Annotated in this window: 105 protein-coding genes, 3 tRNA genes and 2 pseudogenes (1 of these 110 running past the window's edge); 55 read left to right on the top strand and 55 right to left on the bottom strand. The window is 58.9% G+C overall.

What is annotated here, in order from left to right; genetic code table 11:
• Together MMS95_RS00550 and MMS95_RS00545 are read left to right on the top strand one after the other, a co-directional pair.
• A protein-coding gene (locus MMS95_RS00550) for a GNAT family N-acetyltransferase (RefSeq protein ID WP_131165159.1) crosses the window boundary here: on the top strand, nt 1-107 show its final stretch. The gene continues 304 nt to the left of window position 1, outside the view; the window shows 107 of its 411 coding nt (coding positions 305-411); the start codon falls outside the window, past its left edge; the stop codon is at nt 105-107.
• A 13-nt stretch (nt 108-120) separates the two neighbouring features.
• Nucleotides 121-810 carry a trehalose-6-phosphate synthase gene (locus MMS95_RS00545; RefSeq protein ID WP_242141300.1) on the top strand — a complete coding sequence of 230 codons (690 nt, stop codon included), beginning with the start codon at nt 121-123 and terminating at the stop codon, nt 808-810.
• Nucleotides 811-812: 2 nt separating this feature from the next.
• On the opposite strand, the gene sfnG is transcribed toward MMS95_RS00545, so the two are convergent.
• On the bottom strand, nt 813-1907 hold the full coding sequence (sfnG, locus tag MMS95_RS00540) for a dimethylsulfone monooxygenase SfnG (RefSeq protein WP_242141299.1): 1095 nt from the start codon (nt 1905-1907) through the stop codon (nt 813-815).
• Nucleotides 1908-2343: 436 nt separating this feature from the next.
• On the opposite strand from sfnG, the gene MMS95_RS00535 reads away from it, so the two are divergent.
• The 3 genes from MMS95_RS00535 (at nt 2344) to yjiA (ending at nt 5921) form a co-directional block, all read left to right on the top strand.
• The gene (locus MMS95_RS00535; RefSeq protein ID WP_038630167.1) at nt 2344-4524 is read left to right on the top strand and encodes a carbon starvation CstA family protein; all 2181 of its coding nucleotides are present in this window, start codon (nt 2344-2346) and stop codon (nt 4522-4524) included.
• 218 nt (nt 4525-4742) lie between these two features.
• A complete protein-coding gene (locus MMS95_RS00530) occupies nt 4743-4946 on the top strand; it encodes a YbdD/YjiX family protein (protein ID WP_004953088.1) in 204 nt (67 codons plus the stop codon).
• Nucleotides 4947-4967: 21 nt separating this feature from the next.
• Nucleotides 4968-5921: a GTPase gene (gene yjiA / locus MMS95_RS00525; protein WP_015376486.1), complete on the top strand. Its 954-nt coding sequence runs from the start codon at nt 4968-4970 to the stop codon at nt 5919-5921.
• A 95-nt stretch (nt 5922-6016) separates the two neighbouring features.
• On the opposite strand, the gene MMS95_RS00520 is transcribed toward yjiA, so the two are convergent.
• From MMS95_RS00520 to MMS95_RS00495, 6 genes are all read right to left on the bottom strand, one after another.
• Nucleotides 6017-7414, bottom strand: a complete 1398-nt coding sequence (locus tag MMS95_RS00520; RefSeq protein WP_033631680.1) for an oligosaccharide flippase family protein — start codon at nt 7412-7414, stop codon at nt 6017-6019.
• Nucleotides 7411-8541: a dTDP-4-amino-4,6-dideoxygalactose transaminase gene (gene rffA, locus MMS95_RS00515; protein WP_021504197.1), complete on the bottom strand. Its 1131-nt coding sequence runs from the start codon at nt 8539-8541 to the stop codon at nt 7411-7413. The genes MMS95_RS00520 and rffA overlap by 4 nt, the downstream gene beginning before the upstream one ends.
• 54 nt (nt 8542-8595) lie before the next feature.
• On the bottom strand, nt 8596-9645 hold the full coding sequence (locus MMS95_RS00510; protein ID WP_033631679.1) for a TDP-N-acetylfucosamine:lipid II N-acetylfucosaminyltransferase: 1050 nt from the start codon (nt 9643-9645) through the stop codon (nt 8596-8598).
• 70 nt (nt 9646-9715) lie between these two features.
• Nucleotides 9716-10585: a glucose-1-phosphate thymidylyltransferase RfbA gene (gene rfbA / locus MMS95_RS00505; protein WP_015376482.1), complete on the bottom strand. Its 870-nt coding sequence runs from the start codon at nt 10583-10585 to the stop codon at nt 9716-9718.
• Nucleotides 10586-10605: 20 nt separating this feature from the next.
• Entirely contained in the window at nt 10606-11670 is a 1065-nt protein-coding gene (rffG, locus tag MMS95_RS00500; protein ID WP_033631678.1) for a dTDP-glucose 4,6-dehydratase, read from the bottom strand.
• Between the two features lie 638 nt (nt 11671-12308).
• Nucleotides 12309-13328: a LacI family DNA-binding transcriptional regulator gene (locus tag MMS95_RS00495; protein WP_121976700.1), complete on the bottom strand. Its 1020-nt coding sequence runs from the start codon at nt 13326-13328 to the stop codon at nt 12309-12311.
• A gap of 284 nt (nt 13329-13612) precedes the next feature.
• Between MMS95_RS00495 and ascF the strand changes: the two genes are divergently transcribed.
• A complete protein-coding gene (gene ascF / locus MMS95_RS00490) occupies nt 13613-15055 on the top strand; it encodes a PTS cellobiose/arbutin/salicin transporter subunit IIBC (protein WP_242141298.1) in 1443 nt (480 codons plus the stop codon).
• A 16-nt stretch (nt 15056-15071) separates the two neighbouring features.
• The gene (locus MMS95_RS00485; RefSeq protein WP_242141297.1) at nt 15072-16502 is read left to right on the top strand and encodes a 6-phospho-beta-glucosidase; all 1431 of its coding nucleotides are present in this window, start codon (nt 15072-15074) and stop codon (nt 16500-16502) included.
• Nucleotides 16503-16526: 24 nt separating this feature from the next.
• Here the strand turns inward: MMS95_RS00485 and MMS95_RS00480 are convergent, their stop codons facing one another.
• From MMS95_RS00480 to MMS95_RS00465, 4 genes are all read right to left on the bottom strand, one after another.
• Nucleotides 16527-16781 (bottom strand): contact-dependent growth inhibition system immunity protein, encoded by a 255-nt coding sequence (locus tag MMS95_RS00480; RefSeq protein WP_277951772.1) that lies wholly within the window; start codon nt 16779-16781, stop codon nt 16527-16529.
• A gap of 73 nt (nt 16782-16854) precedes the next feature.
• Nucleotides 16855-17142: a contact-dependent growth inhibition system immunity protein gene (locus tag MMS95_RS00475; RefSeq protein ID WP_242141295.1), complete on the bottom strand. Its 288-nt coding sequence runs from the start codon at nt 17140-17142 to the stop codon at nt 16855-16857.
• Between the two features lie 4 nt (nt 17143-17146).
• The gene (locus MMS95_RS00470) at nt 17147-17974 is read right to left on the bottom strand and encodes an RNase A-like domain-containing protein (RefSeq protein WP_242141294.1); all 828 of its coding nucleotides are present in this window, start codon (nt 17972-17974) and stop codon (nt 17147-17149) included.
• Nucleotides 17975-18123: 149 nt separating this feature from the next.
• Entirely contained in the window at nt 18124-18636 is a 513-nt protein-coding gene (locus tag MMS95_RS00465) for a putative T6SS immunity periplasmic lipoprotein (RefSeq protein ID WP_239442074.1), read from the bottom strand.
• A 307-nt stretch (nt 18637-18943) separates the two neighbouring features.
• Between MMS95_RS00465 and MMS95_RS00460 the strand changes: the two genes are divergently transcribed.
• Entirely contained in the window at nt 18944-19252 is a 309-nt protein-coding gene (locus tag MMS95_RS00460; protein WP_242141293.1) for a hypothetical protein, read from the top strand.
• Nucleotides 19253-19421: 169 nt separating this feature from the next.
• On the top strand, nt 19422-20180 hold the full coding sequence (locus MMS95_RS00455; protein ID WP_242141292.1) for an HNH endonuclease: 759 nt from the start codon (nt 19422-19424) through the stop codon (nt 20178-20180).
• Nucleotides 20181-20185: 5 nt separating this feature from the next.
• Here the strand turns inward: MMS95_RS00455 and MMS95_RS00450 are convergent, their stop codons facing one another.
• From MMS95_RS00450 to dcm, 3 genes are all read right to left on the bottom strand, one after another.
• Complete coding sequence (locus MMS95_RS00450) at nt 20186-20641, bottom strand: very short patch repair endonuclease (RefSeq protein WP_277951771.1); 456 nt, start codon at nt 20639-20641, stop codon at nt 20186-20188.
• A 552-nt stretch (nt 20642-21193) separates the two neighbouring features.
• Entirely contained in the window at nt 21194-22174 is a 981-nt protein-coding gene (locus tag MMS95_RS00445) for a DUF4928 family protein (RefSeq protein WP_242141291.1), read from the bottom strand.
• On the bottom strand, nt 22174-23544 hold the full coding sequence (dcm, locus tag MMS95_RS00440) for a DNA (cytosine-5-)-methyltransferase (RefSeq protein WP_242141290.1): 1371 nt from the start codon (nt 23542-23544) through the stop codon (nt 22174-22176). The genes MMS95_RS00445 and dcm overlap by 1 nt, the downstream gene beginning before the upstream one ends.
• 309 nt (nt 23545-23853) lie before the next feature.
• Here dcm and MMS95_RS00435 point away from each other — a divergent pair.
• The 4 genes and pseudogenes from MMS95_RS00435 to MMS95_RS00420 form a co-directional block, all read left to right on the top strand.
• A pseudogene (locus MMS95_RS00435) lies at nt 23854-24162 on the top strand (transposase); the annotation flags it as partial.
• A gap of 314 nt (nt 24163-24476) precedes the next feature.
• Nucleotides 24477-24731: an ogr/Delta-like zinc finger family protein gene (locus MMS95_RS00430; RefSeq protein ID WP_242141289.1), complete on the top strand. Its 255-nt coding sequence runs from the start codon at nt 24477-24479 to the stop codon at nt 24729-24731.
• Between the two features lie 391 nt (nt 24732-25122).
• A complete protein-coding gene (locus MMS95_RS00425) occupies nt 25123-26262 on the top strand; it encodes an AAA family ATPase (RefSeq protein ID WP_242141288.1) in 1140 nt (379 codons plus the stop codon).
• Nucleotides 26262-27320 carry a DUF4435 domain-containing protein gene (locus MMS95_RS00420; protein ID WP_242141287.1) on the top strand — a complete coding sequence of 353 codons (1059 nt, stop codon included), beginning with the start codon at nt 26262-26264 and terminating at the stop codon, nt 27318-27320. Before MMS95_RS00425 ends, MMS95_RS00420 begins: the two co-directional genes overlap by 1 nt.
• Before the next feature lie 35 nt (nt 27321-27355).
• Here MMS95_RS00420 and MMS95_RS00415 read toward each other — a convergent pair whose 3' ends face one another.
• The 5 genes from MMS95_RS00415 to lptF form a co-directional block, all read right to left on the bottom strand.
• Nucleotides 27356-28618 (bottom strand): integrase arm-type DNA-binding domain-containing protein, encoded by a 1263-nt coding sequence (locus MMS95_RS00415; protein WP_242141286.1) that lies wholly within the window; start codon nt 28616-28618, stop codon nt 27356-27358.
• 163 nt (nt 28619-28781) lie between these two features.
• Nucleotides 28782-28866 (bottom strand) — tRNA-Leu (locus MMS95_RS00410).
• A 1069-nt stretch (nt 28867-29935) separates the two neighbouring features.
• Entirely contained in the window at nt 29936-30652 is a 717-nt protein-coding gene (locus MMS95_RS00405; protein WP_242141285.1) for a LuxR family transcriptional regulator, read from the bottom strand.
• Nucleotides 30653-30788: 136 nt separating this feature from the next.
• Nucleotides 30789-31859 (bottom strand): LPS export ABC transporter permease LptG, encoded by a 1071-nt coding sequence (lptG, locus tag MMS95_RS00400; protein ID WP_016929273.1) that lies wholly within the window; start codon nt 31857-31859, stop codon nt 30789-30791.
• Nucleotides 31859-32953 carry an LPS export ABC transporter permease LptF gene (gene lptF / locus MMS95_RS00395; RefSeq protein WP_016929274.1) on the bottom strand — a complete coding sequence of 365 codons (1095 nt, stop codon included), beginning with the start codon at nt 32951-32953 and terminating at the stop codon, nt 31859-31861. The genes lptG and lptF overlap by 1 nt, the downstream gene beginning before the upstream one ends.
• Nucleotides 32954-33235: 282 nt before the next feature.
• Between lptF and pepA the strand changes: the two genes are divergently transcribed.
• The 5 genes from pepA (at nt 33236) to MMS95_RS00370 (ending at nt 40855) form a co-directional block, all read left to right on the top strand.
• Nucleotides 33236-34747: a leucyl aminopeptidase gene (gene pepA / locus MMS95_RS00390; RefSeq protein ID WP_004933352.1), complete on the top strand. Its 1512-nt coding sequence runs from the start codon at nt 33236-33238 to the stop codon at nt 34745-34747.
• Nucleotides 34748-34978: 231 nt separating this feature from the next.
• Nucleotides 34979-35428, top strand: coding sequence for a DNA polymerase III subunit chi (locus tag MMS95_RS00385; RefSeq protein ID WP_016929275.1), 450 nt, complete (start codon nt 34979-34981; stop codon nt 35426-35428).
• A 12-nt stretch (nt 35429-35440) separates the two neighbouring features.
• Nucleotides 35441-38317, top strand: coding sequence for a valine--tRNA ligase (locus MMS95_RS00380; RefSeq protein ID WP_242141284.1), 2877 nt, complete (start codon nt 35441-35443; stop codon nt 38315-38317).
• A 199-nt stretch (nt 38318-38516) separates the two neighbouring features.
• Nucleotides 38517-39020, top strand: a complete 504-nt coding sequence (locus MMS95_RS00375; RefSeq protein WP_016929277.1) for a GNAT family N-acetyltransferase — start codon at nt 38517-38519, stop codon at nt 39018-39020.
• 227 nt (nt 39021-39247) lie between these two features.
• Nucleotides 39248-40855: a GMC family oxidoreductase N-terminal domain-containing protein gene (locus MMS95_RS00370; protein ID WP_242141283.1), complete on the top strand. Its 1608-nt coding sequence runs from the start codon at nt 39248-39250 to the stop codon at nt 40853-40855.
• A gap of 15 nt (nt 40856-40870) precedes the next feature.
• Here the strand turns inward: MMS95_RS00370 and miaE are convergent, their stop codons facing one another.
• Together miaE and rraB are read right to left on the bottom strand one after the other, a co-directional pair.
• On the bottom strand, nt 40871-41635 hold the full coding sequence (gene miaE, locus MMS95_RS00365; RefSeq protein WP_015376459.1) for a tRNA isopentenyl-2-thiomethyl-A-37 hydroxylase MiaE: 765 nt from the start codon (nt 41633-41635) through the stop codon (nt 40871-40873).
• 177 nt (nt 41636-41812) lie between these two features.
• Entirely contained in the window at nt 41813-42238 is a 426-nt protein-coding gene (rraB, locus tag MMS95_RS00360; RefSeq protein WP_004933365.1) for a ribonuclease E inhibitor RraB, read from the bottom strand.
• 162 nt (nt 42239-42400) lie between these two features.
• Between rraB and argF the strand changes: the two genes are divergently transcribed.
• The 9 genes from argF to MMS95_RS00315 all read left to right on the top strand — a co-directional run bounded on the left by argF (nt 42401) and on the right by MMS95_RS00315 (nt 51592).
• Entirely contained in the window at nt 42401-43420 is a 1020-nt protein-coding gene (gene argF, locus MMS95_RS00355; RefSeq protein ID WP_021504215.1) for an ornithine carbamoyltransferase, read from the top strand.
• Nucleotides 43421-43615: 195 nt separating this feature from the next.
• The gene (locus MMS95_RS00350) at nt 43616-45184 is read left to right on the top strand and encodes an ABC transporter substrate-binding protein (RefSeq protein WP_242141282.1); all 1569 of its coding nucleotides are present in this window, start codon (nt 43616-43618) and stop codon (nt 45182-45184) included.
• Nucleotides 45185-45482: 298 nt separating this feature from the next.
• On the top strand, nt 45483-46418 hold the full coding sequence (gene pyrB / locus MMS95_RS00345; RefSeq protein ID WP_019453297.1) for an aspartate carbamoyltransferase: 936 nt from the start codon (nt 45483-45485) through the stop codon (nt 46416-46418).
• A 12-nt stretch (nt 46419-46430) separates the two neighbouring features.
• On the top strand, nt 46431-46895 hold the full coding sequence (pyrI, locus tag MMS95_RS00340) for an aspartate carbamoyltransferase regulatory subunit (RefSeq protein ID WP_004933377.1): 465 nt from the start codon (nt 46431-46433) through the stop codon (nt 46893-46895).
• 98 nt (nt 46896-46993) lie between these two features.
• Complete coding sequence (gene ridA, locus MMS95_RS00335) at nt 46994-47380, top strand: 2-iminobutanoate/2-iminopropanoate deaminase (RefSeq protein ID WP_015376455.1); 387 nt, start codon at nt 46994-46996, stop codon at nt 47378-47380.
• Between the two features lie 260 nt (nt 47381-47640).
• On the top strand, nt 47641-49077 hold the full coding sequence (locus MMS95_RS00330) for a circularly permuted type 2 ATP-grasp protein (protein ID WP_242141281.1): 1437 nt from the start codon (nt 47641-47643) through the stop codon (nt 49075-49077).
• Nucleotides 49071-49997 (top strand): alpha-E domain-containing protein, encoded by a 927-nt coding sequence (locus MMS95_RS00325; RefSeq protein WP_004933382.1) that lies wholly within the window; start codon nt 49071-49073, stop codon nt 49995-49997. The genes MMS95_RS00330 and MMS95_RS00325 overlap by 7 nt, the downstream gene beginning before the upstream one ends.
• Complete coding sequence (locus MMS95_RS00320; RefSeq protein ID WP_004933384.1) at nt 49994-50788, top strand: transglutaminase family protein; 795 nt, start codon at nt 49994-49996, stop codon at nt 50786-50788. Before MMS95_RS00325 ends, MMS95_RS00320 begins: the two co-directional genes overlap by 4 nt.
• Before the next feature lie 75 nt (nt 50789-50863).
• Entirely contained in the window at nt 50864-51592 is a 729-nt protein-coding gene (locus tag MMS95_RS00315; RefSeq protein ID WP_076740857.1) for a proteasome-type protease, read from the top strand.
• A 29-nt stretch (nt 51593-51621) separates the two neighbouring features.
• On the opposite strand, the gene MMS95_RS00310 is transcribed toward MMS95_RS00315, so the two are convergent.
• Nucleotides 51622-54012 carry a family 20 glycosylhydrolase gene (locus tag MMS95_RS00310; RefSeq protein WP_242141280.1) on the bottom strand — a complete coding sequence of 797 codons (2391 nt, stop codon included), beginning with the start codon at nt 54010-54012 and terminating at the stop codon, nt 51622-51624.
• A 267-nt stretch (nt 54013-54279) separates the two neighbouring features.
• Nucleotides 54280-56988 (bottom strand): magnesium-translocating P-type ATPase, encoded by a 2709-nt coding sequence (gene mgtA / locus MMS95_RS00305; protein ID WP_242141279.1) that lies wholly within the window; start codon nt 56986-56988, stop codon nt 54280-54282.
• A 424-nt stretch (nt 56989-57412) separates the two neighbouring features.
• Between mgtA and treR the strand changes: the two genes are divergently transcribed.
• From treR to treC, 3 genes are all read left to right on the top strand, one after another.
• Nucleotides 57413-58360 carry a trehalose operon repressor TreR gene (gene treR / locus MMS95_RS00300; RefSeq protein WP_048325897.1) on the top strand — a complete coding sequence of 316 codons (948 nt, stop codon included), beginning with the start codon at nt 57413-57415 and terminating at the stop codon, nt 58358-58360.
• A gap of 137 nt (nt 58361-58497) precedes the next feature.
• The gene (treB, locus tag MMS95_RS00295) at nt 58498-59913 is read left to right on the top strand and encodes a PTS trehalose transporter subunit IIBC (protein ID WP_033631654.1); all 1416 of its coding nucleotides are present in this window, start codon (nt 58498-58500) and stop codon (nt 59911-59913) included.
• Nucleotides 59914-59980: 67 nt separating this feature from the next.
• Nucleotides 59981-61645, top strand: coding sequence for an alpha,alpha-phosphotrehalase (gene treC / locus MMS95_RS00290; RefSeq protein ID WP_166730534.1), 1665 nt, complete (start codon nt 59981-59983; stop codon nt 61643-61645).
• A 28-nt stretch (nt 61646-61673) separates the two neighbouring features.
• Here treC and MMS95_RS00285 read toward each other — a convergent pair whose 3' ends face one another.
• Nucleotides 61674-62198, bottom strand: coding sequence for an NAD(P)H-dependent oxidoreductase (locus MMS95_RS00285; RefSeq protein WP_166730533.1), 525 nt, complete (start codon nt 62196-62198; stop codon nt 61674-61676).
• Between the two features lie 105 nt (nt 62199-62303).
• Between MMS95_RS00285 and MMS95_RS00280 the strand changes: the two genes are divergently transcribed.
• The 3 genes from MMS95_RS00280 (at nt 62304) to nrdG (ending at nt 66233) form a co-directional block, all read left to right on the top strand.
• A complete protein-coding gene (locus tag MMS95_RS00280; RefSeq protein WP_171453233.1) occupies nt 62304-63218 on the top strand; it encodes a LysR family transcriptional regulator in 915 nt (304 codons plus the stop codon).
• Between the two features lie 244 nt (nt 63219-63462).
• Nucleotides 63463-65601 carry an anaerobic ribonucleoside-triphosphate reductase gene (gene nrdD, locus MMS95_RS00275; protein WP_242141278.1) on the top strand — a complete coding sequence of 713 codons (2139 nt, stop codon included), beginning with the start codon at nt 63463-63465 and terminating at the stop codon, nt 65599-65601.
• Nucleotides 65602-65768: 167 nt separating this feature from the next.
• Nucleotides 65769-66233 (top strand): anaerobic ribonucleoside-triphosphate reductase-activating protein, encoded by a 465-nt coding sequence (gene nrdG, locus MMS95_RS00270; RefSeq protein WP_041037638.1) that lies wholly within the window; start codon nt 65769-65771, stop codon nt 66231-66233.
• A 5-nt stretch (nt 66234-66238) separates the two neighbouring features.
• Here nrdG and MMS95_RS00265 read toward each other — a convergent pair whose 3' ends face one another.
• The 3 genes from MMS95_RS00265 to MMS95_RS00255 all read right to left on the bottom strand — a co-directional run bounded on the left by MMS95_RS00265 (nt 66239) and on the right by MMS95_RS00255 (nt 67971).
• Nucleotides 66239-66514 (bottom strand): type II toxin-antitoxin system mRNA interferase toxin, RelE/StbE family, encoded by a 276-nt coding sequence (locus MMS95_RS00265; protein WP_048325889.1) that lies wholly within the window; start codon nt 66512-66514, stop codon nt 66239-66241.
• Nucleotides 66515-66522: 8 nt separating this feature from the next.
• Nucleotides 66523-66810, bottom strand: a complete 288-nt coding sequence (locus MMS95_RS00260; RefSeq protein ID WP_013811307.1) for a type II toxin-antitoxin system RelB/DinJ family antitoxin — start codon at nt 66808-66810, stop codon at nt 66523-66525.
• A 105-nt stretch (nt 66811-66915) separates the two neighbouring features.
• Nucleotides 66916-67971 carry a permease gene (locus MMS95_RS00255; RefSeq protein WP_242141277.1) on the bottom strand — a complete coding sequence of 352 codons (1056 nt, stop codon included), beginning with the start codon at nt 67969-67971 and terminating at the stop codon, nt 66916-66918.
• A gap of 227 nt (nt 67972-68198) precedes the next feature.
• Here MMS95_RS00255 and phnF point away from each other — a divergent pair, with 227 nt between their 5' ends.
• The 11 genes from phnF to phnP are packed head-to-tail and all read left to right on the top strand — an operon-like array spanning nt 68199 to nt 76502.
• Nucleotides 68199-68927 (top strand): phosphonate metabolism transcriptional regulator PhnF, encoded by a 729-nt coding sequence (gene phnF, locus MMS95_RS00250; protein WP_079451148.1) that lies wholly within the window; start codon nt 68199-68201, stop codon nt 68925-68927.
• Complete coding sequence (gene phnG, locus MMS95_RS00245; protein WP_016929298.1) at nt 68928-69371, top strand: phosphonate C-P lyase system protein PhnG; 444 nt, start codon at nt 68928-68930, stop codon at nt 69369-69371.
• Nucleotides 69372-69374: 3 nt separating this feature from the next.
• Nucleotides 69375-69956 (top strand): phosphonate C-P lyase system protein PhnH, encoded by a 582-nt coding sequence (gene phnH / locus MMS95_RS00240; RefSeq protein WP_075685179.1) that lies wholly within the window; start codon nt 69375-69377, stop codon nt 69954-69956.
• Nucleotides 69956-71041, top strand: coding sequence for a carbon-phosphorus lyase complex subunit PhnI (locus MMS95_RS00235; protein ID WP_156866154.1), 1086 nt, complete (start codon nt 69956-69958; stop codon nt 71039-71041). The genes phnH and MMS95_RS00235 overlap by 1 nt, the downstream gene beginning before the upstream one ends.
• Nucleotides 71034-71894 (top strand): alpha-D-ribose 1-methylphosphonate 5-phosphate C-P-lyase PhnJ, encoded by an 861-nt coding sequence (locus MMS95_RS00230; RefSeq protein ID WP_004933420.1) that lies wholly within the window; start codon nt 71034-71036, stop codon nt 71892-71894. The genes MMS95_RS00235 and MMS95_RS00230 overlap by 8 nt, the downstream gene beginning before the upstream one ends.
• Complete coding sequence (phnK, locus tag MMS95_RS00225) at nt 71894-72682, top strand: phosphonate C-P lyase system protein PhnK (protein ID WP_015376435.1); 789 nt, start codon at nt 71894-71896, stop codon at nt 72680-72682. Before MMS95_RS00230 ends, phnK begins: the two co-directional genes overlap by 1 nt.
• Before the next feature lie 16 nt (nt 72683-72698).
• Nucleotides 72699-73403 (top strand): phosphonate C-P lyase system protein PhnL, encoded by a 705-nt coding sequence (gene phnL, locus MMS95_RS00220; protein ID WP_118892514.1) that lies wholly within the window; start codon nt 72699-72701, stop codon nt 73401-73403.
• Complete coding sequence (gene phnM, locus MMS95_RS00215) at nt 73403-74539, top strand: alpha-D-ribose 1-methylphosphonate 5-triphosphate diphosphatase (protein WP_015376433.1); 1137 nt, start codon at nt 73403-73405, stop codon at nt 74537-74539. The genes phnL and phnM overlap by 1 nt, the downstream gene beginning before the upstream one ends.
• A complete protein-coding gene (phnN, locus tag MMS95_RS00210; RefSeq protein ID WP_021504235.1) occupies nt 74539-75108 on the top strand; it encodes a ribose 1,5-bisphosphokinase in 570 nt (189 codons plus the stop codon). Before phnM ends, phnN begins: the two co-directional genes overlap by 1 nt.
• Nucleotides 75105-75707 (top strand): DapH/DapD/GlmU-related protein, encoded by a 603-nt coding sequence (locus MMS95_RS00205; protein ID WP_076740841.1) that lies wholly within the window; start codon nt 75105-75107, stop codon nt 75705-75707. The genes phnN and MMS95_RS00205 overlap by 4 nt, the downstream gene beginning before the upstream one ends.
• Before the next feature lie 12 nt (nt 75708-75719).
• Entirely contained in the window at nt 75720-76502 is a 783-nt protein-coding gene (gene phnP, locus MMS95_RS00200) for a phosphonate metabolism protein PhnP (RefSeq protein WP_242141276.1), read from the top strand.
• On the opposite strand, the gene MMS95_RS00195 is transcribed toward phnP, so the two are convergent.
• A complete protein-coding gene (locus MMS95_RS00195; protein ID WP_015376429.1) occupies nt 76459-77091 on the bottom strand; it encodes an NAD(P)H-binding protein in 633 nt (210 codons plus the stop codon). The two genes, phnP and MMS95_RS00195, sit on opposite strands and share 44 nt — an antisense overlap.
• Before the next feature lie 30 nt (nt 77092-77121).
• Nucleotides 77122-77562, bottom strand: a complete 441-nt coding sequence (locus MMS95_RS00190) for a YhbP family protein (RefSeq protein ID WP_015376428.1) — start codon at nt 77560-77562, stop codon at nt 77122-77124.
• A 433-nt stretch (nt 77563-77995) separates the two neighbouring features.
• Here MMS95_RS00190 and speFL point away from each other — a divergent pair, with 433 nt between their 5' ends.
• The 4 genes from speFL to MMS95_RS00170 all read left to right on the top strand — a co-directional run bounded on the left by speFL (nt 77996) and on the right by MMS95_RS00170 (nt 82309).
• On the top strand, nt 77996-78100 hold the full coding sequence (gene speFL / locus MMS95_RS00185) for a leader peptide SpeFL (RefSeq protein ID WP_004933443.1): 105 nt from the start codon (nt 77996-77998) through the stop codon (nt 78098-78100).
• 275 nt (nt 78101-78375) lie between these two features.
• Nucleotides 78376-80538, top strand: a complete 2163-nt coding sequence (gene speF, locus MMS95_RS00180) for an ornithine decarboxylase SpeF (protein WP_015376427.1) — start codon at nt 78376-78378, stop codon at nt 80536-80538.
• A gap of 62 nt (nt 80539-80600) precedes the next feature.
• Entirely contained in the window at nt 80601-81917 is a 1317-nt protein-coding gene (gene potE, locus MMS95_RS00175; RefSeq protein ID WP_015376426.1) for a putrescine-ornithine antiporter, read from the top strand.
• A gap of 86 nt (nt 81918-82003) precedes the next feature.
• Nucleotides 82004-82309: a GIY-YIG nuclease family protein gene (locus MMS95_RS00170; RefSeq protein WP_242141275.1), complete on the top strand. Its 306-nt coding sequence runs from the start codon at nt 82004-82006 to the stop codon at nt 82307-82309.
• Here MMS95_RS00170 and MMS95_RS00165 read toward each other — a convergent pair.
• Complete coding sequence (locus MMS95_RS00165) at nt 82296-82799, bottom strand: N-acetyltransferase (RefSeq protein ID WP_099783280.1); 504 nt, start codon at nt 82797-82799, stop codon at nt 82296-82298. The genes MMS95_RS00170 and MMS95_RS00165 overlap by 14 nt on opposite strands.
• Nucleotides 82793-83320, bottom strand: coding sequence for an SCP2 domain-containing protein (locus MMS95_RS00160; RefSeq protein ID WP_156866159.1), 528 nt, complete (start codon nt 83318-83320; stop codon nt 82793-82795). The genes MMS95_RS00165 and MMS95_RS00160 overlap by 7 nt, the downstream gene beginning before the upstream one ends.
• A 252-nt stretch (nt 83321-83572) precedes the next feature.
• Here MMS95_RS00160 and MMS95_RS00155 point away from each other — a divergent pair, with 252 nt between their 5' ends.
• Together MMS95_RS00155 and MMS95_RS00150 are read left to right on the top strand one after the other, a co-directional pair.
• Nucleotides 83573-84568 (top strand): peptidase U32 family protein, encoded by a 996-nt coding sequence (locus MMS95_RS00155; protein WP_242141274.1) that lies wholly within the window; start codon nt 83573-83575, stop codon nt 84566-84568.
• An 11-nt stretch (nt 84569-84579) separates the two neighbouring features.
• Nucleotides 84580-85458: a U32 family peptidase gene (locus MMS95_RS00150; RefSeq protein WP_242141273.1), complete on the top strand. Its 879-nt coding sequence runs from the start codon at nt 84580-84582 to the stop codon at nt 85456-85458.
• A gap of 307 nt (nt 85459-85765) precedes the next feature.
• Here the strand turns inward: MMS95_RS00150 and MMS95_RS00145 are convergent, their stop codons facing one another.
• The 4 genes from MMS95_RS00145 to MMS95_RS00130 all read right to left on the bottom strand — a co-directional run bounded on the left by MMS95_RS00145 (nt 85766) and on the right by MMS95_RS00130 (nt 89538).
• On the bottom strand, nt 85766-86185 hold the full coding sequence (locus tag MMS95_RS00145; protein WP_151262550.1) for a hypothetical protein: 420 nt from the start codon (nt 86183-86185) through the stop codon (nt 85766-85768).
• 109 nt (nt 86186-86294) lie between these two features.
• The gene (locus MMS95_RS00140) at nt 86295-87434 is read right to left on the bottom strand and encodes an ABC transporter permease (protein ID WP_049243041.1); all 1140 of its coding nucleotides are present in this window, start codon (nt 87432-87434) and stop codon (nt 86295-86297) included.
• Nucleotides 87431-88585 (bottom strand): ABC transporter permease, encoded by a 1155-nt coding sequence (locus MMS95_RS00135; RefSeq protein ID WP_015376418.1) that lies wholly within the window; start codon nt 88583-88585, stop codon nt 87431-87433. Before MMS95_RS00135 ends, MMS95_RS00140 begins: the two co-directional genes overlap by 4 nt.
• Entirely contained in the window at nt 88567-89538 is a 972-nt protein-coding gene (locus tag MMS95_RS00130) for an efflux RND transporter periplasmic adaptor subunit (RefSeq protein ID WP_004933479.1), read from the bottom strand. The genes MMS95_RS00135 and MMS95_RS00130 overlap by 19 nt, the downstream gene beginning before the upstream one ends.
• A gap of 231 nt (nt 89539-89769) precedes the next feature.
• Between MMS95_RS00130 and MMS95_RS00125 the strand changes: the two genes are divergently transcribed.
• Nucleotides 89770-90783 (top strand): LLM class flavin-dependent oxidoreductase, encoded by a 1014-nt coding sequence (locus MMS95_RS00125; protein ID WP_015376417.1) that lies wholly within the window; start codon nt 89770-89772, stop codon nt 90781-90783.
• A 37-nt stretch (nt 90784-90820) separates the two neighbouring features.
• On the opposite strand, the gene yedF is transcribed toward MMS95_RS00125, so the two are convergent.
• From yedF to rlmE, 18 genes are all read right to left on the bottom strand, one after another.
• Nucleotides 90821-91060, bottom strand: coding sequence for a sulfurtransferase-like selenium metabolism protein YedF (gene yedF, locus MMS95_RS00120; RefSeq protein WP_004933486.1), 240 nt, complete (start codon nt 91058-91060; stop codon nt 90821-90823).
• On the bottom strand, nt 91057-92271 hold the full coding sequence (gene yedE / locus MMS95_RS00115) for a selenium metabolism membrane protein YedE/FdhT (protein ID WP_004933488.1): 1215 nt from the start codon (nt 92269-92271) through the stop codon (nt 91057-91059). The genes yedF and yedE overlap by 4 nt, the downstream gene beginning before the upstream one ends.
• Before the next feature lie 146 nt (nt 92272-92417).
• Entirely contained in the window at nt 92418-94331 is a 1914-nt protein-coding gene (locus MMS95_RS00110; RefSeq protein WP_033638901.1) for a DEAD/DEAH family ATP-dependent RNA helicase, read from the bottom strand.
• A 186-nt stretch (nt 94332-94517) separates the two neighbouring features.
• Nucleotides 94518-95402, bottom strand: a complete 885-nt coding sequence (gene nlpI / locus MMS95_RS00105; RefSeq protein ID WP_004933495.1) for a lipoprotein NlpI — start codon at nt 95400-95402, stop codon at nt 94518-94520.
• 128 nt (nt 95403-95530) lie between these two features.
• The gene (pnp, locus tag MMS95_RS00100) at nt 95531-97648 is read right to left on the bottom strand and encodes a polyribonucleotide nucleotidyltransferase (protein WP_004933498.1); all 2118 of its coding nucleotides are present in this window, start codon (nt 97646-97648) and stop codon (nt 95531-95533) included.
• 256 nt (nt 97649-97904) lie between these two features.
• A complete protein-coding gene (gene rpsO, locus MMS95_RS00095; RefSeq protein ID WP_004933502.1) occupies nt 97905-98174 on the bottom strand; it encodes a 30S ribosomal protein S15 in 270 nt (89 codons plus the stop codon).
• A 124-nt stretch (nt 98175-98298) separates the two neighbouring features.
• Nucleotides 98299-99243 (bottom strand): tRNA pseudouridine(55) synthase TruB, encoded by a 945-nt coding sequence (gene truB, locus MMS95_RS00090; protein WP_004933505.1) that lies wholly within the window; start codon nt 99241-99243, stop codon nt 98299-98301.
• Nucleotides 99243-99653: a 30S ribosome-binding factor RbfA gene (gene rbfA / locus MMS95_RS00085; RefSeq protein ID WP_004933508.1), complete on the bottom strand. Its 411-nt coding sequence runs from the start codon at nt 99651-99653 to the stop codon at nt 99243-99245. The genes truB and rbfA overlap by 1 nt, the downstream gene beginning before the upstream one ends.
• Nucleotides 99654-99723: 70 nt before the next feature.
• Complete coding sequence (gene infB, locus MMS95_RS00080; protein ID WP_004933511.1) at nt 99724-102411, bottom strand: translation initiation factor IF-2; 2688 nt, start codon at nt 102409-102411, stop codon at nt 99724-99726.
• Nucleotides 102412-102434: 23 nt separating this feature from the next.
• Complete coding sequence (nusA, locus tag MMS95_RS00075) at nt 102435-103943, bottom strand: transcription termination factor NusA (RefSeq protein ID WP_004933514.1); 1509 nt, start codon at nt 103941-103943, stop codon at nt 102435-102437.
• A 21-nt stretch (nt 103944-103964) separates the two neighbouring features.
• Entirely contained in the window at nt 103965-104417 is a 453-nt protein-coding gene (gene rimP, locus MMS95_RS00070; RefSeq protein WP_028127574.1) for a ribosome maturation factor RimP, read from the bottom strand.
• A 217-nt stretch (nt 104418-104634) separates the two neighbouring features.
• A tRNA-Met gene (locus tag MMS95_RS00065) sits at nt 104635-104711 on the bottom strand.
• A gap of 60 nt (nt 104712-104771) precedes the next feature.
• Nucleotides 104772-104858, bottom strand: a tRNA-Leu gene (locus tag MMS95_RS00060).
• 69 nt (nt 104859-104927) lie between these two features.
• A complete protein-coding gene (gene secG / locus MMS95_RS00055; protein WP_075684698.1) occupies nt 104928-105263 on the bottom strand; it encodes a preprotein translocase subunit SecG in 336 nt (111 codons plus the stop codon).
• Between the two features lie 220 nt (nt 105264-105483).
• A complete protein-coding gene (gene glmM / locus MMS95_RS00050; RefSeq protein ID WP_004933522.1) occupies nt 105484-106821 on the bottom strand; it encodes a phosphoglucosamine mutase in 1338 nt (445 codons plus the stop codon).
• A 4-nt stretch (nt 106822-106825) separates the two neighbouring features.
• Entirely contained in the window at nt 106826-107662 is an 837-nt protein-coding gene (gene folP / locus MMS95_RS00045) for a dihydropteroate synthase (protein WP_074055406.1), read from the bottom strand.
• Between the two features lie 92 nt (nt 107663-107754).
• A complete protein-coding gene (gene ftsH / locus MMS95_RS00040; protein ID WP_004933529.1) occupies nt 107755-109686 on the bottom strand; it encodes an ATP-dependent zinc metalloprotease FtsH in 1932 nt (643 codons plus the stop codon).
• 56 nt (nt 109687-109742) lie between these two features.
• Entirely contained in the window at nt 109743-110372 is a 630-nt protein-coding gene (gene rlmE, locus MMS95_RS00035; RefSeq protein ID WP_004933533.1) for a 23S rRNA (uridine(2552)-2'-O)-methyltransferase RlmE, read from the bottom strand.
• Nucleotides 110373-110515: 143 nt separating this feature from the next.
• On the opposite strand from rlmE, the gene yhbY reads away from it, so the two are divergent.
• Nucleotides 110516-110809, top strand: a complete 294-nt coding sequence (gene yhbY / locus MMS95_RS00030) for a ribosome assembly RNA-binding protein YhbY (RefSeq protein ID WP_004933536.1) — start codon at nt 110516-110518, stop codon at nt 110807-110809.
• A gap of 112 nt (nt 110810-110921) precedes the next feature.
• Here yhbY and greA read toward each other — a convergent pair whose 3' ends face one another.
• Complete coding sequence (greA, locus tag MMS95_RS00025) at nt 110922-111398, bottom strand: transcription elongation factor GreA (RefSeq protein WP_004933539.1); 477 nt, start codon at nt 111396-111398, stop codon at nt 110922-110924.
• 256 nt (nt 111399-111654) lie between these two features.
• Here greA and dacB point away from each other — a divergent pair, with 256 nt between their 5' ends.
• From dacB to pmrB, 3 genes are read left to right on the top strand one after another with little or no spacing between them, the layout of a single operon-like run.
• Nucleotides 111655-113088 (top strand): serine-type D-Ala-D-Ala carboxypeptidase, encoded by a 1434-nt coding sequence (gene dacB, locus MMS95_RS00020; protein ID WP_015376410.1) that lies wholly within the window; start codon nt 111655-111657, stop codon nt 113086-113088.
• An 8-nt stretch (nt 113089-113096) separates the two neighbouring features.
• Entirely contained in the window at nt 113097-113759 is a 663-nt protein-coding gene (pmrA, locus tag MMS95_RS00015; protein WP_033631626.1) for a two-component system response regulator PmrA, read from the top strand.
• Entirely contained in the window at nt 113756-114817 is a 1062-nt protein-coding gene (pmrB, locus tag MMS95_RS00010; RefSeq protein ID WP_082997129.1) for a two-component system sensor histidine kinase PmrB, read from the top strand. The genes pmrA and pmrB overlap by 4 nt, the downstream gene beginning before the upstream one ends.
• Nucleotides 114818-114853: 36 nt before the next feature.
• On the opposite strand, the pseudogene obgE reads toward pmrB, so the two are convergent.
• Nucleotides 114854-115343 (bottom strand): annotated as a pseudogene (gene obgE / locus MMS95_RS00005) (GTPase ObgE); the annotation flags it as partial.

The raw sequence follows: 115343 nt of genomic DNA, 5'->3' as shown, positions 1-115343 counted from the left end.
GCTGCCTGGCGCATCCGGCATTGCGCGGCCTGCGCGTCACGCTGCCCGTGCTGCAAGCGCCCTGGCGCGCCGACTGCGCGGCGCACGCCCCGCGCGCCCTTCACTGATAAGGAGACCCCCATGTCTCGTTTGGTGCTGATTTCCAACAAGCAGTGCGACGGCAAGGATCTGGCCTGCGCCGGCCGGACGCTGGCGGCCGACGCAGAACCGGGGCTGTGGCTCGGCTGGAACGGCGACGTGCAGAATTTCGCGCAGCGCCCGGTCCACTACCGTCAAGGCGCCGGTTACGATCAGGTGACCTTCCCGCTGTCGATCGAAGAGTTCCGCCGCCACTATCAGGGCTACTACCACGACGGCCTGTGGCCGGTGTTCCACAACCAGCCGGAGAAGGCGCACTTCACGCCGGAAAACTACCGCGCCTACCGGCAGCTGAATCGCCGTTTCGCCGATATCGCCTGCGAACACCTGTGCCCGGGCGACATCGTCTGTATCGACGATTACCAACTGCTGCCCTGCGCCCAGGCGCTGAAGGAACAGGGGCTGCTGAACGACTGCGCGTTCTTTTTCCACCTGCCGTTCCCGTCGGCGGCGCTGCTGCGGCGCATCCCGGAACATCGCCAGCTGATCGCTTCGCTGCTGTTCTACGATCTGATCGGCTTTACCACCACCGACGATCGCAACGCCTTTCTCAACTGCCTGGCGGCCGAGTTTCCGCTGGAGATGCTGCCCGACGACCAGATCCAGGCCAACGGGCATATTTTCGCCACCGGCATTTTCCCCGCCGGCATCAACGGCAGGCAGGTTTACTGAACTCAGGCCGCCGCCCGCTGGCGCTCCAGTTCGCGCACCAGCGGGATCACCTCGCGGCCGAAGAACGCCACCTCTTCCTGGAAGTGCAGGAACGCCAACAGCATCAGATCCACCCCGGCGTCTTTCAGCGCGATGATGCGCTCGGCGATCTGCTGCGGCGTGCCGATCAGGTTGGTTTTAAAGCCGTCGTTGTACTGCACCAGATCCTCAAACGAGGATTTGGCCCAGTTGCCCTCGCCCTCCGGCGAAGCCGCCCCGGCGTTCTTCACCTCATGGCCGAATCCTTGCACCGCCTCCGGGTTGGCGTGATCGATAATCTCCTGCAGCACCGCCTGCGCTTCCTGCTCGGTATCGCGGGCAATGACGAAGCCGTTCACCCCCACCTTGACCCGGTGCTGGTTGGCCCTGGCCTTGGTCTGCAGATCGTCCACCTGCTGGCGAATGCCCTCCACGCTGTTGCCGTTGGTGAAGTACCAGTCCGAGACTCGCGCCGCCATGTCGCGCGCCGCCCGCGAGCTGCCGCCCTGGAAGATCTCCGGCAGCGGATCCAGCGGCTTGGGCTTCAGCGAGTAGTCGCGATAACGATAAAAATCGCCGGCGAAGCTGAAGCTGGGCTCGGCCCAGATGCCGCGCAAACAGCGGATAAACTCTTCCGAGCGCAGGTAGCGCTCTTCGTGATCCAGCCACGGCTCGCCGATGGCCTTGAACTCGCCGCGGAACCAGCCGCTGACGATATTGACCGCGATGCGCGCGTTGGAAAGATGGCTGATGGTGGCGATCTGCTTGGCCGCCAGCGTGGGGTTCCACGGCCCCGGCAGCAGCGCGGCGATCACCTTCAGCTTCTCGGTGGAATCCAGCAGCGCCTGCGAAAACGACACCGACTCGTGCTGGTTGTCGGTGCCGTAACCGGCGGTGAAACGGATCTGGGTGAGCGCGTAGTCAAAACCGGCGCGCTCGGCAATCTGCGCCAGCTTGCGGTTGTAGCCGATGTCCCAACCGGTGCGCTGCGGGATGTTGCTGATCACCAGACCGCCGGAGACGTTCGGCACCCAGTAGGCGAACTGAATAGGCTGCTGCGAGTGGTTTGCTGCTGACATGCTTCTCTCCCTCTGCTCGTTGGCGCCGTGATGCGGCACGCATATAACCATTATCGATTTACAAATATTGAAAACCTTGTTTTGGTTATAAATCCGATAGCAGAATGCGTGCCAACCGCCGCGTTAAGGCATCTGGCTGATAAACCGAGGGTTTAAAGCCGGCGGGTTAAAGCGGGTGCTGCATTGGCAACAGCGGCTGGCGGGCGGCTGTTGGTTATGCAGCAAACCGCTCACCCCGCCAATCCAACCGTTCACCCGGCGGATCTGACCGCTGAGCGAAATACGCCTGTCTTCCCCCCTTACCCCCGGCGATGATGAGCTGTTCCTAAACCCGCCTTACCTCGGGAAAGACGCTACGGCTCACCGCGCCACTCTGACATCTCTTACAAGCGGATGAGTTCATTCATATTTTGCAGACTGGAATTAAGGATACCTCATGAAACGAGAGGGGATTTTAAAGCACATTCCGTGGATGCTGCTGGGGATACTCGGCGCAGCCTGCCTCGGCGTGGTGGCGCTGCGCCGCGGCGAACACATCAGCGCGCTGTGGATCGTCGTCGCTTCGGTGGCGGTGTATCTGGTGGCCTACCGCTACTACAGCCTGTACATCGCCACCAGGGTGATGAAGCTGGACGCCGGCCGCGCCACCCCGGCGGTGGTCAACAACGACGGCCTCAACTACGTGCCGACCAACAAGAACGTGCTGTTCGGCCACCACTTCGCCGCCATCGCCGGCGCCGGGCCGCTGGTGGGGCCGGTGCTGGCCGCGCAGGTCGGCTACCTGCCCGGCACGCTGTGGCTGCTGGGCGGCGTGGTGCTGGCGGGGGCGGTGCAGGACTTTATGGTGCTGTTCATCTCCTCGCGCCGCAACGGCGCCTCGCTCGGTGAGATCATCAAAAAAGAGATGGGGCCGATACCGGGCACCATCGCGCTGTTCGGCTGCTTCCTGATCATGATCATCATCCTGGCGGTGCTGGCGCTGATCGTGGTGAAAGCGTTGGCGGAAAGCCCGTGGGGCGTGTTCACCGTCTGCTCCACCGTGCCGATCGCGCTGTTTATGGGCATCTACATGCGCTACCTGCGCCCCGGTCGCGTGGGTGAAGTCTCGATCATTGGCATCGTGCTGCTGGTGGCCGCCATCTGGTTCGGCGGCGTGGTGGCGCACGACCCGTACTGGGGCCCGGCGCTGACCTTTAAAGACACCACCATCACCTTCACGCTGATCGGCTACGCGTTCGTCTCCGCTCTGCTGCCGGTGTGGCTGATCCTGGCGCCGCGCGACTACCTGGCCACCTTCCTGAAAATCGGCGTGATCGTCGGGCTGGCGATCGGCATCGTGATCCTCAACCCTGAGCTGAAAATGCCGGCGGTGACCCAGTTCGTCGACGGCACCGGCCCGGTGTGGAAAGGCACCCTGTTCCCATTCCTGTTCATCACCATCGCCTGCGGCGCGGTCTCCGGCTTCCATGCGCTGATCGCCTCCGGCACCACGCCGAAGCTGCTGGCCAATGAGACCGACGCGCGCTTTATCGGCTACGGCGCGATGCTGATGGAATCCTTCGTCGCCATTATGGCGCTGGTGGCGGCTTCCATCATCGAGCCGGGCCTGTACTTCGCCATGAACACCCCGCCGGCGGCGCTGGGCATCACCATGCCGGATCTGCACCGCCTGGGCACCGAAGACGCGCCAATGATCATGGCTTCGCTGAAGGACGTGACCGTGCACGCGGCGGCGGCGGTCAGCTCCTGGGGCTTCGTCATCAGCCCGGAACAGATCCTGCAGACCGCCACCGACATCGGCGAACCTTCGGTGCTGAACCGCGCCGGCGGCGCGCCAACGCTGGCGGTGGGCATCGCCCACGTGTTCCACCAGATCATTCCGGGCGCCAACATGGGCTTCTGGTATCACTTCGGCATTCTGTTCGAGGCGCTGTTCATCCTGACCGCGCTGGACGCCGGCACCCGCTCCGGCCGCTTCATGCTGCAGGATCTGCTGGGCAACTTCGTGCCGTTCCTGAAGAAAACCGACTCGCTGGTGGCCGGCATCGTCGGCACCGCCGGCTGCGTCGGGCTGTGGGGCTACCTGCTGTATCAGGGCGTGGTGGATCCGCTCGGCGGCGTGAAGAGCCTGTGGCCGCTGTTCGGCATCTCCAACCAGATGCTGGCCGCCGTGGCGCTGGTGCTGGGCACCGTGGTGCTGATTAAAATGAAGCGCACCCAATACATCTGGGTGACCGTGCTGCCGGCGGTGTGGCTGCTGATCTGCACCACCTACGCGCTGGGCCTGAAGCTGTTCAGCGACAACCCACAGCTGGAAGGCTTCTTCTTCCTGGCCGGCGAATACAAACGCAAGATCGCCGAGGGCGGCGCCGAGCTGAGCGCCCAGCAGATCGCCAACATGAACCACATCGTGGTGAACAACTACACCAACGCCGGGCTGAGCATTCTGTTCCTGCTGGTGGTGTACAGCATCATCTTCTATGGGGTGAAAACCGCGATGGCGGCGCACAAGAACCCGAAACGCACCGACCAGGAAACGCCTTACGTGCCGGTGCCGCAGGCCGCGCCCGCCGACGGCGTAACTGAGGGGGAGGTCAAAGTTTCGACCCAGCATTGATGTGATTTAACGGATACCCTGCATAATAAGCATTAAGTAGTACCCAAAGCCGCACGGCCTGCGCATCGCAAGACGCCAGGCGTGCGGCGCGATGCAATCGAGATACCCGGGGCGACCCGGAGGTGGGGCATCCCTGCGGGAACCCCATCCCCCGGCTTCCCCTAATATCAGGCTTAAGCAAGCGCTGTAGTGATGCAGGGTAAAGTTGGAGAAGGCTTATGTTCGGAAATCTCGGCCAGGCGGGGAAATATCTCGGGCAGGCGGCGCGCATGTTGGTGGGCGTGCCTGACTACGATACCTACGTCCAGCACATGAAAGACAACCACCCGGACAAGCCGGTGATGACCTATAAAGAATTTTTCCGCGAGCGCCAGCAAGCGCGCTACGGCGGCGACGGCAAAGGCGGCATGCGCTGCTGTTAACCCGCAGTCACAAGGACCCGTATGAAACCCATTGCAGTCACCATCCTGACCGGCTTTTTGGGCGCCGGCAAAACCACCCTGCTGCGCCACATCCTGAACGCCGAACACGGCTATAAAATCGCGGTCATCGAGAACGAGTTCGGCGAAGTGCCGATCGACGACGCGCTGATCGGCGATCGCGCCAGCCGCATCACCACGTTGAGCAACGGCTGCATCTGCTGCAGCAAGTCCAACGAATTGGCGGACGCGCTGCTGGATCTGCTGGACGGCGTCGACAGCGGCCAGCTGACGTTCGATCGGCTGATCATCGAATGCACCGGCATGGCCGATCCCGGCCCGATTACCCAGACCTTTTTCTCGCACGAGATCCTGTGCGAGCGCTTCCTGCTGGACGGCATCATCACCCTGGTGGACGCGGCGCACGCCGAGCAGCAGCTGAGCCAGTTCAGCATCGCCCAGGCGCAGGTGGGCTACGCCGACCGCATCCTGTTGACCAAAACCGACGTGGCGCCGGACTGCGAGGCGCTGATCCAACGGCTGCAGCGGATGAACGCCCGAGCGCCGCTCTACCAGGTGACGCACGGCGATATCGATCTGAGCGTGCTGTTCGACATCGAAGGCTTTACGCTGAACGACAAGCTGAATCTGACGCCGCCCGCCCCGCTGTTCCACCGCATCCCGCAGCCGCAGAGCGACATCCGCTCGATCGTGGTGACGCTGGAACGGCCGCTGCCGCTGATGCAAATCTCCGAAGTGATGGAAGGCCTGCTGCTGGAATACGCCGACAACCTGCTGCGCTACAAAGGCATTCTGTCTATCGAAGACGAGCCGCGCCGCCTGCTGTTCCAGGGCGTACAGCGGCTGTATAACGCCGACTGGGATCGGGAATGGCTGCCAGAGGAAGAGCGCAAGAGTACGCTGGTGTTTATCGGCGTGGATCTGCCGGAGGAGGAGATTCGGGGGCGGCTGCGTTGAGCAAGAGGAGACGTCAGCGAGATCGCGCTGTCATGATGAGAAGTAGAAATGGGGAAAACGGCGGCAACCCGCAACGGGTTGCCTGACCGAAAGCGTTATCGTTTGGCGAACGACTTAAGGAACCTGAGGTTCCTCACCAGCACCACGGCCAGTAAGACACCCCAATAGACAAACAGCTCATATTTCATTTTCTCGCCTGCCAGCGCTGAAACCGACGCCCCCGCCAGACAGAGGAAAGTGAAGAAATACATTTCAAAACGTGGCATGGTCTTCCAGCTGATAATCGAGAATTCCGTTCTCAGGATCAGGAATGCCCAGAAGGCCAGACAGGTGCTTACCGCCGCGCCACCGGCGCCGAAACGTGGCACCAGCAATGCATTGGCCACCACGTTGATGAGCAACGCGCTCAAGGAAGCCAGCATGGTGTAAGCGGTCTTTCTGCTCAGGCCGATGCCGACCGCCGTCGTTTCCGACAGTGTGAACAACAAAGGGAAACCCAGACTCGCAACCAGAATATATTTCACATTCACGTAATTAGCGGGCAAGACAAAGTCAACCAGCCAGGAAAAGAGCCCGCCCAAGCTGAACAGGCAAACCACGGCAATCAGCATGCACTGCGTGACCTTGGTTACCATCTGCTGTTCGCCGCCTTCGTTAGACTCCGCCAGCTTGTACACCATCGGCGCCCAAACAGTAGAGAACACACTTTGCAGGATGCTCGCCACGCCGGCGAAGCTAACCGCCACCGAGAAGATAGCCAACTGTTCAAAGCCGGAATAGGCTCGCACGAACATCCTATCGACAGTGGTTAACCCCCAAAACGCCAACCCGCCCAAGATCAGCGGATAGCCGAACTTGAGCATCGCTTTCAGTTTGCCGTAGTCCAGCGAACTGCGCAGCGCGGCTATCCAATCCGCCCGGGAAGACCACATCAGCATCAGCGATACGGCGATAAAACCGACGGCGTTCGCCACCACCAACTGCATCAGCGTATGCTGGGTAAACAGAACATAGCACAGGCCGATGACGATCAGCGTCATCAGCTTGGGCATCAGTTGGCTGAGCGAAAACGCCATCCCCTTCTCCTGCATCCTGAGTATCAGGGACAAGAAACGGTTGATGAACGACGCCAGAAGAATCAACATGATAAGCCAGCTTATCGCCGTGTCTTTCTGTTCGAACAGCAACGCGGACAAACTGCCGGGGAACAGCAGGAACGCCGCACCGATGACTACGATCATCAGCAAGCCGGGGAAAGCGACGTTCTTCAACAGCTGCCCGCGATCGGATTCACCGTGGTATTCCCGAACGTAAGCCTGATCAAGCCCCAAACTGAAAAACAGCACGCAGAAAGACACGGCCACATTCAGCATGCTGATTCGGCCTACGTCGTCCGCCGAAAACAGCCAGGTAATGACCGGCAGGGTCAACAACCCCAGCGCGGCATTACCGATCGGCCCGATGGCGAACGCCAGGATCTTGCGGGCGTTCACTCAAAGAACCTCACAACGCTTTCAATCACTTTATTCTGATCGGCATCGGTCATTTTGTAGTACAGCGGCAGGCGAACCAGTCTCTCGCTTTCGCGGGTGGTGTAGTTGTCTTCGCCGATGAAGGTGCCGAAGACCTTGCCCGCCGGCGCCGAGTGCAGCGGAATATAATGGAATACCGCCATCACGCCACAGGCCTTCAGGTGAGCGATGAACTGCGTTCTTTGCTCAATATCCTTCAGCTTCACATAGAACATATGCGCATTGTGCTCGCAATCCGCCGGAATAGTCGGCAACGTCAGCAGCCCTTTCTCCGCCAGCGGCGCAAAGCTCGCGTAGTACTTGTGCCAAGTCGCCAGGCGGTTATCGTTGATCTCATCCGCCAGTTCCAGTTGCCCCCACAGGCAAGCCGACTGCAGTTCACCCGGCAGGAAGCTGCTGCCGAAATCGACCCAGGTATATTTGTCCACCTGGCCGCGCAGGAACTGGCTGCGGTCGGTGCCCTTCTCACGCAAAATTTCGGCGCGTTTGATAAAACGCTCATCATTGATCACCAGCGCGCCGCCTTCCCCGCCGCTGGTATAGTTTTTGGTTTCATGGAAGCTGAAAGCCGCCAGGTGACCTTTAACGCCAACGAAATCGCCCTTGTATTTGCTCATGACGCCCTGCGCGGCGTCTTCGACCACCAGCAGGTTATGCTGATCGGCCAGGCGCATGATCGCATCCATATCGCAGGAGACGCCGGCGTAATGCACGGGCACGATGGCTTTGGTTTTATCGGTGATCGCCGCAGCCACCAGCGCTGCATCCATATTCATGGTTTCAGGGTGGATATCGACGAATTTGATTTTCGCGCCGCGCAACACGAAGGCGTTGGCGGTGCTGACGAAGGTGTAGCTTGGCATGATAACTTCGTCGCCCGGCTGGATATCGACCAGCAGCGCGGCGATCTCCAGCGCGGCGGTGCAAGACGGGGTCAACAGCGCGTGTTTGCACCCCAGCTTGTTTTCAAACCATTTCTGGCACTGTTTGCCGAACGGGCCGTCGCCCGACAATTTCCCATTCTCCAACGCCGCATTGATATATTGAATTTCGTTGCCGGTTACCGGTGGTTTGTTGAACGGTATCATGTTATCCCTTGTTGTCGATTCTGAATGCATGCCGGGGCGATGTGCCGTGCGGCATCAGGAAGTAAAGACGGCCTTTAACTGCGCGGTAAGGTTCTCAGCGGAGAAATAGGCTTCGATTTTTTGCTCGTTGTCATGCTTTTCCGCCGCGCTCAGGCTGCGTAGCGAAAACGTTTGAAGATCCAATACCTGGATATTCTTTTCTTGAAAGAAGTCCCACTGCGTGGTGCCTGGATTCAAAAACACCGTTTTTTTCAGCCCCAGCAGGGAAATGGTGTTACCCATCGCCTGTTGGCGATGATGGTTGAACACCGCGATATCCACTTTCCCCAGCAGCGCCAGGTAGTGCTGGAAAGGCATAAAGTCGGTTAATGGTACAAATTTCTCGCCAAAGCGCCGCGTGCCTTCGGCCACCACTTCTGCCGCATAGCGTTTATTGCCGTAGGAGAGCGGTACGACGAGCTCAATATTCTCGTTTTTGTACGTTTCCAATATATCGAACGCGGAAAAATGATTGTTGGTTGGATCGGCAGAATTACCCAGCAGAATGGTGGTTTTACCGTCCTCGCCCGCCGCACGTTCATCGATGACGTTTTTCTTGTATACGTTGCTGGTATACAGCAGGCACTCATGCCACCGGCCGGTGCAGCCGTACCACTTTTTAGCCAACTCGTAATCGCCCTTGATGTAAGTGACAAAGTTGCCCATACGCTTAATGGCCGGGCGGCGGAGAAGCTCTGTCAGGCGCCATTTGAAGTTACGCTTGCCGATTTGGTATTGGTAAAGGTCACCACCCCATATGAACCAATAGCACTTTTTTAATACCCAAGGAGTCAACAGCAGCAACAGCGCCATCTTGATGCCGTGGAAGCTGTGCAGAATCACCCGATCGTGACGTTGAATGGCCTTCATCAACTTCAACGTCGGCTTGACGTTACCAAACAGATCCGCCCCGAGATAGTGAACGTTGTCCGCCGGCGGCAAAGCGAAACGCACCTTATCGCCATAGACCCAAAACGTGTGTTCATCGGGATCGAATTTCTCATTCACAAATTCAATGAATGAAGGAATAAATTTATCCAGAGGACAAATATGTACAGTGCTCATATCCGCTCTATATGCAGGTTCGTCCAGTGCCCCGCCGCGCTCCGGGTGTTCAAAGCACGGCGGGCCGGGGTTATTTTTCCGCGATCAGCTGCGACAGATACTGGCCATACAGCGTTTTGCCGAGCAGCTTGGCTTCGGTGGCCAGTTGCTCACGCGTCAACCAGCCTTTTCGGTAGGCGATCTCTTCCAGACAAGCGACCTTGAAGCCCTGACGCTTCTCAATAGTGTGTATAAACTGAGAGGCCTCGATCAAACTGTCGTGCGTGCCGGTGTCCAGCCAGGCGAAACCGCGCCCCAGCAGCTCGACGTTCAGCGTGCCGCGTTCCAGATACATCTGGTTGAGCGTGGTGATTTCCAGCTCACCGCGCGCCGACGGCTTCACCTGCTTGGCCATCTCAACCACGTGATGGTCATAGAAATAAAGCCCGGTGACCGCCCAGTTGGATTTCGGCACGGCCGGTTTTTCTTCCAGCGACAACGCGCGGAAGTTATCGTCGAACTCCACCACGCCGAAACGTTCAGGGTCCATCACCTGATAGCCGAAAACCGTCGCCCCTTCGCTGCGCTTCACCACCGACTCCAGCTTGTTGCCGAAGCCCTGGCCGAAGTGAATGTTGTCGCCAAGCACCAGCGCGCAGCTGTCACCGCCGATGAACGCTTCGCCAATGAGGAAGGCCTGCGCCAGGCCGTCCGGGCTCGGCTGAATTTCATAACTCAGATTGATGCCGAAACGGCTGCCGTCACCCAGCAAGCGCTTGAAGGAGGGCATATCTTCCGGAGTGGAGATGATCAGGATATCCCGAATGCCCGCCAGCATCAGCACCGAGATCGGGTAATAGACCATCGGCTTATCGTAAATCGGCAGCAACTGCTTGGAAACGCCGCGCGTGATGGGATAGAGACGCGTGCCGGAACCGCCCGCTAAAACAATGCCTTTCATTCTTCTTCCTTAAAAATCGATTAACGGGTCAACCCCAGACGCTCGCCGGCATAGGAGCCGTCTTTCACCCGGCTCCACCAGGCTTCGTTCGCCAGATACCATTCCACGGTTTTGCGAATGCCGCTTTCAAAGGTCTCTTGCGGCTTCCACCCCAACTCCGCATCGATCTTGGCGGCGTCGATCGCATAGCGCATATCGTGGCCCGGACGGTCGGTCACAAAGGTGATGAGATCCGCATAATGCGCGATATCACCCGGTTTGTGCGGCACCAGCTCATCCAGCAGTGCGCAAATGGTTTGCACCACTTCGATATTTTTGCGCTCGTTGTGACCACCGATATTATAGGTTTCCCCCACCGCGCCTTCGGTGACGACCTTATACAGCGCCCGCGCATGATCTTCTACATATAACCAGTCGCGCACCTGCGCGCCGTTGCCGTATACCGGCAGCGGCTTGCCTTCCAGCGCGTTCAGGATCGTCAGCGGGATCAGCTTTTCCGGGAAATGGTAAGGGCCATAGTTGTTCGAACAATTGGTGACAACGGTCGGTAAACCGTAGGTGCGCAACCAGGCGCGCACCAGGTGATCGCTGGCCGCTTTGGAGGCGGAATACGGGCTGCTTGGCGCATAAGGCGTAGTTTCGGTAAACAGATCGTCGGTGCCGTGCAGATCGCCGTACACCTCGTCGGTGGAGATGTGATGGAAACGGAACGCCTGCTTGCGCTCGGCGCCCAGGGCGTGCCAATACTGGCGAGCCGCCTCCAGTAAGGTGTAGGTGCCGACGATGTTGGTTTCGATAAAGGCGGCCGGGCCGTCAATAGAACGATCGACGTGACTTTCGGCGGCCAGGTGCATCACCGCATCGGGCTGGAAGGCGGCGAACACGCGATCCAACGCCTGACGGTCGCAAATATCGACCTGCTCGAAGGAGTAACGATCGCTATCGGCGATCGGCGCCAGGGATTCGAGGTTACCGGCATAGGTCAGGCTATCCAGCACCAAAATGTGATCAGCGGTATCATTGATAATATGGCGGGCAACGGCCGAGCCAATAAACCCGGCACCGCCGGTAACGATAATTTTCATAGAATCCTCTAAAATACGCCGTGGTCATTTCATCGCCACATTGTTTTACATGCGCATAAAACGGCTAAAGGCTTTTTCCTGGGTAAACACCCTGCCGGTAATCGAATCACAGCATTCCCCAATCCCGCCGCGAGCAAGCCCCTAAAACCAACAGAGCTGCATCGCAGCTCTGTTGGTTTTAGGTCGGCACGCAACCGTCGTGTTCGGATATTGTCGCCGGAAACGTCGGATGGCTACGCTACCGCCCTTGGCTCACAGACGCCAATCTCTGGTGGTCGCTCGGGTATTGCCGCCGGACGGCGACATGCTCAGGCCATTCATCCGCAGGGCCGCAAGGCTGGCCAGTGAAACCGTTCACCGACGCAACGCCGGAAGCCATGCCGAGACAGAAGAAAGCGCGATGCTTTCAACCGCTAAAGGCGGGTGGGAACGGCCAAACTTTCGGGGGATAACATAACGTATAGCGGCTCGAAAGAGCAGTCTTGGGGCGCTCTTTCAGATTATTACTCAGGGTGGTAAGGGGAAACGGCTGAAACGCCGCCGCGGAAAAGCATGGTGGCAAGATGACATCGCTGCGCCGAGTGACGAGGGCTTAGGCGGCTAGCCTGGACCTTAACCCCCCGGACGCATTTCCGGGTTCAATCCCGCTCGTACGGCCCCGCCGCCACCGACTCGCGCTCGATCAGGCTGGCCGGGAAGCTGGGGCGCTTGCTCAGCTCGCCGCCGTCCAGCATCGACAGCAGGCGGTTGATGGTCTCCTGGATCATCTCGGTGACCGGCATCTTCATGCTCGACAGCGACGGCACGGTATAGGGCGCCAGCGGGATGTCGTCGAAGCCGATGACCGATACCGCCTCCGGCACCGCCACGCCGCGCTCCGCCAGCCGCTTCATCGCGCCGATGGCCATCTCGTCGTTGCCGGCGACGATAGCGCTGAACGGTTGCCCGCCGGCCAGCAGCGCATCGACCGCCGCCACGCCGCTTTGCGCGTGCCATTTCCCCTCGACGATCAACGCCTCGTTAACCGCGATGCCCTGCTGCGCCAGCGCGGATTTGTAGCCGGAAAGCCGCTCCAGCCCGGTGGGGGAATCGAGCGAGCCGGTGATAAAGGCGATGTCGCGATGGCCGCGCGCGATCAGGTGCGCCACCGCCGCCGCGCCGGCGGCGTGCTGATCGCTGAAGATGCAGTAGCTGTCGTTCAGCCGCAGCCGCCGGTTGATCACCAGAATCGGCTGGCGGTGTTGGGAGACGATCTCGTCCATTTCCGCGATCGACAGAAAACGCGGATAGATGATCACCCCGTCGCAGCGCAGATCCAGCAAAAACTGAATGGCGGCCCGCTCCTCTTCCGCGGTGTGCTTGCCGTCCGCCAGGATCAGTTGGCGGCCGTTCGCCTCCATGATGCGCGCCGACTGCGCCATCAGTTCGCTGAAATAGTTGCCGCTGTAGAGGGTGTTGGTGACCACCAGGCCGAGGGTTTGGGTGGTGTTGGTCGCCAGGCTGCGCGCCAGCAGGTTGGGCCGATAGCCGGTTTCCGCGATGGCTTTTTCCACCAACGCGCGTTTCTCCTCGCTGACATAGCCGCTGCCGGACAAAACGCGCGACACCGTCGCCTTTGAAACGCCGGCCTTTTTCGCCACCTCGAGTATCGTTGCCATCTGTGCGCCGCCAAAATCCATGGGTTCAGCGCAGTCTACCCAAGACGCCCGGCGTTTGGAACGTTTTCACGCCCCTGCACATCGGTGCGCACTTATCCCTGACGATCCAGATCACGAAAACGCAACGCCAAAAACCATAGTTCTTGCCAACCACAAAACACCAATACATGATTTTGTGAAACCGGTTTCTTATGGGCGTTTCATACGGATGGAACGACGGATCGCCCAGGCAGTAAATATTCGCCTTTAGGCTATCCGAATTGCTATCTGAGAGACGACACGCCATGCCGAAGAACTACGCAGAGATCTCGCACGCCATTGTGGCCGCCCTGGGCGGCGCGGACAATATCGAGGCCGTGACCCACTGCATGACCCGCCTGAGATTCGTGGTGAAAGACAAAACGCAGATCGACACGCCGGCGCTGAAGGCCATCGACGGCGTGCTGGGCGTGGTGCACAGTGGCGAGCAGTGCCAGGTGATCATCGGCAACGAGGTGGCCAAGGCCTATCAGGCGGTGCTGGCGCTCGGCATGCCGGGCGCAGCATCCCCCGCCGCCCCGGTGAAACGCCAGCTTACCCTGAAGGGCATCGGCGCCGGCATTCTCGACGCGCTGGTGGGCACCATGTCGCCACTGATCCCCGCCATCATCGGCGGCTCGATGGTGAAGCTGCTGGCGATGATCCTGGATATGGCCGGGGTATTCGAGAAAGGCTCCTCGACCCTCGTCATCCTCAACGTGATCGGCGACGGCGCGTTCTTCTTCCTGCCGGTGATGGTCGCCGCCTCGGCGGCGCTGAAGTTCAAAACCAACATGTCATTGGCGATCGCTATCGCCGGGGTGCTGGTGCATCCCAACTTTATCGATCTGATGGCCAAGGCGGCGCAGGGCCAGGCGGTGGAATTCGCCTTCATCCCGGTGACGGCGGTGAAATACACCTACACGGTGATCCCGGCGCTGGTGATGACCTGGATCCTGTCGCACATCGAACGCGGGGTGGATCGCATCACCCCGGCGGTGACCAAGAACTTCCTCAAGCCGATGCTGATCGTGCTGATCGCCGCGCCGATCGCCATTCTGATTATCGGGCCGCTCGGCATCTGGATCGGCAGCGGCATCTCTGCGCTGGTCTACACCGTGCACGGCTACCTGGGCTGGCTTTCCGTGGCCATTATGGGGGCGATTTGGCCGCTGCTGGTGATCACCGGCATGCACCGGGTGTTCACCCCAACCATCATCCAGACCATCGCCGAGACCGGCAAAGAAGGCATGGTGATGCCTTCGGAGATCGGCGCCAACCTGTCGCTGGGCGGCGCTTCGCTGGCGGTGGCGCTGAAAACCAAAAACCGCGAGCTGCGCCAGACCGCGCTGGCCGCCGCCGCCTCCGCCATCGTGGCGGGTATTTCCGAACCGGCGCTTTACGGCGTGGCGGTGCGCCTGAAGCGGCCGCTGGTCGCCAGCCTGATCAGCGGCTTCGTCTGCGGCGCGGTCGCCGGCATCGGCGGGCTGGCCAGCCATTCGATGGCCTCGCCCGGGCTGTTCACCAGCGTGCAGTTCTTCGATCCGGCCAACCCGATGAGCATCGTATGGGTGGTGGCGGTGATGGCGCTCTCGGTGGTGCTGTCGTTCGCACTCACGCTGATGCTGGGCTTCGAGGATCTGCCGGAAAACGCCGCCGCGCCCGGCCAAACTGCACCGGCGGCGAACGCCGCCAGCGCAACGCATTGAGACACCAGAGGATTGCATGTCTGACTCAACATTCCCTAAAGGATTTTTATGGGGCGGCGCACTGGCCGCCAACCAGGCGGAAGGCGGCTATCGCGAGGGCGGCAAAGGGCTGACCACCGTCGATATGCTCCCGCACGGCACCAACCGCATGGCGGTCAAACTCGGGCTGGAGAAGCGCTTTAGCCTGCGCGACGACGAGTTTTATCCCAGCCACGACGCCATCGATTTCTACCACCGCTACCGCGACGACATCGCGCTGATGGCGGAGATGGGCTTTACCGTGTTCCGCACCTCCATCGCCTGGAGCCGGATTTACCCCAACGGCGACGAGCTGACGCCCAACCCCGAGGGCATCGCCTTCTACCGCAGCCTGTTCGAAGAGTGCCGCCAATACGGCATCGAGCCGCTGGTGACCCTGTGCCATTTCGACGTGCCGATGCACCTGGTGACCGAATACGGCTCCTGGCGCAGCCGCAGGATGGTGGAGTTCTTCACCCGCTACGCCCGCACCTGCTTCGAAGCCTTCGACGGGCTGGTGAAATACTGGCTCACCTTCAACGAGATCAACATCCTGCTGCACAGCCCGTTCTCCGGCGCGGGGCTGGTGTTTGAAGCGGACGAAAACCCCGAACAGGTGAAATACCAGGCCGCGCACCACGAACTGGTGGCCAGCGCGCTGGCGACGCGCATCGCCCACGAAGTGAACCCCGCCAATCAGGTAGGCTGCATGCTGGCCGGCGGCAACTTCTACCCGTGGTCCAGCAAGCCGGGAGATGTGTGGGCCGCGCTGGAGAAAGACCGCGAGAACCTGTTCTTTATCGACGTGCAGGCGCGCGGCGTTTACCCCTCCTACGCCGCCCGCGTCTTCCGTGAGAAAGGCGTCAGCATCGTCATGGAACCAGAAGACGCCGACATCCTGAAGCACACCGTCGACTTCGTCTCCTTCAGCTACTACGCCTCGCGCTGCGCCTCCGCCGACATGAACGACAACAACAGCAGCGCCGCCAACGTGGTGAAATCGCTGGCGAACCCGCACCTGCCGCGCAGCGAATGGGGCTGGGGCATCGATCCGCTGGGGCTGCGCATCACCATGAACATGATGTACGACCGCTACCAAAAGCCGCTGTTCCTGGTGGAAAACGGCCTGGGCGCGCACGACGAGTTCAATGCCGCAGGCGAGATTGAGGACGACTACCGCATCAGTTACCTGCGCGAACACATCCGCGCCATGGCCGACGCCATCGCCGACGGCGTGCCGGTGCTGGGTTACACTACCTGGGGCTGCATCGACCTGGTGGCCGCCTCGACCGGCGAAATGAGCAAGCGCTACGGCTTTGTCTACGTCGACCGCGACGACCAGGGCAACGGCACCCTCGCCCGCACCCGCAAGAAATCGTTCTGGTGGTATAAGAAAGTGATCGCCAGCAATGGGGGGGATTTGGGGTAGGTTTGGGGCGGTGGGGTTGGGGGCTTAAATTCGCTTAAGCTGCCCCAGCTTGTGTTCCGTTTTTCGTTGCAATATGGCAAAGAACCCTACCGCTGTCGTGCCCCAGCTCTCCGGCATAAATTCATCTGAAAAATGCTCCGCCATGCCTTCGTTTATACGCCCTGCATAAGTAGCCTGAAACTCTTTAGTCTCCTCGAGGATATCGCGGATGACTTGAGTGCCGTTTTGCTCCAGGAAGCCGTCAATCACCCTCTCGGCCGTTTCGGCATCAGTAAACAGTCATAATCCTGACCGAAGTAAATACTGAATAGGCTACTGAGCTCGCTAAAGTGATTGCGAATCACGGTGGTGTTCAAAGCACTTTCACTGCAGCGCTTCTGGCCTGTTGTAGGAATGCGGGAACCGTGGTTCCCCATAGCTCCGGGCTGAAGGTAAAACCGAAACGTTGGCTGAATAATGACTCCACATTATCCTGCGCCAATAACGCATCTATCTCATTGACCAAATCCTCGCGCTGCTGATGAGTCGCCAGACGAATGTACTCTGCGATCAGCGCAGTAATATCGCCCTCTGCATTTATCAGGTCATAATCTTGACCAAAATAAACAACGATCAGGTTATCAAGTTCGCTGGTTTTCATCGGCTTATCTCGCAGGGAAGGCGCTAAGGATAAAGTAAGGTTTGCCATTATAGCGGGTAAATTCAATCACAACGCCAACCCGGTGACATTGATAGACGTCAGTGCTGCCGCGTAACACGCCGTAACCCACTGACTCTGAAAAATTATGATACACGCTCAAACGGCTGCCGGGAGATGCGTACTTTACCCAATTCATAATATCTGCACGGTTCGCCTTGACCGTGACAGATACATACTTTTCGGCCTCCTTTACCGATCTGAAGGTACTTGCCGCGATCAGTTTCGGGCGCCTGGCTAGCCTGGCAATAAGCGCTTCCGGAGCTATGTTTATATGCCGAGCCAATGTGTGCCCGCCCGGATATTTACCGCTAACGGACTCATGCTCAATCAGCTTAACCCGCCCCATGCGCACGGATGCGGCTCTGGCAGCACCAACCGCTCCGGCAAAGACTAAAGGCACGGCAATATCGACCGTTAAACCGACGTTATAGGCCGTTTCCCTATCGGCACCCAGTGTTTGCGCCAATAAAACGGCAGACTGATAAGTATCGGTAGTTGTTGGATGCCCGGTAATCATCTGATTGGAAGCAGCTTTGATGCTGTCCAGGCTATGCGTTCCCACCACCACACACCCGACTTTGGTGATAAACGTCGGATCCGGCGCATAGCACAACACCCCCGCCCCCATCAGCTCAACGACACCACCGGCAAGCCCCAAACCGCCAAGCAGGCGGTTACTGAGCGTTTCACCTTTAGTGACGCTTTCATCAGACAGTACCGCCGCAAGCTGCACCGGCGACAGGGCAATACGCAACTCATCTTCATTCGCCATGTTCGTTCATCCGTGAATTAGCAAAGCCGTATGATTAACATAAGCTCTAGAAAGGATAAATACTGGAACGGTTAACGCCGAATTAACCGGCACCTTATCTGCAAGGCTTGGACAATGCTGAAGCACTGTTATTTCAAAAGAGCGCCTCGTTATTGGATGTTTTCGATAGCAAAGTGATTATTGAATCTTTTCACTTTGAAGTGAGCGATAAAGGCCCTGCCGGAGACATCCTGCAGATTTCTGCGCTTCTCAATCGGTACGAAATTTAGCCTCATGCTGTAGATATAATTTTCCTGAAACGGGTAATCTTCTTGGGTAACACAAATGCCATTTTTCAGATCCCGATTCACCACCTCAATCAATTTCTCATCCAAATCACCACTGATATAGAGCGTATCTGGCCTTTCGTTTTCCTTTGGTGACGGATAGATGCAGATGTCGCCATTCGCTTTAGCATGGGCGGCGATAGGGATGTCCGGCACATAGCGCTGATCGAGACGATCGCCAATGCAGGCGCTCAGTAATGCTGCACCGAAAGCGATAAGTAAGAAATTAGCTTTCATCATATTCGAATATTTATAAATCTTAAGGAAGAAATTTAATCCATGAATGGATGACTGATAGTTCGACGCAAAGATGATATGCCGAATTGCGAGGTACATTCCAATCCTAAAAGTAAATAAACTGTAATTCCATACAGCTTATTTTTTCCTTTTATTGATAACGTTATAGTTTTTCCGCTGCGGCAAAATCCGTAGCCGGAGTTAGCGTTCCGAATCTGACATACTACCGCTGTATTATGTAATAATGCAGCAGCTTTAGTTCACTCCAAATAATGGTGGCTCAGGCGGGGGCTTCGCAAGAAGCGCCGGTTCGTATGTCCCGGTGACGCTAACCCCGTCTGGGCTACCACCCGAGTTTAGCGTCTCTGGTGATAGTCATTAACTAATGACATACGGAGATGCACCCATGACAAAGGTTCCCACTACAGAATCCGTTGCAAGCACCCTTACCCTCTACCGCCAACTGTTTAACCACCTCGATCTTAGCGCTTTCAATCCCTCAGAACTTTTAGACCTGGCCGCCCTCTCTGCCGAACAGGCGGAAGGGCTGTGCCACGGCCTGATGCTGTTCGGCCATTTACTGCAAAAGCACCCACAGTTGGATGTCGAAGGCTGGGAACAGCTGAACCGCTACCTCAACGCCACGGCGCATCTGGTTCCTGCGTTGTGTAATCTTTATGGGCGGGCACTGCAGGAGATGGAAGCCTGCGACTAACGTAAATGGCAATCAGGGCGATGCTCATCGCCCTTCCCAACCATGCTTTTCCAATAGACCTGACTGACATATCACAACAAAAACATTCATCAAGGTAGGCATTTCCTCCCCTACCTGGCATAGTTAACGCATTCGGTAAATCGATGAGTTAACTGCTGGGTATTGATGCATGGCTGCCGCAAGACTTTGGACTAGGGAAGAATTACTACTCGCTTTCACTCTGTATAGTCAGATTCCGTTCGGCAAACTTCATTCGAGAAATCCCGAAATAATCCACTATGCAAAATTGATCGGACGCACGCCGTCAGCACTCGCAATGAAGCTGGTTAACTTAGCTAGCTTGGATCCGTACATCATCGAATCTGGTCGCAGCGGTTTGAAAGGGGCCTCCAATGCCGATCGCGAACTGTGGAAAGAAATGAGTCAAGATATGGATTTATTCAATCAGCAATGCCAAACAGCAATGGAACACTTGGAGAAACCAGCCGCGCCTGAGTTTGATGAAGAGTCAAAAGATTTCAGTGGCAGAGATAAGATCTCTACAGTCAAAACACGTGTAGACCAAAACCTGTTCCGCAAGAATGTATTGGAAGCGTACGAATATCGCTGCTGTATCACCGGATTAGAAGAACCTGCATTGCTCGTAGCTAGCCATATCCTGCCTTGGAGTCACTCAATCGAACAACGCCTTAACCCGAGTAACGGGCTATGCTTATCCAGTCTACATGATAAGGCTTTTGATCGTGGGCTAATCACTTTCGATGATAAATTGAGACTGGTACTATCCAAGAAAATCAAGCAGTTGAAAAGTAGTATCTATGTGGAAAATTTCGAGAAGTATGAAAATAAAAAAATTAGCACGCCTATAAAGCATTCTCCAGATAAAGAACATCTTGCTTATCATAGAAACAATATATTTATGAGCTAGTAACATTACCTGTCATCGTTGCATATATAGTCTGGCCAACTCAACGTTGGCAAATCGCTTTTAATACACACAGGTAACCATTCAAGTGATGAGTTTTTGTTATCAATACCGCATTGCCACAACTCAAAAACCCGCCAACCATTTTCAAGCAAGGTCAATTTACTATTGATGTCACGCTTCCTATTTCTAACGAATTTCTGCCGCCAGTACTCGACGTTAGTTTTTGGAACGGTGGCAAAACGGCACCCTTCATGCTGATGCCAAAAGCAACCGTGTATAAATATACATAGATTGTATTTTCGGAGTACCATATCAGGCTTACCAGGCAAAGAGTCGACATGAATCCTGAAGCGAAAACCTTGGGAATGCAAGAAGTTACGCACAGTAATTTCCAACTGCGTATTTTTACTTCTTACCCTAGCCATAGTTTTGGACCTAACACTCTTATCCCTTTCGTTCATAAACAAGCTCATTAATACCAAAAAATCAAAATAAAACTCATAGAGAGTATGATTATAATGAGTAAATTTCATTAAATGCAATCACAACGCCGAGAAAAAAAACAATAAAAGCTATAACATAATAAATATTAACAACCATAGGTTAAAACTTATAATATATACATCAATCACCACCTTAACATAACCACCAATTATTAATATCGAGTTACTTACTAGCGCACCTTTTTTCCGCATGCCCAGCGGGGATTTCCGCATCCGATAAAGCCAACTCAATTTAGAAAAACTAATGTAGTCAGTGCCTCACGTCACAATATCTCACTACAACAAGGGGAGAATCTGCGTGGAAGCCCCCCCCTTACCCCCCTAATTTATATTCCAGACTACTCAGAAATTTTATTAGGTCACTCTAAACATCATTAAATCAATTTTCACAAAGCCAATTAAATTTAAATAAAAAATCATTTATGGAGATTACTTACAGCTTCGTAAAAGCCTATGAATTAGTAATGAAAGCAGAGAGAAAATCAAAAATTATAAGTATTTACTATATTTCTATTTTTCACCAAGATCAATTCTCATACTAAGGTCATGTTCAACAGTTTCTATAATGTGATTATATTCTTCAATAATTCTATGGAGTGTTGCTTTACGTCCAGCAGCATTGAACTTGCCGAGTTCTATCACATTAGAGGCCAAGAATTGTTCAAATTCTAGAATATCAACGCGACCATCATATGCTCCCTCTCGTGAGTCTTCCAACATAGCCTCTAATACTAGAGCCCCCTTAGATGAGGTGATCACTAATGGTTTATATCCACCATCCAAGTTTGCAATGCATTTTGCAAGCAAGGCTTCACTGGGCATATTGGTGACATGAATACTCATATCTTCGAAATCAAAATCACCGCTACGACTAGAACCTGAATCGTTCTGATTGGAATGATGATGAGTAATACATCCCCTCCCTAGAAGAACATCCAGTTTTGCTCCTACCATATGTTGCATCAATGATCCAACAAACTTGGTCCCTGCTCCCTCATTTTGTCTAGTTTGGGCCTGTAATAATATGTGACGTATTGCGCGACGAGTTCCCCATTGAGGATCTACGCTTAAAACAAACGGTTTTCGTTCAAAAAATTCTCTGGCTTTGTTGATCCAAAAATGTTCACACTCTTTCAGGTCAATTTCGCCATGTATTTTTTGATATTGGTTCAGCAAGTCAATATAATCAATCATAAGCTGCATACTACCGCGACTAGTCCTACCTCCCTCGCTCGCCAATACCCGCGTTATTCCATATTCACTCAGAATTTTTTGGGTTGCAGCGCCCCCCAATCCTTTTACTTGACCTTGCTTACCAGTCTTCCAATCATTATTACTTAATGGCCATATGAGATTGTTCGATTTTTGCCTATCAAGAGCTTGACGATTAATTACCAAGAGAGCAGCTATAGGCCCTTTATTACCATTAACCAACTTGCTTTCAGCAAATAACTCTAATGATGCCCCAATGTTACTGACAGGTAAGTTCATTATGCGACCTTTCTCTTAACATCTATACTATCACGAGAGCCAGTTAAAAGAGGCTCAAAAATAAATTTAGCAAGATACCGAACTACAGGTACTGCTACCCCATCGCCTGCAATATGGTATGCATCATTGTAGTTATTCGGAAGTTTATAATCATCAGGCAATCCCATTAATCTAGCAGCTTCTCTTGGAGACAATAAACGAGAGCGAATTTTTTCCCCTTCGACAATCAAAATACTCTGTCGACTAGATCCTCCCGCTGGGGTTCGTAAACATCCTGCAATACCATCGAAACGCACCTCTGCTCGCTGAATTTTTTCACCGTTTTGATCTCGTCTTGTCCGTTTATAAAGTCCACCAACAATGCGCTTTCCAGTTTTTTGAGCTTCTTGAACCTTCAAAAGGTTGGAATCTGTCATCATTGCCAGCAACTGCTTTGTTTTTTCTTCACTGTCCCATTTTACATCTTTTGGCTCCTCTTCAATAAGATCGGTGAGTGTAGTTGTCCGCTCTGCGGGAATAGGCAGGTTCCACCATACCCATGATTTCTGTGCGTTATTTGATAGTCCATTATAAGCAGCTACCATCCTCTCTGGATGCCAAATGCTAATTGGTGCATTGGATATCATATCTTGAGGTAATTCGATGGATGGATGTACACCCACGATGAAAACCCGAGGTCGGGACTGCGGAACAAAATGACGAGCATCAATCACCATAGCCCCAAAACGGTAACCAGCATCAGAGAAAACAGAGCCAATAGCCGCAAAATCCTTTCCTTTGTTTGATGTCATTACACCGTAGACATTTTCGAGCACGATAACTTGTGGCGCTCGTTTTTCATTCATCAAATTTCGCATCAAGCGCCAAAATGGCCAAAATGTACCAGACCTAGTTTGATTGCTGTCTAGTTCATGTCCAATACCTTTATAACCGCCCGCTAATGATAAATCTTGGCAAGGGAAGGACGCCCACACTAGTTCAGCTTCGTCAGGTAACAATTGGGTTGTGATCTTATTGATATCTTCAATAAGTAGGTCCGCGCCACCATTCCAGTTGTCACGATAGGCACGACCTTTCATTGGATTGAAGTCATTAGCAAACAGGCAGTCCCACTCAGCCCCCAAACCAGCACGGGCCATACCCCCACCAGCAAAAAACTCGTAAAATCGCGGTCCTTTGCTAACGTCTTGGACAGAATGACTGCGCAAGCTTTCGTTATCACGATCACGCTTGATTTTTTCTTCGATAGCCTGAGCGATCCATGCATTCATAGTCATCTTTCCACCGTCAGCTTGGCACAAACGGAGGATTTCATCATATTTATCACCTGAGATGCGAAGACTAGTACGATAGTTAGTAGTTATACTCATTGATGCTTCCTAAAAGTGGCGCCAAATTTTGGCTCCTGCAAAGAGGATATCGAACTCACAAAATCTGTCAATCCGATTCAGAACAGATATAGAAAATTAAATATAAAACAAATAGTTAAACGCATCATGCAACTTAAAAAATACCACAATGTCAAAAATCTCCCAGCGCAGTAATGATGGGTAACAAACCAAAGTTCCACATACGGAGTTCACAGGATCTTACGTCATCCCATATAGGCGAAAACGACTGTAGAATGCGACCGGTTGATCTGTTCCTCATGTCATTATCAGCAATGTGAGGGCATCCCTATGAAGAAGCATTTTTCCGACGAACAAACCACCAGTATCCTCCACGAGGTCTAAGTCGAAGCCAAGATTTTTCCCAGGAACTCTGCCACAAACTTGCTAGTTCAGAGGTTACTTTCTACATCTGTCGCAAGAAGTTTGGCGGTATGAAAGTTCCTCAAATGAAATCACTTGAAGAAGAGAATACCCGCTTCAAGAAGCTGCTCACCGAAGACATGTTGGATAAAGAGACGGTTCAGGCGACTCTGGACCGAAAGTTCTAGAGGTCATATGTGAGGCAACGGGTCTTCAGCAACACATGCCTGTAGGCAGTAAGGTTTGTCCGTGTTTTTCTGCCGTTATGAGGCTCCACATTCGTCTGCTGATACTCAGTTATCTCTATGTATCACGGATACAGATTCTTGAACGCCAATGCTGTGATTACAGGGAAGAGATCAGTGGGAACGCTACAAGGCCGTATTCGCGCTACCATGCTACGCAAAATATCGACCACCCGGTGCTTAGTGAGATTAGCCTGAAGATACCGGCGTATTGCAGGAGCTGCAAAGAAGTCCAATGCGCCAGATGCAAGTGGCAAGAGAACTGGCGGAAAAACGCCGTCTGTTGCAAGAGAAAGGGGCCTAATCATGATGTGTTGTCCGCTGTGCACCCATGCGTCCTATACCCGCACCAGGCGCTATATCACGGAGCAGACGAAAGAGGCGTATTACCAATGTCAGAGCCTGACCTGTTCTTGCACATTCAAGACGGTGGAAAGCGTCGATAAAATCCTGTGCCAGCCGATACAGGCGCAACCGGTCGATGAGTACGCCCTGCCACCGCCCGAGAAACGGACGTTGAACCGCTATCGCCGTTACAGCAGCACTCCTACCCTGCACTAATCACACTCCACCCCGCAGCTCTCGACAGCATCGCGGGGCATTCCCTCTCCCACCTCGCCCAAAACAGCCTTTTTCCTGGCTAGCCAGCCTCAAATTGCGCGTGCATGCATAGGGTGCATGATTTTGCATGCAAGAAAATGCACTTTTCATCCCCTGCCGCACCAGTACTGGCGCGGCCTGCGGCCGTTCATGCAACTGCATGAAAAGCGACACATGAAGTGCGCAGGCGTGGCGGGGAGAGCATTGCGCGTAAGAAGTAGTGATTTTGATTGGATTGCAATTTATACTAGTAAAGTTTGAATAAAGTAATTATCTGTGAAAAATTTATGAGGGACTAACATGCAATCAAAATCAATAAATCCCACATCGTTCTTGAACACCAGGAGTTAAAATGTCAAAAATATCAAAAATTGACACTTACAACATTATTAACAAGGGAACTGTAAGTGAACTTGATTTAAACAAACGCATAACTATATTAACCGGGTATAATGGATCTGGGAAAACCACACTTTTAAAAGCTATTCACGAAACCATAGCCATTTATAACGACACCATATACCCACACAAAAGAAAAGGCCTTGCTGTCGATATATATTTTGAAAACTCTTACAAAATTAGAAACTTTACTCTTCCGGAAGATGCAAGGCAGCTTGACCTAAATGATCAATCATTTGTTGCTAAACATGTAAAAATTACTGATAAACTTGATTTAGCTTATAAAAAACTATTAAATTCCTTAACCAGAAATAATTCTGCCGAAAAAATCAAATCAAAAGACAACATTAAAATAGGCGAGGATAGTAAAAAAAACAGCAGTTACAATGGATTGGTAATTTTTCCAAAAGATAACAGCAAAAAATTATCATCCATATTATATTGCGATGAACTATTTTACTTCAGCGACGATGAGGACTCAACAAGTAAAGAAAAACTTGAAGAACTCGATGTCTATTCAAGAAGTAATAATCTAGCTAAAACATTGTATATTTTGCTTCAGGAATTCTCTAAAGAATCAATTTTAAACGAGAAGGAAAGAGAAAAAATTGATGCAATGAATGAAATTAAATCCATGTTGGATTATGTTCCAGAGGATAGAAAACTCTCCTTGGAGAAAACTATTCGGGAGCTTGAAGAGAAATCCGATTATAAAAGAGAGTTGAATGATTTTATTGCAATCGTTAATTCTTTTTTTGAGTTAACAAATAGAAAAATATTTATTGATAATGAAGGACTCATATCTCTTGAGTACAAAGAAAATTATTACAAATGGTTTGATTTTTCAAAAGGAGAAATGACATTATTATCCTTACTCTTAGTCGTATACTTACACAGAAACGAAAATGTTATATTTTTATTTGATGAGCCTGATTTATCATTGCACATAAAATGGCAAAAGAATCTAATTTCTAAGCTCGCTGCTATAGCACCTTCTTCACAATTTATCATCAGCACTCATTCCCCAGCCTTGATTGGAAATTATAACGATCAAAGTATTATCAACATAAGTAGCTTATCTAGGGGGGAATGATGAGTAATTTAGGTTTTGGATTTGACAATGACTACTATCAAAATATGAAATATTTTGATGAGGACGAAATAGAAACTGTTTTAGTTTTTTTAGAAGACATGGCAGACTTGCTTGTTTGGGGAGTTTGCTTCCCAAACAATAAACCTATTAACTTCGAATTCAGAAGCACTGAACAATTCGTATTTACAGATAAAATAGTGTCCAGTGGATGTGATCGAATACTCAGCCTTGTAAAAAAAGGAGATATTGTACTTGGTCATAATGTTATTGCCTGCCTTGACAGTGATCATCACGAAATGACTAATTTCCGCAATACTCCTTATGGGGAGTACTATAAAAACCCTAATATTTATTTAACAAGACTGCATTCATTAGAAAACATACAATATCACTTCAATAATATTGATGCACTTCTTGCTGATTCGGTTTGCAAACATGTTTCAGCACTAACACTGAAACCTTCAGATATAGCTAAAGAACTGTCCAATCAAATATACCCTGCCTTTTCAAAATACCTTTTTTTATTATCTTTTGAAAACAATAAAAAAGCATTAGCAATATCTGGGTACGGAAAACTAAAAAAAACAATTAAGTACATGTCATCCGTTGAAAAAACATCATGTACTAATAACTCATCACTTTTGAATTCTAGTCACTGGCGACAAGGAGTATCAAGGTTATCTGATATTAACACTAGCTTGACACAAGCGATATCTGATTTAAATAAAAGCAATGAATATACTGCATATTGTAGTAATTGGAATCATAAAGGCTTTACAATGGATAACGCCTACCTCTTCATGAGAGGACATAATATTAATGATTTCTTTGTTTCTATTCTTGATAAGACATATGATTTATATACGCAACAAGAATGTCAAAGGTTAGTACAAATATGCACTCAAAACAATAAATCGCCTGAAGTTATTCAGCAAAAAGTAGAGCATTATAAGCAAACTACACAACTTTTTAGTTCATTAAAAAAGAAATTACTTGTCCCAGTTAATTCTATACATTTATTCTCCCAAACAGCACAAAGCATCGCACAAGTATATTAAAAAAGTAATGAGGGCTATGCAGCTCTCATTACTCCTCAAGAACATCTATTTTTTGCAAATTCATATGGTGATAAATATTGCACACGACTTTCATCAATATAATCAGCCCACCATTGAACCATTTTCTTCCTTTCCTCTAAATACTCTGATGTATGAACATAAGCAGCCCGGACACTATTACGTTCTGAATGGCTCAACTGCCGCTCTATAGCGTCATCACTCCACAACCCTGACTCACCCAAAGCACCGCGCGCCATTGTTCTAAATCCATGCCCGCAGACCTCAGTTTTCGTGTCATATCCCATCGCACGCAATGCGCTGTTTACCGTGTTTTCACTCATAACCTTAGTTGCGTCATGATCACCCGGAAAAAGCAGCTCTTTATCACCACTAATCTGCTTTAACTGGTCTAACAAAATCATCGCCTGTCGACTAAGCGGAACGATATGCTCCTCTTTCATCTTCATGCCACGGTACGAGTAACGCACGCCTTTAATTTCTTCTCGTTTTGCAGGTACTCGCCAGAGAGATTTATCGAAGTCGAACTCATCCCAACGCGCGAAACGTAACTCACTTGAACGCACAAAAGTTAGTAAGGAAAGCTCGACCGCGATCCGTGTCATTACACGGCCACGATAAGCAGCAAGACGAGCAAGAAACTCAGGGAACCGGTTTGAGGGCAAAGCGGGGTAATGTCGCGCTTTAGTTGTCGATAGCGCACCGGCCATATCACTGGCTGGATTTGAGTCGATGTAATCGTTCTGTACGGCATAACGCATAATGGCAGTAACGCGCTGTTGCAGGCGCTGAGCAACGTCATGCTTACCACTGGCATCAACTTTTTTAATCGGGGCTAACAGGTGACTGGTTTTGAGCAGGCGAATGTCGGACGAACCGATATGAGGAAAAATATAAAGCTCAAGATAGCGAAGAACGCGCGAGCGATGGTCTTCACTCCATCGCTTGTTACTGGCATGCCATTCACGAGCAATGGTTTCGAAAGTATATGCCCCCGAATTCTCGGCCTGAGCTTCTTTCTGTTCAGCTTTTGGATCGATGCCCTGTACTAACAGCTTTTTAGCTTCGTCGCGCTTTGCTCTTGCCTGAGCAAGCGTCACAGTAGGCCACACACCAAAAGCGAGGCGATCCTCTTTTTTGTCAGAGGGGCATCTGTATTTCATGCGCCAGTATTTAGAACCCTTGGCCGAAACCTCGAGATACAAACCGCCGCCATCGGCCATTTTGTAGGTTTTGTCTTTTGGCTTTGCGGTCTCGACCTGTCTGGCGTTGAGCTTCATTTGGGGGCACATTTCTAATCGAAGTTAAGATGCCCCCAATTATGCCCCCAATGACATCCGGATTTCAACGGACAACCTCGGACGACTCAGGACGTAAAAATCGCTGCAAGCATTGATTTTTAAGGGATAATTGGACTTTCTCGGATGGTCTTGGAAGTACTAATGGTGCCGAAGGCCGGACTCGAACCGGCACGTATCTCTACGGTTGATTTTGAATCAACTGCGTCTACCGATTTCGCCACTTCGGCACTGAAGTAGTATGCGGAAAACGGGTGAATTATACCTTCCCGCGACCAGCACGCAACACTTATCCGTTGTTCAATGAGTTAAGTGTCGAAAAAACCGCCGCAACGCGCATTTGCCCGCCCCCTCTTCCCGCTTTGCGCCCTTCCCAACCACGTTGATGATGAACATACTGCATTGCAATGAGCATCCTGGCTCAGGCGCCACGCTCACGCAATACCATCCGCTTCCATATTCCAGCCTCGTCGCACAGAGCAATGATGAATCATGTGCCGTACGTCACTCTCTCCCGCTAGCCAGAGCCGCTCGCCCAGCTAGCGAAACAAGTTCAGGAGCCCGGCACGCCGCAACCCGCCTCCCCCATCGCCACTGTCTCACCCTGCGCATGGCAAAAACAAAATAATCCCCAGCCGCAATGACAACGCTGCAAATAATTGCAGAACAATGTGTCAGCCAATAAAGAATGAGGTTGCGTAACATTCCGAGAACACTATTTTTTCATTGGTAAATATCAGACGGGAAATATAAAGAGAGGAATAACGCCATCAAGAAAGAGACGGTATTTTCGGTTGGATAGGCTTCGAACTAAAATCACCAGAAAATAGCGCACATACCTAACAAAATGGCTGGTTAATGCCTAAAAACCAGCTGAGATCGCTTGCCTCTGCGGAGTTAATCGCTTTAAGATGGTGCAAGAAAATTTTCCCTGGTGTTGGCCAATATTGGCAACCTGGCCCTACGCGGTCAGGTTTTTTTTTGTATTTTTTATCAAAACATTACCGGGAAAGTGTATCGCCTCAAGGGGTGAGAAACCAGTTAGACTAAAGTACAGTCCCTTACTAGACCTTTATAAGTTCAGATAGGTGATTATTTCATATCGCAGAGTTCGGGGCCGATACGTTATTGCGGCCTTTACGTTAATCGCCTCGGCGCCAACTCAATACCGATTTAACGCCCGTCATTTCCTGAATCGAAAGACGCTGTTCGCCAGCCGATATTTTCTCACTTTAGACGTATCCCGCTGATGAGTTCTGCGCAGTCGTTGCCTCAGTATTCCACGGGCTAGCATGCCCGTCATTCCACCGGTTTAATCAGCCGCAGCTCCATCCCCAAGCGCACGGCATGTCGGGCATTCGTGACCCCCAGCTTTTTGACGACGTTGGACATATGAAACTTGATGGTGCCGGTCTTGATGCCCAGGATCATCGCCGTTTCCTGGTAGGTTTTACCCACGCTGGCCCAATAGAGGATCTCGTTTTCCCTGTCGGTAAAGCGGGCGTTTCTCTCCAGCGCTGCGGCGTTTTTTGCTGACAGTGGGGACAGCGCCAGGTACGACTCATGGATTGAGGCCAGCAATACCGAAATGTCGCCTTTACGCTCGGTGAGCGCCTGGATGGCCGCCATTTTCTGTTCCGCGCTGAAGGCAAAGGAAAGCGTGACGAGGTTGTCGTTGTAATCGTGCAGCACGAAGGTATAGCCGTGCGTCACGCCAAACTCGCGGGCCTGTTCGAACAGTTCGGGAAAGTGCAGCCCTGCGTCGGCCATGATTTGCTCGTCCCAGGCGAAGGGGGTCAGGCGGTTACGGGCGGTAAGCACCACCGGATCAATGTACTGCAACCCCTGCTCTTGATACTTTTTTACCCATTCACTCGGGTAGTTGGTGACGCCAAAGATGCAGGCAATGTCTTTTTTGGATAACACCACATATGCCCACAGGAGATCGCCCAACTCTCCTAGTGCCGCTTCCAGGCGCTTGCCGATAATGTTGCTGAGATTATATTCATCTTCCATTGGCTGCCAGCTCCCTCTCCCTGCATTGCCGCTGAGGTGACTATAGCACGACAAAAACCGCAGGCGGGGGGCATGCCGCACCCACAAAAAAGGCGCGGCCCCGCGGCCACGCCTTTCTTCACTACCGCTTGCTCCGCTACTTGCGTTTGAGCAGCATATACACGCTGATCAGCAGGAACAGCATGCTCGGCAACAACGCGCCCAGCACCGGCGGCATGCTGTACACCAGGCTCAGCGGGCCGAAGATCTGATCCAGCACGTAGAACAGGAAGCCGAAGCTGATGCCGGTCACCACGCGGATGCCCATCGGCACGCTACGCAGTGGGCCGAAGATGAACGACAGCGCCATCAGCATCATCACCGCCACCGACAGCGGCGAGAAGATTTTGCTCCACATGTTGAGCTGGTAACGGTTGGCTTCCTGGCCGCTCTGCTTCAGGTACTTCACGTAGTTGTGCAGCCCGCTGATGGAGAGCGAATCCGGATCCAGCGCCACCACGCCCAGCTTGTCCGGGGTCAGGTTGGTTTTCCATTCGCCGGTCAGCGTCTGGGTGCCGGTCACCTGTTTCGGGTTGGTCAGATCCGAGGTGTCCACCTGCGAAAGCTGCCACAGGCCGTTCTCGAAGCTGGCGGTGGCGGCATAGCGCACCGTCTCGAGGCGACGCTGATCGTTGAAGTGGTAGATGTTCACGCCGGAGAGTTCTTTGTCGCCGGAGACGCGCTCGATGTAGATGAAGTCGTTGCCGTCCTTCGCCCACAGCCCGCTCTTGGTGGAGAGCAGCGAGCCGCCGTACATCTGCTGGGCGCGGTAGTTGCGGGCCATCTGCTCGCCCTGCGGCGCCACCCACTCGCCGATCGCCATGGTCAGCAGCACCAGCGGAATGGCGGTTTTCATCACCGAGCCGGCGATCTGCAGGCGGGTGAAGCCGGAAGCCTGCATCACCACCAGTTCGCTGCGCGTCGCCAGTTGGCCCAGGCCGAGCAGCGCGCCGAGCAGCGCCGCCATCGGGAAGAAGATCTCGATGTCTTTCGGCACGCTCAGCAGGGTGTACATGCCGGCGCTCAGCGCGGTGTATTCGCCCTGGCCGACCTTGCGCAGCTGATCGACGAACTTGATGATGCCGGACAGCGACACCAGCATGAACAGCGTCATGATGATGGTGTTGAAAATCGTTTTACCGATATACCGGTCTAATACGCCAAACATCAGGCCGCTCCTCTCAGGCGTGCGCGCAGCTTGCGCATCGGCACGGTATCCCACAGGTTCAGCGCCAGCGCGATCGCGAAGTAAACGCCGTTAACCAGCCACAGCCACAGCATCGGATCCAGCTTGCCCTTGCCGGCGTTGGAGCGCAGCGAGGTCTGCAGCAGGAAGAAGATCAGATACAGCAGGATGGCCGGCAGCATGCTCAGCACGCGGCCCTGGCGCGGGTTCACCACGCTGAGCGGCACCACCAGCAGCGCCATCAGCGCCACCGACACTACCAGCGTCAGGCGCCAGTGCAGCTCGGCGCGCGCGTCCGGATCGTCGGATTCCCACAGCGTCTGCATCGACATCTGTTCGGATTCGGTGTTGTCCGCCGCCACGGTGCGGTGGCCAATCACCGCCTTGTAGTCGGTGAAGTCGGTAATGCGGAAATCGCGCAGCAGCGCGGTGCCTTCAAAACGGGTGCCTTTGTCGAGCGTCACCACCTGCGAGCCGTCTTTCTGCTGCACGATGTTGCCGTGCTCGGCCACCACCACCGACGGGCGTTGGTTGCCGTTCGGCCGCAGCTGCGCCAGGAACACGTCGTTGAAGGTGCTGCCCTTCACGTTGCCGATAAACAGCACCGCGTTGCCGTCTTGCGAGGGTTTGAACTGCCCTTCCGCCAGCCCGGCGATGCTCGGGTTGGCCTTGGCTTCGTTCACCACCACGTCCTGATAGCGCGAGGCCCAGGGGCCGGCCCAGAACACGTTCACCGCCGCGACCGCAGAGGTGAACAGCGCCAGGATCATGGCGGCGATAATCAGGGTGCGTTTGCCCAGCCCGCAGGCGTGCATGACGGTGATTTCGCTCTCGGTATACAACCGCCCAAGCGTCATCAGCAAGCCGAGAAACAGGCTCAAAGGCAGGATGAGCTGCGCCATCTTCGGCACGCCCAGAGCGAGCAGAGAGAGTACTAAGTTTGTCGGGATATTGCCGTCCACCGCGTCGCCCAACACCCTGACCAGGTTCTGACAAAAGAAGATCAGAAGCAGGATGAACAGGATGGCGATTTGGCTCTTGAGCGTTTCCCGTACCAGATATCTTATGATGATCACGCTTATTACGCCTGTGAAAACTTGTCTTTTTGCAGGAAAATCGATAATTTCATCGCTAATCCGCCATTTATTCTCATCATATGGCAACCTTCACAGCTAAAATAGTATTACAACATCAAGCCGTTTGGGTGTCCTATAGGAACTTGCTTATAGTCGCCAAAACAGAGCAATTTACGCCGTTCAGGTTAACATAATCCGTTAACTCAAATGGCGGGAGATCGTTACGGAGTCGGTTATTCTAGCCGTAGCGTCCGCCTTTGTCTTTAAGATTCAGGAGAGTGCATGGAGTTCAGTGTAAAAAGCGGTAGCCCGGAAAAACAGCGCAGTGCCTGTATTGTAGTCGGCGTTTTCGAACCGCGCCGCCTGTCCCCTATCGCAGAACAACTCGACAAAATCAGTGATGGTTATATCAGCGCATTGCTGCGCCGTGGCGAACTGGAAGGCAAGGTCGGGCAGACGCTGCTACTGCACCATGTGCCCAACATTCTCTCCGAGCGCATCCTGCTGATCGGCTGCGGCAAAGAGCGCGAGCTCGATGAGCGCCAATACAAGCAGGTGATCCAGAAAACCATCAATACCCTCAACGACACCGGCTCGATGGAAGCGGTCTGCTTCCTGACCGAGCTGCACGTGAAAGGCCGCAACACCTACTGGAAAGTGCGTCAGGCGGTGGAAACCGCCAAAGAGACGCTCTACACCTTCGATCAGCTGAAAAGCAACAAGGTGGAACCGCGTCGTCCGCTGCGCAAAATGGTGTTCAACGTGCCGACCCGCCGTGAGCTCACCAGCGGCGAACGCGCCATCCAGCACGGCCTGGCGGTGGCTTCCGGCATCAAGGCGGCCAAAGATCTCGGCAACATGCCGCCGAACATCTGTAACGCCGGCTACCTGGCCTCGCAGGCCCGTCAGCTGGCGGACGCCTTCAGCACCAACATCACCACCCGCGTCATCGGCGAACAGCAGATGAAAGAGCTGGGCATGAACGCCTATCTGGCGGTCGGCGCCGGTTCGCAGAACGAATCATTGATGTCGGTGATGGAATATAAGGGCAACCCAAATCCGGACGCTAAGCCGATCGTGCTGGTAGGCAAAGGGCTGACCTTCGACTCCGGCGGCATCTCGATCAAACCGGCCGACGGCATGGACGAGATGAAATACGACATGTGCGGCGCGGCGACCGTGTACGGCGTGATGCGCGTGGTGGCGGAGCTGAACCTGCCGCTGAACGTGATCGGCGTGCTGGCCGGCTGTGAAAACATGCCGGGCGGCCGGGCGTATCGTCCGGGCGACGTGCTGACCACCATGTCCGGCCAAACCGTCGAGGTGCTCAACACCGACGCCGAAGGCCGCCTGGTGCTGTGCGACACCCTGACCTACGTCGAGCGCTTTGAGCCGGAGCTGGTGATCGACATCGCCACCCTGACCGGCGCCTGCGTGATCGCCTTGGGCCACCACATCACCGGCCTGATGTCGAACCACAATCCGCTGGCGCACGAGCTGCTGGGCGCTTCCGAGCAGGCCGGCGACCGCGCCTGGCGCCTGCCGATGGCCGACGAGTACTACGAGCAGTTGGACTCCAACTTCGCCGACATGGCGAACATCGGTGGCCGCCCTGGTGGTGCCATCACCGCCGCCTGCTTCCTGTCGCGCTTCACCCGCAAGTACACCTGGGCGCACCTGGACATCGCCGGCACCGCCTGGCGCTCCGGTAAAGCCAAGGGCGCGACCGGCCGCCCGGTGGCGCTGCTGTCGCAGTTCCTGCTCAACCGTGCAGGCCTGAACGGCGACGATTAAATACCCTTCATCTTTCAAGCCGCAGCGTTGTTGGCCGCATTCGTTCACCCCAGTCACTGACTTGATGTCAGCTCCTGGGGATGAACGAACTTGCCGCCTAGCTGCAACTTGAAATCTATTGGGTATATAATCCTCTCAGCAGCGAAGGGGTAGAGTTATCTGCTCCGTTCCCAAAAAGGGCGCAACCTACATGTTGTGCCCTGTTTTTTTATCGGCAGCGGTGGATCCTTAATGAAACAGGCGACGTTTTATTTGCTCGACAACGCGGAACCGTCAGGCGCGCTCAGCGCCCATGAGGCCGTGGCCTGCGCCGTTGCCGCCGAACGCTGGCGTTCCGGCAAGCGGGTGCTGATCGCCTGCGAGAGCCAGGAGCAGGCCCAGCGGCTGGACGAAGCGCTGTGGCAGCGCGAGCCGCATGAATTCGTGCCGCACAACCTGGCCGGCGAAGGGCCGCACTACGGCGCGCCGGTGGAACTGTGCTGGCCCGGCAAGCGCGGCAACGCCCCGCGCGATCTGCTAATCGCCCTGCTGCCGCAGTTTGCCGACTTTGCTACCGCTTTCCATGAAGTGGTAGACTTCGTTCCTTACGAAGACACTCTGAAACAGTTGGCGCGCGACCGTTACAAGGCCTATCGCAGCGTCGGCTTCCATTTGACCACGGCTACGCCGCCAACTCACTGAATACGATAAAGAATGGAAAAGACAAACAGTCAGCTCGACACCGCATACGACCCAAAACAGATCGAACAGAAGCTGTACGATCACTGGGAGAGTCAGGGTTACTTCAAGCCGAACGGCGATACCAGCCAGGAAAGCTTCTGCATCATGATCCCGCCGCCGAACGTCACCGGCAGCCTGCACATGGGCCACGCGTTCCAGCAGACCATCATGGACACCATGATTCGCTATCAGCGCATGCAGGGTAAAAACACCCTGTGGCAGGCGGGCACCGACCACGCCGGCATCGCCACCCAGATGGTGGTGGAGCGCAAGATCGCCGCAGAAGAAGGCAAAACCCGCCACGACTACGGCCGTGACGCGTTCATCGACAAGATCTGGCAGTGGAAGGCGGAATCCGGCGGCACCATCACCCGTCAGATGCGCCGTCTGGGCAACTCCGTGGACTGGGAGCGCGAGCGCTTCACCATGGACGAAGGCCTGTCGAACGCGGTGCGCGAAGTGTTTGTCCGTCTGCACAAAGAAGATCTGATCTACCGCGGCAAGCGCCTGGTGAACTGGGATCCGAAGCTGCGCACCGCCATCTCCGATCTGGAAGTGGAAAACCGCGAATCCAAAGGCTCGATGTGGCACCTGCGCTATCCGCTGGCCGACGGCGCGAAAACCGCCGAGGGCAAAGACTACCTGGTGGTCGCCACCACCCGTCCGGAGACCGTGCTGGGCGATACCGGCGTGGCGGTCAACCCGGAAGATCCGCGCTATAAAGACCTGATCGGCAAAGAGATCATTCTGCCGCTGGTCGGCCGTCGCATCCGCATCGTCGGCGACGAACACGCCGATATGGAAAAAGGCACCGGCTGCGTGAAGATCACCCCGGCGCACGATTTCAACGACTACGAAGTCGGCAAACGCCACGGCCTGCCGATGATCAACATTCTGACCTTCGACGGCGACATCCGTCAGGAAGCGGAAGTGTTCAACACCCTGGGAGAAGTCTGCACCGACTACTGCAGCGAGATCCCGGCCGAGTTCCGCGGCTTGGAGCGCTTCGCGGCACGTAAAGCGGTGGTCGCCGCCTTCGAAAATCTGGGCCTGCTGGACGAGATCAAACCGCACGACCTGACGGTGCCTTACGGCGACCGCGGCGGCGTGGTGATCGAGCCGATGCTGACCGACCAATGGTACGTGCGCACCGCGCCGCTGGCCAAAGTGGCGGTGGAAGCGGTCGAACAGGGCCAAATCGAGTTCGTGCCGAAGCAGTACGAAAACATGTACTTCAGTTGGATGCGCAACATTCAGGACTGGTGCATCTCGCGTCAGCTGTGGTGGGGCCACCGCATCCCGGCCTGGTACGACGTGAACGGCAAAGTCTATGTGGGCCGCAGCGAAGAAGAAGTGCGCAGCGAGAACAACCTGGGCGCCGACGTGGTGCTAACCCAGGACGAAGACGTGCTGGACACCTGGTTCTCGTCCGGCCTGTGGACCTTCTCCACCCTGGGCTGGCCGGAGCAGACCGACGCGCTGAAAACCTTCCACCCGACCAGCGTGATGGTCAGCGGCTTCGACATCATCTTCTTCTGGATCGCGCGCATGATCATGCTGACCATGCACTTCATCAAGGATGAAAACGGCAAGCCGCAGGTGCCGTTCAAGACCGTCTACATGACCGGTCTTATCCGCGACGACGAAGGCCAGAAGATGTCCAAGTCGAAAGGCAACGTGATCGATCCGCTGGACATGGTCGACGGCATCTCGCTGGAAGATCTGCTGGAAAAACGCACCGGCAACATGATGCAGCCGCAGCTGGCGGAGAAGATCCGCAAGCGCACCGAGAAGCAGTTCCCGAACGGCATCGAGCCGCACGGCACCGACGCCCTGCGCTTCACCCTGGCGGCGCTGGCCTCGACCGGCCGCGACATCAACTGGGACATGAAGCGCCTGGAAGGCTACCGCAACTTCTGTAACAAGCTGTGGAACGCCAGCCGCTTCGTGCTGATGAACACCGAAGCGCACGACTGCGGCTTCAACGGCGGCGAGAAAGTGCTGTCGCTGGCGGATCGCTGGATCCTGGCCGAATTCAACCGCACGGTGAAAGCCTACCGCGAAGCGCTGGATACCTACCGCTTCGATCTGGCGGCCAACATCCTGTACGAATTCACCTGGAACCAGTTCTGCGACTGGTATCTGGAGCTGACCAAGCCGGTGGTGAGCAACGGCAGCGAAGCGGAACAACGCGGCACCCGCCACACGCTGATCACCGTGCTGGAAGCGCTGCTGCGCCTGGCGCACCCGATCATTCCATTCATCACCGAAACCATCTGGCAGCGCGTGAAGCCGCTGACCGGCACGACCGCAGACACCATCATGCTGCAGCCGTTCCCGGCCTACGACGCCGCGCTGGAAGACGAGCAGGCGCTGAACGATCTGGAGTGGATCAAGCAAACCATCATCGCCGTGCGCAACATCCGCGCCGAGATGAACATCGCGCCAAGCAAAGCGCTCGACGTGCTGCTGCGCAACTGCAGCGCCGACGCCCAGCGCCGCGTGCAGGAGAACCAAAGCTTTATCGCCCGCCTGGCGCGCCTGGGATCCATCGCGCTGCTGCCGGCCGGTGAGAAAGGCCCGGTCTCCGTCACCAAGCTGGTGGACGGCGCCGAGCTGCTGATCCCGATGGCCGGTTTCATCGACAAGGATGCCGAGATCGCGCGTCTGGCCAAAGAGATGGGCAAGCTGGATGCGGAAATCGCTTCGATCGAAGGCAAGCTGGCGAACGAAGGCTTCGTGGCGCGCGCGCCGGAAGCAGTGGTCGCCAAAGAACGCGATCGCCTGGCGGCCTGCAAAGAAGGCAAAGTGAAGCTGCAGGAACAGCAGGCGACCATCGCCGCGCTGTAATCCACCGGCTCACGCCAACGCCTGAAAACAGCGGGGTCTTCCCCGCTGTTTTTTTATCGCCGTTGCATCCGGGCCGGGTTAGATGTTATTACAAGATATTACTGCTGCAGGGACGCCGCCGGGAAATAACCCCCGGCGCGTTTCGCGCTGCGATAAAAATGAAAAACGAACGTGGTCTCTTTCAATGGCGAGTGTAAACATGACAACAGCAACTCCGGCGCGCCTGCTGGTGCGCCCTATCACGGCGGAAGACAATGCCGCCATTGCTCACGTCATTCGCGAAGTCTCCGCCGAGCACGGCCTGACGGCGGATAAAGGCTATACCGTCTCCGATCCCAATCTGGACGCCCTGTATCAGCTCTATAGCCTGCCGCGCAGCGCTTACTGGGTGATCGAGGTGGACGGCCAGGTCGCCGGCGGCGGCGGCATCGCGCCGCTGCAGGGCGGCGCAGACGATATTTGCGAATTGCAGAAGATGTATTTCCTGCCGGTGTTGCGCGGCAAGGGATTGGCGAAACGCCTGGCGCTGCAGGCGCTGGATTTCGCCCGCCAGCACGGCTTCCGCTGTTGTTACCTCGAGACCACCGCCAGCCTGACGCAGGCCGTTGCGCTGTACGAACACCTGGGCTTCGAACACATCGACCATGCGATGGGCGCCACCGGCCACGTCGATTGTGAAGTCACCATGCTGAAAACGCTGTAATCCTCCCCCGCCTCTTCATCAGGGCGCAGCTTGCTGCGCCTTTTTTATTAATATCGCAATCAATCAGTAAAACTCGCTATAACGCCGTTTTTCAAGCAGATAAACTGACGTTAAAAACCGATATGTAAATTTAATGTGAAGTTCGTTAATAAATTAACGATCGCAAATTGACCGCCTTTTCCCCCGCGTTACTCTGCCAGTATCTCAATCGCGCACGGAGAGCTGTCATGTCGGAAAATACCTTTGATTACATCATCGTCGGCGCCGGTTCCGCCGGCTGCGTGCTGGCGGCGCAGCTGATCCGCCGCACCCAGGCGCGGGTGCTGCTGCTGGAAGCCGGCGGCGACGACAATAACCTGTTCATCAAGATGCCGGCCGGGGTGGCCAAGATCATCGCCAAAAAGAGCTGGCCTTATGAGACGGAGCCGGAACCGCACGCCAATAACCGCCGCATGCAGATCGCGCAGGGCAAGGTGCTGGGCGGCAGCAGTTCGGTGAACGGCATGATCTACCTGCGCGGCCAGCCGCAAGACTACGACGACTGGGCCGAACGCTACGGCTGCGCCGGCTGGAGCTACCGGGAGGTGTTGCCCTACTTCAAACGCGCCGAGGCCAACGAAAGCCTGTCCGACGACTACCACGGCGCCGACGGGCTGCTGCCGGTCAGCGAGAATCGCTACCGCCACCCGCTCAGCATGGCGTTTATCCGCGCCGGCCAGGAGCTGAACCTGCCCTATCGCAACGACTTCAACGGCGACAGCCAGCACGGCGTCGGTTTCTACCAAACCACCACCCGCAACGGCGAGCGCGCCAGCACCGCCCGCACCTACCTGAAGGCGGTGCGCGACGAACGGCGGCTGGTGGTGAAACTGAACGCCCTGGCGCACCGGCTGACCTTCGAGGGCAACGTCGCCACCGGCGTGGTCTACAGCCAAAACGGCGGCGCGGAAGTCACCGCGCGCGCCACCAAAGAGGTGATCGTCAGCGCCGGCGCGGTCGGTTCGCCGAAGCTGCTGATGCTGTCCGGCATCGGCCCGCGCGACCACCTGCAGCAGCTGGGCATCGAGGTGCGGGCGGATCTACCGGTGGGCAAAAACTTCCACGACCACCTGCACATGTCGATCAACGTCAGCACCCGCGAGCCGATCAGCCTGTTCGGCGCCGATCGCGGCCTGCAGGCGCTGAGCCACGGCGCGCAGTGGCTGGCGTTTCGCAGCGGCGTGCTCTCGTCCAACGTGCTGGAAGGCGCCGCCTTCACCGACAGCCAGGGCGACGGCCGGCCGGACGTGCAGATCCACTTCCTGCCGCTGCTGGACAGCTGGGACGACGTGCCCGGCGAGCCGCTGCCGAACATTCACGGCTTCACGCTCAAGGTCGGTTACCTGCAGCCGAAGGCGCGCGGCGAAGTGCTGCTGCGCAGCAGCAACCCGCGCGATCCGGTCAAGCTGCACGCCAACTACCTCGGCCACCCGGACGATCTGGCCGGCAGCGTGCGCGCGGTGAAGTTCGGCCTGGATTTCCTGCAAACCGCGGCGCTGAAGCCGCTGATCAAAGATCTGCTGATGCCGCAGCCGGAGTGGACACGCGACGAAGCGCAGCTGGAGGAGTTCGTGCGCAACTTCTGCAAGACGGTGTATCACCCGGTGGGCAGCTGCCGCATGGGGCCGTCGCCCCAGGACGCGGTGACCGATCCGCAGCTGCGGGTGCACGGTTTCGAGCAGCTGCGGGTGATCGACTGTTCGGTGATGCCGCAGCTCACCAGCGGCAACACCAATGCGCCGACCATCATGCTGGCGGAAAAGGCGGTGGATTTGTTGCTGGGCGCGCCGCAGTAAGGGCGCGCCTCAACGTCAGGCGGCGGCGGGCACGCCGCTGTGGAAGCGCAGCTCGCTGTCCGGCGACAGGATCAGTTCAGCTTCGAGGCGGCCGAAATGCGCCACCCGTTCACTGATGTCGCCGCCGGCGATCTGCTCGGCCAATGTCAGGTAGTCCTGATAATGCCGCGCTTCGGATCTCAGCAGCGAAACGTAAAAGCGGTTCAACTCGTCGTCCAGGTGCGGCGCCAGTTTGGCGAAGCGTTCGCAGGATCGCGCTTCGATGTAGGCGCCACAGATCAGTTTGTCGATCAGCGTCGCCGGATCGTGAGTGCGGATCTCGCGGATCATGCCCTTGGCGTAGCGGCTGGCGGTGATCTTGCGATACGGGATCCCGCGCGCCTGCATGATCTCCAGCACCTGCGAGAAGTGATGCAGCTCTTCCTTGATCAACAACACCATGCGATCCGCCAGATCCTGGCCGTAGGCCGAGCCGTTTTTCGGCAGGATCTTGCGGGTGAACTGGCCCTGGCGGAACAATGTGTCGGGCGCGCCCTGCGCTTCGTGCAGAAACGCCTCGTAGGGCCGCAGCAGCGCCAACAGCGCGTCGCCGCTCTCTTTGTCCGCCACGTAACGGCGGATCAGCCACATGCCGGTCTGCGCGGCTTTCAGCTCGCACACCAGGTGGTCGGTCAGCAATAGCTGCAGGTTTTCCGGACGGCGCGCGGCGTCGATCCAGGCGTCGGGGGTTTCACAGTGCAGGAAGCTTAAAATCGGGGCTAACAGGGATTGGTATGTCATGGCGTCATTGCCCTATGTATTTCAAGTTGCAGCCAGGCGGCCAGCTCACTCATCCCCAGGAGCTTACTCAGGTAAGTGACTGGGGTGAGAGAGTGCAGCCAACAACGCTGCAGCTTGAAAGACGACGGGGATATCAGGGGCCGGCGAGAACCGGCCCATGTGAATAAGCGGGGTTAATCAGTGGCGTTTACCGTCGTCGTCTTCGTCGATGTAGTCGCCGTCTTCGTCATCCTCACCGTCTTCACCGTTCGGATCTTCGAAGTAGGTGCCCCAGCCGTCGTAGTTGACGCCGCAGCGTTCCGCCAGCGCCACCAGCTGCTCAACCTGGGCGTCGATCAGTTCGGCGTTCAGGCCGACTTCGCTGATCACGTCGCAGCACATCACCAGCGAACCGTCTTCCACTTCCAGCTCTTCGGCGTCGGTCACTTCGTAGCCCAACTTGAAGGCTTCAACGGCGGCCTGCTCCAGAACCTCAAATTTCTCGGCGGACAGATGGTGCTCGATGGTGTAGAGCGCGTCCGGATCGCTGCCGTCTTCCAGCAGCTCTTCGATGATCAGGCGGGTCTCTTCACGTTGTTCTTCCAGCAATTCGCGGTTTGCCATGCCTATATCCTCAAGTCAAATGGCCTTCATTCCTTCTATTTTCACACACCGCCGACGTTGCTTCCACGATAAACGTGAAAGATTTCCTCGTCGGGGTTGAAATTGAATATTCATACATATAAAGTGAATTTTAATTCAATTACACAATCAGGGAATCGGACTATGAGCACCGGCAATGCGTTCTACCAACGTCACTTTCTGAGGTTAATGGATTTCACCCCCGCCGAACTGCAGGCGCTGCTGAAGCTGGCGGCCGATCTGAAGCAGGCCAAGAAGCAGGGGCGGGAACAGCGCCGGCTGCAGGGCAAAAACATTGCGCTCATCTTCGAAAAAGACTCGACCCGCACGCGATGCTCTTTCGAAGTTGCCGCATTCGATCAGGGCGCGCAGGTGACCTATCTCGGCCCGAGCGGCAGCCAGATCGGCCATAAAGAGTCGATGAAAGACACCGCCCGGGTGCTGGGCCGCCTGTACGACGGTATTCAGTATCGTGGTTACGGCCAGGCGCTGGTGGAAACCCTGGCGCAGCACGCCGGCGTGCCGGTGTGGAACGGCCTGACCGACGAGTTCCACCCTACTCAGCTGCTGGCGGATCTGCTCACCGTGCAGGAACACCTGCCGGGCAAGGCGCTGAGCGAGGTGAAACTGGCGTACGTCGGCGACGCGCGCAACAACATGGGCAACACGCTGCTGGAAGCCGCCGCGCTGGCGGGCATGGATCTGCGGCTGGTGGCGCCGAAGGCCTGCTGGCCGCAGCCGGAGCTGGTGGCCGAGTGCCAGGCGCTGGCGCAACAAACCGGCGCGAAACTCACCCTGACCGAAGACATCGCCGAAGGGGTGCAAGATGCCGACTTCCTCTACACCGACGTGTGGGTGTCGATGGGCGAACCGAAAGAGACCTGGCAGGAGCGTATCGCGCTGCTGCGGCCGTATCAGGTCAACATGGCGATGCTGAAGCTGACCGGCAACCCAAACGTGAAGTTCCTGCACTGCCTGCCGGCGTTCCACGACGACCAAACCACGCTCGGCAAGCAGATGGCGCAGCAGTACGATCTGCACGGCGGCATGGAAGTGACCGACGAGGTGTTCGAGTCGGCGCACAGCGTGGTGTTCGATCAGGCGGAAAACCGGCTGCACACCATCAAAGCGGTGCTGGTCGCCACGCTGAGCGAAACCCTCTGACAATCCCCCCCTCCGCCCTGGCGCCCCCGGCCAGGGCGGCTAATATATTCCAGGAATATCAAATAGCGCATTGACCTTTGCCCGCGGCGGGCAAAGGTTCTACCGTGACAGGCCGACGGCGCCCGCGCCGTAAAAACCAACGATAACAAACCGTTCTCAGCGCCGCCCTGCGGCGCCTTCAGGGGATATACACCGATGAAAGCCAAACTCTTGCCGCTGTTCCTGCTCGCCGCCCTGCCCGCCGCCGCGTTAGCCGCCACGCCGCCGAATACGCTGGTGGTGGTACAATCGCTGGATGACATCGTCAGCCTCGATCCGGCGGAAGCCAACGAACTCTCCAGCATCCAGACGGTGCCCAGCCTGTATCAACGATTGGTGCAGGCAGATCGCGACGATCCGGCCAAGGTGGCGCCGGTGCTGGCGGAAAGCTGGCAAAGCGATGCGGCGGCCAAAACGCTGACGGTGAAACTGCGGCCGCAGGCGGCGTTCGCCTCCGGCAACCCGCTGACCGCCGACGACGTGATCTTCTCCTACAGCCGCGCGGTCAAGATGAACAAATCGCCGGCGTTCATCCTCAACGTGCTCGGTTGGCAGCCGGACAACATCGACGCGCAGCTCAAGAAGATCGACGAACATACCGTGCAGCTGCGCTGGACGGCGGACGTCAGCCCGGCGGTGGCGCTGAATATCCTCTCGACGCCGATCGCCTCGATCGTCGACAGCAAAGCGGCGCTGGCCAACGTCAAAGACGGCGACTTCGGCAACGCCTGGCTGAAGATGCACTCCGCCGGCAGCGGCCCGTTCAAGATGCGCGTCTATCAGCCGCATCAGGCGATCGTGCTGGACGCCAATCCCACCACGCCGGGCGACAAGCCGCAGCTGAAAAACATCATCATTAAAAACGTGCCGGACCCGGCTACCCGCCGCCTGCTGCTCCAGCAGGGCGACGCCGATATCGCCCGCGAACTGGGCGCCGACCAGACCGATACGCTGAAGAATCAGCCCGGCGTCAAGGTGCTGGAGATCCCGTCCGCCGAACAAAACTACCTGGTGTTCAACGCCGGCAACGGCGCCAATCCGCTGCTGAACAACCCGGCCTTCTGGGAGGCGGCGCGCTACCTGGTGGATTATCAAGGCATCACGAAGGATCTGCTGAAGGGACAATACTTCGTGCACCAGAGCTTCCTGCCGGTCGGGCTGCCGGGCGCGCTGGAGACCAACCCGTTCAGCTACGATCCGGCCAAGGCGAAAGCCATCCTGGCCAAGGCGGGCATCACCCACGCCGCCTTTACGCTGGACGTGGAGAACAAACCGCCGTTCATCACCATCGCGCAGGCGCTGCAGGGCAGCTTCGCCGCCGCCGGCGTGAAGATCGAGCTGCTGCCGGCCGCGGGCAGCCAGGTTTACTCCCGCGTGCGCGCCAGGCAGCATCAGGCGGCGATCCGCCTGTGGATCCCGGATTACTTCGACGCCCACTCCAACGCCAGCGCCTTCGCCTACAACGACGGCAAGAGCAGCACGGTGGCCGGGCTGAACGGCTGGCAGATCCCGCAGTTGAATAAGCAGACGCTGGCGGCGCTGGCCGAAGCCGATCCGGCCAAGCGCCGCGCGCTGTACACCGCCATGCAGCAGGAGCTGCAGCGCAGTTCGCCGTACGTGTTTATCGATCAGGCCAAAACCGAAGTGGTGCTGCGCGACAACGTCAAAGGCTATCAACAAGGGCTGAACGCCGACATGGTCTACTACGATCGCGTCAGCAAATAGCCGGCGGGCGGCCATCGCCGGCCAATCGATTGCGGGGCGGCAAAAAACGGCGTTTTAACGCTTGCAGTGGCGAAAAGCGCGAGTATAATGCGCCACAATTTGCCAGGAGAAAGCATGAAAAACGACGTTTGTTTTGTTAGCCGCAATCGACAAAACCGACTGCCTATCGGCGGCCAGCTGCCGTTGTTTCTCCTGTTGCTAAACCGATCGTTTCAAGCCCCTCATTGAGGGGCTTTTTTTTGCCTTGAGAATATCCCAAAGTCCCGCGCCACGGGCACGCGTCGAGGAGGAGTGAAAAATGGCCAACCCGCTGTATCACAAACACATCATCTCTATTAACGATCTCAGCCGCGAGGATCTGGAGCTGGTGCTGCGCACCGCCGCCGGTCTGAAAGCCAACCCGCAGCCGGAGCTGTTGAAACACAAGGTGATCGCCAGCTGCTTCTTTGAAGCCTCGACCCGTACCCGCCTGTCGTTCGAAACCTCGATGCACCGCCTCGGCGCCTCGGTGGTCGGTTTCGCCGACGGCAGCAACACCTCGCTCGGCAAGAAAGGCGAAACCCTGGCCGACACCATCTCGGTGATCAGCACCTACGTGGATGCCATCGTGATGCGCCATCCGCAGGAAGGCGCGGCGCGCATGGCCTCGGAGTTCTCCGGCAACGTGCCGGTGCTCAATGCCGGCGATGGCGCCAACCAGCACCCGACCCAAACCCTGCTGGATCTGTTCACCATCCAGGAAACCCAGGGCCGCCTGAGCAACCTCAGCATCGCCATGGTCGGCGACCTGAAGTACGGCCGCACCGTGCACTCGCTCACTCAGGCGCTGGCCAAGTTCGAAGGCAACCGCTTCTACTTCATCGCCCCGGACGCGCTGGCGATGCCGGCCTACATCCTGAAAATGCTGGACGAGAAAGGCATCGAGTACAGCCTGCACGGCAGCATTGAAGAAGTGGTGCCGGAGCTGGATATTCTCTACATGACCCGGGTGCAGAAAGAGCGCCTCGATCCGTCCGAGTACGCCAACGTGAAGGCGCAGTTCGTGCTGCGCGCCGCGGATCTGGCCGGCGCGCGCGCCAACCTCAAGGTGCTGCACCCGCTGCCGCGCATCGACGAGATCGCCACCGACGTGGATAAAACGCCGCACGCTTACTACTTCCAGCAGGCGGGCAACGGCATCTTCGCCCGCCAGGCGCTGCTGGCGCTGGTGCTCAACGCAGATTTGGCTCTTTAAGGGGGAACCGCCATGACTCACGACAACAAACTGCAGGTCGAAGCGATCAAATGCGGCACGGTGATCGACCACATTCCGGCGCAGATCGGTTTCAAACTGCTGACGCTGTTCAAGCTGACCGCCACCGACCAGCGCATCACCATCGGCCTGAACCTGCCTTCCAACGAGCTGGGCCGCAAGGATCTGATCAAGATCGAGAACACCTTCCTGACCGAGCAGCAGGCCAACCAGCTGGCGATGTACGCGCCGAAGGCCACGGTGAACCGCATCGACAACTATGAAGTGGTGCGCAAACTGACCCTTAGCCTGCCGGACCACATCGACGGCGTGCTGACCTGCCCGAATGGCAACTGCATCAGCCGCAGCGAGCCAGTGGCGTCGAGCTTCAGCGTCAAATCGCGCGGCGGCGAAGTGCACCTGAAGTGCCGCTACTGCGAAAAAGAGTTCGAGCACCAGGTGGTGCTGCAGGCCGACTAAGCCCGGTATGGGCGCCGGGAGATGGCGCTGTTATTCTCCCGGTGACGCCCTATAATGGGATTTCTGGATAGAACAATCCTCGTTTATCAGGAGAAAACATGTCACGTAACATCAGCACTGAACTCGCCCCGGCAGCCATTGGTCCTTACGTGCAGGGCGTTGATCTGGGCAGCATGATCATCACTTCCGGCCAAATCCCGGTCGATCCGAAAACCGGCGCCGTCGCCGACGACGTGGCCGCTCAGGCGCGCCAGTCGCTGGAAAACGTCAAGGCGATCGTCGAAGCCGCCGGCCTGAGCGTTGCCGACATCGTGAAAACCACCGTGTTCGTGAAAGACCTGAACGACTTCGCCACCGTCAACGCCGCGTACGAAGCCTTCTTCACCGAGCACAGCGCGCCGTTCCCGGCCCGCTCCTGCGTGGAAGTGGCGCGTCTGCCGAAAGACGTGAAGATCGAAATCGAAGCCATCGCCGTGCGTCGTTAATCGACGCGCACGCGAATGACGGCCAGTGCAGACTGGCCGTTTTTATTTCTGCTCTGCCCCGACAGCCTGCCGTCCCTGCGCCTTCAGCGCTCACCGCCGCCGCCATTTCGCCCTATATTAAGGCGTCGCTACGCCGCGCCTGCACCGCAAACGGGCGTTTTTCGCCGCGGCAGCCTCGTTCTGCGCCATTTTCGCCCGTTATCGCCTTGGCACGTTTTATGCTCGATTGATTGACAGCCTGCAATGTCGACGAGGTGACGATGCTGAATATCAATCTTTCCGCTTCACCGTTTTTTGATGAGATGCTTCTGGCTGAGGGAAAACACCGTGGCCACTACGACGCCTACTGGCAATGGCTGCAGCAGGCCGATCACCAGGCCGTGCAGCGCAAGCGGGAAGAGGCTGCGCTGCTGTTTCACCGGGTGGGCATCACCTTCAACGTCTACGGCGACGATGACGGCGCCGAGCGGTTGATCCCGTTCGACAGCGTGCCGCGCATTATTCCGGCCGCCGAATGGGCGATGCTCGATCGCGGCATTCGCCAGCGCGTACAGGCGCTCAACGCTTTCCTGCACGACATTTACCACCAGCAGCATATTCTGAAGGCCGGCCTCATTCCGGCAGAACAGGTGCTGGCCAACGATCAGTATCAACCCTGTATGCAAAGTGTTGATCTGCATCGCGATATCTATGCACATATCGTCGGCGTGGACATGGTCCGCAACAGCGACGGCCAATACTACGTGCTGGAAGATAACTTGCGCACCCCGTCCGGCGTCTCTTACATGCTGGAAAACCGCAAAATGATGATGCGTCTGTATCCGGAACTGTTCGCCCGGCAACGCATCGCGCCGGTGGAGCGCTACCCGTCGCACCTGCTGCAAACGCTGCGCGAAAGCTCGCCCATCAACGATCCCACCGTGGTGGTGCTGACGCCGGGCCGCTTCAACAGCGCCTATTTTGAGCACAGTTTCCTGGCGCAGCAGATGGGGGTGGAGCTGGTCGAAAGCGCCGATCTGTTCGTCAAGGACGGCGCGGTGTTCATGCGCACCACCGCCGGGCCGTGCAAAGTGGACGTGATCTATCGTCGGGTGGACGACGCCTTCCTCGATCCGCTGGCGTTTCGGCCGGACTCGATGCTCGGCGTACCGGGGCTGCTGTCGGTGTATCGCGCCGGCAATGTGGTGCTGGCCAACGCCATCGGCACCGGCGTGGCCGACGACAAATCGATCTACCCCTACGTGCCGGATATGGTGCGCTTCTACCTGCAAGAGGAACCGATCCTCAACAACGTGCCGACCTGGCAGTGCCGGCATAAAAGCGAACTGTCGTATGTGCTGGCCAACCTCGAACAGATGGTCGTGAAAGAGGTGCACGGCGCCGGCGGCTACGGCATGTTGATCGGCCCCACGGCGAGCAAGGACGAGCTCGCCCGCTTCCGTGCGCTGCTGCTGGCTCGCCCGCAGAATTACATTGCGCAAAACACGCTGGCGCTGTCCACCTGCCCGACCTTCGTCAACGATGGTCTGGCGCCGCGGCATATCGATCTGCGGCCGTTCGCCCTCAGCGGCGCGGAGGTCCGCCTGGTGCCCGGCGGCCTGACTCGGGTGGCGTTGGCGGAAGGTTCGCTGGTGGTGAACTCGTCGCAGGGCGGCGGCACCAAGGACACCTGGGTATTGGAGGACGATCTATGCTGAGCCGCACCGCCAGTGAACTCTATTGGATGGCCCGCTATCTGGAGCGGGCGGAAAGCATCGCCCGGGTGCTGGACGTCACCAACAAGCTGTCGATGATGCCGATCCGCGACGGCGGCGATCAGGATCTGCAGGTGCCGCTCAATCTGACCGGCACCGGCCAGCTGTATGCCGCCGCCTACCCGGAATTGACGATGCCCAATCTGGTCAGTTTCTTCGCGCTCGACAACCGCAACCACAGCAGCATCTTCAGCTGCCTGCAAATGGGCTGGAACAACGCCCACGCGGTGCGCGGCAGCCTGTCGTCCGAAGTCTGGGAGTGCATCAACGCCACCTGGATAGAGATGAAACTGATCCGCCGCCAGGGCATCGGCTCGGTGGGTGCCGATGCCTTCTTCGACTGGGTGAAGGAGCGCGCCCATCTGTTTCGCGGCGCCATGTTCGGCACGCTGCTGCGCAGCGACGCCATGCGCTTTATCCGTCTCGGCACCCTGCTGGAGCGGGCCGACGGCACCGCCCGTCTGCTGGAGGTGAAGAACACGCTGATGGACATCGACGGCGACCCGGTGCGCGAATATTACCGCATGGACACGCTGCTGCGGGCGGTGAGCGCGCGCGAAGCCTACCACAGCATCTACAAGCAGCCGTTGAGCCGCGAGACCATCGCCGAACTGATGATTCTGCGCAATGAAATCCCGCGTTCACTGCTGGCCTGCGTCGGCGACATGGTGCAGCAATTGGAACTGATCGGCGGCGGCGCCAACCAACCGCGACGTCTGGCGCACACCCTGCATGCCGAGCTGCGCTTCAGCAGCATGAAGGATCTGAACAAGATCGGCCTGGGCGAGTGGTTGAGCGCCTTTCTCGGCCAGGTGAACGGCATCGCCGAAAGCATCCATCACACTTATCTGGAGGCGCAATGAAACTGAATATTGAGCACAACACCCATTATCGCTACGCCCAGCCGGTGCAGCGCAGCACCCAATATCTGCGGCTGACGCCGCAGGATTCGCCGCATCAGCGCATCCTCTCCTGGCAACTGTCGTTGCCGGATGACGCGGTGCGCACCACCGACGCCTTCGGCAACGTACTGCACGTGCTGACGCTCGATGAACCGCATCAGGCCATCACCATTCGGGTGCTCGGGGAAGTGGAAATTGAAGACGGCGTCGAAGATCGGGCGCTCGGGCACCTGTCGCCGCTGGTATTTCTGCGCCATAGCCCGCTGACCCAGCCCGATGACGCCATTCAGGCCTTCGCCCTGCGTTATCATCAACCGCAGGCGGTGCTGAGCGGCCTGGAACATCTGATGGGCGAGCTGCTGCTGAAGATGCCTTACAGCCCAGGCTCCACGCGCGTGACAGACAGCGCCGCCGAGGCGTTCGCCGCCGGCAGCGGCGTGTGTCAGGATCATACGCATGTCTTCCTGAGCTGCTGTCGCAGTCTGAACATCCCGGCGCGCTACGTCAGCGGCTACCTGTACAGCGAAGACTCGACCCATGTCGCCACCCATGCCTGGGCGGAAGTGTGGGTGGAGGAACGCTGGCACAGCTTCGACGTGACCAACAATACGCGCATGCCAAATCAGCACCTTAAGCTGGCGGTCGGCATCGATTATCTGGACGCCTGCCCGGTGCGCGGCATGCGGCTGGGCGGCGGCTGCGAAGACATGAGCGCCATCGCCGCCGTACAAATGATGCCAACCGGCCAGTAGCCGCTTGCCGATGGCAAATGTTTCGGGCACGCTGCGCGTTGGCGGCGTGCCGGTCTTGTTTTGAGGGATTGTAGTATGACCTACTGTGTGGCCATGCGTTTGTCGTCCGGGCTGGTCTTTGCGTCCGATTCGCGCACCAACGCCGGGGTGGATCATATTTCCACCTTCCGCAAACTGCACGTGTTCCAACAGGACGGCGATCGCACGCTGGTGCTGCAAAGCGCCGGCAACCTGGCGACCACTCAGAGCATCATCAGTTTGCTGTTGCACCGCAGCAAGGACGCCGAACGCCCCAACCTGCTCAACGCTCCCAGCCTCTACGACGCCGCCACGCTGGTGGGGGAAACGGTGCGCGAGGTGATCCAGCGCGACAGTGAGGCGCAGCAAAGCGGCAGCACCACCGATTTCAGCTGCAACCTGCTGCTCGGCGGCCAAATTAGCGGGGAAGAGATGCGGCTGTTCCATATCTACCCGCAAGGCAATTTTATCGAAGCCACCCGCGACACGCCCTATTTTCAGATAGGCGAAAGCAAATACGGCAAACCGATCATCGACCGGGTACTGCACTACGACACGCCGCTGGAACAAGCGATGCAATGCGCGCTGATTTCACTGGATTCGACCCTGCGCAGCAACCTGTCCGTCGGGCTGCCGCTCGACGTGATGATCTACCCGCGCGACAGCTTCAGCCATACCCGGCAATACCGCATTACCGAAGACCATCCGTACTTCAGCGCCATCCGCAAGGGTTGGGGCGAAGGGCTGGTCAGCATTTTCACCCAGTTGCCGCCGCTGCAGCTGTAGGGATCCGGGCTCACACGAGCCCGTCCGCCTCATTGCGGCTGCATCCCCCGCAGCAACGCCTCCAGCGGGTACACCGCCGCAATCACCACTTCGTCGCGCGTCTGCGCCGCCGCATCCAGCCGGCGCTGCACTTGTTCGGCTTCGGCCCGGCTCAGCGGTTTGCCCTGCTGATGGCGCTCCAGCAGCGTTAAGCCCAGCATGGCCAAAGCATCGACATCCTGCGCCACCGGCGCCAGCTCCCGCAGCGCGCGGTTGCCCGCGATCGCCGTCTGCAGCGCAGCGCCGTTCGCCTGCCAGCGCTGCAACCGTTCGCGCAGCGCCTGCGCCGCCGCCTTATCGCGCTTATCCTTCAGCAGAGCCGCGACCTGCGCATGCATCTCGCGCACCGCCTCGCTCTCCGGCGGCAGCGCATCGGCAAAGCGATTCAGCGGTTCGAACTGATGATAGTTGCCGGCCTGGAACTTCAGATGCTGGCGGGTGTAATACTGCGCCGGCTCCACCGCCTCGGCCAGGATCTGCAGCGGCAGGATCTGCACGCTGTTGCTCAGCCGGGTGAATTCGCGCGCCGTTTCCGCGTGCTGCTGCAGGCCGACCGACACCACCGACCAGGCGTCGATCGCCGCCAGCCGCCGGTACATGTTGTTCTCATCGGTGACGTCCTGCGCCGACCACAGCCGCTCCGCCACCGCGAAGGCGCGCGGCCACAGCTTGAGATCGAGCAGCGGCGCGCGCACGTTTTCCGCCCACAGCGCCGCTTCGCCGCCGAGAATGTTGGCCTGCCCCTTCTCGTCCGGCACCACCGGCATCTTGCCCGCCGGCGCCGCCGCCAGCTTGTCGCCGCTGGTGGGGTAACGCACGTTGCCGACCAGCGTATAGCCGCTGAGCTTGTCCTGTTGCAGCGTAAACACCGGCCGCGTGTCGCCCATCCAGGTATCGACGCGGAACGTCACCTGCTGCGGCGTGCGCCAGACGATGTCGTGCACCGCGCGGCGTGACTTGCCGTTGAAATCGATAAAGCCGCGCCAGCCCTGCTTGCCCTCGATCAGCGTGAAGCTGCCTTCCACCGCGCTTCCCTTCAGGCGCTGCATGCTGAAACGCCAGCTTTGCGCCTGCTCGCCGGGCTGCACCGCCGTCTCGACCCCCAGCGGCTGCGGCAGAATTTCATTGCGGTAGTGATAGGCGGTGCTTTGCGGCTGATCGAGATAGAAACCGGTGGAGAGAATGCCCTGATAGCCATCCTGCGCGCTGGCGCCCAGCGAGTCTTGCCCCTGCCAGGATTGAATGACGATCGAGCGCGGCAGCGACGGGTGGTAGATCTCATCCCAGCCGACCATCTGCCGCTGGTGCTTCTCGAGGATCTTTTCCAGCTTCTGGTTGAAGTAGGCCTGCAGCGCATGGGTATCCGCCAGCCCGTTCTGCTGCATAAACGCCTGTATCGACGGCGACGCCCGCCACTGGCTGGCGTCCACTTCGTCGCCGCCGATGTGCAGATAGGGATCGGGGAAGATCTCTGCCAATTCACCGACGATCGTGTCGACAAACTGATAAACCTCGTCGCGGGTCGGGTCTAGCGTCGGCTTATGCACGCCCCACTCGCGCTCCATGCGATACGGCCCCGGCGCGCTCATCAGCTCGGGATAGGCCACCGCGATGCTGGAGGCGTGCCCCGGCATGTCTATCTCCGGCACCACGCGAATGCCGCGCGCCGTGGCGTAAGCCACCACCTGCCGCATTTGCTCACGGGTGTAAAACAGGCCGTCGCTGGCCTGCTGCTGCAATTTGGGGTAATGCTCGGAGGCGAAGCGCCAGCCCTGATCGTCGGTCAGGTGCCAGTGGAATACGTTGAGCTTGGCCGCCGCCATGCCGTCAAGCTGGCGCAGAATGTCCGGCAGCGGCAGGAAATGGCGCGCCGAATCCAGCAGCACGCCGCGCCACGGAAAACGCGGCACGTCGCGAATGTCCACCAATGGCAGGAAAGTGTTTTGCCCGTCGGTCTGCAGCAGCTGCAGCAGGGTCTCCATGCCGCGCAGCGCGCCGAAGCGGGTGTTGGCGGTCAGCGTGGCGCCCTGCGGCGTGACCGCCAGCCGGTAGCTTTCGTCGCTGCCCGGCAGCGGCTGCGCCGCCACCCGATCCTTGATCACCACCTTGATCGCCGCGCCGTTCGCTTCTTCCCTCGGCGCCAGCGTCCAGCCGGTCTGCAGTTCGATGCGCTGGCGCCAGCGCGGCAGCGCGTCGCCCAAATCATCGCCCTGGAGGCTTAACGACAGCCGGTGATCCAAAATCAGTTTGCCCGCCGGTTGCGTCACTTCCACCTGCTGCGGCCAGGGCATCAGCGGCAAATCACCCGCCGGCTGCGCCAGCGCGCCGCAAGAAAACCATAACGATGAAGCCAGTAGCGTATAACGGAAAGGTCTGTGCATCGGAAATTCCTCAGAGGAAAAAAACAAAATATCCCCAATGAATTTCAAACCACCGCTAGGCGGCAAGCGCCCGCATCCCCAGGCGCTTAGGTCTGCTAAGTAACTGGGGGGCGGGCGTACAGCCAACAACGCGGTGGCTTGAAAGGCGCAGGGGAAAACAGCCAACGCTGTAGATAAAGACTCAGCACAGAACAGATGTCCAACCGTTGCGGTGAAAAAGCGGACGGGATCACAGTTGCCCCCTCCCGGCCGGAGGGGGCGAACGGGTTATTGCCAGCCGTAGCGGCGCACGAACCAGCCTTTCACGCACTGGGTCAGCACCATGTAACCGGCGAGGATCAGCACCAGCCACGGGAAGTAGGCGAGCGGCAGCGCCTGCAGCTGCAGGAAGCCGGCCAGCGGCGAGAACACCAGGCCGATGCCGGTGGCGATCACCGCCAGCGTCATGATGCACAGCGGCCAGGACGGTCGGCTCTGGATAAATGGAATTTTGCGCGTGCGGATCATGTGCACGATCAGCGTTTGCGACAGCAGCCCTTCCACGAACCAGCCGGACTGGAACAGCGTCTGCATTTCCGGCGTATTGGCCTTGAACACCCACCACATCAGGCTGAAGGTCAGCACGTCGAAGATCGAACTGATCGGCCCAAAGAACACCATAAACCGCCCCAGATCGGCGGAGTTCCAGCGCTGCGGCTGGGTGATCTGATCGTCGTCGACGTTATCGAACGGGATGGCGATCTGCGAGATGTCGTACATCAGGTTCTGAATCAACAGGTGCAGCGGCAGCATTGGCAGGAACGGCAGGAAGGCGCTGGCGATCAGCACGCTGAACACGTTACCGAAGTTGGAGCTGGCGGTCATCTTGATGTATTTCAGCATGTTGGCGAAGGTGCGGCGCCCTTCGATCACCCCCTGCTCCAGCACCATCAGGCTTTTTTCCAGCAGGATGATGTCCGCCGCTTCCTTGGCGATGTCCACCGCCGAATCGACGGAGATGCCGATGTCGGCCGCGCGCAGCGCCGGCGCATCGTTGATGCCGTCGCCCATAAAGCCCACCACGTGCCCCTGGCGGCGCAGCAGTTTGACGATGCGCTCCTTGTGCAGCGGCGTCAGCTTGGCGAACACCGTGGTGCGCGCCGCCGCCTGCGCCAGCTGCTCGTCGTCCATCTGCTCGATCTCGCTGCCGCGCAGCAGATGATCGGCCTCGAGCCCGACGTCACGGCACACTTTGGCGGCCACCAGCTCGTTGTCGCCGGTGAGGATCTTCACCGTGACGCCGTTCTGTTTCAGCGCCGCCAGCGCCGGCGCGGTGCTCTCCTTCGGCGGATCGAGGAAGGCGACGTAGCCTTCGAGGATCAGATCCGACTCGTCCGCCACGCCGTATTCATGGGTTTGCGCCGGCAGGATCTTGTTGGCCACCGCCACCACCCGCAGCCCCTGCTGGTTGAGATCGTCGGTGATGCGGCGGATCCTCGCCAGCAGTGCCTCGCTCAGCGGGATCACCTCGTCTTCGTGGCGCACGTGGCTGCAAATCGCCAGCATCTCTTCCAGCGCGCCCTTGCACACCAGCTCGTGATACTCGTTGTCTTTGGCCACCACCACCGACATGCGGCGGCGCACGAAGTCGAACGGGATCTCATCCACCTTGCGGTAGTTTTGCAGCGCCTCCGGCTGCCGATTCTGCTCCGCGCAGCTCAGCACCGCCACGTCGAGCAGGTTTTTCAGCCCGGTCTGGTAGAAGCTGTTCAGCCAGGCGTAGCGCAGCACCCGCTCGCTGCCGGAGCCGAACGCATCGGTGTGGCGCTCCAGCACGATCTTGTCCTGGGTCAGGGTGCCGGTCTTGTCGGTGCACAGAATGTCCATCGCGCCGAAGTTCTGGATGGCGTCCAGCCGTTTGACGATCACCTTCTGGCGCGACAGTTTCACCGCCCCTTTGGCCAGCGTCGAGGTGACGATCATCGGCAGCATTTCCGGCGTCAGCCCGACCGCCACCGACAGCGCGAACAGCGCCGCTTCCCACCAGTCGCCCTTGGTGTAGCCGTTGATCAGCAGCACGATCGGCGTCATCACCAGCATAAAACGGATCAGCAGCCAGCTGACCTTGCTGATGCCGTTCTGGAAGGCGTTCGGCTGCTCATCCTGGCTGGTGACGCGCTGCGCCAGCTGGCCGAAATAGGTGCTGCCGCCGGTGCCGATCACCATCGCCAGCGCGGTGCCGCTGACCACATTGGTGCCCATGAAGCACAGGTTCCGGCAGTCGAGCGGATCGGCCGCCGGCAACTGCGGCGCGGCGGATTTTTCCACCGGCAGCGATTCGCCGGTCAGCGCCGCCTGGCTGATGAACAGATCCTTGGCCGACAGCACGCGCAGATCTGCCGGGATCATGTCGCCGGCCGCCAGCTTGATGATATCGCCCGGCACCAGCTGCGCGATCGGCAGCTCCACATGCTCGCTCCTGCCGGTGAGCGCATCGCTGCGGATCACCGTGGCGGTGTTGCTCACCATCGCCTTCAGCGCATCGGCCGCCCGGTTGGAGCGCGCCTCCTGGATGAAGTTCAGCAACGTGGAGATCAGCACCATCAGCGCGATCACCAAGGCGCCGGTGAGATCTTCGGTGGCGTAAGAGATCATGCCGAGCGCGGTCAGCAGCAGGTTGAACGGGTTGCGGTAGCAGTGCCACAGGTGCTGCCACCAGGCCTCTTTCTGCTGATCGTCGATGACGTTCTCGCCACAGCGCCGGCGAACCTGTTCCGCCTCATGGGCGGTGATGCCTTCCGGGTGGCTGTGAAAACGCTCAAACAGCTGCATCGTCTCTGCGGCGGCGCATTCCAGCCGCTGCTGCGCCAGGCCGGCCGGCATATCGCGCGCAGCGCCGCTGACGCCGTCCAGCAGGCTGTCGCGGCGCACCAAACGGCGCGGGAGGCCGCGGGCGAACAGGCCCAGCAGCTGACGGGGGAGTTTTTTCAGTTTCATGGTTCGCACCTCATCGCCCGGTGCCTCACGGCAGCGGGTAAACGGGGATCGTCATCGGCCGGGCGGATGGCGGGTGCGCCAAAAAGCCTCTGCCAACGCAGATCCTTATTATTTTTTTCAGCAGCAGGAGCGAACGACGAAGCGCGCGCTACCGGTTACCGTGATGTACTTCACCGGTAAAACAGCAGCGCCAGGCGGAGAGGTTTTACCGGAGAACCGAGTGAGTGTCTAAAGCAGTCGGGTCGGGGTCCATATGGGGTATAACCTCCGGTAAAGGGAAAAACAGAGCGGCAGGAGCGGCCGTTCAGCGCAGTGCAACAATCCCGTTTTGCATCAAGATCCCCGTAGGAAAATGAGCTATGCTGACGGGCATTGTTTTACAGGCCGTGATGTTACGCCTGTCCACTTCAACGAAAAGTAAACCATGCAAAACCGGCTGACCATCAAGGACATCGCACGCCTGAGCGGCGTAGGCAAATCCACCGTCTCACGCGTGTTGAACAATGAAGGCAGCGTGAGCCCGCAAACCCGTGAACGGGTGGAAGCGGTGATCCGTCAGCAAGGGTTTACCCCCTCCAAGTCGGCGCGCGCCATGCGCGGCCAGAGCGACAAAGTGGTGGGCATTATCGTTTCCCGTCTCGATTCGCCGTCGGAGAACCAGGCGGTGCGCACCATGCTGCCGCTGCTGTATCAGCAGGGCTTCGACCCGATCGTGATGGAGAGCCAGTTCGAAACCCGCCTGGTGCAGGAGCACCTGCACGTGCTGCGCCAGCGCAACGTCGACGGGGTGATCCTGTTCGGCTTCACCGGCCTGACCGCGGCGATGCTCAAACCATGGCAGGAAAAAATGGTGGTGATGGTGCGCGAATACGACGGCTTCTCGTCCGTCTGCTACGACGACGCCGGCGCGGTGAACCTGTTGATGGATCGTCTGTACCGGCAGGGGCATCGGCATATCGGCTATCTGGGGGTGCAGCTCAGCGACGCCACCACCGGCCAGCGCCGCTACCAGGCCTATCTCGACGCCTGTGAACGCCTCCAGCTCACGCCGCGCGCCACGCTGGGCGAGCTGAGTTACCAGAGCGGTTTCCAGCACGCCGCCGAAGTGATCGATGCGCACACCAGCGCGCTGATCTGCGCCTCCGACAGCATCGCCCTCGGCGCGATCAAGTACCTGCAGCAGCAGCCGGCGCGCGCCATTCAGGTGTGCGCCATCGGCAACACCCCGCTGCTCAGCTTCCTGTTCCCCGACACTCTGTCGGTGGAGTTCGGCTACGGCAGCGCCGGCCTGCTGGCCGCGCAGCAGCTGCTGGCGCAGCTCAGCGGCGAACAGGGGATCCGCCGCCTGGTGGTGCCCAGCAAACTTTCCTGACTCCCTGATTAGAAATTGACCATTTTTTGTCATTTTGTGATCCTCGCCCCAAACCGGGAACGTTCCCATTTCATTCAAAAAGCCGAGTGGCTAAGCTTTGATCATTACTCAGTCAACACCTCTGCAGGTATCCCATAATGAGCAAAGTAAAACAGCAGGATATTGATCGCCTGATTGTTTTGGTCGGCGGCCGCGAGAACATCGCCACCGTCAGCCATTGCATTACCCGGCTGCGTTTCGTCCTCAACGATCCCAATAAGGCGAAACCGAAAGAGATCGAAGAGCTGCCGATGGTCAAAGGCTGCTTCACCAACGCCGGGCAGTTCCAGGTGGTGATCGGCACCGACGTCGGCGACTACTATCAGGCGCTGATCGCCAGCACCGGCGTCAACGAGGCCGACAAAGAACAGGCCAAGGTGGCGGCGCGCCAGAACATGACCTGGACCGAGCGCACCATCTCCCACTTCGCCGAGATCTTCTTCCCGCTGCTGCCGGCGCTGATCAGCGGCGGTCTGATCCTAGGTTTCCGCAACGTGATCGGCGACATCCCGATGTCCGGCGGCCAAACGCTGGCGCAGATGCACCCGGCGTGGAAAACCGTTTACGACTTCCTGTGGCTGCTGGGCGAAGCGATCTTCATGTTCCTGCCGGTGGCCATCTGTTGGTCGACGGTGAAAAAGATGGGCGGCACGCCGGTGCTCGGCATCGTGCTGGGCGTCACCCTGGTGTCGCCGCAGCTGATGAACTCCTACCTGCTCGGCCAGCAAACGCCGGAAGTGTGGAACTTCGGCTGGTTCGTGATCCAGAAAGTCGGCTATCAGGCGCAGGTGATCCCGTCGATCCTGGCGGGCATGGCGCTGGGCTGGATCGAAACCCGGCTGAAAAAGATCGTCCCCGACTATCTCTATCTGGTGGTGGTGCCGGTGGTCTCGCTGCTGCTGGCGGTGTTCCTGGCGCACGCGCTGATCGGGCCGTTCGGCCGCATGATCGGCGACGGCGTCGCCTGGGCGGTGAAAGCGGTGATGACCGGCAGCTTCGCCCCGGTGGGCGCCGCGCTGTTCGGCTTCCTGTATGCGCCGCTGGTGATCACCGGCGTGCACCAGACCACGCTGGCTATCGACATGCAGATGATCCAAAGCATGGGCGGCACCCCGGTGTGGCCGCTGATTGCGCTGTCCAACATCGCGCAGGCTTCGGCGGTGCTCGGCATCATCATCATCAGCCGCAAGGCCAACGAGCGTGAAATCTCGGTGCCGGCGGCGATCTCCGCCTACCTCGGCGTGACCGAACCGGCGATGTACGGCATTAACCTCAAATACCGCTTCCCGATGCTGTGCGCGATGATCGGCTCCGCGATCGCCGGCCTTATCTGCGGGCTGGACGGCGTGATGGCCAACGGCATCGGCGTCGGCGGTCTGCCGGGCATTCTGTCTATCAAGCCGCAGTTCTGGCTGATTTACTCGCTGGCGATTCTGGTGGCGATCGTCATCCCGCTGGTGCTGACCATCATGGTCTACAAACGCAAGGCCGCGCGCGGCGAGCTGCCGGTTTGATTGACGCAATATGAATGTAGGAGCCTGCTCGCGCAGGCTCGTTGTCACGATTCAAAGGTATTGAACTATGAGCAACCCAACCCCCTGGTGGCAGAACGGCGTCATCTACCAAATTTATCCGAAGAGTTTTCAGGACAGCACCGGCAACGGCTACGGCGATTTGGCCGGCGTGACGCGGCGGCTGGACTATCTGCAGGAGCTGGGCGTCGACGCCATCTGGCTGACGCCGGTCTACGTATCGCCGCAGGTGGACAATGGCTATGACGTGGCGGACTACTGCGCCATCGATCCGGCTTACGGCACGATGGCGGACTTCGAGCAGCTGGTCGCCGCCGCCCACCAGCGCGGCATCCGCATCGTGATGGACATGGTGTTCAACCACACCTCGACCGAGCACCCGTGGTTCAAGGCCGCGCAGGATCGCCACAGCCCGTATCGCCAGTTTTACGTCTGGCGCGACGGCGACGGGGATACGCCGCCGAACAACTGGCGCTCCAAGTTCGGCGGCAACGCCTGGCAGTGGCACGCCGACAGCGGCCAGTACTATCTGCACCTGTTCGCCGCCGAGCAGGCGGATCTCAACTGGGAACACCCGCCGGTGCGCGAAGAGCTGAAGAAAGTGTGTCAGTTCTGGGCGGATAAAGGCGTCGACGGCCTGCGCCTCGACGTGATCAACCTGGTGTCCAAGCAGCAGGACTTCCCGTCTGACAGCCAGGGCGACGGCCGCCGCTTCTACACCGACGGCCCGCGCATCCACGAGTTCCTGCAGGAGATGAGCCGCGACGTGTTCCAGCCGCGCGGCCTGATGACGGTGGGCGAGATGTCCTCCACCACACTCGAGCATTGCCAGCAATACGCGGCGCAGAGCGGTGAAGAGCTGTCGATGACTTTCAACTTCCACCATCTGAAGGTGGACTACGCGGGCGGCGAAAAATGGACGCGGGCGGCGCCGGATTACGTGGAGCTGAAGCAGATCTTCCGCCACTGGCAGCAAGGGATGCATAACCGCGCCTGGAACGCGCTGTTCTGGTGCAACCACGATCAGCCGCGCATCGTGTCACGCTTCGGCGATGAAGGCGCACTGCGAGTGCCGGCCGCCAAAATGCTGGCGATGGTGCTGCACGGCATGCAGGGCACGCCTTATATCTATCAGGGCGAAGAACTCGGCATGACCAACCCCGGCTTCCGCGCCATCGAGCAGTATCGCGACGTGGAAAGCCTGAACATGTACGCTGAACTGCGCGCCCAGGGCCGCAGCGACGCCGAGCTGCTGGCGATCCTGGCCGACAAATCGCGCGACAACGGCCGCACGCCGATGCAGTGGAGCGCCGCGCCGCACGCCGGTTTCACCACCGGCACGCCGTGGATCGGCTGCGCTGAGAACTACCCGCAGATCAACGCCGAAGCGGCGCTGGCCGACCTCGACTCGGTGTTTTACGCCTACCGCCAGCTGATCACCCTGCGCAAGCAATACCCGCTGCTGACCCACGGCGACTATCAGGATCTGGCACCGGAACACCCGGCGCTGTGGTGCTATCAGCGCAGCTGGAACGGCCAGCGCCTGCTGGTAGCGGCCAACCTGAGCCGCGAGCCGCAGGCCTGGACGGCGGCGGGCGTGGAGCCTTCCGCCCAGTGGCGCCCGCTGATGAGCAACTACAGCGACTCGGCAGACCAGCCGCAGGCGCTGACGCTACGGCCGTTCGAAGCGGTGTGGTGGCTGCTCGAAGACTAACCCCGCAGGGCGCGGCGAGCGCTGCGCCCTACCATTTCCCCAGCAGCGCTACCACCCCGGCGGCCTCTTGCGCCAGGCGTTCATCACTCATGTCGAATACGCCCTGCACCAGATGCGGCGGCAGATAATCCATGCCGGTCAGGTTGGCCATGGCGTGGAACGGCAGCAGCAGATCCTGCACCGGATAACGGTTGTACCCTTCCGCCGTATAGGCCTGCGCGTTGCCGCCGGTGCTCACCACCAGCTGCAGCGGCTTGCCGTGCAGTTGGGTGCCTTCGCTGCCGTAGGCGAAACCGTAGGTTAATACCGCATCCTGCCATTCGCTGAGGATCGCCGGCGAGCTGTACCAATAAAACGGGAACAACATCACTACCGCATCATGGCTCTGCAGCAGCGCCTGTTCGCGCGCCACGTCGATGCGGTAATCCGGGTACGCGCGGATCAGTTCGTGAACGGTCACGTTAGGCAGCGGGCGTACGGCCTCGATCAGCGCTTTGTTGATGCGCGACTCGTCGGGGGTGCGGTGGGCGGTTAACACTAAAATGCGCGACATAACGATTCCTCGGTCATAAGAAGATGAGGGCATTTTTCCATTTCCGCCGCTTCGGGTGTAGGCTGTTAAAGGTCACTTCAATTTCAACTGAAAGTATCAACCACTATGTCGCTGCCCTTTGACGTGCACCGCCTGCTGCCGGCCTTCCTCGCCGCCGCGCAGGCGCAAAATTTCTCCGCCGCTGCTCGCCAGCTGGGCGTCACGCCGGCGGCGGTCAGCAAAAACATCCGCGCGCTGGAAGAGAAGCTGGCGCTGCGGCTGTTTCAGCGCAACACCCACAACGTGCTGCTGACCGACGAGGGTAAGGCGCTGCTGGCGCAGGTGGCGCCGCTGTGGCAGGCGCTGGCGGCCACGCTGGAGAGCGCCGGCGGCGAACGGCAGGCGCCGGCCGGGGTGGTGCGCGTCAGCATGATCCCCGGCTTCGGCCGCCAGATGCTGATGCCGTTGATCCCGCAATTTCTGGCGCGTTATCCGCAGATCGATCTCGATCTGTCGCTGGACGCCCGGGTGGTGAACCTGGTGGGCGAAGGCTTCGACGTCGGCATCGGCAGCCGGGTCGATCCCGACAGCCGGCTGGTGGCCCGCCCGCTCTACCCGATGCATATGGTGCTGGCGGCCTCGCCCGACTATCTGGCGCGGCGCGGTGAGCCGCAAACGCCGCACGATCTGCTGCGCCACGACTGCCTGCTGCACCGTAACCCGGGCAACGGCCGCCACGTCAAATGGCAGCTGCGCCATCAGGGCGAAACGCTGGCGCTGGATCTGAACGGCCGGCTGGTGGTCAGCCGGCCGGAGATGTTGCTGGATGCGGCGCTGGCCGGGCTCGGTATCGTCAACCTGGCGCGCTGGTACGTTGAAAAGCACTTCGAACAAGGCACGCTGCGGCCGGTGCTGGCGCAATGCTGGCCGCGCCCGGTGCAGCTGTGGCTCTATTACGCCTCAGCGGATCTGCCGCCGCGGGTGCGCGTCTGGGTCGACTTTCTGCTGGAACATTTTCGCGATCGGCCAACGGGCGATTGACGTCTGTTCAGCTTACGCACGCTCTTCCGTTTTCCTTGTTCTACATCAAAAGAATCGCGCCAATATCTATATATAGTGCATTAGGAATTACGAACACCTATATATAGTAGTTATCCACAAAATCATCCACACGTCGCCACAGCCCTTGCGCGCTGCGGCTTTGCCCTGTGGATAAGCGAAATTTGACGGTTGCTCGCCGCGTCAGGCGGGTATGAACGCTCCCTCGGGGAACAAGGAGTACAACGTGAAACCAGTAGTGATTAAGCGGGACGGTTGCCAGGTACCTTTTGACGAAGCGCGCATTGCGCAGGCCATCGAGCGCGCCGCGCTGGCGGTGGGCGTGGTCGACGCCGACTACTGCGCCACCGTCGCCCGCGTGGTCGCTCAGCGCATGGAGCAACAGCCGCGCGTCGATATCCACGAGATCCAGCAGGCGGTGGAAAACCAGCTGATGGCCGGCGAGTACAAACAGCTGGCGCGCGCCTATATCGAATACCGCCACGATCGCGACGTGGCGCGCGAGCTGCGCGGCCGCCTGAACCAGGAAATTCGCGGCCTGGTCGAGCAAAGCAACCGCGCGCTGCTGAATGAGAACGCCAACAAGGACAGCAAGGTGATCCCCACCCAGCGCGACCTGCTGGCGGGCATCGTCGCCAAACACTACGCCAAGCAGCACATCCTGCCGCGCGACGTGGTGCTGGCCCATGAACGCGGCGAAATTCACTACCACGATCTCGACTACTCGCCGTTCTTCCCGATGTTCAACTGCATGCTGATCGATCTGAAAGGCATGCTGACCAACGGCTTCAAGATGGGCAACGCCGAGATTGAGCCGCCGAAGTCGATCTCTACCGCCACCGCCGTGACCGCGCAGATCATCGCTCAGGTCGCCAGCCATATTTATGGCGGCACCACCATCAACCGCATCGATGAAATTCTGGCGCCGTTCGTCGACGAGAGCTTCCGCAAACACCTGCAGGTGGCGGAAGAGTGGCAGATCCCGGATGCCAAAGGCTATGCCATGGCGCGCACCGAGAAAGAGTGTTACGACGCCTTCCAGTCGCTGGAGTACGAGGTCAACACCCTGCACACCGCCAACGGCCAGACGCCGTTCGTCACCTTCGGTTTCGGCCTCGGCACCAGCTGGGAGTCGCGCCTGATCCAGCGCTCGATCCTGAAAAACCGCATCGCCGGGCTGGGCAAAAACCGCAAGACCGCCGTGTTCCCCAAACTGGTGTTCGCCATCCGCGACGGCCTCAACCACCAGTACGGCGACCCGAACTACGACATCAAGCAGCTGGCGCTGGAGTGCGCCAGCAAGCGCATGTACCCGGACATCCTCAACTACGATCAGGTGGTGAAGGTCACCGGCTCGTTCAAAACGCCGATGGGCTGCCGCAGCTTCCTCGGCACCTACGAGCAGGACGGCGAACTGGTGCACGACGGCCGCAACAACATCGGCGTCATCAGCCTCAACCTGCCGCGCATCGCGCTGGAGGCGATGGGCGATGAGTCGCGCTTCTGGACGCTGCTGGATCAGCGCCTGCAGCTGGCGAAAAAGGCGCTGATGACGCGCATCGCCCGGCTGGAAGGCATCAAGGCGCGGGTGGCGCCAATCTTGTACATGGAAGGCGCCTGCGGCGTGCGGCTCAAGGCCGACGACAACATCGCCGATATCTTCAAGCACGGCCGCGCTTCAATTTCGCTGGGCTACATCGGCCTGCACGAGACCATCAACGCGCTGTTCGGCGGCGAAAACCACGTGTATGACGACGAGGCGCTGCGCGCCAAAGCGGTGGCGATCGTCGCACGGCTGCGCGCCGCCGTCGACGCCTGGAAAGACGAGACCGGCTACGGCTTCAGCCTCTACAGCACGCCGAGCGAAAACCTGTGCGATCGCTTCTGCCGGCTGGACACCGCCGATTTCGGCGTGGTGCCGGGCGTCACCGACAAGGGCTATTACACCAACAGCTTCCACCTCGACGTGGAGAAGAAGGTCAATCCGTACGACAAGCTGGACTTCGAAGCGCCCTACCCGCCGTTGGCCAGCGGCGGCTTCATCTGCTACGGCGAGTACCCGAACCTGCAGCACAACCTGAAGGCGCTGGAAGACGTGTGGGACTACAGCTACAGCCGGGTGCCTTACTACGGCACCAACACGCCGATCGACGAGTGCTACGAATGCGGCTTCACCGGTGAATTCTCCTGCACCAGCAAAGGCTTCATCTGCCCGAAATGCGGCAACCACGACTCGGCCAAGGTCTCGGTCACCCGCCGGGTGTGCGGCTATCTCGGCAGCCCCGATGCCCGGCCGTTCAACGCCGGCAAGCAGGAAGAGGTGAAACGCCGGGTGAAACACCTCGGTAATGGGCAGCTCGGCTGAAAAACGCCGCGCAGCCTATGCAGAAGCCTGTTCATCAGGCGTGATTGTCGCCGCCAGTTTGCCTTCGGCCAGCGCGCACCAACCGCAGCGTACACACAGTACGTGAGGATTGGGAGCACTGCCGGAGGCAAAATGGCCAGTAAAATAGCCTGATGGGCAGACCTCACATGAATTATCACCAGTATTACCCAATCGACGTGGTCAACGGCCCCGGCACCCGCTGCACGCTGTTTGTCGCCGGCTGCGTGCACCAGTGCCCCGGCTGCTACAACAAAAGCACCTGGCGGCTCAACTCCGGCCAGCCGTTTACCCCGGCGTTGGAAGACCGCATCATCGCCGATCTGAACGATACGCGCGTGCCGCGCCAGGGGCTGTCGCTCTCCGGCGGCGATCCGCTGCACCCGGCTAACGTGCCGAGCATCTTGCAACTGGTGAAACGGGTGCGCGCCGAGTGCCCCGGCAAGGATATCTGGCTGTGGACCGGCTACCGGCTGGCGGAGCTGGACGCACAGCAAATGCAGGTGGTGGACAGGATCAACGTGCTGATCGACGGCAAGTTCGTGCAGGATTTGAAAGACCCGGCGCTGATCTGGCGCGGCAGCAGCAACCAGGTGGTGCATAGGTTGCGCTGACAACGCTAGTTTGGAAATTTCTCGCGCTGGTGGGCAATCGAGAAAACCTTAATAACATCATCGACGATGATATACACCAGCAACAGGGAGGCCTTGTTAACTAGCAGCTTACGTGCCTTCCCATACCAAGGCTTACCTAATTCAGGATGATCCAGCAGGCGCTTTACCGCTTTATCTATCTCGTTATCAGCCTGCACTGCCGCCTGTGGATTGAAAATATAAAGAAACTCAAAAATACGTTCCCTGTCCCGTAGCGCTGCATTATCCCATTCGATACGCATAACGATCCCTATTTTCGGTCGTATTTCGCTCTAATTTTTGCCTTAAAGGCATCCATGCTTTCTTCTACTTCTTGTTGGCTAAGGTAGACAGCATTACCCTCATGCAGACGGGAAAAAGCTGCATCCACCTTATCTTTCAACCAATTTTCGTGCTCCTCCGCGGCCCGTTGCTCATCAGCCATTTGCTCCGCCAAGCGGCGGCAGGCTTCACTCAATGTCGTTCCTTTAGCTTCCGCGGCCTTTTGCGCCAAACGCTTGGTTTCATCTTCGATGCGAAACTGGATGCGACTTTCCATCTTTGCTCCTCCTGCAATCGCACGATGGCGACACTAAATCTTGAACAGAAACGTTAGCACATTTGTGACAACGATATCGAGGTAAACGGTCGTTTTTCGAACATTTTACACCAACCCCATCCCCACCACGCCGGTCAGCACGCCGCACAGCGCCACCAGCGCCGCCGTCAGGCACAGCGCCCGGGCGGAGAAGGCCTTGTTGAGCATCAGCAGCGAAGGCAGGCTGACCGCCGGCAGGGTCATCAGCAGCGCCAGTGCCGGGCCTGCGCCCATGCCCGCCAGCATCATGGTCTGCACGATCGGGATTTCCGCCGCGGTGGGGATAACGAACAGGCAGCCGACGATCGCCAGCGTGATGATCCACAGCAGGCTATTGTCGACGGCGCCGTCGGCGTGCGGGAACAGCCAGACCCGCGCCGCGCCTAGCGCCAGCACCGCCAGCACGTAGATCGGGATGGTCGACCAAAACAGCGCCCACAGCGCTTTGCCCCAGCGGGCGAGGAACGGCCGCTCATCGCTCTGCGCCGTCATCAGCGGCGGCTGCGGCGCGGCGGGCTGCGGATCGTTGGCGGTCACGCGCTGCACCAGCCAGGCGATACCCAGCACCATCACCACGCCCGCCACCAGGCGGATGGCGGCGAACGGCCAACCGAGCACAAACCCCATGAACACCAGCGTCGCCGGGTTCAGTATCGGGTTGGCGAGCCAAAAGGCCAGCGCGGCGCCGCTGGACACCGACTGGCGGCGCATGCCGGCGGCAACCGGCGCGGCGCAGCAGGTGCACATCATGCCCGGCAGCGCGATCAGCGCCCCCAGCATGGTGCCGGAAAAACGCCGATGGCCGAGCGTGCGCGCCAGCCAGTCGCGCGGGATCAGCACCTGCACCAGCGAACCTAACAACACCCCGAGCAGCGCCGCCTTCCACACCGCGGTGAAGTAGACCAGCGCGTACTGCCAGGCCGCCAGCCAGGGGCTTGCGGCGCCGTCGGCCAGGATCGATTTGCCGATCGAGTGGCTGTCCGCCGCTACGAACGCCTTGCCGTAGTAAGGCTGCCATTTCACGTAGTAGAGGCCAACGGCCACCACCAGCAGAAACAGGATCGGTTTCCACAGCGGCCAGGCGCGTGGGGCGTGTTCAGGGGCGTTCAGAGGTTGCGGCATGGTAGCGGCCAGAGTCAGTCAACAGTGGCGCCAGCATAGCGCGCCGCCGCCGCTCGTGCACGCCCGGGCTGTCCTAAATAGTTCATCTGTTCGCCACCGAGGCGTAACGCGATTGTCATCTGCGCCCGTCACCATGATGCCAACTTGAAAACCACAGGGTAGACGCCCGATGAAACGCACCGCTTCCGCCTTCATCGCACCGCCATCGGCATGACGAGGTTTTTATTATGATGGAGTTATCTAGACATCCGACCACTTACCCCACCCGCTATCAGCAGATCGCCGCGCAGCTGGAACAGGAGCTGCGCACGCAGTACCGCTGCGGCGACTACCTGCCTTCGGAACAGCAGCTGGCCGAGCGCTATCAGGTCAATCGCCACACCCTGCGCCGCGCGGTGGATCAGCTGGTGGAGCGCGGCTGGCTGCAGCGCCGCCACGGCGTCGGCATTCTGGTGCTGATGCGGCCTTACGACTACCCGCTGCATGCCAATACCCGCTTCAGCCAGAACCTGTTCGAGCAGGGCAGCCATCCCACCAGTGAGCGCTTACTCGCAGTCTTGCGGCCGTGCAATGGGCATGTCGCCAGCGCGCTCTCGCGTGAAGAAGGCGAAATGGTGATCCACCTGCGCACCCTGCGCCGGGTCAACGGCGTGCCGATGAGCGTGATCGACCACTATCTGCCCGATCTGGACTGGTGGCCGGCGCTGCAGCAGTTCCACAGCGGTTCGCTGCACCAGTTTATCGAACAGCACCTCCAGCAGCCGCTGGCCCGCCGCCAGACGCGCATCAGCGCGCGCCGCGCGCAGGCCAAAGAGAGCCGGCTGCTGGAGATCGCCACCCACGCGCCGCTGCTGTGCGTGCGCACCCTTAACGTCCGCAGCGGCGGCGAAGACGTGGCGGAATACTCCGTCAGCCTGGCCCGCGCCGACATGATTGAACTGACGATGGAGCACTGAATGCACGCCTTAGAGTCGAGACAACGCTGGATGTCGGTGCTGGCGCACAGCCGGCCCGAGCAGCTGCGCAGCCACTGGCAGGCGCTGAACCTCAGCCCGGGTTACCGCAGCATCCGCGCGCCGGAGATCGGCCTGGCCCAGCTGCAGGGGCGCATGGGCGCCACCGGCCGCCGCTTCGTACTGGGGGACATGACCGTCACCCGCGCGGTGGTGCAGCTGGACAACGGCGGCTACGGCTACAGCTATATCGCCGGGCGCGACAAGGCGCACGCCGAGCTGTGCGCGCTGGCCGATGCGCTGCTGCAACAGCCGGAGCACGGCGAGCGCCTGCAACAACAGCTGATCGCGCCGCTGGCCGCGCTGCAGCACGAACAGCGCCAGCTGCGCGCCCGGGCGATCGCCGCCAGCCGGGTGGACTTCTTTACGCTGGTGCGAGGGGATTGAGCCATGAGTTTATTGACCGGTTTTGAGCAACCGATAGACCAATCGCAGCACGCTTTCCGTTTGATTCTTAAAGCCTTGAGCGAACCGGGCCACCGGGTGACGCTGCCGAACGGCCCGGCCTGGGCACCGCTGAACGCCGCCAGCACCGCCGCGCTGCTGACGCTGGCCGATCAGGAAACGCCGCTGCAGCTGTGCGCTGCGCTTAAAAGTGAGCAAGTGCTAACAAACATTCGTTTTCACAGCGGCGCACCGCTGGCCGCCACGGCGCAGGAGGTCTGTTTTGCCCTGTTCGATGAGCACGTGCAGGCCGCCGATCTGCAGGCGTTGCCGCACGGCACGGAAATCTCGCCGGAATGCGGCGCCACGGTCATCGTGCAGCTCGCCGAGCTGGAGAACGGCGCCGCGCTGCGCCTGACCGGCCCCGGCATCGAGAGCCAACGCCTGATAGCGCCACGCCTGCCGCCGGCGCTGCTGGATTACCTGGTCAACCGCCCGCAGCGCTTCCCGCTGGGGCTGGATATTTTGCTGACCTGCGGCGATCGCCTGCTGGCGATCCCGCGGACCACCCGCGTGGAGGTGTGCTGATGTACGTAGCGGTAAAAGGGGGCGAAAAAGCCATTGAGGCCGCCCATCAGCTGCAGGAACAGCTGCGGCGCGGCGACGAGGCGCTGCCGGCGATCGGCGCGGAACAAATCGAACAGCAGCTGGGGCTGGCGGTAGATCGGGTGATGACCGAAGGCGGCATCTACGATCGCGAGCTGGCGGCGCTGGCCATCAAACAGGCCAGCGGCGATCTGGTGGAGGCAATCTTCCTGCTGCGCGCCTATCGCACCACCCTGCCGCGCCTGGCGGTCAGCGAGCCGCTGGCCAGCGAAAACATGCGGCTGGAGCGGCGCATCTCGGCGGTTTACAAGGACTTGCCCGGCGGGCAGGTGCTGGGGCCGACCTACGACTACACCCACCGGCTGCTGGACTTCGCGCTGCTGGCGGAAGGCGAGGCGCCGCGTGCGCCGCAGGCCGACGAACCGCTGCCGGACAACTGCAGCCACGTGTTCGATCTGTTGTGTCGCCAGCAGTTGGCGCGCGAAGAGCAGGACGACGGCAGCACGCCGGACGACATCACCCGCAACCCGCCGGTTTACCCCTGCTCGCGCTCGGCGCGCCTGCAGCAGCTGGTGCGCGGCGACGAAGGTTTTCTGCTGGCGCTCGGCTACGCCACCCAGCGCGGCTACGGCCGCAACCACCCGTTCGCCGGCGAGATCCGCACCGGCCACGTTTCGGTGGAGATCGTGCCTGAAGAGCTCGGTTTCGCCATCGATATCGGCGAAATCCTGCTGACCGAGTGCGAAATGGTCAACGGCTTCGTCGATCCCAAGGACCATCCGCCGCACTTCACCCGCGGTTACGGGCTGGTGTTCGGCCGCGCCGAACGCAAGGCGATGGCGATGGCGTTGGTGGATCGCGCATTGCAAAGCCCCGACTACGGCGAAGGCGTCGCCGGCCCGGCGCAGGACGAAGAGTTCGTGCTGGCCCACGCCGACAACGTCGAGGCCGCCGGCTTCGTCTCCCATCTCAAGCTGCCGCACTACGTCGACTTCCAGGCCGAACTGGAACTGCTCAAGCGGCTGCGACAGGAATACAGCGAGCGTCAGGAGGCCCGCGATGAGTGAAGTATTGACCGGCTATAACCTCGGTTATCTGGACGAACAGACCAAGCGCATGATCCGCCGCGCCATCCTCAAGGCGGTGGCGATCCCCGGCTACCAGGTGCCGTTCGGCGGCCGTGAGATGCCGATGCCCTACGGCTGGGGCACCGGCGGCATTCAGCTCACCGCCAGCGTCATCGGCCGCGCCGACGTGCTGAAGGTGATAGACCAAGGCGCCGACGACACCACCAACGCGGTGTCGATCCGCCGCTTCTTCCAGCGCGTCGCCGGGGTGGAAACCACCGAGCGCACGCCGGAGGCTACGCTGATCCAGACCCGTCACCGAATTCCGGAAACCGCGCTGCGCGAAGACCAGATCCTGATCTATCAGGTGCCGATCCCGGAGCCGCTGCGCTTTATCGAACCGCGCGAAACCGAGACCCGCAAGATGCACGCGCTGGAGGAGTACGGCGTGATGCAGGTGAAGCTGTATGAAGACATCGCGCGCTACGGCCATATCGCCACCACCTACGCCTACCCGGTGAAGGTCAACGATCGCTACGTGATGGATCCGTCGCCGATCCCGAAATTCGACAACCCGAAAATGCACATGATGCCGGCGCTGCAGCTGTTCGGCGCCGGGCGCGAGAAACGCATCTACGCCCTGCCGCCATTCACCAAGGTGGAGAGCCTGGACTTCGACGACCATCCGTTCAGCGTGCAGCAGTGGGACGAACCCTGCGCGCTGTGCGGCTCGCGCCACAGCTACCTGGACGAGGTGGTGCTCGACGATCGGGGCAACCGCATGTTCGTCTGTTCGGACACCGACTACTGCCGGCAGCAGCTGGCGCAATCTTCGCAAGAGGCGCAGCACTGATGACTTCCACCCCTTTGAGCACCACCCCGCTGCTGTCGGTGAACCGGCTCACCCACCTGTACGCCCCCGGCAAGGGCTTCAGCGACGTGTCGTTCGACATCTACCCCGGTGAAGTGCTGGGCATCGTCGGCGAATCCGGCTCCGGCAAAACCACGCTGCTGAAGTCGATCTCGGCGCGGCTGGCGCCGCAGCGCGGGCAGATCCTTTACCGCCCTCAGGCGGACCAGGAGCACGACCTGTACGCCATGGCGGAGAGCGATCGCCGCCGCCTGCTGCGCACCGACTGGGGCGTGGTGCATCAGCATCCGCTCGACGGGCTGCGGCCGCAGGTCTCCGCCGGCGGCAACATCGGCGAGCGGCTGATGGCCATCGGCCAGCGCCACTATGGCGACATTCGCCGCCAGGCCGGCCAGTGGCTGGAAGACGTCGAGATCCCGCTGTCGCGCCTCGACGATCTGCCGACCACCTTCTCCGGCGGCATGCAGCAGCGGCTGCAGATCGCCCGCAATCTGGTCACCCACCCCAGGCTGGTGTTTATGGATGAGCCGACCGGCGGGCTGGACGTGTCGGTACAGGCGCGCCTGCTCGATCTGCTGCGCAATCTGGTGGTGGAGATGCAGCTAGCGGCGGTGATCGTCACCCACGATCTTGGCGTGGCGCGGCTGCTGGCCCACCGCCTGCTGGTGATGAAACAGGGCGAAGTGGTGGAGAGCGGCCTGACCGACCGGGTGCTGGACGATCCTCACCACCCCTACACCCAACTGCTGGTTTCTTCGGTGCTGTCGTAACCCAAGGCGATAACAGATGACTATGCAAATCCGAGTTGAACATCTCAGTAAAACCTTTGTGCTGCATCAGCAGTACGGCACCCGCCTGCCGGTGCTGCACGACGCCAACCTGACGGTCCACGGCGGCGAATGCGTGGTGCTGCACGGCCACTCCGGCAGCGGCAAATCCACCCTGCTGCGCTCGCTGTACGCCAACTACCTGCCGGACAGCGGCCATATCTGGATCAACCACCAGGGCGACTGGCTGGACATGGTCAGCGCCGACGCGCGCCAGATTCTGGCCGTGCGCCGCCATACGCTGGGCTGGGTCAGCCAGTTCCTGCGGGTGATCCCGCGCATCAGCGCGCTGGAGGTGGTGATGCAACCCTTGCTGGAACAGGGCGTCGAGCGCGTCGAGTGCCGTGAACGCGCCGAAGCGCTGCTCGCTGCGCTCAACGTGCCGCAGCGCCTGTGGCCGCTGGCGCCGTCCACCTTCTCCGGCGGCGAGCAGCAGCGGGTAAACATCGCGCGCGGCTTTATCGTCGACTACCCCATCCTGTTGCTGGATGAACCGACCGCCTCGCTCGACAGCCGCAACAGCGCGGCGGTGGTGCAGCTTATCGAACGCGCCAAGGCGCGCGGCGCGGCGATCGTCGGCATTTTTCACGATGAAGGCGTCCGCCGACAGGTCGCCGACCGGCTTTATGATATGCAGGCGCCGCAGGCGCTGGAGGCCCTCTGATGATCGTCAATAACGTTAAGCTGGTGCTGGATGACCAGGTGGTGCAAGGCTCGCTTGAGATGCAGGACGGCGTGATCCGCAGCTTCGCCGACGGCCCGAGCCGGCTGCCGCAGGCGCTGGACGGCGACGGCGGCTGGCTGCTGCCGGGGCTGATCGAGCTGCATACCGACAACCTGGACAAGTTTTTCACCCCGCGCCCGAACGTCGACTGGCCGGCCCATTCGGCGATGAGCAGCCACGATGCGCTGATGGTGGCCAACGGCATCACCACGGTGCTGGACGCGGTGGCGATCGGCGACGTGCGCGACGGCGGCCACCGGCTGGAAAACCTGCAGAAGATGATCGACGCGGTGATCCACAGCCAGCGCGCCGGGGTGAACCGCGCCGAGCATCGGCTGCACCTGCGATGCGAGCTGCCGCACGAGAGCACCCTGCCGCTGTTCGAACAGCTGATGGACAAGCCGGGCGTGTCGCTGGTGTCGCTGATGGACCATTCGCCGGGCCAGCGCCAGTTCGCCTCACGCGAAAAGTATCGCGAATATTATCAGGGCAAATACCACCTCAACGACCAGCAGATGAGCGAGTACGAGGAGCAGCAGGTCGCCCTGTCCGCCCGCTGGGCCGCGCCGAACCGCGAGGCGATCGCCGCCCACTGCCGCGCGCGCCGCATCTCGCTGGCCAGCCATGACGACGCCACCGCCGCGCACGTGGCCGAATCCTGCGCGCTGGGCAGCGCCATCGCCGAGTTCCCCACCACCGAGGCGGCTGCCCGCGCCTCGCACCAGCAGGGCCTGCAGGTGCTGATGGGCGCGCCGAACATCGTGCGCGGCGGTTCCCACTCCGGCAACGTGGCGGCGCACCACCTGGCGGCGCTGGGGGTGCTGGATATTCTCTCTTCCGATTATTACCCGGCCAGCTTGCTGGACGCGGCGTTTCGCCTCGCGGCGGACGAGCGCAACGCCTACGATCTGCCCCAGGCGGTGCGCATGATCACCCGCAACCCGGCGCGGGCGCTGGATCTGCAGGATCGCGGCACCCTCGCCGAAGGATTGCGGGCGGATCTGGTGCTGGCGCGGCCGCACGGCGAGCACGTTTACGTGCAGAACGTGTGGCGTCAGGGCAGGCAGGTGTTCTGATGGCGCGGCTCATCTATCTGATGGGGCCTTCCGGCGCAGGCAAGGACAGCCTGCTGGCCGCGCTGCGGGCCGACGCCGACCGCGCGCCGCTGGTGGCGCACCGCTACATCACCCGGCCGGCGGACGCCGGCTGCGAGAATCACATCGCGCTGAGCGAACCCGAATTTCTGCGCCGCCGCGCCAAGGGGCTGTTCGCGCTCGACTGGCAGGCGCACCAGCAGCGCTACGCGTTCGGGATCGAAGTGGATCTTTGGCTGCTGCAGGGGATCGACGTGGCGGTCAACGGTTCGCGCGCCCACCTGCCGCAGGCGCAGCAGCGCTACGGGGCGCAGCTGCTGCCGGTGTGCCTGCAGGTCAGCGCCGCGATCCTGCGCCAGCGCCTGCAGGATCGCGGGCGGGAAAGCGCCGAACAGATCGAGCAGCGGCTGGCGCGGGCGGCGGAATATCAGCAGAGCCTGCCCGCCGGCTGCCGGGTGCTGCACAACGACGGCCCACTCGACGACACCCTGGCGGCGCTGCTGGCGCTGCTGCCGACCTCTACCCGACAAACTCAGGACGCGACGCCATGAACGACTTCGCCCAGCCGAAAATCGGCGACAACGTGACCCTTAACCGCACCCGGCTCGGCCAGTATGTGCACCTGGCCGACGATGCGATCCTGGAAGAGGTGGAGATGGGGGACTACTCCTACACCGCCGGGCACAACCAGATCTTTTACGCCACTATCGGCAAGTTCGTCTCCATCGCCTCCTATGCGCGCATCAATCCCGGCAACCACCCGACCTACCAGCGCATCGCGCAGCACCACTTCACCTACCGCGCTTCCGAATACGGGCTGGGGGAAGATGACGCAGCGTTCTTCGACTGGCGGCGCGAGCACCACGTCACCGTCGGCCACGACGTGTGGATCGGCCATAACGCCATCCTGATGCCGGGCGTCAGCGTCGGCAACGGCGCGGTGATCGGCAGCGCGGCGGTGGTCACCAAAGACGTGGAGCCCTACAGCATCGTCGCCGGCGTGGCGGCCAAGAAGATCGGCATGCGCTTTGACGACGAGCTGATCGAGCGTATCGAACGCAGCCAGTGGTGGCACTGGGATCACGCCACGCTGCAGGCGCGGCTGGCGGATTTTCGCGACATTAACCGCTTTGCGCAGAAGTACCTTTAACGGAGGGGAGCGATGCAACTGACCTTTCTCGGCACCGGCGGCGCGCAGCAGGTGCCGGTGTTCGGCTGCGACTGCCCTATCTGCCAACGGGCGCGGCGCGAGCCGGCATTTCGGCGGCGAGCGTGCAGCGCCATGCTCAACTATCAGGGGGAAACGACCTTATTGGATGCGGGATTACCGGCTTTGGAGCGGCGATTTTCGGCGGGGCAAATTCAACGTTTTTTACTGACACATTACCACATGGATCACGTTCAGGGGTTATTTCCTTTGCGTTGGGGGTGCGGAAATTCCATTCCGGTATATGGCCCGCCGGATGAACAGGGCTGCGACGACCTGTTCAAACACCCCGGCATTTTGGCGTTTCAGCCGCCGCTGGCGCCCTTCGCCACCGTCGAACTGGGCGGCATGCGCATCACCCCGCTGCCGCTGCAACACTCCAAACTGACCCACGGCTATCTGATCCAGGCGGCGGGCGCTGCGCTGGCCTACCTGACCGACACCGTCGGCCTGCCGCCGGCCACCGCCGGCTATCTGCAGAACGTGGCGCTGGATCTGCTGGTGCTCGACTGCAGCCTGCCGCCTCAGCCGCAGGCGCCACGCAACCACAACGATCTGACCCGCGCGCAGGAGACGCAGCGCTTGCTGCAGCCCAAACGCACGCTGCTGACGCACATCAGCCATCATCTCGATCTGTGGCTGCTGGACCACGAACTGCCCGCCGGGCTGGAGCTGGCGTTCGACCACCTCAGCGTCAGCCTCGGTAGCAGTGCAGCCGATCCGACTCCAGCACCCTGACCCCTTCACCCGGCGTGAACGCCTGCTGCAACAGCGTCTGCGCCACGTCTTTGGCGGCGACCGCCCGCCATTTGCCGGGCAGCAGCCTGAACAGCGGCAACGTGAGGCGCTCCATCAGGCGCGGCGCCGGGCGATCCCCCACCAGCATGGAAGGCCGCACCAGCGTCAGGCGCGGCCAGCGCTGTTCGCGCAGCGCCTGCTCCATCTCGCCTTTGGTGCGGTTATACAGGAAGGTGGAATCCGCGTTGGCGCCCAGCGCGCTCACCACCAGACAGTGCTGCGCCCCCAAGCGGCGGCCGGTCAGCGCGCTCTCCACCACCAGTTGATAATCGACGTAGCGGAAGGCATCGGCGCTGCCCGCCGCCCGGCGGGTGGTGCCCAGGCAGCAGAACACCAGATCGACCGGTTGCTGCAGGCTACTCAGCAGCTCGAACAGCGCATCGCCGACCGGGTTGGTCAGCTTGCCGTGCGGCGGCAGCGGCGTGCGCGTCGGCGCCACGATGGCCGTTATCTGCGGATCGCTTTGCAACCGCTGCAACAACTCGCGCCCCACCAGCCCGGTTGCGCCGACTAACAGTGCTCGCGCCATGCGATCTCCCGTTGTAATCAATACGTCGACTTAAAGTATAGACCGCGCCCAGTGCAGCTTCTTGCCGAAGCCGAGGGTGTTGTCGGTCATCTTCACCTCGTGCAGATCCAGCCGCCAAACCGAGGCCTTCATCGCCCTGGCGATCGGGAAACGCTTGCAGTAACGCGCGCGCGCCGCCTCGGCCTCTTCGCCGCTCAGCAGCACCGCCTCGGCGCGGTACTGCACGCCACGGATCAGCGCGATGCTTTTCGGCTTCGGCGCGATGGTGCCGACCACCCGGCCGTTGTTCAGCATCAGCCCGCCGTGGCGGGTGTGCGGTTCGGTCATCAGCCACAGCGCCATCGTCGCGGCGTCGAACACGTAAAAACAGTTGGCGCACCACATGTCGAGGCCGTCGCCGGCGCACAGCGTCAAGACGTGTTGCTTACCGATAAAATCCGCAATCTGCTGCCGTTGTTCTGGGGTATTCAAGGTCAATCGCCTCCCTGTTCACTCGCCTCATCTTACCCTGCGTTGTTGAGGCGAGTCACAAATAACGATAATCATCAAAAATCGCATGTGAATACAAAACCATTATATTTGAATTTTTACCCAATCCAGCATAAAGCAGGTTGATAACATAAATAACACAATACAGATTTATTTGATCGTTATGCAGCCGGTTATTTGACCGCTTTTTTTATTCCTTCTCGGGCGGCATCAAAATTAAGTGTTCAGGGCTCGCGAACATTAGCAATTCATTTACATGCCAACCTCTGCGCCTGGATGATACTTATGCAATACATTGCATAACCGGTGAATAGTTATTTATCAAAACCGGCATTTATGTGATTCTCATCACAATTTTTAGTGCATCTTGCGTTAAAATAGCGCCATCTTTTCACTCAGCAAGGTGGATTAGAAAATGGAAAACAATAACCGAAAAATGGCGCACATCAGGCGCACAACCCATATTATGATGATGGCTCATCGCAGCTGCTTTAGTTTCGCATTCTTCAACTACAGATAACCCTCACCCCCTCGCTCTTACGCCGTTGTTAAGAGTGTCTTTGCGTTTCACTTTATTCTCCGCACTCCGGTGATAATGTCTTTTTCTCGCTAAGCGGGAAGGACACGCAACACATTTTTAATTTCGGCCAAGCGCATCTAGGATAAATAAAACAGCGAACACAGTTAATGCCTTTCGGCATCACTGGGTTCTCGCACACCTTTATTTTCGTGAAGGCGTTAACGGCAAATGAAATTATTTGCCGGCGGAATGCCTTTGCCTGAAGAATGAGAAAAATGAAAAAATTAAAAATTGCCGCCAACACCCAAACCCTCGGCTGCTTTGAAACTGAACGCGACATCGTCGATGTGCATCACAGCGATTTCAATGACGTCGCCGCCATCGTGCTGTCGGTAGACGACGTCGCGCAAGGCATGGTGGCGCGCATCGAAGAACACGGCCTGAACATTCCGCTGTTCGTCGCCGTCTGCTGCGAAGAAGAGCTGGATAATGCCGTCTTGCCGGCGCTGCACGGCGTGTTTGAGCTGTGCGGCAAGAATACCCAGTTCTACGGCAAACAGCTGGAGGCCGCCGCCGCCAAATATGAGAGCGAGCTACTGCCGCCATTCTTCAACACGCTGACGCAATACGTAGAAATGGGTAACGCCACTTTCGCCTGCCCCGGCCACCAGGGCGGCGAGTTCTTCCGCAAACACCCGGCGGGCCGCCAGTTCTTCGACTTCTACGGCGAAACGCTTTTCCGCTCCGACATGTGCAACGCCGACGTCAAACTGGGCGACCTGTTGATCCACGAAGGCGCGCCTTGCGCCGCGCAGCAGCACGCCGCCAAGGTGTTCAACGCCGACAAGACCTACTTCGTGCTCAACGGCACCTCGGCCTCGAACAAGGTGGCGACCAACGCCCTGCTGACGCGCGGCGACCTGGTGCTGTTCGACCGCAACAACCATAAATCCAACCACCACGGCGCGTTGATCCAGGCCGGCGCTACGCCGGTTTATCTGGAAACCGCCCGTAACCCGTTCGGCTTTATCGGCGGCATCGACGCGCACTGCTTCGACGAACGCTACCTGCGCCAACAGATCCGCGAAGTGGCGCCGGAACGCGCCAACGAAGCCCGCCCGTTCCGCCTGGCGATCATCCAGCTCGGCACCTACGACGGCACCATCTACAACGCCCGCCAGGTGGTCGACAAAATTGGCCACCTGTGCGACTACATCCTGTTCGACTCCGCCTGGGTGGGCTATGAGCAGTTCATTCCGATGATGAAAGACTGCTCGCCGCTGCTGCTGGAGCTGAACGAAAACGATCCCGGCATCATCGTCACCCAGTCGGTGCACAAACAGCAGGCCGGTTTCTCGCAGACCTCGCAGATCCACAAAAAAGACAAGCATATCAAGGGGCAGAGCCGCTACTGCAACCACAAGCGCTTCAACAACGCCTTTATGCTGCACGCCTCCACCAGCCCGTTCTACCCGCTGTTCGCCGCGCTGGACGTCAACGCCAAGATGCACGAGGGCAAGAGCGGCCAGCGCCTGTGGCAAGAATGTGTGCGCGTGGGCATCGAAGCGCGCAAAATGCTGCTGGATACCTGCACGATGATCAAACCGTTCGTGCCGGATCAGATCGACGGCAAGCCTTGGCAGGCCTATGACACCGCGGCGATGGCCAACGATCTGCGCTTCTTCAACTTCGTGCCCGGCGAGAAGTGGCACGCCTTTGAGGGCTATGCCGAATCGCAGTACTTCGTCGATCCGTGCAAACTGCTGCTCACCACGCCGGGCATCGATACCGCGACCGGCAGCTACAGCGAGTTCGGCATCCCGGCGACCATTCTGGCCAACTACCTGCGTGAAAACGGCATCGTGCCGGAAAAATGCGATCTCAACTCGATCCTGTTCCTGCTGACGCCGGCGGAAGACATCGCCAAGATGCAGCATCTGGTGGCCCTGATCGCCCGCTTCGAGAAGCATATCGAGCAAAACTCATTGCTCAGCGAGGTGCTGCCTGCGGTCTATAAAAACCACCAGCAGCGCTACAAAAACTACACCATCCGCCAGCTGTGCCAGGAAATGCACGACCTTTACGTCAGCTATGACGTTAAAGAACTGCAAAAAGAGATGTTCCGCAAAAGCTATTTCCCACGCGTGGTGATGAACCCGCAGGACGCCAATACCGAGTTCGTGCGCGGCAATGTGGAATTGGTGTCGCTGGCCAAGGCCGAGGGCCGCATCGCCGCCGAAGGCGCCCTGCCTTACCCACCAGGCGTGCTGTGCGTGGTGCCCGGCGAAATTTGGGGTGGCGCCGCGCAGCGTTATTTCCTGGCACTGGAAGAAGGCATCAATTTATTGCCGGGATTCGCGCCGGAATTGCAGGGCGTTTATATCCAACAGGATGAGGACGGCTGGAACCGCGCTTACGGCTACGTCATGAAAAATTAATCACCTTACGGGGCGGCGATTATTCTCGCCGCCCGGATCGCATCCTAAAAGAGAAAATGATCATGAGTAAGTCCAATAATAAAATGGGGGTCGTGCAATTAACGATCCTGACCGCCGTGAATATGATGGGTTCCGGCATAATTATGCTGCCGACCAAGTTGGCCGAAGTGGGCACGATTTCGATCGTTTCCTGGCTGGTGACCGCCGTCGGCTCGATGGCGTTGGCCTACGCGTTCGCCAAATGCGGCATGTTCAGCCGTAAATCCGGCGGCATGGGCGGCTACGCCGAATACGCCTTTGGTAAATCAGGCAACTTCATGGCGAACTACACCTATGGCGTTTCGCTGCTGATCGCCAACATCGCCATCGCCATTTCCGCCGTAGGCTACGGCACCGAACTGTTCGACACCACGCTCAGCCCGCTCGGGATCTGTATCGCCACCATCGGCGTGCTGTGGCTTGCGACCGTCGCCAACTTCGGCGGTGCGCGCATCACCGGCAAAATCAGCGGCATCACCGTCTGGGGCGTGATCATTCCGGTGGTGGGCATCTCGGTCATCGGCTGGTACTGGTTCAGCGGCAGCGCCTACGTCGCCGCCTGGAACCCGCATCAGGTGCCGACCTTCGAAGCCATCGGCGCCTCGATCTCGATGACCTTGTGGGCATTCCTGGGGCTGGAATCCGCCTGCGCCAATACCGACGTGGTGGAAAATCCGGAGCGCAACGTGCCGATCGCCGTACTGGGCGGCACCCTCAGCGCGGCGGTGATCTATATCGTTTCGACCAACGTGATCGCCGGCATCGTGCCGAACATGGATCTGGCCAACTCCACCGCCCCGTTCGGGCTGGCGTTCTCCCACATGTTCAACCCGACGGTCGGCAAGATCATCATGGCGTTGATGGTGATGTCCTGCGTCGGCTCGCTGCTCGGCTGGCAGTTCACCATCGCGCAGGTGTTCAAATCCTCCGCCGACAGCGGCTTCTTCCCGAAAATCTTCTCCAGGCTGAGCAAGGCCGACGCGCCGGTTAAAGGCATGCTGACCATCGTCGTCATCCAGAGCGGCCTGTCGCTGATGACCATCAGCCCATCGTTGAACAAGCAGTTCAACGTGCTGGTGAACCTGGCGGTGGTGACCAACATCATCCCTTACATCCTGTCGATGGCGGCGCTGGTGATTATTCAGAAAGTGGCGAAGGTGCCGGACAACAAGGCGCGCATCGCCAATATCATCGCCGGCATCGGCGCGCTGTACAGCTTCTACGCGCTCTACAGCTCCGGTGAGGAAGCGATGATGTGGGGCGCCATCGCCACCTTCCTCGGCTGGACGCTGTACGGCATCGTCTCGCCGCGCTTCGAGCTGGCGGGAAAAAAGGGGTAAAGCGGTAAGGCACCGGCGGCCAGGGATGGGATTGTGATGGCGAACATGCCATCATACGCCGACCCTGGCCACCGAAACGGCGTACGATGACCGACACTACCCCCACTCCCTGGCACCTCTATATGCTGCGTTTACCGAGCGGCATACTGTATACCGGCATCACCACCGACGTGGCGCGCCGTCTGGCGCAACATCAGGCCGGCAAAGGCGCCAAGGCGCTGCGCGGCAAAGGGGAGCTGACGCTGGCGTTTCACTGCCAGGTGGGGGATCGCTCAACGGCGCTGAAGCTGGAATACCGCGTCAAACAGCTGAGCAAAATACAAAAAGAGCGGCTGGTGAATCACCCGCCGCTGTCATTGGAGGATTTGTTGCCGGTGGTTAAAAGCGATTAAACGGCGCCGAAAAAGCTACTTCGCCGCTGACGCCATTCAGAGCGTCTTGCGCCAGCGGATACACCTGGAATGCGCTTTCCGTGTCCGGCCAGCGGCAGTGCAGGCCATAGGCAGCGGCCGGTTTGAAACCGAAGCGGCCGTAATAGGCCGGATCGCCCAGCACCACCACCGCGGCGTAGCTGAATTCGTTCAGCGAATCCAAGCCTTCGTACACCAGCTTTTCAGCCAGCCCCTGACGGCGCAGGCTTTCATCAACCGCCAGCGGCGCCAGCGCCACCCATTGGCGGTCTTCGCCGGCCACGTCTACCGGGCTGAACGCGGCATAACCCACTACGCCGCCTTCGTCGTCAGTGGCGACCACGCCCAGCGTCAGCAGGCCGTCTTCGCGCAGCTGTTGCACCAGGTCTGCTTCGTCGTCGCGGCCAAAGGCGCGGCGCAGCAAGGCGTCGATGCCCGCCGCGTCTACCGGGATCTCTACGCGGATCAGCATGATACCGCCACACGGGAAGCCGACGCCGTGCCCTCCTGCAGCCCTGCTTCGACAAAATCAGCCAACTGCAGCAGCCCCATGCGCAGCGGCGCAGGCATGCTTTCCAGCTCGATGGCGTCCATCAAATTTTTCACATACAGGCCCAATTCGGTATCCCCTTCAATCTGCAGCCGACGCTGAAAGAACAGCGTATCCGGATCTTGCTTGCGCGCCGCGATCAGGATCAGATCGTTGGCGTCGCCGCTGAAGCTGACGTCCGCTTCGGCGTGCTGGCTGACCACCAGTTTGTCGTTTTCTACCGTCATAAACCAGTGTAGCGCCAGATCGCGAACTTCGATCTTTAACCAGCGCGATTCGAGAAATTCCAGTTCGCCATCCGCCAACGCCTGGCGGAACTGCCAGCTCAGCACCTGTTGCAGCAGCTGGCGCTGCAGGGCGAACGGCGTGAATTTCAGCGGGATGCGCAGCAGCGACGGCCCCTGGCGCACAAGGCGTGCTCGTAGTTGTTCCAACACGGTCATCCACTCCTTTCAATACGGACTACCGCTATTTTGCCACACTGGCGCGCGGCTTCAGCGGTCTATATCAACAAATAGTGCATTTCACCGCCATGTTTATCAATACGCCATAAGCTGCCCCAAATCAAAACCTGTGCGCACCCCTTCGCCTAAAATGGCCTCCCCGAATCGCGTTTGCCGGCGGAACACCGCCGCCGGCAACCTTTAAAGACAGCGTGCGCCCGGCCGGGCGTACGGCTAAGCCAGGATAAATCTATGGAGCTGCTTTGCCCCGCCGGCAACCTGCCGGCCCTGAAGGCCGCGGTGGATAACGACGCCGACGCCGTTTACATCGGTCTGAAAGACGATACCAACGCGCGCCACTTCGCCGGCCTCAACTTCACCGAGAAAAAGCTGCAGGAAGCGGTTGATTACGTGCATCGCCACGGCCGCAAACTGCATATCGCCATCAACACCTTCGCCCATCCCGACGGCTACGCCCGCTGGCAGCGCGCGGTGGATATGGCTGCCCAGCTGGGCGCCGACGCGCTGATTCTGGCGGATCTGGCGATGCTGGAATACGCCGCCCAGCGCTACCCGCAGCTGGAGCGCCACGTTTCGGTGCAGGCCTCCGCCACCAACGAAGAGGCGATCCGTTTCTACCAGCGCAACTTCGAGGTGGGCCGGGTGGTGCTGCCGCGCGTGCTGTCGATGCATCAGGTGAAACAGCTGGCGCGCACCAGCCCGGTGCCGCTGGAAGTGTTCGCCTTCGGCAGCCTGTGCATCATGGCCGAGGGGCGCTGCTACCTCTCCTCCTACCTGACCGGCGAGTCGCCGAACACCGTCGGCGCCTGCTCGCCGGCGCGCTTCGTGCGCTGGCAGCAAACCCCGCAGGGTATGGAGTCGCGCCTGAACGACGTGCTGATCGACCGCTACCAGGACCATGAAAACGCCGGTTACCCGACGCTGTGCAAGGGCCGCTATCTGGTGGACGACGTGCGCTACCACGCGCTGGAAGAGCCCACCAGCCTCAATACGCTGGAGCTGCTGCCAGAGCTGCTGGCCGCCAACATCGCCTCGGTGAAGATCGAAGGCCGCCAGCGCAGCCCGGCTTACGTCAGCCAGGTGGCGCGCGTCTGGCGCCAGGCGATCGACCGTTGCCAGGCTGATCCGACCGCCTACCGCGCCGACGCCGCCTGGATGGAGACGCTGGGCGCGATGTCCGAAGGCACCCAGACCACGCTGGGCGCCTATCACCGCAAATGGCAGTAGCCGGAGGAAACATGAAATACGCACTGGGGCCGGTACTCTACTACTGGCCGAAAACCGACATCGCGGCGTTCTATCAACAGGCGGCGGAGAGCAGCGCCGACATCATTTACCTTGGCGAGAGCGTCTGCACCAAACGGCGCGAGATGAAGGTCAGCGATTGGCTGGCGCTGGCGCGCGAGATCGCCCATAGCGGCAAACAGGTGGTGATCTCCACGCTGGCGCTGCTGCAGGCGCCGTCCGAGCTGAATGAGCTGAAACGCTATGTGGAGAACGGCGAGTTCCTGCTGGAAGCCAACGATCTGGGCGCGGTGAACATGGCGGCGGAACGCGGCTTGCCGTTCGTCGCCGGCCATGCGCTGAACTGCTACAACGCCTATACCCTGCGCCTGCTGCGCCGCCAGGGCATGATCCGCTGGTGCATGCCGGTCGAGCTGTCGCGCGACTGGCTGGCCAACCTGCTGACGCAGTGCGACGAGCTGGGCTTCCGCCACGATTTCGAGGTAGAGGTGCTGAGCTACGGCCACCTGCCGTTGGCCTATTCGGCGCGCTGCTTCACCGCCCGCTCGGAGAACCGCGGCAAGGACGAGTGCGAAACCTGCTGCATCAAATATCCGCAGGGCCGCATGATGCGCTCCCAAGAACAACAGCAGGTATTCGTGCTCAACGGCATCCAGACCATGAGCGGTTACTGCTACAACCTCGGCAACGAGCTGCCGAGCATGCAGGGGCTGGTGGACATCGTGCGGCTGTCGCCGCAGGGCGCCGAGACGCTGGCGCAAATCGACGCCTTCCGCGCCAACGAGCGCGGTGAGCAGCCGCTGGCCTTGACCGACCACGCCGACTGCAACGGCTACTGGCGCCGGGTGGCGGGGCTGGAGTTGGTGTCTTAACGAGGACAGAGCCGGCAGCGGGCGCTGCCGGCTCTGTTTATTTATCAAGATTAATGCGCTCATCTCCACCGTGGAACCAATGGAATAAACTTACACACATCAGGCAGCAGCTTCTGATACCAAAATAAGTGAAAACCGCGATGGCCGCATCTACCAAATGTTCTCCGTATGAAATAATACTCAGTGAGGAGAACGAGACAAGTAACATACTCAACGTTAGCGCAATCATATTACATAGCGGGTTTAAAAGACGTCTATTAACCATAACCCACCCTCTATTTTTGACACTCTAAAAGCGATTTACTCATCACCAGCGACATTGCCCATTAACGCTATTGGCGTTTTTATTCCCACCCAAGGCACCACCGTTATTCTTATTATTCCCGGCAGGGCTGTTATCTGCGCAAGAGACCGCCCCCATTAAGCCACCGGCAACCGCCATACCTATCATCCCTGGAGGGCCGCCGGAAAAACCGGTAAATGCGCCAATGATAATGCCCATTCCAACCTGATTGGCACAAGAGTTTGACGCACCTCTGCCTGGCCTGTCACGATCGCCGCCGTTATTTCCATCGCCACAACCGCCAATCAATTTTATCTCATCAAAATCAAGCGCTCTTATTGTTGACATATTATTCCATCCTTTAAATAACACGTTATAGATAAAGTTAACGCCAACCATTAATTCCCTAAGCAGGTCGACAATTACAACTACCAAAATCAACATAACAAATCAAATTAAAAATAAGAGTAGACGCCCAGCTAAATAAATCACCTTAGACATATCAATAATACGAAATAATAAAGGCGCCGAAAATGGCGCCTTTATTTATCCCCTACGCCCGCCGCTTCCTGAACATCCCGCGCAGCGCCACGCTGTTGCGCAAGAAGCCGACGCCGAAGCCCAGCAGGGTGTAGACCACGCCGAGTATCAGCATCATGGCGACGTCGCCCCACACCTCATTCAGCGACAGCCCCATCTGGTTGACGCCGGCGATCGCCTTGGTGCCCCAGGTGGAGGGGATGCTGTACGAGATGGCGCGCACCCAGGCCGGCATCGACTGCAGCGGCCAGATAGTGCCGGACAGGTAGAAGATCGGCGTGGTGATGAACGCCAGCGTCAGGTAGATCATCTCGACGCTGCGCAGGCACTCGGTCACCAGCTTGCCCAGCCCCAATACCGCCAGCAGGAACGGGAAGGTCAGCAGCAGCAGCTCGGCGATGTTCGCCGTCTGCCTATAGCCCAATACCCACGGCCACAGCACGAACAGCACGATCGACAGGAACAGCCAGATCGGCAGCAGCGCCGTCAGCCCGCCGAGGTGCGCCGCCAGCGGCGCCTTGCCGCCGGGCATGCTCTTCATGGCGATATTGACGCGGATGCAGGCGATCAGCAGCGAGTGCTGCAACAGCATCACCAGCAGGCCGGGGAAGATGATCGCCGCAAAGCTGATGCCGGGGTTGAACACGTCCAGCGTTTGCCCCAGTATCGGCGTCAGCAGTATCTGCGCCTGCCGTTCGCTGAAGCCGCTGCGCAGCAGCAGCCCGTTGTTGTATTGCGTCAGCAGCTGCTGATAGGCCGCCACCACGTCCTGCTGGATCTGGCCGTTGGCCAGGCGGTTGGTGGCGTCGCCGTACATCGGCACCACGATGTTCTGCCCGCTGAGAATTTTCTTCTCCAGATCCACCGGCATGATGATCACCGCAAACAGCTTGCGCCAGCTGAGATCGCGCTGCGCCTGTTCCAGGCTGTCGTAGGTTTCAATCGCGATCTTGGAGGTTGCGTCCAGTTGGCGGATCAGCTGCCGACTGGCGGTGCTGTGATCCTGATCGATCACCCCCACCGGCAGATCCCACACCGTGCGGTTGGCGTACACCAGGCTCATGATGCACAGCGACAGGATCAGCATCAGCCACACCGGCCGCTCCAGCATGCCGAGCAGCACTTTAACGAAGGTTTGCCAATAAAGCTTCATCCGGCGCTCCCCTCTTTTGCCAGCCGCGCCGGCAGGCGATTGCGCACCAGCAGCGCGGCCACCAGCGGATAGACCGCCAGCAGCGCGCACACGCTGAAGATGGCGCTGGCGTGCACCTGCCGCAGGAACACGTCAAACATCGCGTACAGCGCGTGGGTCAGCGGTTCGATGTTGGAAATAATGCGCGCCGGCAGCGGCATCGACAGCTCAGGCACCGCCATACCGGAGAAGGTCATTGCGATACTGACCAAAATACCGATCAGGCTGTAGGCGGTGATGGTGCTGCCGGTAAAGGTGTACAGCAGCAGGCCGATGCTCTGCGCCGCCATCACATAGAACAGGCCGATCATCAGCATAAACAGCGGGTTGCCGCTGACGCGGGCGTCAAAGATGCCCACCAGCGCCGCGATCTCGACCATCAGCAGGGTGGTGAAACACAGCGTGTATGGCGCCAGCTTGCCGAGCAGCGCCAGGCTGAACGGCTTGGCCTGCAGCAGCGACTTGCTGCGCGCCAGCACATATATCATGCAGGTCACCGCGAACAGCTGCAGCAGGTGGATGGTGGCGGCGAACTGCTGGTAATAGATATAGCTGCCGCTGGCGTTGAACAGGCTGCCGTAGGAGAGCGTCACGTCCGCCAGCGGCGGCAACGTTTTGCCCATCTCGGTGGCGATGATGCTGCGGGTGCTGGCGTTGATTTCGTTCATCAGGCCGCCAAAGTCCTGGGTGGAGTACAGCCCGGCGCCGTAAAACAGCGCGTTGTAGTACATCACCACGCTCGGCTGTTTGCCCGACAGCGCATTGGCCTCAAAGTCCGGCGGGATATACAGCAACGCGTAATCCTGCGCGCTGCGCAGGCGGCTCAGCGACTCCGGCAGCCCGCCGCCGTATGCCTCGACGTGGGCGTGCGACCCGGCGTCCAGCCGGCGCGTCAGCGATTTGGACAGCGGGCTGTGATCGCTGTCCACTACCGAGACCGGCAGATCGAGCAGCGTGCCTTCGGAGAAGTTGCTGCTGATCAGCGCAAACAGGATCAGCGGAAAGATCCAGCTCAGCCAGTGCACCACCGGGCTGCGAAAGGCGACGCGACACTCTTTGTCGAACGCGTGACTGAAGCAGCGCCAGCCGGCCCTTACTCTTTCCATTGCCATAAGGTGCTCATCCCCGGACGCAGGCCGTCCACCGGCTGTGACGGATACAGGCGCACTTCGAAGGTTTTCAGGTCGAAGTCGCCGGTGGCGCGGGTGGCGCGTTTGGTGGCGTAATCCCCCAGCGGCGCGATGTAGCGCACCTCGGTGTCGATCATTTTGTCCTTCAGCGCCGGCACCCGCAGCTTGACCTTGTCGCCTTTGCGCACGTGGGCCAGGATGTCTTCACGCAGGTTAAACACGAAGTAAGCGTCCGGCACCCGGATCAACGTCACCAGCGGGCTGCCGGCGTTCAGCAATTCGCCCACTTCGGCCGGGATCGGCCCCACTTCGCCGTCCACCGGCGCTTTCACCTGCAGATCGTCGCTCTGCGCCTGGATCTGCAGCAGGTTCTCTTCCGCCGCCCGCAGCGCCGCCGCATATTGCTGCCGCTGCTCGACGCGGTCGCCGTTGATGCCTTCATCCAGGTTGGCCTTGGCGGCCTGCACCTGCTGGAAGGCGGTGTCGCGCGACCGGCGCGAAGCGTCCAGCTCGGACTTCGAGATATAGCCCTTGCCGGCCACGCTCAGGTTACGGTTGTAGTCGTTTTGCGCATTGCGGTACTGCGCCTCGGCCTGCGCCAGGTTGGCGCGCAGGTTGCGGATGCTCTCTTCTCGGGTGCCGTGCAGCGACAGCTCGAGCTGCGCTTTGGCCTCGTCGCGCGTCGCCTGCGCGGAACGCAGCTGCGCCATCAATTCGGGGCTGTCGAGTTGGATGATCAGCTGGCCGCTTTTCACGTCATCGCCGCGTTCGATCAGGCGTTCAACAACCCGGCCTTTCGCCTTGGATGCGACGATCACTTCGGGGGCATCCACTTCACCCTGCAGCAACAGATCCTGATTGTGCGCGCGGAACAGGATCGCCAATGCGATCGCCACCATCATCAGCAACAGGGTAAACAGCGTCTTTTTTTTCATTATATCGGCTCCCGGAACGGTAAGCGGCGGGCGGGGATCATCATTTCCATGTCTCAAATTGCTCCAAAAAACACCATTGCACTCATGAGGATATCACAAGCACATATCTCCTCTTTTATAACTATAAATTGGATTATGCTTTTAACACTAAAAAGCATCTTTTTTCGGCCTTTTAGTATGCAGATTCCTGCAATCGCCCTTTAAGCGATCCACTCTCTGATGGACGATGTCATGACTGAACACACTGCCGTACCGCTTTCGGTACTGGATTTATCGCCAATCCCGCAAGGGGCCAAGGCGCGCGACGCTTTCCACTGTTCGCTGGATCTGGCGCAACACGCCGAACGCTGGGGCTACCAGCGCTACTGGCTGGCCGAGCACCACAATATGACCGGCATCGGCAGCGCCGCCACCTCGGTGCTGCTGGGCTATCTGGCCGCCGGCACCCAGAGCATTCGCCTCGGCTCCGGCGGCGTAATGCTGCCGAACCATGCGCCGCTGGTGATCGCTGAACAGTTCGGCACGCTGGAATCGCTCTACCCCGGCCGCATCGATCTGGGGCTGGGCCGCGCGCCCGGCACCGATCAACGCACCATGATGGCGCTGCGCCGCCACCTGTCCGGCGATGTGGATACCTTCCCGCGCGACGTGCAGGAACTGCAAAACTACTTCTGCGACGCGCAGCCCGGCCAGCCGGTGCAGGCGGTGCCGGGCCAGGGGCTGCATGTGCCGCTCTGGCTGCTCGGCTCCAGCCTCTACAGCGCACAGCTGGCGGCGCAGCTCGGCCTGCCGTTCGCCTTCGCTTCGCACTTCGCTCCGGATATGCTGTTCCAGGCGCTGCAGCTGTACCGCGAGAACTTCAAACCCTCCAAACAGCTGGCGCAGCCGCATGCCATGGTGTGCGTCAACGTGATCGCCGCCGACAGCGACCGCGACGCGCGCTTCCTGTTCAGCTCGATGCAGCAGCAGTTCATCAATCTGCGCCGCGGTTCGCCCGGCCCGCTGCCGCCGCCGGTGGATAACATCCACGCGCTGTGGAGCGCCGGCGAGCAGTACGGCGTCGAACAGGCGCTGCGGATGTCGATCGTCGGCGATGAAAAAACGGTGCGTCACGGGCTGCAAACGCTGCTGCGTGAAACCGATGCCGACGAGATCATGGTCAACGGCCAGATTTTCGATCATCAGGCGCGGCTGCGTTCGTTCGAGATCGTCGCCGGCGTGAAGGGCGACATCGTGAAGGGCTAAAAAGCGAAAAGGCGGTGGGAACCCCACCGCCTTGGCGTTAACGCTGGATCAGGTAGCGGATGGTCGGCCCGTCCTGCTGGATATCCAACACCTTGTAGCCGTGGTTGCGCGCATCGAGCGGGATGTTGTTGATCGACTGCGGGCAATCACTGATCACCTCCAGGATCTCCCCCGGCTTCAGCTGCGGCATCGCCTCCAGCGTCGCCACCGCCGGGTACGGGCAAGGCTCACCCAGCATGTCCAGCCGGTAGTCCGGCACTATCGTCGTCTCTTTCATGGCATGCTCCTCAAATTCACCACCTGCGCCTCAGGCCGGGCGCGGAAAAAGCGTTTCTCCCACCACAGCATGGCGGCGAAGGCCAGCGCCAGCAGCAGGTAAGTCACCAGCAGGCCGCCGATCGGGCCGAAGGTATCGAGCAGGTTGATCTTGTCGTAGTCGGTCGCCAGCGCCGGCGCCAGGTCGTCCCAGTAATAGGCCAGCAGCGTAGCGCCGATGATGTTGCCCAGCCCTACCCACCAGTAATGTACCTGCCCTTCCACAGCGCGGTACATCCAACCGGTCTCGCAGCCGCCGGCCAGCACGATGCCGAAGCCGAACAGCAAACCGCCCAGCACCGCATTCGGGCCGGCCCACATGATCTTCGGCGCCACGCCGAGCTGCACATAGCTGAAGATGCCGATGGCGCTCACCGCCATGCCGATGATGATGGCTTTCGCCATGTGGGTGCGACCGGTGATCCACAGATCGCGGAACGCCGAAGTGAAGCAGATCTGCGCGCGCTCGATCAGCAGGCCAAAGCCGATGCCGAACAGCATGGCGATGCCGAGCTTCGGCGCATCGAACAGCGTCCACAGCGACCAGGCCACCGCCAGACCGAAGATCGCCATGCCCAACCGGAAGCGACGGCGCGCCTGCTCAGGCTTCTGCGTCAGCGGCGCGGCGGCCTTCACCTTTTGCAATTTGACCGGAATGCGGAACATCGGCAGCAGCGTGAATTTGGCGCCGAAGTAAGAGCCGGCTGCGGTCGCCAGCGCGAAGAACCAGGCGTGCAACGAGAACTGCGGAATGCCGGTGAAGAACGCCGCCAGGTTGCACCCCATCGCCAGCCGCGCGCCGAAGCCGGCGATGATGCCGCCCAGCAGCGCCTGCACGATGCGAATGCGGTGCTGCGGTTGACGCAGCTTGATGTTGTTGGCCCACAACGCGGCGGCGATGCAGCCGGCGAACATGCCGATGATCATGCGCCCGTCGATGCGCTCCAGCGGCGTGCCCTGCAGGCCGATGACCTTGAAATAGCCCCATTGCTCGGGGTGCAGGCCGAACCACTGCAGCACATGGCCGCCCCAGCGGGTGAATTCGCCGGTCACCGCCCAGAAGGTGCCGGTCATGCCGAAGTAGTAGGTAGAGAGGATCCCGGCGGCGATCACCGCCGGCAGCGGCGCCCAAAAGCGCACCAGGTATTGAGATTTGAACTGCTGCCAACTCATGGCATCTCCCGTGCATATCATCCGTAAGAAAAAACCTTATGAATGATACGCCATTCAGGGGCGTTTGACGGCAACTTTCAGGCATAAAAAAACCAGCCCGCAGGCTGGTTTTTCGGAGCGCTTCACCGCGAACGGCGAATCAGCGATTACGCGTCGCCGAAACGACGACGTGGTGCCGCCGGTGCGCCGTCATCACGGCGTGGCGCCGGCTTGCCGTCACGGTTGTAGTTACCGCCACGACGCTCGCCGCCGTTGCCGCCTTCACGACGTTCGCCGAAGGAGCGACGTGGGCCGCCTTCGCGACGTTCGCCGTTGAACGGACGACCGTTGCCGCGACGCTCGCCGCCGTTGCCACCGTCACGACGCTCGCGACGTTCGAACGGCTGTGCATCGCCCAGCAGCTGCATGTTCATCGGCTTGTTCAGGATGCGAGTGCGAGTGAAGTGATTCAGGATCTCGCCCGGCATGCCTTTTGGCAGCTCGATGGTGGAGTGGGAAGCGAACAGCTTGATGTTACCGATGTAACGGCTGCTGATGTCGCCTTCGTTAGCGATAGCGCCAACGATGTGACGCACTTCAACGCCATCGTCACGGCCCACTTCGATGCGGTACAGCTGCATTTCGCCAACGTCACGACGTTCGCGACGCGGACGATCGCCGTCACGGCTGTCACGACGGTCGCCACGACGATCGTCACGGTCGTTGAACTCGCGGCGCTGACGTGGCTTGAAGACCGGATCCGGCGGCAGGATCAGCGGACGTTCGCCCTGTGCCATTTTCAGCAGCGCTGCGGCCAGAGTTTCCATATCCAGCTCTTCTTCCGGCTGCAGTTTGGTCAGCAGTGCGCGATACAGGTCCAGATCGCTGCTTTCCAGCTGCTGCTGAACTTTCGCGGCGAACTTGGCCAGACGACGCTCGCCCAGCAGTTCTGCGTTCGGCAGTTCCACTTCCGGGATGGTCAGCTTCATGGTGCGTTCGATGTTGCGCAGCAGGCGGCGTTCGCGGTTTTCCACGAACAGCAGCGCGCGGCCGGCGCGGCCCGCACGACCGGTACGGCCGATACGGTGAACGTAAGACTCGGAGTCCATCGGGATGTCGTAGTTGACAACCAGGCTGATGCGCTCAACGTCCAGGCCACGGGCCGCAACGTCGGTCGCGATCAGGATATCCAGACGACCGTCTTTCAGACGCTCCAGAGTCTGCTCACGCAGCGCCTGGTTCATGTCGCCGTTCAGCGCGGCGCTGCTGTAACCGCTGCGCTCCAGCGCTTCGGCCACTTCCAGGGTCGCGTTCTTGGTACGGACGAAGATGATCGCCGCGTCAAAGTCTTCGGCTTCCAGGAAACGCACCAGCGCTTCGTTTTTACGCATGCCGTAGACCGACCAGTAGCTCTGGCTGATGTCCGGACGGGTGGTGACGCTGGATTGGATGCGCACTTCCTGCGGCTCTTTCATGAAGCGGCGGGTGATGCGACGGATCGCTTCCGGCATGGTGGCGGAGAACAGCGCGGTCTGATGTTCAGCCGGGATCTCAGCCATGATGGTTTCTACGTCTTCGATAAAGCCCATGCGCAGCATTTCGTCGGCTTCATCCAGCACCAGGCCGCTCAGGTTGGAGAGGTTCAGGGTGCCGCGCTTCAGGTGATCCAGCAGGCGGCCTGGGGTACCCACAACGATTTGCGGGCCCTGGCGCAGAGCGCGCAGCTGCACGTCGTAACGCTGGCCGCCGTACAGGGCTACCACGTTGACGCCGTTCATGTGTTTGGAGAAATCGGTCATCGCTTCGGCAACCTGAACCGCCAGTTCGCGGGTCGGCGCCAGCACCAGGATCTGAGGTGCTTTCAGGTCTGCCTGCAGGTTGTGCAGCAGCGGCAGCGAGAACGCTGCAGTTTTACCACTACCGGTCTGCGCCATGCCCAGCACGTCGCGGCCGTTCAACAGGTGAGGAATACACTCAGCCTGGATCGGAGATGGTTTTTCATAGCCCAGATCGTTCAGGGCGGAAATGATTGGAGCAGACAGCCCCAGATCGGCAAAAGAGGTTTCAAACTCAGTCGTCATGTACACGTGCCTCATTAATAATGGCAGCCAGTCTACATAACTCGTCGAGAAAATTTTCAGTCATTTTCATTGAAAAGTGTGAACCGGCTCAAATTAGATTATAAAACGAACAAAAAAGCCCTCGCCCGTGAAGGCGATAACTTTGGTTAAAAACCAATGTCCATCAGGCTGATAGGTGTTCGTCAGCTATTGCTGGTCCGATTCCGATAGGTCGTCTTGCTCTTGGCCCAAAAGCGCCAATTCCAACAATGCATAGCGGTGCTCAACGAAGTTGTGAACGTTGTTAGACACCGTCAGTTTGAACAGCGCCGAAGCGGTGTCCTTGTCCCCCAGACTCAGGTAGTGTTTACCCAAATAGAAGTCAGTTTCACTGAGATGCTCAGCGAGCGAAGTGTTATCCGTTGCATCTGCCTTGAGGCGTTCCATCAGCGTTTTTTCGCTGATCTTGCCCAGGTAGAATTCGACAATATTCCATCCCCATTGCCCTCTGTCCGCTTTGTCATAGCGCTGCTGAAGCGCTACCTCGGCCTTCTTGGGATCGATTTCTCTCTCCACCAGATACAGCCATAACGAACGGAAGGGATCGTTTGGGTCGTCTTGATAAAACGCCTGCAGATCATCCTGCGCCAACGGGAAGCGGCCGCCATAATACAGTGCGATGCCCCGGTTTAAACGCGCGTAATTGTAAGTTGGATCAAGCTCTAGTACAGAATCAAACGCTTCATAGGCAGCATCAAAATTGCCTGCCTGCGTTAAGTAAATGCCCAGGTAGTTGAAAACTTCCGGCATGTCGGGACGTATCGCCAGCGCCTGCGAGAAATCATTGCGCGCTAATGCACGTAACCCGAGGCTATCATACAGCACACCGCGCTCATATAAAAGCTGTGCGCGTTCGTCATCCGTCAGTGCCCGGCTGGCAAGAATTTGTTCCATGCGCGCCAGGATCACTTCCTGCTGCAACGTTGGCTGCAACGGGATTGCCAAAACTTCGTCTTTACGCCAATCATGGTTGCTGCATCCTGCCAGCATGAGTGCTGTCGCAACGTAACACCAGCGCAAGAAAGGCTTCATTTCCCACTCCCGAAGACAAACATTGGATGAACGTCCTGTCCTCCGTTTGCTAAAACGCGGGCATCCTACCCGCGCGATACGAACAGCCCCCAACCCCGTGGCGGGGAGCTGTAAAACTATCTATACAGTTATTCTGCTTCAGGCGCAGGTGAACCCGCTTCCGGCGCCATCGCTTCTTTGATGCTCAGACGCACGCGGCCCTGACGGTCAACTTCCAGTACCTTAACCGGCACTTCCTGACCCATCTGCAGATAGTCGGTCACTTTCTCAACGCGCTTGTCGGCGATCTGAGAAATGTGCACCAGACCTTCTTTACCACCGCCGATAGCGACGAATGCGCCGAAATCAACGATACGGGTCACTTTACCCTGGTAGATACGGCCCACTTCGATCTCTGCCGTGATCTCTTCGATGCGACGGATAGCGAATTTCGCTTTCTCACCGTCGGTCGCAGCGATTTTAACTGTACCATCATCTTCGATTTCGATGGTAGTGCCAGTCTCTTCGGTCAGTGCACGGATAACGGAACCGCCCTTACCGATCACGTCTTTGATTTTATCCGGGTTGATGCGGATAGTATGAATGCGTGGTGCGAATTCGGAGATATCGCCGCGCGGAGTGCTGATAGCCTGTTCCATTACGCCCAGGATGTGCAGACGCGCGCCCTTGGCCTGGTTCAGAGCCACCTGCATGATTTCGCGGGTGATGCCTTCGATTTTGATGTCCATCTGCAGCGCGGTGATACCGTCGCGGCTACCGGCCACTTTGAAGTCCATGTCGCCCAGGTGATCTTCGTCACCCAGAATGTCGGACAGAACCACGTAGTTGTCGGCTTCTTTCACCAGGCCCATCGCGATACCCGCAACGGCAGCCTTGATTGGCACACCGGCGTCCATCAGCGCCAGAGACGCGCCGCACACGGAAGCCATGGAAGAAGAACCGTTGGATTCGGTGATTTCAGACACCACGCGAACCGTGTACGGGAAATCTTCCGGTTTAGGCATCATAGCCAATACGCCGCGTTTCGCCAGGCGACCGTGACCGATTTCACGACGCTTAGGAGAACCGACCATGCCGGTTTCGCCTACGGAGTACGGAGGGAAGTTGTAGTGGAACAGGAAGCTGTCGGTCTTCTCGCCCATCAGCTCGTCCAGGTTCTGTGCGTCGCGCGCGGTGCCCAGGGTCGCGGTAACCAGCGCCTGAGTTTCGCCACGGGTGAACAGCGCGGAACCGTGGGTGCGCGGCAGTACGCCGGTGCGCACGTCCAGGCCACGGATCATGTCTTTTTCACGGCCGTCGATACGCGGCTCGCCACGCAGTACGCGGCTGCGCACCACGTTTTTCTCCAGGTTGCCCAGGATGTCCTGGATCTCACCGGCGTCCAGCGTTTCGTCCTGCGCCAGCAGGGTTTCAACCACGCTGTCTTTGATCGCGTCAACCTGAGCGTAACGCTCTTGTTTTTCGGTGATGTGGTAAGCGTCGCCCAGGCGAGCTTCGGCCAGTTCAGCCACGCGCGCGTGCAGCGCTTCGTTGACCGCAGGCGCCTGCCAATCCCACTTCGGTTTGCCGGCTTCGGCAACCAGCGCGTTGATATTTTCGATAACCACTTGCTGCTGGTCGTGGCCGAACACCACGGCGCCCAGCATCTGATCTTCGCTCAGCACGTCCGCTTCGGATTCAACCATCAGCACCGCACCGGCAGTACCGGCAACCACCAAATCCAGACGGCTTTCTTTCAGCTCGTCGGTCGTCGGGTTCAGCACGTACTGGTCGTTGATGTAACCCACGCGCGCGGCGCCGATTGGGCCGTTGAACGGAATACCGGACAGGCTCAGGGCCGCGGAAGCACCGATCATCGCAACGATGTCCGGGTTCACCTGCGGGTTAACGGAAACCACGGTCGCGATCACCTGAACTTCGTTCAGGAAACTGTCCGGGAACAGTGGACGGATCGGACGGTCGATCAGACGGGAAGTCAGGGTCTCGCCTTCGCTTGGACGGCCTTCGCGACGGAAGAAGCTGCCCGGGATACGGCCGGCGGCGTAGGTACGCTCTTGGTAGTTAACGGTCAGCGGGAAGAAGCTCTGGCCCGGCTTGGCTTTTTTCTGGCCAACGACGGTAACGAAGACGGCGGTGTCATCCATGCTCACCATAACGGCGGCGGTGGCCTGACGAGCCATCATACCGGTTTCGATGGTGACGGTATGCTGGCCATACTGGAATTTGCGAATGATCGGTGTCAGCAAAATTATATCCTTGATTAGCGGCGCGCAATCGCATTGACGACTCGACACGCCTGTGACTCGATTTGCCTTCTCACTACATCCTCGCGACTAATGACAATCCTTATCTCAGGCGGGAGATAAAGCCTCTCATTAGCCGCGCGAACCTCTGTAACGGAAGAACCTGTTTGGAAACATCAGTAATACATTAACCTGATTTGCTTATGCTTCCTAGAAGAAAGGGGCCAAAATAGGCCCCTTTCCACTGAAACTTGCTAGATTAGCGACGCAGACCCAGACGCTCGATCAGGCTGGTGTAACGTGCTACATCTTTACGCTTCAGGTAGTCCAGCAGCTTACGACGCTGAGAAACCATACGCAGCAGACCACGACGGCTGTGGTGATCTTTTTTGTGCTCGGAGAAGTGGCCTTGCAGATGGTTGATCTGCGCAGTCAGCAGGGCAACCTGAACTTCGGTAGAACCGCTGTCGTTAGTACCACGACCGAAATCAGCTACGATTTGAGCTTTAGCTTCAACACTTAGAGACATTGTAATACTCCAGATTATAGATAATAAAAACAGGCGCCGATCTCTAATTCAGCAACCCAATGCATAAGCTGCGCCATTCTACTCTTAGCGCAGTGCGATCGCAAGGCGACGCAGTGCCCCGCCGTCAGTCGAAATGTTCGACCACCAGGCGGCGCGGCGCCACGCGACCATCCTCGGCGATGTCGCCAACGCCGATGAATTTCCGCTCTTCACCCTCGGTGATACGCACCATGCCGGAGGCCGGCGCGCCGGCCACCTGCACCGGCTGCCCCTGCTTGACGTAGCCCGCCACCACCGGCAACAAATTCACTTCCGGATAGTTCTCAACCGGGCTGTCCATCGGCATCAGCAGCGGATCGAGCAGCTCGCCGGGGGCGATCGCCTGTTCCTGCGCCTGCGCCAGCAAGGCGTTCAGCTGTTCCAGCGTCACCATGCGCGCGATCGGGTAAGTCGCCACCTGCAGGCGGCGCAGATAGATCACGTGCGCGCCGCAGCCCAGCAGCTCGCCGAGATCGTCGGTGATGGTGCGGATATAGGTGCCTTTCGAGCAGTGGATCTCCAGCTCCAGCTCATCCCCTTCCCAGCGGATAAACTGCAGCTCGTACACCGTGATGCTGCGCGCTTCGCGCGGCACTTCAATCCCCTGGCGCGCATACTCGTAGAGTTTCTTGCCCTGGTATTTCAGCGCCGAATACATCGACGGCACCTGCTGGATGTCACCGCGGAAGGTGTCCAGCGCCGCGTCGAGCTGCGCCTGGGTAAAGTTCACCGGGCGCTCCTGCACGATCTGACCGTCGGCGTCCGAGGTATCGGTACGCTGCCCCAGCTTGGCGATCACCCGATAACGCTTGTCGGAATCGAGCAGATATTGCGAAAACTTGGTCGCTTCACCCAGGCAGATAGGCAGCATGCCGGTCGCCAACGGATCGAGCGCGCCGGTGTGACCCGCTCGGTTGGCGTTGTACAGGCGCTTTACTTTTTGCAGCGCATCGTTGGACGACAAACCCTGCGGCTTGTCCAGCAACAGCACGCCGTGGATATCACGGCCGCGGCGACGAGGGCGACTCATCAGTCCTCCTTGTCATCGCCTGAGGCGGAACGGCGCTCGGCGTCGTTCTTCACCACGTTGGTCACCAGGTTGGACATGCGCATGCCTTCCACCAGGGAGTTGTCGTAGGCGAAGGTCAGCTCCGGCACCACGCGCAGGCGCATCGCTTTGCCCAGCAGAGTGCGGATGTAACCGGAAGCGTCCTGCAACGCTTTGATGCCGTTGGTGACCAGATCCGGATCGTGGTTCTCGGTCAGCACGTTCAGGAAGGTGACGTAAACCTTGGCGTACGCCAGGTCGCGGGACACTTCCACGCCGGAAACGGTCGCCATGCCGACGCGCGGATCTTTCACTTCACGCTGCAGAATGATCGCAATCTCTTTCTGCATCTCTTGCGCCACGCGTTGACCGCGGCTGAATTCTTTTGCCATTTTGGATTCTCCAGACAAATCGGGGGGCACAAAGGCCCCCCGTAAACAGATATAAGCAGATGTGCAATCGTTAAGCGATGGTGCGTTGGATCTCAATGATTTCGAACACTTCGATCATGTCGCCGACGCGCACGTCGTTATAGTTCTTAACGCCGATACCACATTCCATGCCGTTACGGACTTCGTTAACGTCATCTTTGAAGCGACGCAGGGATTCCAGCTCGCCTTCATAGATAACCACGTTGTCGCGCAGTACGCGGATTGGGTTGTGACGCTTGATGGTCCCTTCGGTCACCATACAGCCGGCGATAGCGCCGAACTTAGGCGATTTGAACACGTCGCGCACTTCGGCCAGGCCGATGATCTGCTGCTTGTATTCCGGCGCCAGCATGCCGCTCATCGCCTGCTTCACTTCGTCGATCAGGTTATAGATCACGGAGTAGTAACGCAGATCCAGGCTTTCCGCTTCGATCACGCGGCGCGCAGAAGCGTCGGCACGCACGTTGAAGCCCAGGATGATGGCGTTGGAAGCCGCCGCCAGCGTCGCGTCGGTTTCGGTGATACCACCTACGCCGGAGCCGACAATCTTCACCTTCACTTCGTCGGTGGAGAGTTTCAGCAGCGAGTCGCTGATCGCTTCGCAAGAACCCTGTACGTCGGATTTCAGTACGATGTTCAGCTCGGACACTTCGCCGTCGGTCATGTTGGCGAACATGTTTTCCAGCTTGGACTTCTGCTGACGCGCCAGTTTGACTTCGCGGAACTTGCCCTGACGATACAGCGCCACTTCACGCGCTTTCTTCTCGTCACGCACCACGGTCGCTTCGTCACCCGCTGCAGGCACGCTGGACAGACCCAGGATTTCCACAGGGATGGACGGACCGGCGGAGGTCACTTCACGGCCCAATTCGTCGCGCATCGCACGCACACGGCCGTATTCGAAGCCACACAGGACGATGTCGCCCTTGTTCAGCGTACCTTCCTGAACCAGCACGGTAGCCACCGGGCCACGGCCTTTATCCAGGAAGGACTCGATCACTACGCCGCTCGCCATGCCACTGCGAACCGCTTTCAGCTCCAGAACTTCGGCCTGCAGCAGGATAGCCTGCAGCAGCTCGTCGATACCGGTACCGGCTTTCGCGGACACGTGGACGAACTGCGCTTCGCCGCCCCACTCTTCCGGCATCACGCCGTACTGGGACAGTTCCTGCTTAACGCGGTCCGGATCGGCTTCCGGTTTGTCGATTTTGTTCACCGCAACCACCAACGGCACCTGCGCCGCTTTCGCGTGCTGGATAGCTTCGATGGTTTGTGGCATCACGCCGTCGTCGGCCGCCACCACCAGAACCACGATGTCAGTCGCCTGAGCACCGCGAGCACGCATCGAGGTAAACGCGGCGTGGCCCGGGGTGTCCAGGAAGGTGATCATGCCGTTCTCGGTTTCTACGTGGTAGGCACCGATGTGCTGGGTAATGCCGCCGGCTTCGCCCGCCGCCACTTTGGTGGAGCGGATGTAGTCCAGCAGAGAGGTTTTACCGTGGTCAACGTGGCCCATGATGGTCACGACCGGCGCGCGCGGCTCGGCCGCAGCGCCCGTATCACGGTCGCTCATCAGCGCTTCTTCCAGCTCGTTTTCACGACGCAGGATAACTTTGTGGCCCATCTCTTCGGCAACCAGCTGCGCGGTTTCCTGGTCGATAACCTGGTTGATGGTGGCCATGGCGCCCAGCTTCATCATCACTTTGATGACCTGAGAACCTTTTACCGCCATCTTGTTGGCCAGCTCGGCCACGGTGATGGTTTCACCGATCACCACGTCGCGGTTAACCACCTGCGCCGGCTTGTTGAAGCCCTGCTGCAGAGCGCTAGGCTTGCGTTTGCCTTTACCACCACGGGTAACGGCGCGCGCTTCTTCGCGATCCGCTTTGGATTCGGACAGCTTGTTGCCTTTCTTCTGCTTGGTGGCTTTGCCGCCGCGGGTGCGGCTGCGACGATCGCCTTCAACTTTGGCATCGTTTTCATCTTCAGCGGCACGGGCGTGCTGAGAGGTGGTCACGTGATAGTCGGCGCTTTCAACCGCGGCGCTTGCCGCGTCTGCCTGGGCCCACTTCTCGCCGTTCTCTTCGGCCATGCGACGGGCTTCTTCCGCCACGCGCTTGGCTTCCTCTTCAACCTTGCGGCGCACTTCCTCTTCCGCTTTACGTTTCAGTTCAGCGGCTTCGGCTTCACGGCGTGCTTTTTCCGCCTGAGCTGGCTTGGTCATTTCGTCGGTATGTTGATTGGTCACTTTTTCTTTTTCCGCTGAATTACGCTTAGCAATCTCCGCGGCCTCACGTTTGGCTTGCTCTTCGGCTGCGCGCTTCGCTTCCGCTTCGCGTTTTGCGAGCTCTTCCGCTTCGCGCCGTGCCTGCTCTTCCGCTTCACGCTGTGCCTGCTCTGCCGCTTCAGCCAACTGGGCTTCCTGCGTATCGCGATTTACATAAGTGCGTTTCTTGCGGACCTCAATTTGCACCGATTTACTTTTACCGCCGGTGCTCGGGATATTCAAGGTGCTGCGCGTTTTGCGCTGCAAAGTGAGTTTACCCGGCGCGCTGCCGTGTTCACGGTTCAGGTGCGCCAGCAATGTTTCTTTTTCTTGCTGGGTAACAGAGTCCGACTCGGACTTGTTGATCCCTGCATCAGCAAACTGCTGTACCAGGCGATCAACCGGAGTCTGAATCTCTGCTGCCAGCGATTTTACGGTTACATCTGTCGTCATGCTGTTCCTTCCTGCTACAGTTATTACGCGTTGTCGCCAAACCAACAGATATTGCGCGCAGCCATGATCAGCTCGCCGGCTTGCTCGTCGCTAAGCCCTTCAATATCAGCCAGATCGTCAACACCCTGCTCGGCAAGATCTTCCAGCGTACAAACCCCACGCGCGGCCAGTTTAAAGGCCATGCTGCGCTCAAGACCCGGCAGGTTGAGCAAATCGTCGGCCGGTTTGTTGTCGCCCAGGCTTTCTTCTTGTGCCAGGGCCAGCGTGGTCAATGCAGCTTTGGCGCGTTCGCGCAATGCTTCAACCGTATCTTCATCCAGACCGTCGATTTCCAACAGCTCTTTGATCGGCACGTAGGCCAGCTCTTCCAGCGTGGAGAAGCCTTCTTCAACCAGTACGGTGGCGAAATCTTCGTCGATATCAAGATACTTGGTGAAGGTATCAATAGCGGCATGAGCCTCGGCCTGGTGCTTGGCCTGCAGGTCGTCCGCCGTCATCACGTTCAGTTCCCAACGATCGTCGCCGCGGTGTTGTTTCAGCAGTTGGGAAGCCAAACGCACGTTTTGGCCGTTACGGCCGATCGCCTGTGCCAGGTTGCTGGCTTCAACGGCGATATCCATGGTGCAGTTATCTTCATCTACCACGATCGACGCGACGTCGGCCGGCGCCATGGCGTTGATGACGAATTGCGCTGGATTATCATCCCACAGGATGATGTCGATGCGTTCGCCGCCGAGCTCGCTCGACACGGCCTGAACGCGCGCACCGCGCATACCTACGCAGGCGCCGACCGGGTCGATGCGCTTGTCGTTGGTTTTCACTGCAATTTTCGCACGGGAGCCAGGATCGCGGGCTGCCGCTTTAATTTCAATCACTTCTTCGCCGATTTCCGGCACTTCGATGCGGAACAGTTCTTTCAGCATTTCCGGGCTGGAACGGCTGACGAACAACTGCGCGCCGCGGGCTTCAGGACGCACGGCGTACAGTACGCCGCGAATGCGGTCGCCCGGACGGAAGTTTTCGCGCGGCAACATGTCTTCACGGCCAATCACCGCTTCGGCGTTGTTGCCCAGATCCAGCGCGATGCTGTCACGGTTCACTTTCTTCACCACGCCGGTGACGATCTCGCCTTCATGTTCACGGAAAGCGTCAACCACCATCGCGCGCTCGGCCTCGCGCACTTTCTGCACGATAACCTGCTTGGCGGTTTGGGTGGTGATGCGGTCGAAGGTCACGGATTCGATCTGATCTTCGACGTAGCCGCCGAGCTCGATGCTCGGATCTTCAAACTGAGCGGCTTCCAGCGTGATTTCACGCGTCGGCTGCGTCACTTCGTCTACGGCGACCCAACGGCGGAAGGTATCGAAATCGCCGGTTCTGCGGTCAATGCTGACGCGCACGTCGATTTCCTGCTCGTATTTTTTCTTGGTTGCGGTGGCTAATGCAGTTTCCAGCGCTTCGAAAATCTTCTCGCGCGGAAGGGATTTTTCATTGGAAACTGCTTCAACAACAGCCAGAATCTCTTTGTTCATCCTAGTTGCCTCTTCCAAACTTTAAAAGTGGGGTACCAGGTTCGCTTTCTGGATGTTGCTCAGCGCGAACACTTCATCTTTCCCTTCCACAGTAACCGTGATCATCTCGCCTTCGACAGACTTGATAATACCCTGCCACTTGCGACGGTTCTGTACCGCCATGCGCAGGACCAGGCTGACTTCTTCACCGAGGAAACGCGTATAGTGTTCTGCGGTGAACATCGGGCGATCAAGGCCAGGAGAGGAGACTTCCAAGTTGTAAGCGACCGTGATTGGATCTTCGACGTCCAATACAGCGCTGACCTGGTGGCTGACATCAGCGCAATCATCAACATTGATGCCGTTGTCACTATCAATATAGATGCGGAGCGTCGATTGGCGCGCACGAATGAATTCGATGCCTACAAGCTCAAAGCCCAACGCTTCTACGGGTGCCGAAAGCATCTCTGTTAACTGTTGCTCTAATGTGGACAAGCCCACCCCCAAGACATAAAAAAAGGGCTAAATAGCCCAGTGATTCTGTTGCCAAATAACAAAAAACCCCGAAAAATCGGGGCTTTATGCAACTGGACCCTGTTTGCCGCTAGGCGGCCTCGGTACAACTTTCGAGCAAGTGTCATTTTCAAATGTTGATCGAGAAAAGCGGATTTCAATCGAAAAGTGTATTTGAAAATAAACACTTAAAGGAAAGTGGTTGCGGGGGCCGGATTTGAACCGACGACCTTCGGGTTATGAGCCCGACGAGCTACCAGGCTGCTCCACCCCGCGTCCGAAAACGTGGCAAATACTACGCCGATAATCGCAAAATTGCAAGTTATCTCTGGGATTTGGTACCGAGGATGGGACTCGAACCCACAAGCCCGTTAGGGCACTACCACCTCAAGGTAGCGTGTCTACCAATTCCACCACCTCGGTACTGATTCTTACTGCTAACGGCCGTTGTTCTTTCGAGTTCACAACCACCGTTTACAAACTTTTTGCGGCTTACTGCGGGATGTCGCTGCTCGGCTTGGCAGGTACTGCCGGCGCGGTTGTCTGCTCAGTTTTCACCGGCTGACCGAGGTTTTCCCACTCGCTGCCTTTCTTGCTTTGGTTGCTGCTGAGGTTGCCCAGAATCAGGCTGATGACGAAGAACAGCGTCGCCAATACAGCAGTCATGCGGGTCATAAAGTTACCGGAACCACTCGAACCGAACAACGTGCCTGATGCACCTGCTCCGAAAGAGGCTCCCATATCAGCGCCTTTACCTTGCTGCAACATAATCAGAGCAACCAGCCCGATTGAAATCAGCAGGAAAATTACCAGAAGAGCTTCGTACATAGTAGTACCCGTATCCTTGCGGCCTCACCGCATGCCAAATGCTTCACACTCATCAAGCAGGCGTGTTTATAAACTGCCTACTGAAGCGGGTGTGAATACTAACCAAAGCCGCCAACCCGCGCAAGGGCAATTTGCAGCCGCCGGCGCGTTTGCGGAAAAAAACGCCAACAATCGCCTGTTCGGGCTCAACGATGCCAAGCCCGGCGGCTAACTGTCTGTTTTAACCTGCGGATTTCACCGCATCGGCGATGCGATGCGCCAGCGCGGTCACCTGCTGCTCGTCCTCGCCTTCCACCATCACGCGGATCAGCGGTTCGGTGCCCGATTTGCGCAGCAGCACCCGGCCGCGGCCGGCCAGCTCGGCTTCCACCTGCTCGGTGACCTTGCGCACCGCTTCGGACTCCAGCGGATTGTGATCGCCGGCGAAACGCACGTTGACCAGGATCTGCGGCAACAGCTTCATGCCGCTGCACAGGTCATGCAGGCTCATGTGGTTGCGCACCATGGCGGTCAGCACCTGCAACCCGGCCACGATGCCGTCGCCGGTGGTGGTTTTGTCCAGCAAGATCACATGGCCGGAGTTTTCCGCACCGATGCGCCAGCCTAACTCCTGCAGCTTCTCCAGCACGTAACGGTCGCCCACTTTGGCGCGAGCGAACGGAATGCCCAGCTGTTTCAGCGCCAGCTCCAGCCCCATATTGCTCATCAGGGTGCCGACCGCGCCGCCGCGCAGCTGACCCTGGCGCAGGCCTTCGCGGGCGATGATGTACAGGATCTGATCGCCGTCCACCTTATTGCCCAGGTGATCCACCATCATCACGCGGTCGCCGTCGCCGTCGAACGCCAGGCCAACGTGCGCTTTTTCCTGCAGCACGCGCTCCTGCAACTGACGCACATCGGTAGCGCCGCATTTCTCGTTGATGTTCATGCCGTCCGGCTCAACGCCGATGGCGATCACCGTAGCGCCCAGCTCGCGCAGCACGCTCGGCGCGATGTGGTAAGTCGCGCCGTTGGCGCAGTCGACCACGATTTTCAGCCCTTTCAGGCTCAACTCGCTCGGGAAGGTGCCTTTGCAGAATTCGATATAGCGGCCGGCGGCGTCGATGATGCGGCTGGCTTTACCCAGCTCCGAGGACTCCACGCAAGTCAGCGGTTTTTCCATCTCGGCTTCAATTGCCTCTTCGACGTTGTCCGGCAGCTTGGCGCCGTCGATCGAGAAAAACTTGATGCCGTTGTCATAGAACGGGTTATGCGAGGCGGAGATGACGATGCCCGCTTCGGCGCGGAAGGTACGCGTCAAATAAGCCACCGCCGGCGTAGGCATCGGCCCGGTGAAGGAGGCGGACAATCCGGCGGCCGCCAGACCGGCTTCCAGAGCGGACTCCAGCATATAACCGGAGATGCGCGTATCCTTACCGATGATGATCTTGCGGGAACCGTGACGCGCCAGCACTTTACCGGCCGCCCAGCCCAGCTTCAGCACGAAGTCCGGCGTGATGGGGCTGTCCCCGACCTTGCCACGGATGCCGTCGGTGCCAAAATATTTGCGCTCGCTCATGTCTCTACTGTCCCTTAGCTGAAAGTGTTGCCTCGACGACACGCATCGCCTCGACGGTTTCTTTAACGTCATGCACTCTGACAATCTGCGCACCCTGCATCGCCGCGATCACCGCGCAGGCCACGCTGCCGATAACCCGTTGATCCGGCGGCACGTTCAGCAGTTGTCCAATCATCGATTTGCGCGACATGCCGACCAACAGCGGCAAACCAAAACGATGAAACTCCGACAACCGAGCCAGAAGCTGATAGTTGTGCGACAAATTTTTACCGAAACCGAAGCCGGGGTCGAGCAGCAATTTCTGATTTGTTATCCCCGCCTCGTTACAGCGCCGGATATGGTGTTCGAAAAACGCCTGAACGTCGGCGATCAGATCGTCGTAGTGCGGCGCCTGCTGCATGGTGCGCGGCTGCCCCTGCATGTGCATCAGACAGACCGGCAGGCCGCTTTCCGCCGCCGCCGCCAGGGCGCCCGGCTCCTGCAGCGAACGAATGTCGTTGATCAGATGGGCGCCGGCCTGCGCCGATTCGCGGATCACGCCCGCCTTCGAGGTATCGACCGAGATAAAGACCTCGAAGCGCTGCGCCAGCGCTTCCACCACCGGCACGACCCGTTCCAATTCTTCCTCTTCACTCACCTCCGCCGCCCCCGGCCTTGTCGATTCGCCGCCGACGTCGATCATCGTGGCGCCGGCCGAAATCAGCGCATGCGCATGCACCAGCGCCTGGTTCAGGGTGTTGTGGCGGCCGCCGTCGGAAAACGAATCCGGCGTCACGTTGAGGATGCCCATCACCTGTGGATGGGAGAGATTGAGCGTCATGTCGCGCACGGTTAACTGCATGGTTGGTCCACCTTACTGTTGCCTGGTTCACTGCCCGCCGGGCAAAAAAAAACCCCGGCGTACCGGGGTTTGATGTTATTACACAGCCGTTGTTACTTGTCGAGCTGTTCGGACATGGTGTTGCCCGGCGTTGGGGTGCGCGGCTCATCTACCGGCGTCGGGGCTTTCGGGGTGCCGCCGTTGTCGGAGCTGTTGCCTTTGTTCGCATCGTCCCAGCCCGCCGGCGGACGCACGTCTTTGCGGTTCATCAGATCGTCGATCTGCGGCGCATCGATGGTTTCATACTTCATCAGCGCATCCTTCATCGAGTGCAGGATGTCCATGTTTTCCATCAGCAGCGAGCGAGCACGCGTGTAGTTACGTTCGATCAGCGACTTCACTTCCTGGTCGATGATACGCGCGGTTTCATCCGACATGTGCTTCGCCTTGGCCACGGAGCGGCCCAGGAACACTTCACCCTCTTCTTCCGCATACAGCAGCGGCCCCAGCTTCTCGGAGAAGCCCCATTGGGTCACCATGTTGCGGGCGATGGAGGTCGCCACTTTGATGTCGTTCGACGCACCGGTAGAGACTTTTTCCGGCCCGTAGATGATCTCTTCCGCCAGACGGCCGCCGTACAGGGTGGAGATTTGGCTCTCCAGCTTCTGACGGCTGGCGCTGATCGCATCCCCTTCCGGCAGGAAGAAGGTCACGCCGAGCGCACGGCCACGAGGAATGATCGTCACTTTATGTACCGGATCATGTTCAGGAACCAGGCGGCCAATGATGGCGTGGCCCGCTTCGTGATACGCGGTCGACTCTTTCTGCGCTTCGGTCATTACCATGGAGCGGCGTTCCGCACCCATCATGATCTTGTCTTTGGCTTTCTCGAACTCCACCATCGACACCACGCGCTTGTTGCCGCGGGCGGCGAACAGCGCCGCTTCGTTGACCAGGTTGGCCAGATCGGCACCGGAGAAGCCCGGCGTACCGCGCGCAATGACGGAGGCGTCGATGTCGGCAGCCAACGGCACGCGGCGCATGTGCACCTTCAGGATCTGCTCACGGCCACGCACATCCGGCAGCCCGACCACGACCTGACGGTCGAAACGGCCCGGGCGCAGCAGCGCGGGGTCAAGCACGTCCGGACGGTTGGTGGCCGCGATGACGATGATGCCCTCGTTGCCTTCGAAACCGTCCATCTCAACCAGCATCTGGTTCAGGGTCTGCTCGCGCTCATCGTGACCGCCACCCAGGCCGGCACCACGCTGGCGGCCGACGGCGTCGATTTCATCGATGAAGATGATGCACGGCGCGGCTTTCTTCGCTTGTTCGAACATGTCACGCACGCGGGATGCGCCCACGCCGACGAACATTTCGACGAAGTCGGAACCGGAAATGGTGAAGAACGGCACCTTCGCTTCGCCGGCGATCGCTTTCGCCAACAGCGTTTTACCGGTCCCCGGCGGGCCAACCATCAGCACGCCTTTCGGGATCTTGCCGCCCAGCTTCTGGAAACGGCTCGGTTCGCGCAGGTATTCCACCAGTTCGCTCACCTCTTCTTTCGCTTCGTCACACCCGGCGACATCGGCGAAAGTGGTCTTGATCTGGTCTTCCGTCAGCATGCGGGCCTTGCTCTTGCCAAAGGACATCGCGCCCTTGCCGCCGCCGCCCTGCATTTGCCGCATAAAGAAGATCCAGACCCCGATCAGCAACAGCATCGGGAACCAGGAGATAAAGATAGAAGCCAGCAGGCTCGGCTCTTCAGGCGGCTCGCCGACAACTTTCACATTCTTCGTTAACAACGTATCCAGCAACTTAGGATCGTTGACAGGGATGTAGGTCGTGTATTTGTTACTGTCTTTCTTGGTAACGTTAATTTCACGTCCGTTGATTCGCGCTTCGCGAACCTGGTCCTGGGTCAGTTCGGACATGAAGGTAGAGTAATCCACCCTACGGCCATTCGACTCGCTGGGCCCAAAGCTCTGGAATACAGACATCAACACTACCGCGATGACTAACCAGAGAATTAGGTTTTTCGCCATGTCACTCAAGGGATTAACCTCATCTTACAACTGTGTTAACAAACAGCGTTAGGGTACTACAGTTTGCGCCCTGTCGCTACAATGTACACTTCGCGCGAACGGGCGCGGGAAGCGTCTGGCTTACGAATCTTAACCTTCGTAAACAGGGAGCGAATTTCCCGTAGGTACTCGTCAAAGCCATCTCCCTGGAACACCTTCACCAGGAAACTTCCGCCTGGTGCGAGGACATCACGACACATATCCAGCGCCAACTCCACCAGATACATCGACCTTGGAATATCGACCGCCGGGGTGCCACTCATATTCGGGGCCATATCGGACATGACCACCTGAACCTTACTCTCGCCTACTCGTTCCAACAGTGCCTTCAGCACCAGTTCATCACGAAAATCGCCCTGAAGGAAATCGACGCCAACGATAGGATCCATTGGCAAAATATCACAGGCGATGATGCGCCCGGTACCGCCGATTTGGGTGACCACATACTGCGACCAGCCGCCCGGTGCGGCGCCCAGGTCAACCACGGTCATGCCCGGTTTGAACAGTTTGTCGCTCTGCTGTATTTCATCAAGTTTAAACCAGGCACGGGAACGCAGTCCCTTTTTCTGCGCCTGCTGTACATATTTATCGCTAAAGTGTTCTTGTAACCAGCGACTGGAGCTAGCCGAACGCTTTTTATTAGCCATCTCGTTTTCCAACTATCATAAAAAGAGTCTTATGTCAGGGTCGCTGCTCACGTAGACTCACACCGGTGAAGACCGATTTGGTGATATACATGAGATGGCGGTAGAATGTACCGTTTTCAATCCCAACTTAAGCAAAAAAGACAATGAATCTGAATAATAAACAAAAACAGCACCTGAAAGGCCTGGCGCATCCGTTAAAACCGGTGGTGATGCTGGGCAATAACGGTCTTACCGAAGGGGTGCTGGCTGAAATTGAACAGGCTCTGGAGCATCATGAGCTGATCAAGGTAAAAATCGCCGCTGAAGATCGCGAAACCAAAACCCTGATCGCCGACGCTATCGTGCGTGAAACGGGCGCCTGCAATGTGCAAGTTATCGGCAGTACGCTTATTCTTTACCGCCCGTCGAAAGAGCGCAAGATCAGTCTACCGCGTTAATAACCATCAGGTTAACGAAAAGGTGCCATGCGCCTGACCAAGATAAAAGGCCGCTTGCGGCCTTTTTCCTATCTTTACAAAACGTTGGCGCATTAATGACCAACGGTCCCGATCAGAGATACTCGACCTTCAGGATCTCGTATTCCACGTCGCCGCCTGGGGTTTTGATCACCACCACATCGTCTTGCTCTTTGCCGATAAGGCCGCGCGCCATCGGCGAGTTTACCGAAATCAGATTTTTCTTGAAATCGGCCTCATCGTCGCCAACGATGCGGTAAGTCACTTCTTCTTCACTGTCCAGATTCATCACCGATACGGTGGCGCCGAAGATCACCCGGCCGGTGTTCGGCATCTTGGTGATATCGATCACCTGCGCATTGGACAGTTTGGCTTCGATTTCCTGAATGCGGCCTTCGCAGAAACCCTGCTGCTCGCGGGCGGCATGGTACTCGGCATTTTCTTTCAAGTCGCCGTGTTCACGCGCTTCAGCGATATCCGCAATGATTTTCGGGCGGCGCACGCTTTTCAGATATTCGAGCTCTTCGCGCAGTTTTTCAGCGCCAAACAAGGTCATCGGAATTTGGTTCATCGTATAAATACCTCTAAATCTTTCCTGTTCAAATAACCGTCATCCTGACGTATTCGTATGAAAACACGGTTGGCATAGCGCCACCCGCCTCCAGGCGACAAACAAAAGAAACCTGACTCGGAACGGAGCCCAAGCCAAGATCGGTTTTGCATTTTGATACGCATTTTAGCCTAGAGTTCCTTGAGGGTCATCGTTTACTTTTTCCCTGATTGCACCGTAGTATGACGGCACGTTATCCAGCTGTTATCCCGAGATTATGCGTTTTTCACGAATTGTCAGTGCATTGGCTTGCGCATTTGTTCTGAATGCGAATGCGGCCCCGGTTGAAGAGTACACACAATATCTGCCTGATGGGGCCAACCTTGCCCTGGTCGTTCAGAAGATCGGCGCCGGTGCGCCGACGATCGATTACCACTCTCAGCAAATGGCGCTGCCGGCCAGTACCCAAAAAGTGCTGACGGCGCTGGCGGCATTGCTGCAACTCGGGCCCGATTACCGTTTCACCACCACGCTGGAGAGCCAGGGTGATATCCGCGACGGCGTGCTGCGCGGCAACCTGATCGCCCGCTTCAGCGGCGATCCGACCTTCAAACGCCAGAGCCTGCGCAATATGGTGGCCGTCCTGAAAAAGCAGGGCGTGCGCCAAATCAGCGGCGACGTGCTGGTCGATACCTCGGTCTTCGCCAGCCATGACAAGGCGCCCGGCTGGCCGTGGAACGATCTGACGCAGTGCTTCAGCGCGCCGCCGGCCGCCGCCATTGTCGATCGCAACTGTTTCTCGGTCTCGCTGTACAGCGCGCCGAATCCGGGCGACATGGCGTTTATCCGCGTCGCCTCCTATTATCCGGTTAATATGTTTAGCCAGGTGCGCACCCTGGCGCGCGGCTCGGCAGACGCGCAGTACTGCGAGCTGGACGTGGTGCCGGGCGAGCTGAACCGCTTTACCCTGACCGGCTGTCTGACGCAGCGCAGCGAACCGCTGCCGCTGGCCTTCGCCATCCAGGACGGTGCCAGCTATGCGGGCGCCATCCTGAAAGACGAGCTGAAGCAGGCCGACATCCAGATCGACGGGCATTTGAAACGCCAGACGCGCCCCGGCATCACCGGCACGGTGATCGCGCAAACCCAGTCGGCGCCGCTGCACGATCTGTTGAAAATCATGCTGAAGAAATCGGACAACATGATCGCCGATACCGTCTTCCGCACCATCGGCCACGAACGCTTCGGCGTGCCGGGCACCTGGCGAGCCGGTTCCGATGCGGTACGGCAGGTGCTGCGCCAGAAGGCCGGCATCGATCTGGGCAACACCATCATCGCCGACGGTTCCGGCCTGTCGCGCCACAACCTGCTGGCCCCGGCGACCATGATGCAGGCGCTGCAGTACATCGCGCAGCACGACAACGAGCTGAACTTTATCTCGATGCTGCCGCTGTCCGGCTATGACGGCACCCTGCGCTACCGCGGCGGCCTGCACGAGGCCGGCGTAGACGGCAAGGTGTCGGCCAAGACCGGCGCGCTGCAGGGCGTCTATAACCTGGCGGGCTTCATCACTACCGCCAGCGGCCAGCGCATGGCCTTCGTGCAGTATCTCTCCGGCTACGCCGTGCCGCCGGAAGATCAGAAACAGCGCCGCGCGCCGCTGGTGCGTTTCGAAAGCCGCCTGTATCGGGATATTTACCAAAACAACTGAGGATCGCCATGAAGCTGCTGGTCGTTGAAGATGATGAACTGCTGCAACAAGGGCTGGCGTTGGCGCTGACCGGCGAGGGTTACGTGTGCGACTGCGCCGCCACGGCGGCGGAGGCCGGCAGCCTGCTCATCACCAGCCAATACAGCATGGTGATCCTGGATCTCGGCCTGCCGGACATGGACGGCGCAGCGCTGCTGCGGCAGTGGCGCCGCCAGCAGATCGATCTGCCGGTGCTGATCCTGACCGCCCGCGACGCCCTGGAAGACCGCGTCGATGGGCTGGACGCCGGCGCCGACGACTACCTGGTCAAACCCTTCGCGCTGGTTGAGCTGCAGGCGCGCGTGCGCGCTCTCCTGCGGCGCTACCAGGGCCACAGCGACAATCTGATGCAGGTGGATGACCTGCAGTTGAATCTCTCCAGCCAGCAGGTCTATCTGCAACAGCAGCCGGTGGAGGTCACGCCGAAAGAGTTCGCCATTCTGGCGCGCCTGATCATGCGTGCCGGGCAGACGGTCAACCGCGAACTCCTGCAGCAGGATCTCTACACCTGGCAAGATGATTTAGGTTCCAACACCCTGGAAGTGCATATCCACAACCTGCGCCGCAAACTGGGCAAGGATCGCATTCGCACCGTGCGCGGCATCGGCTACCGCCTGGAACCCTCGTCATGATCAGCATGCGCCGCCGCCTGCTGCTGATGCTGGCGCTGATCCTGCTGGTCACGCAACTCATCAGCGCCTTCTGGCTGTGGCACGAAAGCCAGGAGCAGATCAGCTTCCTGGTGGACGAAACCCTGTCCGCCAAAGTGCGTACCGAACGCGTCGATACCGAGATCGCCGAGGCCATCGCATCGCTGTTGGCGCCTTCGCTGATCATGATGATCGTCACCCTGTTGGCGTCATTCTGGGCTATCAGCTGGATCATCCGCCCACTCAACCAACTGCAGCAGCGGCTGGAAAAGCGCTCTGCCGATAACCTGACGCCGCTGCCGATCACCAGCGATAGCCAGGAAATGGTGGCCGTCACCAATGCGCTCAATCAGCTGTTCTCACGGTTGGACAACACCATTCAACAGGAACGCCTGTTCACCGCCGACGCCGCCCACGAACTGCGCACGCCACTGGCCGGCATCCGCCTGCATCTGGAATTGATGGAAAAACAGGGCGTCAAGGGCAGCCAGGCGCTGATCGCCCGCATCGATCAGCTGATGCATACCGTCGAGCAGTTGCTGATGCTGTCGCGCGCCGGGCAAGACTTCGCCAGCGGCCATTATCAGCATTTCGATTGGGTGGCCGATGTGATCCAGCCGCTGCGCGAAGAGCTCGACGAAATGGCCGCCCAACGCGGGCAAACGCTGGGCTGGCAATTGCCGGCTGCTGCCACAGTGAACGGCGATCCGGTGCTGCTGCGGCTGCTGCTGCGCAACCTGGTCGAAAACGCCCACCGTTACAGCCCGGAAGGCAGCTCGATACAGGTGCGGTTAACGCCGCAAGACAACGGCTATCTGCTGCAGGTCATCGACGATGGCCCGGGGATCAAGGAAGAGATGGTCGGGGAGCTGACGCAGGCGTTTCGCCGCATGGATCAACGCTACGGCGGCAGCGGACTGGGCCTGAATATCGTGATCCGCATCGCGCAACTGCACCAGGGGCGTTTGACGCTGGAAAACCGCCGCGATGCGCGCGGCCTGAATGCCCAGTGCTGGCTGCCGGAAAAGGCGCTCAAATAATAAGGGCCCAGCGTTGCTGAGCCCTTTATCACCGAATTACTTCTGGTAAATGATTTCGACGCCTTCGTCGTCGTCTTCGTCCCAGTCGTCATCCCAGTCATCTTCCGCTTCGGCTTCCACTTCCGCGATTTGCTCGCGGTGGTAGTCATCCCACATGAATTCGACTTTTTCCGGTGCGCTTTCTTCGATCGCCATCGCTTTCGGCTGGGTGTTGATGAAGTTCATCACGTCCCAGCACAGCGCGTTGACGCCTTCGCGGTTGGCGGCGGAGATCATGTAGTACTTCCCTTCCCAGCCCATGCCTTCCACAATCGCCTTGGCGCGTTCGGCGGCTTCTTCCTCACCAATCACATCAATTTTGTTGAACACCAGCCAGCGCGGCTTCTGCGCCAGATTTTCGCTGTATTGGTTCAACTCGTTGATGATGACTTTGGCGTTTTCCACCGGATCGGATTCGTCGATCGGCGCGATGTCCACCAGGTGCAGCAGCACGCGGCAACGCTCCAGGTGTTTCAGGAAACGAATA

It is taken from the genome of Serratia sp. PGPR-27, assembly GCF_022678525.1.
Classification (GTDB): domain Bacteria; phylum Pseudomonadota; class Gammaproteobacteria; order Enterobacterales; family Enterobacteriaceae; genus Serratia; species Serratia nematodiphila.
The sequence above is the reverse complement of the archived record's forward strand: the minus strand, read 5'-3'. Positions and strand labels throughout refer to the sequence as shown.

Coding starts and splice junctions, on each gene's coding strand:
- MMS95_RS00545 (WP_242141300.1), top strand. CDS start 121: ATGTCTCGTTTGGTGCTGATTTCCAACAAGCAGTGCGACGGCAAGGAT.
- sfnG (WP_242141299.1), bottom strand. CDS start 1,907: ATGTCAGCAGCAAACCACTCGCAGCAGCCTATTCAGTTCGCCTACTGG.
- MMS95_RS00535 (WP_038630167.1), top strand. CDS start 2,344: ATGAAACGAGAGGGGATTTTAAAGCACATTCCGTGGATGCTGCTGGGG.
- MMS95_RS00530 (WP_004953088.1), top strand. CDS start 4,743: ATGTTCGGAAATCTCGGCCAGGCGGGGAAATATCTCGGGCAGGCGGCG.
- yjiA (WP_015376486.1), top strand. CDS start 4,968: ATGAAACCCATTGCAGTCACCATCCTGACCGGCTTTTTGGGCGCCGGC.
- rffA (WP_021504197.1), bottom strand. CDS start 8,541: ATGATACCGTTCAACAAACCACCGGTAACCGGCAACGAAATTCAATAT.
- MMS95_RS00510 (WP_033631679.1), bottom strand. CDS start 9,645: ATGAGCACTGTACATATTTGTCCTCTGGATAAATTTATTCCTTCATTC.
- rfbA (WP_015376482.1), bottom strand. CDS start 10,585: ATGAAAGGCATTGTTTTAGCGGGCGGTTCCGGCACGCGTCTCTATCCC.
- rffG (WP_033631678.1), bottom strand. CDS start 11,670: ATGAAAATTATCGTTACCGGCGGTGCCGGGTTTATTGGCTCGGCCGTT.
- MMS95_RS00495 (WP_121976700.1), bottom strand. CDS start 13,328: ATGGCAACGATACTCGAGGTGGCGAAAAAGGCCGGCGTTTCAAAGGCG.
- ascF (WP_242141298.1), top strand. CDS start 13,613: ATGCCGAAGAACTACGCAGAGATCTCGCACGCCATTGTGGCCGCCCTG.
- MMS95_RS00485 (WP_242141297.1), top strand. CDS start 15,072: ATGTCTGACTCAACATTCCCTAAAGGATTTTTATGGGGCGGCGCACTG.
- MMS95_RS00475 (WP_242141295.1), bottom strand. CDS start 17,142: ATGAAAACCAGCGAACTTGATAACCTGATCGTTGTTTATTTTGGTCAA.
- MMS95_RS00470 (WP_242141294.1), bottom strand. CDS start 17,974: ATGGCGAATGAAGATGAGTTGCGTATTGCCCTGTCGCCGGTGCAGCTT.
- MMS95_RS00465 (WP_239442074.1), bottom strand. CDS start 18,636: ATGTACCTCGCAATTCGGCATATCATCTTTGCGTCGAACTATCAGTCA.
- MMS95_RS00460 (WP_242141293.1), top strand. CDS start 18,944: ATGACAAAGGTTCCCACTACAGAATCCGTTGCAAGCACCCTTACCCTC.
- MMS95_RS00455 (WP_242141292.1), top strand. CDS start 19,422: ATGGCTGCCGCAAGACTTTGGACTAGGGAAGAATTACTACTCGCTTTC.
- MMS95_RS00450 (WP_277951771.1), bottom strand. CDS start 20,641: ATGAACGAAAGGGATAAGAGTGTTAGGTCCAAAACTATGGCTAGGGTA.
- MMS95_RS00445 (WP_242141291.1), bottom strand. CDS start 22,174: ATGAACTTACCTGTCAGTAACATTGGGGCATCATTAGAGTTATTTGCT.
- dcm (WP_242141290.1), bottom strand. CDS start 23,544: ATGAGTATAACTACTAACTATCGTACTAGTCTTCGCATCTCAGGTGAT.
- MMS95_RS00430 (WP_242141289.1), top strand. CDS start 24,477: ATGATGTGTTGTCCGCTGTGCACCCATGCGTCCTATACCCGCACCAGG.
- MMS95_RS00425 (WP_242141288.1), top strand. CDS start 25,123: ATGTCAAAAATATCAAAAATTGACACTTACAACATTATTAACAAGGGA.
- MMS95_RS00420 (WP_242141287.1), top strand. CDS start 26,262: ATGAGTAATTTAGGTTTTGGATTTGACAATGACTACTATCAAAATATG.
- MMS95_RS00415 (WP_242141286.1), bottom strand. CDS start 28,618: ATGAAGCTCAACGCCAGACAGGTCGAGACCGCAAAGCCAAAAGACAAA.
- MMS95_RS00405 (WP_242141285.1), bottom strand. CDS start 30,652: ATGGAAGATGAATATAATCTCAGCAACATTATCGGCAAGCGCCTGGAA.
- lptG (WP_016929273.1), bottom strand. CDS start 31,859: ATGTTTGGCGTATTAGACCGGTATATCGGTAAAACGATTTTCAACACC.
- pepA (WP_004933352.1), top strand. CDS start 33,236: ATGGAGTTCAGTGTAAAAAGCGGTAGCCCGGAAAAACAGCGCAGTGCC.
- MMS95_RS00385 (WP_016929275.1), top strand. CDS start 34,979: ATGAAACAGGCGACGTTTTATTTGCTCGACAACGCGGAACCGTCAGGC.
- MMS95_RS00380 (WP_242141284.1), top strand. CDS start 35,441: ATGGAAAAGACAAACAGTCAGCTCGACACCGCATACGACCCAAAACAG.
- MMS95_RS00375 (WP_016929277.1), top strand. CDS start 38,517: ATGACAACAGCAACTCCGGCGCGCCTGCTGGTGCGCCCTATCACGGCG.
- MMS95_RS00370 (WP_242141283.1), top strand. CDS start 39,248: ATGTCGGAAAATACCTTTGATTACATCATCGTCGGCGCCGGTTCCGCC.
- miaE (WP_015376459.1), bottom strand. CDS start 41,635: ATGACATACCAATCCCTGTTAGCCCCGATTTTAAGCTTCCTGCACTGT.
- rraB (WP_004933365.1), bottom strand. CDS start 42,238: ATGGCAAACCGCGAATTGCTGGAAGAACAACGTGAAGAGACCCGCCTG.
- argF (WP_021504215.1), top strand. CDS start 42,401: ATGAGCACCGGCAATGCGTTCTACCAACGTCACTTTCTGAGGTTAATG.
- MMS95_RS00350 (WP_242141282.1), top strand. CDS start 43,616: ATGAAAGCCAAACTCTTGCCGCTGTTCCTGCTCGCCGCCCTGCCCGCC.
- pyrB (WP_019453297.1), top strand. CDS start 45,483: ATGGCCAACCCGCTGTATCACAAACACATCATCTCTATTAACGATCTC.
- pyrI (WP_004933377.1), top strand. CDS start 46,431: ATGACTCACGACAACAAACTGCAGGTCGAAGCGATCAAATGCGGCACG.
- ridA (WP_015376455.1), top strand. CDS start 46,994: ATGTCACGTAACATCAGCACTGAACTCGCCCCGGCAGCCATTGGTCCT.
- MMS95_RS00330 (WP_242141281.1), top strand. CDS start 47,641: ATGCTGAATATCAATCTTTCCGCTTCACCGTTTTTTGATGAGATGCTT.
- MMS95_RS00325 (WP_004933382.1), top strand. CDS start 49,071: ATGCTGAGCCGCACCGCCAGTGAACTCTATTGGATGGCCCGCTATCTG.
- MMS95_RS00320 (WP_004933384.1), top strand. CDS start 49,994: ATGAAACTGAATATTGAGCACAACACCCATTATCGCTACGCCCAGCCG.
- MMS95_RS00315 (WP_076740857.1), top strand. CDS start 50,864: ATGACCTACTGTGTGGCCATGCGTTTGTCGTCCGGGCTGGTCTTTGCG.
- MMS95_RS00310 (WP_242141280.1), bottom strand. CDS start 54,012: ATGCACAGACCTTTCCGTTATACGCTACTGGCTTCATCGTTATGGTTT.
- mgtA (WP_242141279.1), bottom strand. CDS start 56,988: ATGAAACTGAAAAAACTCCCCCGTCAGCTGCTGGGCCTGTTCGCCCGC.
- treR (WP_048325897.1), top strand. CDS start 57,413: ATGCAAAACCGGCTGACCATCAAGGACATCGCACGCCTGAGCGGCGTA.
- treB (WP_033631654.1), top strand. CDS start 58,498: ATGAGCAAAGTAAAACAGCAGGATATTGATCGCCTGATTGTTTTGGTC.
- treC (WP_166730534.1), top strand. CDS start 59,981: ATGAGCAACCCAACCCCCTGGTGGCAGAACGGCGTCATCTACCAAATT.
- MMS95_RS00285 (WP_166730533.1), bottom strand. CDS start 62,198: ATGTCGCGCATTTTAGTGTTAACCGCCCACCGCACCCCCGACGAGTCG.
- MMS95_RS00280 (WP_171453233.1), top strand. CDS start 62,304: ATGTCGCTGCCCTTTGACGTGCACCGCCTGCTGCCGGCCTTCCTCGCC.
- nrdG (WP_041037638.1), top strand. CDS start 65,769: ATGAATTATCACCAGTATTACCCAATCGACGTGGTCAACGGCCCCGGC.
- MMS95_RS00265 (WP_048325889.1), bottom strand. CDS start 66,514: ATGCGTATCGAATGGGATAATGCAGCGCTACGGGACAGGGAACGTATT.
- MMS95_RS00260 (WP_013811307.1), bottom strand. CDS start 66,810: ATGGAAAGTCGCATCCAGTTTCGCATCGAAGATGAAACCAAGCGTTTG.
- MMS95_RS00255 (WP_242141277.1), bottom strand. CDS start 67,971: ATGCCGCAACCTCTGAACGCCCCTGAACACGCCCCACGCGCCTGGCCG.
- phnF (WP_079451148.1), top strand. CDS start 68,199: ATGATGGAGTTATCTAGACATCCGACCACTTACCCCACCCGCTATCAG.
- phnG (WP_016929298.1), top strand. CDS start 68,928: ATGCACGCCTTAGAGTCGAGACAACGCTGGATGTCGGTGCTGGCGCAC.
- phnH (WP_075685179.1), top strand. CDS start 69,375: ATGAGTTTATTGACCGGTTTTGAGCAACCGATAGACCAATCGCAGCAC.
- MMS95_RS00235 (WP_156866154.1), top strand. CDS start 69,956: ATGTACGTAGCGGTAAAAGGGGGCGAAAAAGCCATTGAGGCCGCCCAT.
- MMS95_RS00230 (WP_004933420.1), top strand. CDS start 71,034: ATGAGTGAAGTATTGACCGGCTATAACCTCGGTTATCTGGACGAACAG.
- phnK (WP_015376435.1), top strand. CDS start 71,894: ATGACTTCCACCCCTTTGAGCACCACCCCGCTGCTGTCGGTGAACCGG.
- phnL (WP_118892514.1), top strand. CDS start 72,699: ATGACTATGCAAATCCGAGTTGAACATCTCAGTAAAACCTTTGTGCTG.
- phnM (WP_015376433.1), top strand. CDS start 73,403: ATGATCGTCAATAACGTTAAGCTGGTGCTGGATGACCAGGTGGTGCAA.
- phnN (WP_021504235.1), top strand. CDS start 74,539: ATGGCGCGGCTCATCTATCTGATGGGGCCTTCCGGCGCAGGCAAGGAC.
- MMS95_RS00205 (WP_076740841.1), top strand. CDS start 75,105: ATGAACGACTTCGCCCAGCCGAAAATCGGCGACAACGTGACCCTTAAC.
- phnP (WP_242141276.1), top strand. CDS start 75,720: ATGCAACTGACCTTTCTCGGCACCGGCGGCGCGCAGCAGGTGCCGGTG.
- MMS95_RS00195 (WP_015376429.1), bottom strand. CDS start 77,091: ATGGCGCGAGCACTGTTAGTCGGCGCAACCGGGCTGGTGGGGCGCGAG.
- speFL (WP_004933443.1), top strand. CDS start 77,996: ATGGAAAACAATAACCGAAAAATGGCGCACATCAGGCGCACAACCCAT.
- speF (WP_015376427.1), top strand. CDS start 78,376: ATGAAAAAATTAAAAATTGCCGCCAACACCCAAACCCTCGGCTGCTTT.
- potE (WP_015376426.1), top strand. CDS start 80,601: ATGAGTAAGTCCAATAATAAAATGGGGGTCGTGCAATTAACGATCCTG.
- MMS95_RS00170 (WP_242141275.1), top strand. CDS start 82,004: ATGACCGACACTACCCCCACTCCCTGGCACCTCTATATGCTGCGTTTA.
- MMS95_RS00165 (WP_099783280.1), bottom strand. CDS start 82,799: ATGCTGATCCGCGTAGAGATCCCGGTAGACGCGGCGGGCATCGACGCC.
- MMS95_RS00160 (WP_156866159.1), bottom strand. CDS start 83,320: ATGACCGTGTTGGAACAACTACGAGCACGCCTTGTGCGCCAGGGGCCG.
- MMS95_RS00155 (WP_242141274.1), top strand. CDS start 83,573: ATGGAGCTGCTTTGCCCCGCCGGCAACCTGCCGGCCCTGAAGGCCGCG.
- MMS95_RS00150 (WP_242141273.1), top strand. CDS start 84,580: ATGAAATACGCACTGGGGCCGGTACTCTACTACTGGCCGAAAACCGAC.
- MMS95_RS00145 (WP_151262550.1), bottom strand. CDS start 86,185: ATGTTGATTTTGGTAGTTGTAATTGTCGACCTGCTTAGGGAATTAATG.
- MMS95_RS00140 (WP_049243041.1), bottom strand. CDS start 87,434: ATGAAGCTTTATTGGCAAACCTTCGTTAAAGTGCTGCTCGGCATGCTG.
- MMS95_RS00135 (WP_015376418.1), bottom strand. CDS start 88,585: ATGGCAATGGAAAGAGTAAGGGCCGGCTGGCGCTGCTTCAGTCACGCG.
- MMS95_RS00130 (WP_004933479.1), bottom strand. CDS start 89,538: ATGAAAAAAAAGACGCTGTTTACCCTGTTGCTGATGATGGTGGCGATC.
- MMS95_RS00125 (WP_015376417.1), top strand. CDS start 89,770: ATGACTGAACACACTGCCGTACCGCTTTCGGTACTGGATTTATCGCCA.
- yedF (WP_004933486.1), bottom strand. CDS start 91,060: ATGAAAGAGACGACGATAGTGCCGGACTACCGGCTGGACATGCTGGGT.
- yedE (WP_004933488.1), bottom strand. CDS start 92,271: ATGAGTTGGCAGCAGTTCAAATCTCAATACCTGGTGCGCTTTTGGGCG.
- MMS95_RS00110 (WP_033638901.1), bottom strand. CDS start 94,331: ATGACGACTGAGTTTGAAACCTCTTTTGCCGATCTGGGGCTGTCTGCT.
- nlpI (WP_004933495.1), bottom strand. CDS start 95,402: ATGAAGCCTTTCTTGCGCTGGTGTTACGTTGCGACAGCACTCATGCTG.
- rpsO (WP_004933502.1), bottom strand. CDS start 98,174: ATGTCTCTAAGTGTTGAAGCTAAAGCTCAAATCGTAGCTGATTTCGGT.
- truB (WP_004933505.1), bottom strand. CDS start 99,243: ATGAGTCGCCCTCGTCGCCGCGGCCGTGATATCCACGGCGTGCTGTTG.
- rbfA (WP_004933508.1), bottom strand. CDS start 99,653: ATGGCAAAAGAATTCAGCCGCGGTCAACGCGTGGCGCAAGAGATGCAG.
- infB (WP_004933511.1), bottom strand. CDS start 102,411: ATGACGACAGATGTAACCGTAAAATCGCTGGCAGCAGAGATTCAGACT.
- nusA (WP_004933514.1), bottom strand. CDS start 103,943: ATGAACAAAGAGATTCTGGCTGTTGTTGAAGCAGTTTCCAATGAAAAA.
- secG (WP_075684698.1), bottom strand. CDS start 105,263: ATGTACGAAGCTCTTCTGGTAATTTTCCTGCTGATTTCAATCGGGCTG.
- glmM (WP_004933522.1), bottom strand. CDS start 106,821: ATGAGCGAGCGCAAATATTTTGGCACCGACGGCATCCGTGGCAAGGTC.
- folP (WP_074055406.1), bottom strand. CDS start 107,662: ATGCAGTTAACCGTGCGCGACATGACGCTCAATCTCTCCCATCCACAG.
- ftsH (WP_004933529.1), bottom strand. CDS start 109,686: ATGGCGAAAAACCTAATTCTCTGGTTAGTCATCGCGGTAGTGTTGATG.
- rlmE (WP_004933533.1), bottom strand. CDS start 110,372: ATGGCTAATAAAAAGCGTTCGGCTAGCTCCAGTCGCTGGTTACAAGAA.
- yhbY (WP_004933536.1), top strand. CDS start 110,516: ATGAATCTGAATAATAAACAAAAACAGCACCTGAAAGGCCTGGCGCAT.
- greA (WP_004933539.1), bottom strand. CDS start 111,398: ATGAACCAAATTCCGATGACCTTGTTTGGCGCTGAAAAACTGCGCGAA.
- dacB (WP_015376410.1), top strand. CDS start 111,655: ATGCGTTTTTCACGAATTGTCAGTGCATTGGCTTGCGCATTTGTTCTG.
- pmrA (WP_033631626.1), top strand. CDS start 113,097: ATGAAGCTGCTGGTCGTTGAAGATGATGAACTGCTGCAACAAGGGCTG.
- pmrB (WP_082997129.1), top strand. CDS start 113,756: ATGATCAGCATGCGCCGCCGCCTGCTGCTGATGCTGGCGCTGATCCTG.